Raw genomic sequence first — 115,343 nt, 5'->3', positions numbered from 1 at the left:
TTTCGATGACAGAAGTTCCATGAAATGATTGGGTTCAATTTCATTCCCTTCAGGACTAAATGAATAAGTAGGATAGCGACCTTTCAATTGCTCAATCGTATTCAACCATTCAGTGATATCTGGTTTATCAAATCCTGCCAGTTCGTAGTTTATTCTCTCTAAGAAATCATTTAAGTTTGCCTTTACAGCAAGAGTAGCCTCCACCTTACTGTTTAGTTCATTATAGTCAATATCAACATGTATCTTTTTAGCTCCACGTCCAAAAGTATCCGGTCGGGTTCCTGTCTGTCTGCTATCAAGCCTTGAGCCCAAGATAAGCAGTAAATCACAGTTAGCAAGAACGAGATTGCTGTATCTATTACCATATGAACCTATTAATCCTGAATACAATGGATTGTCATGTGAAATCACATCTAACCCCATTAAAGAACTAACTATGGGTATTCCTGTTTTTTCTATGAACCGAGATAACTGGTCTGTAGAATTACTTACTCTAACCCCACCACCTGCTAGAATTAGTGGTCTCTTGGCTTCGCTTAACATGCTGATAATATCTGCGATAATCGAGTCATCAATATGTGAATCCCTTGAAATCACTTTATATTCCTGACTATCGAAAAAACTAACTAAAGTCTCGGGTTCAATATGCGCTCTTTGGATATTCATTGGAATATCTAGCAGCACCGGACCAGGACGACCGTTTTGTGCAAGATAAATCGCCTTTTCCAACTCATATCTTATTAGAGTGGGATCTGTCACCATAACAGCATACTTGGTCAATGATTCTGCTACACTAACAATATCCGTCTCCTGAAAACCAATTTGTCTTACAGGTCTGTCGAACTTATACTCATAGGTATTCACTTGTCCTGTAATAAACAGGCATGGAACTGAATCGAAGAAGCAACTTCCAATGCCAGTAAGCAAATTCAAGGCACCAGGACCGCTTGTTGCCATAGCCACTCCAAGTTTCCCATTCATCCTTGCGTAAGCCTCAGCCGCAAAAGCACCTGCTTGTTCATGGCGTACAGAAACACATTCCATATCATCTCTGAACGAGACAGAGTCCAGCAAGTGAACAATTGCTCCCCCGATAAATTCAAATACATGAGATACTCCTTGTTCCTTGAGACAGTCTATTACGTAGTCTGATAACTTCAAGTAGATTCACTCCTTATATAGACTGTTGATACTCTTCAATTTGTCTCGCACAGACGTCAACTATGCTATTCCCTTCTTTATAGGCAATTGTAAATTCAATGATTTTGTCAATTGCTTGTTCCAGGTTCCAACGTGGGTGCCACTTCAACTCAGCATTAGCTTTTGAACAATCCAACTTAAGATATTGTGCTTCATGAGGCTGGGAGCTGGTATCTACTTCATAACTTGCTCCGGTCCACTTCCGGCAGATTTCCTGCACAATCCATTCAACAGGTTTAGCATCATCATCAGCTGGACCGAAATTCCAGGCACTTGCGAATTTTTCACCTTGATTAAATAAGTTTTCTGCTAGTAATAAATATCCACTCAATGGTTCAAGAACATGCTGCCACGGTCTAATGGAGTGGGGGTTACGTATAGTAATCTTTTGATCATTAAGAATAGATCGTATACTATCTGGCACAAGACGATCTGCTGCCCAATCACCACCGCCAATCACATTTCCAGCTCTTGCTGATGCAACAGCGATCCTTCTGCCGCCTATTAGGTTGTTCAAAAAAGAACTCCGGTAAGCGCTGGTAACTAGCTCAGAGCAAGCCTTACTGCTTGAATATGGATCATATCCACCCAACGGCTCATTTTCTCTATAGCCCCAGTGCCACTCTTTATTCTCATAGCATTTATCAGTTGTAACGTTTACGACTGAAACAACACTTTCACAATTTCTAACTGCTTCCAGTAAATTTATCGTCCCCATGACATTAACTTCATAGGTTTCGACTGGACTTCTATATGATTCTCTTACTAATGGTTGTGCAGCCATATGAATCACTATTTCTGGTTGAGCTAACTGCATGGCCGCATTTAATTGTTGACCGTCTCTAATGTCACCTATCACATTATTCTTTAATAAGGTTTTTATATTACACAACTCGAATAAACTAGGAGAAGTAGCAGGTTCTAATGCGTACCCCGTAACCTCTGCTCCCATTGACTTCAGCCACATACATAACCAAGAACCTTTGAATCCCGTATGACCAGTTAAAAAAACTTTCTTACCATTCCAAAAAGATTTATTAATCATTACACATTCACCGACTTTGTATCCCAAGTTTTCCAAGGGGCCTTCCCACTGCTCCACAGATCTTCCAAATGATTTTTATCCCGCAACGTATCCATTGGTTGCCAGAATCCTTCATGTTTGTAACCAAACAGCTCACCATCACGCGCCAAACCTTCCAGTGGTTCCTTTTCAAAAAAGGTCTCATCACCAGAAATGTAATTGAATACTTCAGGCTGTAATACGAAGAAGCCTGCATTGATCCAAGATCCATCACCTTTTGGCTTCTCTTGAAAACCTTTAACTTCATTATTCGCCGTAATATCCAGTGCTCCGAATCTTCCACTTGGTTGTACTGTAGTTACTGTTGCCATACGCCCATGCAATTCATGTTGCTTAACTAATTCAGATATATTCACATCGGAAACACCATCGCCGTAAGTCAGCATAAATGGTTCGTTTCCAATGTATTTTTGTATTCTTTTAACTCTTCCTCCTGTCATTGTATCGACACCTGTATTTACCAGAGTTACCTTCCACGGTTCAGCAGTATGAGTATGTGTAACCAATTGGTTATCGCTTGTGAAATCGAATGTAACATCCGACTCATGTAAGAAATAATGTGCAAAATATTCCTTTATATAAAATCCTTTATATCCAAGGCAAATGACAAAATCATTAAATCCATAATGAGAATATAACTTCATAATGTGCCATAAAATAGGTTTCTGCCCAATTTCAATCATAGGCTTCGGTCTGAGATGAGATTCTTCGCTGATCCGTGTTCCATATCCACCTGCAAGAATAACTACCTTCATTTCATTAGCCTCCGAACTATTTTTTATCTAACACAAAGCTTCTGATCTTACTAACCACGTAGTCTATTTTCTCTTTGGTTAATCCAGGATATACTCCCACCAAGAATGTATCATGCATGATTTTATCAGTATTCTTGAGATCGCCACTTATTCTATAATTCACATTATGGAAGGCTGGTTGACGAGTTAAGTTACCAGCAAACAACATGCGTGTCTGAATACGATTAACTTCTAAATACTCAACGATCTCATTTTTCGTAAATTTCGCGCCATCCTGTACAGTTAACATAAAACCGAACCAACTTGGATCTGAATTTTCAGTAGCTCTCGGAAGAATAAAGTGTTCTCCCAAATCCTTCAACCCTTCATATAAACGATTAAAATTATCTTTGCGTGCTTGAGTAAAGGTAGGAACTTTTTTAAGTTGCTCTACACCGATAGCTGCCTGCATCTCTGTAACTCGTAAATTGTAGCCAATATGAGAGTAAGTATATTTATGGTCATATCCGTAAGGCAAGGATCCCAATTCCCATCCAAAGCGTTTATTACATGTATTATCACAACCGGATGGACACCAGCAATCTCTACCCCAGTCTCTGAAAGACTCTATGATTGATTTGAGCAGAGCGTTATTAGTATATACTGCCCCACCTTCACCCATAGTCATATGATGTGGAGGATAAAAACTTGATGTACCGATGTGCCCGTGTGTACCAGTTAATTTACCGTTAAATTTAGAGCCAAGCGCGTCGCAGTTATCTTCAACTACCCATAGATTATACTTCGCAGCGATTTCCATAACCTTGTCCAGTTCAAATGGATTACCCATTGTATGTGCAACCATGATAGCCTTGGTCTTTGGTGTAATTGCTTCTTCAATACGATCTACAATAATGTTGTAAGTGCCTAATTCCACGTCGATAAATACAGGGACAGCACCATTTTGTACAATAGGCGTTACAGTTGTAGGAAAACCAGCAGCTACTGTGATTACTTCATCTCCCGGTTTGATCTGACGATCCTTCAGCTTCGGAGAGGTTAAAGCGGAAAATGCTAGAAGGTTAGCAGAGGAACCAGAGTTAGTCAGAAGTGCGTATCTAACGCCTAGGAACTCAGCATATTCCTTTTCAAATTGTTTGTTATATCGACCAGCGGTTAGCCAAAAGTCTAGTGAGGAGTCCACCAAGCTTCTCATTTCTTTTTCGTCGTATACACGACCTCCATAGGATACTTGGGTTGCTTCAGGATCAAAATCTTTGTTTCTATCAGAATGAAATAGCTCGTAGTAATTTTCAACTTTAGATAATATATCGAGTCTGATTATTTTCTCAAAATCAGTTTTATTGATTTCGGCAAATGGAGTGATATTCTCCTCAGAAATATTTGTTTTAACACGAGTATCTAAATATAATTTTTCCGTTAAATCCCCGTGTGTAACTACGAAGTTATACTTTTCTGAAAATCCATCGGGAAGATTTGGGGAAAGATTGTAAACCTCAACTTGGTCTCCTCTCACATTAGAAGAAATCAAAGCATATTCACCGGATTTTTTGACTAATACAATTAGGCCTTGCTTTAACATTACTACACCCCTTATGAATTTTTGGAGGTTCTAAAACTCCAGTATTTGTGACCAAAAAAACTAATCAATGTTGTTAGAAAAAGAGCTATCGCTTGAGCTATTAACTTATTCATTCCTATTGTATCAACTAATAAAGTTAATAGAAATAAATTGACAAAGAAAGTAACAGCGTATACTGATATAAACTTTATTGCGCTTCTAGTATTATAGCTTTTTTGTTGAAAAGTCCACTTGTTATTCCAAAAATAACTATGGGCCACACCAATAATATGAGAAGCAATCAATGCCTGCAAATAGTTGTTATTAATAATATGAAGATAGATTGCATAAACACCAAAACCAACAATTGTATTTAAGATTCCAACAATAACAAAACGAAATGTTTGAGTACTCATAAACCACCTCTTTTACTTGCTTAAGCTAGAAATTTCTGGCCCTGTTTTGATTTTTGAGATTGTTTCATCATTGACTGGAACAATGGAATTCCAATCATATCCTTTCTCGGAGAATACATCCGGACTTGCAATATGTCGTTTCAAACCCTTTTCAATTAAAAAAATGCGAGATTGATTCGAAACAAGTTTGCCTTCCTCCAACTTAGCTGTCTCAGGCCAGAGCTTCTCACTGATTGCTTTATAGTTTTCTTTTTTTACGTATATATTTTTTTCAGTGGAATCGTATTCGTTTAGACATTGATAATAATTATTAATATATTCTAGTATTGCAGGTGCAAATTCCGAGTAGACATGTCCCCAAACCTCATTATCCTTTTCAAAGATAATTAATTTGGGTTTATTTCTTTCCAAGTCATTAAGCATTTCTGTTTTGTATGCGTCATAAAACCATGGAACTAGGGTAGACACCCTTGACGCTGGTTTCCTATGATTATTTATATAAGATTGGGTTGTGAGATTAGTTATCCATACTGGATCATTCTCATTTGTGAGTTCTTGGATATATGAATCATAATATATATTCTGTGCTAAAATCCCCTTTCCCTTAAAAATATTTAGACCAGCATTAGGGATATAGCTATTTATGGAAACAAGAAACAGCAGGAAAACTAGGACTTTCATTCCCATTCTCTTAAGCTCGGATATCTCATCAAACCTTATAAAATAGTACTCAATAACATAAGAGGCACAGAAAAATGAAATTATATAGTAATTTAAAGAGTGAAAATCCGTATACCCTCTCATTCCAGTAAACCCTATAAAGAAAAAGAAAATCACACCACTTACTTTACTTTTCTTAAATTGAACACACACAAAAAGTAAGTTGAATATAACCAACAAGGAGTTAAAAATTGAGTCTTTATTAATAGTTAGTAAATAATTTTTTATATGACCAGTCCAGTTTAATGGAGTACTTTTAAAGAGATCTATCGCACTACTACCAAATCCACCTAAGTACTTACTATAATAAGTACGATTCATCTCGTATGCCTGCTCATAAAAATTCTTGAGATTCCCTGTGGCTAAATACCAAATAATTAAAATAAGAAATGGAATGACTATGATCATAATTAATGTACTATATTCTTTAATCCTTGTGCGTATTTCTTTAACTGGTAATGTAAAGACATTATATGAAAATAATAGAGCAATAAAAAAAACAGGGTATACACTAACAAAGGCTGACATAGTTGAGATGAAAATACATATTGATATAACCATCATACTTTTTAACGTTAACGTTTTTTGCTTTTGAAAGATAAGCACTTCGAATAATAAAATTAATACTGCATATCCTTGGAAGACATCACTAAGAATCATGTATCCCCATGTAATATTTAATGTTAGTGCATATAGCAACATAAATATGAGCAGAGATTTCTTCCCAATGTATGTAGAATAGCGATAATACATAAAAACCCAAGTCAACAAAATAACTATACTCATGCATAACCGAAATGTTTCATAATCTCTTACACCAACGATTGAAAAAACAGACATGAAATAATAAACAAATGGAGTATGTTGTGAGAAATAGCCTTTATATATATCTGACCCATTAGCAATATTTAAAGCGCCAAGTAAGTTATCTGCTTCATCCATAAAAGCTGCATTTCTATGATACAGTAACAATAGAGTAAAACTCATTATAAAAAATAAAAACAATTTTAATTTTTCATTTGAATTTAACCTCTCTAGCAAATGAATCCCCCCATAGTGACCTATATGATTAACGCTTATAATTCCCCTTTTAAATGCTCTAAAAAGTCAAAATGTTTACTGTCATCTAAATAGGTTTCTATACCATGACAATTACCAACTAATCTATCGTTTGTAAATTTTGAGCATAAAACCGTAAGCTCCTTAGCTAAGGAGTCCGGGCTAACATTATCCACCGAATGGATATTCCCATGCAATTTCGACAAATTCTTATTCTCATAAGAATTCGTAAGAACTAGCATTCCAAAATGAGCCATTTCTAATGGTGGATAACTAGGATGAGGCGAAATCATCAATGATATTCCTATTGCACTTTCTTTTAATTCATTCGCATAATCATCCAGTGACATTTTTCCTTTAGATTTGATAATCACTCCATTGCCGATATCTATATCGTTGTGCTGTTCACCAGCAGAAATAATCTCCCATTCCATAGGATTGGGCTGAATCCACACCCAGACTCGAAGCATTTCTATAATTATAGAAAATGCATTTCTAGCAACCGAAGGTCTACCATAAACAAGTATCTTCTTTTTCTTGTTCATCATCTCAAAGGGAACCAAATATTTCTTCAAAGATGAATTAAGGCGGGGTTCAAAATAATATTCTTCTGTAAACTTAAAGCCCTTATTATTAAAAAAATCCTTTAACAAGCTCGAGTTAAATACAGCAATTTGCTCCCCTGAGTATTGATAGGTGCTTAATGCCAATGAATATTGGCTAGACCACGCATAAAAGCCTGGTTCAAAATCCTGAATAAAATAAATAATCTTTTTAGGCTTCTGCCCATAATACTCTGCCTGCCACTTCACGATTCGCTGAGCAAAATACGCCGTCCACCATGAGGTAGCAATAAACAGATCCTCTTTCCCGATTGGCATTGTTTTATTGTACCGATCATTGAAAGGAACAATATATGAGTTTTCTATTAAGTCATCTTCAGATGGTATAAGCATATAATCTGAGAATTTGAGTAAATCCTCATCGCTGGGTGCAGCATCTGTTGTAATAATCCGGCGTTGTGATCCACCTTCCATTTTGTATAATTCATTAAAAAATTGGAGAGCAGTAGAAATTCCACCAAATAAATGCTCTTGGTTTATAGATGGGACTAATAAGTTGAGCCTTCTCCCACTGTTCTCGGAAGCTCTGGCATTAAAGGGTGTTATCTCTCCAATATGTGTGTTTAAATAAGAGCTTACTGTAGACTGGTAGGCCTTCTTTATTGTCTTGTTATTTTTTGCCTTTCTAGCAATATACTCAATAAACCTGGACATATTTCATCATTCTCCTTGAGCTAACTTTGGTGCTAGGCTTCTTAAACTTAGGTTCTTATTATAATATGGGTCTCCCTTTTCCAGATAAGGCCCATAGAAAAACTTTGACAGTTCAAAGTCAATCGGTGGAATATATGATGACCTTGATTTGGACTCCAAATGGAACAATCTAACATGTGGATCATAGATATTGACCAATCCATGTTCAAGAGCACGCAAGGAAATCTCAACATCACTTCCACAAATAATAAAATTCTCATTAAATAATCCGATTTTATCCAACGTTTTTTTGGATATAGCAAGGCAAGCTCCTGTGGACGCTGTTACATTCCGAGTAACCATTGGTGATATGTATGGTGACCCAAAGTGATTAGGTTTCATACTTTTAAAGATATGGTCTGCCCATCCCCCTAAACCTATTACAACACCAGCATGTTGAATTGTATTATCCTCATAAAGCAGTAGCCCTCCTACTGTCCCTACATCCTCACGCTGAGCTTTCTCCATTAAGCGTTGCAGCCAATCCTCACTTATAATTAAGGTATCGTTATTCAGGAATACGTATACTTCCCCCGAAGCCTCTCTTATACCGTGATTGTTAAGTTTAGACCAATTGAACTCATAATTCGCATCAATGATACGCACAGCAGGTCTAGTCTTTTGCTGTTCGAACCAATCAAACGTTTCTTTTTCTACAGAGTTATTATTAATAATGAGAATTTCATAATCTGGATAGCTTGTCTTTTGAAGAATACTTGAGACACACGGCTCTAACAATTCAACCTTGTCCTTAGTAGGAATAATAATACTCACTTTCACAGGCTCGACTCTATATCGACTGTCATATACAAAGAGATGTTCATCTTCGGTGGCATACGCATTCATCTTACCAAACACTCTTGCTAAATGTTCATTTAATGCTGCTAAGCCAGCAGTATGTGCGTACGGCTTGGAATATGGATTTGCTGCTGTAGACGTTTCAAGCTCTCTCCACGAATAAAGCACTTTTGGAATGTGATGAATTTTATTAGTAATTTCACTCATCCTCAATACCAAATCATAATCTTGACTACCATTAAACTCAGTCCGGAAACCACCGGCTTTATTAAATAATTCTCTTGAGAATACAAGAAAATGCCCGATATACATTTGTGATCTTAATAGATCAGGTGACCATCCAGGTTTATGCAATGGATTTTTTTTATTACCATGTATGTCTACTTTATCCTCGTCTGAATATAAAATATCGGCTTGATACTCATTAATCGCTTTAACTACTTCAAACAAAGCGTTAGAAGCAATTTCATCATCGTTATCCAGTAGTGCAATGTACTCTCCCTCTCCTATAGAAACAGCCTTGTTAGAGGCATTGGAAATTCCAGAGTTTTCCTCTAGATGAACAATGTTGATACGGGAATCTTGTAATTTATTCAAATAATTTACAGTTTCTGTATTCGTGGAGCAATCATCTACAATACATATTTCCCAATTGGGGTATAGTTGATTTTTAACAGATTCGATAGCTATGTCTAACCATTTAGGCTCTACATTATAAACAGGAATTACAATAGAGATTAGAGGTTTATTATAAAACTGTTCTATTTCGGCTTTCATTGTTTGAAACTCTTCATCACTAATCTCCTGAGACATATAGTTAGAGGTTAGTTCTTCAACAGTCACCACAGATTGAATTTTATTATTTAGCGACTTCAAGCCACTATGGCGAATTTCCTGAATACCTTTCTTGGCTAGCGATGGATTGTTTTTCAATTTTTTCATTATCGATAAACTAAGTCTAGCCTTTGAACGGACTACTTTAGGAACTAGTTTTTTAATTCTATTTTTAATTCTAAGTTGCTGAGAGATCTGTTCCAGCTGATAAATATAACTATCTCTATCTGTTAATGTTTGTTGTAAGGTTCCTAGCTCTGTTTGCAGCATATTAATCTCTTCATGCGTAGAATTAATACTCGTAGCGAATTGCACTTCATTACTTTCCTTTTCAGCCTTTAAAGCAGTATTCAGATGTTCCAGTTCTTTTAATTTATGAAGTAGCCCTTCCGTTTCAATGTTAAGCCTCAATACTTCTTCTTTTAATTCCAGCACTTTTTGCGCCTGAATTCCCAACTCATGATTAACATTATTCAGTTCTTGGTCTTTTTGAAGCAATCCTTCATTTTTAGTCATATATTCTTTATGAGTCAAATCATAATTACTTAATACAACCAAGTCCTGCTCAAGTTGACAGAGTTTTTCAAATGCCGATGAAGTTACACCTTGCTTGCTGCGTCCAGTAATAAATAGTCTTGCCTTTTCTAACTTATTTTGTTTTTGGGTGACAAAAAAGAAATTCCGATAGTTAGAATCTCCGTAATCGTTGTTATAAATATAGTTGTTATAGTAATCGTCAATGGTTGCTCTGTATTCATAAAGTGAAGATCTACCCGCAGCTAAAAAGTGAATTTTGATCATTTTCTCCCATACATTAAGACTTCCATGTGAGAAATTGAGATATGGCCACTGTTTAGCAGCAAGAAAATCTGTCAGCATCTTAATGTCAGGCAATCCATTTTCCCGATGTTCTTCGAGCCATTGATAGTTAAAGCCATACATAGTTTCAAAAAATTTATTAGCTCTAATTTCGGACTCTTCAACTCCTCGTGTATTAAAAGGAGCTGCAAGAATGAATCCATTTTTTGAAACTCTCATTAATTCAGAAACGAATGCCCCTCTGAGCGGGTCACTAATATGCTCGAATACATCAAGCGCTATAATAAAGTCAAATTGATTATCCTCAAATGGCATATTAGTTGCATCCCCTTCAATATATGAAGGATCTTGTTTCAAATGCTCTGGAACAACAATATCTAAGTACGTAACTCTATCATTATGAAGAAACCGCTCCAAGTTTTTGTGTTCATTGGCCCCAACTTCCAAGACAGTAAACACTTCTCCGTTTTCCCGAACCGTGTTTATTATATCCGCAGCGTGCATATATCTTTGATATTGGTCAAATGGTACTATCATCATTAACAACTCCAATTCTCAATGCAGTAAGGTCTATCTTAACACTTCCCAATTGTGGTCAATATAGATACGTCCTTCAGAAAAATACTTATTTACAACAGTAAAACCCACGATTTCCTGTTTATAATCCAGACATACAATACCTTCGTTATTAAATAAACCTACATCGATATTGTAAGTACCCCCAAGTAGAGGAAGCTTTGGAATCACATATTTCACCTTGTGCCTTCCCCGTGAATTAGGCACATCAATTTTCTCTAAGTAGGTATTAGGCCCAAAAATATATTCCCTGTCCGGCGTGTACAAAGCAACTCCTAGTAATAAACCATGAATTACTTTTTCATAAATTTCATACTCTACCTCAACTTCCACTTTATCAAACGTCTTGAATTTTCTTTCATTAATATCAACTTTGGTGATCATTGCCAGAATATCCGGATTACTCGGAATAATCAAGTCCGCATCAATAACTTCATTAAACTCAGTTCCCACTGCTTTTACATTATCATTCTCGTTGTCACCGTTGCTATACTTCATGTAATCTTCATAGAGATCTACAATTTCACTGGACTCACCAATTGCTTCTATTCCACCGTCTTTCAGCCAAACTGCTCTGTTACAGAATCTTTTCACTTGTTCAGTCGCATGGGATACAAATAGAATCGTAGTACCGTTCGATTTAAGTTCCTTCATTTTTTCTATGCATTTCATTTGAAAACGCACATCTCCAACGGCTAACGCCTCATCAACAATTAAGATATCTGGGTCGACGTTTATAGCTACTGCGAAAGCCAGTCTGGCAAACATTCCACTTGAATAAATCTTAACAGGTTGATCAATAAATGCCCCAATGTCAGCAAAGTCTATGATTCCATCCATTTTTTTATCAATCTCATTTCGATTCAATCCAATCATTAGTCCATTTAAATAAATGTTCTCCCTACCTGTATACTCCGGATTAAAGCCTGCTCCCAGCTCCAGAATGGCTGACATTCTACCATTCACTCTAATCGTACCGCTAGTTGCAGATAATACGCCTGTTATCAACTTTAACAGTGTGGATTTCCCAGAACCGTTTCTTCCTAATATTCCAAGAGCGTCACCTTTGTTAATTTCAAAGGATATTCCATTTAGAGCATTAAAATCCTCATGATATTGCTTTTTTGTAGGAAAAACCGATTCTTTCAATCGATCAACTGGTTTCTTATAAAGCTTATATGTCTTAACAACATCTTTAACTTCAATCATGGTGTTCATTGCTTTATTCCCCTTCTTATATGACATCTGCAAAATGGGGTTTCAATTTTTCAAAGGTTTTAATACCAATAACAAGTAAAACAAAACAAAATAACCAAAAATAAAAGGTCTGATAAGGATGGTTATAGAAAGCAATGTGTGAGATAAAGCTATCTCTAAAGCCTTCCACAATGTAAAACATAGGATTAAGCTTAAATACAAATGCCCATGATGTAGGTAGCATTGTATAAGACCAACCTATTGGAGTAAACCAGAAACCAACTTGGAGAATGATAATAATAATTTGATTTAGATCCTTGAAAAAAAGCACTAGTGCTGAGGTGAGAATACTTATAGAAGTCACTAAGGCTACTGAACAAATCACATAGTAAATAACTTGAAGATTAAATAATGAGGGATAATATCCGTAAATACTATAAATAACGAAAATAAAAAGTAAAAAGAAGATATGCACGAAAAAAGCTGATGTAGTTTTAACCATGGGTAACAATTCAATTTTAAATACAACTTTTTTCACAAGATAGCTATATTCCGAGAAAACATTCGTTGCACTTGAAAAAGCTTCTGAAAAAAAGAACCACGGTACAATGGCAACCAATAACCATAATATAAAAGGAGTATCAGAAACATTACCACTCCTTAACCCCACCTGAAAAACAAACCAATAAGTTGCAATAGTAATTAAGGGTTGAATAAATCCCCAAGTTATCCCTAAATATGACGAGGCATATTTTGTCTTGAAATCATTCTTCGCAAGATTTATTATCATTTTCCTTCCAAATAAAATAATCTTCAAGAAATGAACTATATTCTTAGCAGATAATATAACCCAAGTCATAAGAAGGCTTAACAGGCAACTAAGAGCAATGCTCAGAATTAGTTTAACTGTAGAGGTTCCCTTCATCGCTTCATCTATCAATGATCTCGCCGAAAACGTAATAAAGGGATCTGTATTTTTCGTTTGAAATATTAACGATTCACCACTTTTAGAAATAGTTGAAATTTGATTTTCTTTGTACACCAACTCATTCATTTTAACATCGACTTTCGAGTTTCCAATTAAAGCAAAGTCTTCAAGCTCGATGTTTGACGCTTTTGTACCGAAATCAATTCTTAGTTCAATCGTTTCCTTAGGTACCGTAAAGTCCATAGTTTGCCACTCTTGGACATGAGTATATGTAGTATGAAAAGATTTCTCTTCAGACCATTCCTCTCCTGAACCAGTCAGGTAAAATAACTGATAGTCACCAACCACATTGGATTTCACTTTAAAATTCAAATCAATTAATATATTACCAGTTTGATACTTCTCTACAAAACCAAACATAATATAAGAAAAAACTATGAAAAGCAGAGCAAATAATACCTTTTTTTGTTTCATTAAACCGACTATCCCTTCGTCCTTTAGCTTATATCTCATAAAACATTGTCGAATCCAGTATACGGTAAAATGATCATGCAGTCGAGAAATGTTGGAAAGATATATCCATTCTCTAGTCTATAAATACATTCTATTTACAAAACGGAGTCCGTTACAAGTGGGATTATTTAACGGAATAGATCACAAGCCCATATTTCTCCTTTCATTTAACGATATTACTGTTAGATTCATCGCAGTTTGGTAATAATGTTATAATTTTCTTGGCAAGGTATCAGCTTTATACATTTTGAAGCTTAAACAGTACTAATAAATAGATAAAATAGACAGGCTCTTATTAAGCAGAGTAAAATGGAAATAACCTTGCTTTCAGAAAGACATATTACAAGACTAATAATTATAACATTCATCATTCACAAAGGGAGAGTTGAAATAAACAATGAAGGGCATAATTTTAGCCGGTGGTAGCGGAACGCGACTGTACCCCCTAACCATGGTCACAAGTAAGCAGTTGCTACCCATTTACGACAAACCTATGATTTATTATCCCCTATCTACATTAATGTTAGCGGGGATCAAGGAAATCCTGATTATTTCCACTCCAGAGGATACACCGAGATTTGCCAATTTACTTGGAGATGGGTCACAGTTTGGGATCTCTCTCGAATATATTGTCCAACCCAATCCAGATGGTTTAGCTCAAGCTTTTATTTTGGGTGAATCTTTTATTGGTAATGATTCAGTTGCTATGATTCTCGGCGACAATATATATTATGGAAATGGCATACGAAAAATGTTGCAACGTGCATCCAGTAAGGATGCTGGCGCAACAGTATTTGGATACCATGTACAGGATCCCGAGCGCTTTGGTGTGGTGGAATTTAATGCGGAAGGCAAAGTGCTCAGTGTTGAGGAAAAACCTGCTCAGCCTAAATCGAATTATGCAGTAACAGGCCTATATTTCTATGATAACCGCGTTGTTGAGATTGCCAAAAACGTGAAACCATCGATCCGTGGAGAACTTGAAATCACTTCAATAAACGAGGCTTATCTTAAACTCGGTGAATTGGATGTTGAACTCCTTGGTCGCGGCTTTACTTGGTTAGACACGGGAACACATCAGAGTTTAGTTGACGCTACTAACTTCGTAAGAACGATAGAGGATCATCAAGGGATTAAGATCGCTGCCTTAGAAGAGATTGCATATATTAATGGATGGATTACAAAAGAGCATTTATGGGAATGCGGACAAAAACTAAGCAAGACCGGTTACGGTCAGTACCTGATGAAAGTAGCAACCGGAAAAATCCAATACTAAAAATGTAGAAGGTGTGGGAAACATGCAATTTATCGAAACAATCTTAGAGGGTGTATGGGTTGTCGAACCTCAAGTCTTCGGCGATCATCGTGGCTGGTTTATGGAAACCTACAGCGAAAGTAAATTCATTAATAAAGGAATTTCACTGAATTTCGTCCAGGATAATCAATCCTTCTCTGCAACTAAAGGAACACTTCGCGGACTTCACTATCAGCTTAATCCAAAGGCACAGAGCAAGCTTGTTCGTTGTACGCAAGGAACTATCTTTGATGTTGCCGTGGACATCCGTAAGGGAAGTCCCAATTACGGGAAATGGTTTGGGATAGAGTTGTCAGCCGATAACAAGAAGCAATTACTTATTCCAAAAGGTTTCGCTCACGGGTTTATGACTTTAACTGAGAATGTTGAAGTACAGTATAAATGTGACGAATTGTATGCCCCCCAGTGCGATGGAGGAATATTGTGGAGCGATCCTTCTATTGGGATTAATTGGCCTATCGATGTAGTACCAGTGTTATCAGCAAAGGATGAAACAGCACCTCTTTTAAAAGATGCAAATTTGAATTTCACATATTAATCTTCATTAAATAAATCTTAACTTCCAATAAAATCGGCCTAAAAACTTATACTTGTTCCAAATGGAACGATAAGTTTTTAGGCCAAATATATTTTCAAGCTATCTATTTACCTCTCTATTATTGTCTGCAGTCAATGAGTGGTCGGGAAACCTATGAATATGTTAAAATATCCACGTACCTACAGGAAAAGGAGATTATAACGTGTCGAAACCAGTATACGGTAAAAATGCAGTGCAGTCGAGAAATGTTGAAAAGATATCCAGCCCGGTGTGGGCATTGGTGGTTGCTTTCATTCTATTTTTGGTGTGGACCCCATTTCAAGTAGGATTGTTTAACGGGCAGCAAATAGATTTTGAGAAACCGATCTACGTATCTGCGCTGCTAAGCGGCCTTATGCTGCTAGTCTGGGTAGGATTGTACTACAAAAAGTTCAAGCTTGAGGAGCAGCGGGACCTTGTAGTTGTGGCTTCGATACTGCTACCTGTAACGTATGCTCTGTCGCTATTTGTCGCTGCTTCGCATTATATGGCGATGAACATTCTCTTTATTCAGAGTATGTATATTGCAGTATTCATTATAGCGTTATATCTACTCAAGCAAAAGCAACTAAATGTTGTCATTCAAAATGTTGTGCTGGCCATTGCTTATTTCATTGTAGGTTTCGGGCTCCTGAACTGGCTGGGGAACTGGAAATTCGCCGGAGGGCTGGTTGGTTGGTTCTCCAATACTGTACGCAGCGGTAAATATATGGACGCGGTCATGACCGATTCTAATGGCCTGCGGCTGACCTCCATCTTCCAATATGCGAATACATATGCAGCTTTTCTGATGGCATTTCTGTTCGTGGCTGTCTTCGCCCTGGTTCGCTCCAAGAAGTGGTACGGGACACTGACTCATGGATTTATGCTCGTACCTATCATTGTATCTTTGTTGTTGACCTTGTCCCGCGGTGGTCTGGTCATGCTGCCTGTAGTCTTTATCCTTCTGCTTTTGTCATTGAAGCCTTCCAAGCAGATTCTCTGGATTATTCATCTTGTTATTGCGGGCCTTGCTTCAGTTGCTATTGCCAGCCCGATGACCAATCTAGGAACAGAGCTGAATACTACCTTCACTTCTGCTGCGGCTCTCAAAGGCTGGGGTTATCTGATTGGCGCTTCTGCAGTTGTCGCTGCTCTTAGTTGGGTAATTCAGCGTTATATGGCTCCATGGCTACAGAATAAGCTCAGCGGCTGGGAATCACGCACACTTGTGGGGCTGTGGCTACCGCTCCTCTCCGTTGTCCTGGTTGCTGTTGTTGCCTTCCTACTGATTGGAACAAGCGCTCGCAGCATTCTGCCTGCCAATATGGAAACTCGGCTGGAGAACATCAACTTCAAGCAGCATAGTGTACTGGAACGTATTACTTTTTATAAAGATGCCGTAAAGGTCATCAAAGACTACCCTATTCTTGGCACTGGTGGCGGGGGCTGGGCATCGCTGTATGAACATTATCAGAACAACCCATATGTAAGCCGACAGGTGCACAACTTCTTCCTGCAATATTTAATTGAGGTTGGTATTGTCGGATTCATAGTATTCATGGGCTTCATTGGTTATATCTTCTACAAATATATCCGTGCTTATCTGAGACGCGACAAAGATGAATTTGAGAATGGATTCTTTTTCTATATCTTAGCCTTGTCAATTCTTCTGCACAGTCTGCTGGACTTCAACCTCAGCTATGCTTTTATGGGAATTCTCATCTTTATAGGTCTGGCCGGGATGGGTGTTGCCATGGACAGCAAACCGCTGAGCCGGAATTGGAACAAAACAGGCCTGCGTTATGGATATCTTGCGGTACTGACGATTGGTACGGTCTTCATGATATTCTTGTCGATCAGTTCAATCAGTTCCAGCAGTTCCGCATTGAAGGCCAAACAGTTGATTGGTGTCAGCCAATCCTATGAGGAACTGAAAGCTCCATTAGTTGCTGCGCTCAAGGATCGCCCATATCATCCGGAGGCAGCAGCATACCTATCCTCTATGGACCAGCAAGTGTTCAATCAGACCAAAGATGAGAAGTACTTAAGCGAGTCGTTCGATGTGGTCAATCGCGCCCTCAAGGACGAACCTTATAATAAACAGCTATTACAGCAGCTTGCTAGTTATTACGACCTGAAGGGACAATCTGATCTCGCCTTAGCTGTCTATCGGGATAATGCAGATAAGTTCAACTGGGACATTGATTGGTACGATGCTCTGATCAGCCGCTCTCAGGTGTTAGCAAGTGCTGCAAATGTTCAAAAAGACGAAGCGAAAACAAAGGAATACCTTACTACAGGTCTGGATGCCTATAAACATGTAACTGATGGTGTAGAGCATTTGAAGACTCTGCCTCCTGAGCAGATGCAGGGGCGTCCGTTCTCAGTAACACCAACGATTGCTCTGAATGCAGGCAAAATGCAGCAAATCGCAGGACAAAAAGAGGATGCGGCGGCAACCCTGAAGCTTGGACTAGGCGATAATTACGCGGATGTCATGGGCAGCGGCACCCTCTGGGATACAAAATGGTACACTTCGCTCATTGCCCGTTCTTATGAGTTGGCTCAACAGGCTTTTACACAGCAAGATGCTGCTGGAAAAGAGACATACCTTAATGTCGGGATTACTGCTTATAATCAGTTACTCGGAGACCTGCAACACCAATCGACTGGAGTGACTCCGGCAATTGCACTGAATGCAGGCAGAATTCAACTGATGGGCGGACAGTTCCAGGTAGCTTCTGAAACCCTGAAGCTTGGCCTCAGCGAAGATTTCAGCGATGCCACTAATCGTGAGATTGCCCGTTGGTACTTGGCAGCCCTGAAGAAGGCTAACCTTGAACAGGATCAAACAATCTATAATAAGCTGATTGCAGCAGATCCTTCAGAAGCAGTTCAGATCGAGACTATTGCGAATACGCAGTACTAAATAAGCCGTAAATAGATTGACATAAAAATTTCAATTTTTATGTCAATCAAAAGAGCGCCACACTGAGTGAATTCAGCGTGGCGCTCTTTGATTTGTACAACAATACTATAAGGATGATGATTGTCGTGTTTTGGAGAAAAAGGCTTTAAGAGCCTATTACTTCGCCGCCTTCTGCGCCTCACTGTCAATAACCAATTTGAGGTACTCAAGCAGCCCTTCCTTGAGCTCACTATTCTGTAGCGCATAGTGAATGGTGGTCTGGATAAAGCCCATTTTCTCTCCGACATCATGGCGTTTGCCTTCGAAATCATAAGCAATGATGCGCTCCACTTCGCTCAAGCGGGAGATGGCGTCGGTCAGCTGGATTTCCCCGCCTACACCTATCTGCTGCTCGCCGAGCATGTCAAAGATACGCGGAGTCAGGATATACCGCCCCAGGATGGCGAGGTTGGACGGAGCATCCTCTCTCTTCGGCTTCTCCACCAAACGATTGGCTTTATAGACTCTATCCGCCAATTCCGTACCATCTACCAGACCGTAACGGGAAACCTCTTCCCATGGTACAGGCTGAACGCCTACGATGGAGGATTTGTATTGTTCGTAAATTTCGATCATTTGCTTCAGACAGGGTTTGTCAGCTTCGACAATATCATCCCCGAGCAGAACGGCAAATGGCTCATTGCCGATAAATTTGCGAGCACACCAGATGGCGTGGCCGAGGCCCCTTGGTTCTTTTTGACGGATGTAGTGGATGTCGGCCATTTCGGAGGATTTGCGTACAGACTCCAGCAGCTCCCACTTCTGCTTCTCGGCCAGATTGAATTCCAGCTCAAACGAATTGTCGAAATGGTCTTCGATCGCACGTTTGCCTTTCCCCGTTACAATAATGATATCCTCAATGCCGGAAGCGACAGCCTCTTCAACAATATATTGGATCGTTGGTTTATCTACAATCGGCAGCATTTCTTTGGGCATGGCTTTGGTCGCAGGCAGAAAGCGGGTGCCGAGACCGGCTGCGGGAATAATGGCTTTACGGATCTTCATGACAGGGCTCCTTCGCATATTTGCTTTAATTATAGCAGTTTTAGGTGAGTTCTGGCAGGAAGATTGTTAGGGAACCCAAGCCTATTTTCAAAAAAACCAGTACACTGAGAGCTTGTCTAACAAGTCTCTTCAGTCACTGGCTTTGTTGGTGTGATGTAATATTAGTATCGGTTTACTTTGCGTTAACCAGTTGTCCGCGGGTAACCCCGAGCTGATTCGTAGCCTTCAGGCTTTTCCATACCTGTGTGCCGGAGATCTCTCCGCGCAGCGCACGGCTGTAGAGGCTGAGGACTTCCGCGACCTGCTCAGGTGTCTCTTCCAGAAACTCGACACGGAAGGAGTTAACGCCGAGCTCACGGAAATTGTTCAGGTATTCCGCACCCGACTGTTCCACTGCGTTATAGACGGTATTACGGCACCCCTCGTCTACACGGACAGGGTGGGCCATGCCGATACGGTCCTGAAGGGAAGCACGTTGCTCCTCGCAGGGACGACCGCAGTTCGTGTAGTCGGTGCCTTCGCTCATGAAGGTGCAGTAGACGCAGTGCTCGGTATGGAACATCGGCAAATGCTGATGGATCACGACCTCAATACGTGAGGTATCGCTGTGTTCCAGTAGATCAACCATCTGCTGGATGTTCAGGTCGTAGGAAGGCGTTATTGTGTCACAGCCTGCGTTCAGGAACAGGTCTACCGCTTTGTGATTGGCGATATTCAGGGAGAAGTCGCCGATCAGGCGCGGATGTACGGCATCCGGCTCTTCCATGCGGCGCTTCAGGTAATAATAGAGCGCCCCGGTATTGCGCACCAGGACAGCATCCGGCTGCAGACGCAAGATGTTGGCATGGTAGCCATTCTCGCCGGGCATATGAATGCGCGGTGTGGCCAGCGCTATGCTGGCCCCTGCAGCCCGCACAGCATCTACCGCTGCCGGGAACTGCTTGATGAATTCGAAGTCGGCGTAGATGTTCTTAACGCCGGCGTCAAGGGCAGCCTGCACCTGCGACAGGCTGCGGCACAGCACGGTGAGCTCCGCTTCACCGTGCGGACCTGCGGCGCCCCTGCGGGAAGCGCCGCCGTAGACCTCTACCTCCCGTTTCACGTAGACGGGAGGTTTGGGGCGCTCGCCCGCAAGCAGCTCCACCGCCTGGCGGCGGATGCTGTTGAGCTCGCGCATAGGCACGATCACGTCGCCTTCCAGATGCGACTCCATGGCCTCCAGCTGGAATACGGTCCCGCCCAGGCGGCCGAATTGCTCTTCCAGCAGGGCGGCATCCATCGGACGTTTCTGCGCGGCCTCCAGCAGAAGCTCCGAATCCACGCGGACCGTCACGTTCTTCTGAACGTCGGTCCACCAAGTGGCAAGCGGCTCGCCTACGCGGCCTTCCACCTTCACATGCACCGGGAAGACCCGGTACGGCTTCTCGGTTTCGTAAGACTGACGCAGCGCCTTGTCCAGCGCAGGGTCATTCGTCTTCCAGATGCGGTCGCCGACATGCAGGCGGCGCAGATCTACGTCATTCCGTCCAGGGACAATATCGATAATCCAGCCTTCTCCGGCTTCGCCTTCCAGCTTGACACCTTTGCGGCGCAGATCGTAGACGCGTCCGCCTTCTTCTTTCTTCGTCGGATCGCCAGCGTCAAACACGATGCCATCCCCACGCTTAAGGGGGGCATGAATTCGGCATACTACACCATCGCGCAGAATCTGTTCGACGGTCCCCATATAGACGCCACGGCTTTTCGGGAAGGTACCGTCTACAAGCTTTTTATTATTGGTGCCTTCCAGGAAGCCATGTGTGAAGCCGCGGGAGAAGCTTTGCTGCAGCTCACGGATATCCTCCTTGGAAGTAGGTGACCAATTCCCTTCAAAATAACGGTCAATCGCTTTACGGTATTTGCTCACCACATTCGAGACATATTCCGGACTTTTGAGTCGTCCTTCGATCTTGAAGGAGGTTACTCCTGCCTCGATCAGCTCGGGCATCAGATCAATCGCCGCCAGATCCTTAGGTGACAGCAGATAGGTCACATCGCCCATCGGCTTAATCTCGCCATCCACCATCAGGTCATACGGCAGACGGCAGGCCTGCGCGCATTCCCCGCGGTTGGCGGAGCGTCCGCCCCACATTTCGGATGTCAGACACTGGCCGGAATAGGAGACGCACAGCGCCCCATGCACAAAAACCTCCATCGGCAGACGGGCCTGCTCCCCGATTGTACGGATTTGTTTCAGGTTATTCTCGCGGCCGAGCACCACACGCTCCAACCCCCAAGGTTTGGTGAATTCCACCGCTTCCGGTGAAGTAATCGTCATTTGTGTAGAACCGTGGATCGGGAAGTCCGGTGAGATTTCGCGGATCATTTGGACCAATCCCAAATCCTGCACGATCACCGCGTCCACACCCGCATCCACACAGGCGTCGATCAGTTCCTTAGCGTCAGGCAGCTCATTTTCAAATACCAGTATATTAAAGGTCAGGAACCCCTTCACCCCATAGCTGTGCAGAAATGCCATAATCTCCGGCAGTTCTTCCATGCGGAAGTTGTTCGCTCTCGCCCGTGCATTAAACTTTTCTACGCCAAAAAAGACAGCGTCTGCCCCGTTCGCCACCGCAGCACGCATGCAGTCCCAATCACCCGCCGGAGCCAGCAGCTCCACGTCTTCTCTGCGTATTCCTTGCTCGTTCATTTATATCCTCCCAAACCGCCTTGCCGGCGGGTCATTTAAAGCTTTTTAACCTATCTATTGTATCAAATATCACATCAGTACGCCATTGATTTGCCAAGAATTATATGAATTCACCTTAAATGGCGCTCCACTAACACTTCATGCTCTTATTCAAAACTTCTACCCATTGTCTATCCATCTCTTTTGCAAAAAAAAGAACGCCCCAAGCTGCCAAAAAGGCAATGGGACGTTCTTCGTCTGATCTTATTATCCTTTTGCCCAAAGAGGGGCAGCAACCGTTATATGAAGCAGTCTAGCTTCGGAGTCGCACCAAACAGCAGAAACTCTAACCTCGATGAAAGCACCCCTCCGGAGGGATTGCCTGGCAGGATCAAGAGCCCTCCCCACCTTCCGTCAGGCGGAAGGACTTCAGCGTCGTATCGAAGGCGGCTTGCTGGGTAGCTGTCGAGTTAGCGTCATTCACGGTTATGGTGAGGGTGTAGACCAGATCATCTTTACCAAAAACCAATTGCTTCGTTTGTCCAGGGATACCGCCCTTCGTCTGGTGGACAGTCAGCAGCGTGGCTGGGACACCTGCAAAGGTAATCTCCTCTATGCTGATTAGCTGTGGACCTTTGGGATCATTTTTGCTGTTCTTGTAGTAGCTTTGAAGCAGACTTACCGCATACTCCACTGAACCCTCCGGGCTGGCATTGATCTGAAAGCGCCCGCCGGTGAACCGGTACTCTACGCCCTGACTCTCAAATACATCCTGATAAGGTACCCACAGGCGTGGAATATCTATGCTGTAGCCGTAGGTTTTGGAGCTTCTGGTTACAGCCTGGCTGCGGAGCGCCTTATAATCATTGGTCTCCAGCCTGCCGAAGTTCTCCTTGATTCTGGAATAATCAATATCTATTGAGCTTAGAATCGTCTTGAATCGCGCCTTGTCCTCCTCTTGCCCGGACGCCACCACATATTCGATGTAGTAGCGGTAGCCCGATTTTTGCAAAAGGATCTGATATTTTGTACTCCAGCCGTTGCCAGAATTCAGCGCTGTCTCCTTCACGAGCACAGGTTCACCGGAAACCACGGCCTGGGTATCCTTCTGTATGGTATATGCTCCTTGCACATAGGTGTCGCGAATCTGCGAATCCAGATCTTGGCTCCAGGTTTCCAGCGTAGACCCGTCTGGGGCTGAGGAAACTTTTACAAGCAGATGGCTTCCCTTGTTACTCTCATAGTACAGGTGCTGATCATCCGTATTCCAGCCTGCCGGAACTTGTAGCGATATGCCGTAATCGTCGTTGTATCCTTCACGCAATCCGTTCTTGACCGTTGAGAGGTCGCGGATACTTTTGTCACTGGCGTTAAAGAAAGGGATAAAGGAGTTGAGCAGCGAAGCGTATGGATTCAGATCCTTATAATTGCCTGCATTATCGTCAGTCAGGTAGAGCTCGTATACTTTCCCGTTACTGTAGTATTGACGGCCTTCCCATAAGGCACCACTGGTATCCTTGCTGACAATCCGGGCATAGGGAACCTCCGCATTCGGAACAATGACCCGGTCCAGAATGGTCTCACCGCCTTCTTCCGCCTCACGAACCAGTCTCTCCAGCAATTCATCCGGATCTGCAGCGGTTTCCATCGGCGACACATGAACCTCCAGATAATACTGGTTCTCTGTATTGGTAAAAGTGGCTACACTTTCATTACCGCCGCTGTCACCGACAATTAGTCCGGATGGATAGTTCATGCTCCACCCATAGTAACTGTTGCCTATCCGAGTTTTGCCGACATCACTGTCAATTCCGCTACTGTCTTGGTCTACTTCTTCATCCTCAGGGGGCAACAGCGTAATCTGGAGTCCGCCGCCGCTTCCTGGAGTAACCCGTGCTCCCAGTATTCCAGCCACAAAACGCAGCGGAACCAGCAGCGTTCCCGATACCATACGCGGAGGAGCCGGAAGCATAATCTTAACCCCGTCCTTCCAGGCGGTGGTGCTGCCAATGGTCATAGCTCCCGTATGAGGCCCGTACATCACCTTAATCACATTGTCCGCTCCAAGAGAGACGGTGCTGCCAAAGGCTTTTTTGAATACGCCCAGCGGTACGAGCACTGTTCCGTTATCCTCTATGGGCTTTTGAATGGCAACCTTCTCACCGTTTATGCTTGCAGTAGTGCTGCCTACCTTGAGATTCAGCTTCAACAATTTCTGCTCTGATGCCTGCGCTTCCTGGAGTGGCAGACCTGCCAGCAGCACTAACACTGCCAGCAACATGCAGAGCCCATTCCGCCTAATTCTCATGATTGTCATCATCCTCCGCCTCCTTTCCGCCGCTCAGCGGATCACCTTGACTAAGCGCCAGTTTGCGGGTCACAATGTCCCCGTCACTTTGCATCAGGAGCTTTACTACTGCCCCCGGTTTATAGTTTTTGAACCACTCATTAATATCCACCAGTGAAGCTACACGGTGTCCGTCAATCGCATAGAGCACATCACCGGAAGCAATCCCGGCCTGTACTGCTTCTGCAGATACAACCTTCGTTACAGTCAGCGGATCCTGAGCAGGTAGCCCCACAATTGCCGACCAGCTCTCCTCGAGCTCCAGACCGAGGCTGGGGCGTCTGACCTCACCGTATTTGAACAACTGGTTCATGATGTACTGCACGGTATCCGCTGGAATGGAGAAACCCATATTTTCCACACCAACCGCAGCATACTTCAGGCTGTTCACCCCCAGCACCTCCCCTTTCATGCTGACCAGCGGACCTCCGCTGTTCCCAGGGTTAATGGCCGTATCACTTTGGATCAGCCGATAGGCGGCATCTACGGCCCGGTTCAGACCGCTCACTACCCCAACTGTAGCCGAATTCCGCAGCGAAAAGGAAATGGGTGTCCCGATGGCAATTACCTTTTCCCCCACCTGGATCTTGTTCGATGCGTTGGCAAATCTGGCAGGCTTCAGAAACTTGGCATTAATTTTGATTAGCGCCAGGTCACTGACTTCATCAATATAGGAGGCCTTGATGCTGTAACTTTTGGCATCTGATGTCACCACTACCGCGTTCTGCAAATCCTGTACCACATGAGCATTGGTTATAATCCAGCCATCCGCTTTGACAATAATTCCCGAGCCATGGGTCAGATTGTACCGGTCATCCGGTCCGCTCATGCGGTCACCGGTATATTTGCCGATAATGCCCACCACAGAGGGAGATACCTCCTTAATAATCTGTGGCACCGCATCAACGGCCGTCTCCGCATTCTTGTTGCTGGCTGCTGCAGTGGCAACTTGTATGTATGCCCCATTCTGGAGAACCATGGCTGCAGCCGGATCACTATCTGGAACTGCCGCTGCCATGGCAGAATAAGCACCGCTTCCCGTACCAGACAGCAGTATTCCACACAACAGCAGGCTAAGACGCTTTATATTCTTTCGTTTCCCCCACCACATTCATCTTCACCGGCCCTCTCTATATCTATGAATTGCTTGGATCTACAAGATTCTCTGTAAGTAAATGATAAAAAGACGCCTTCAGCGCCAATGGCGGTTAAAGGTGTCTTTCTATAATAGAATACTCTGCAATTGTAACTAGTGTACCTAACTCATCCAATTCAACACCATTGCGTAGTCTGAAACCAGGAATACCAGCAGACTCACCACTCCAAAGGCAATGGCGAATTTGTTCTTCTGAGGTGCCCGGAGCAGCCGAATCACTCCGATTAAGATCAGAACGGTGAATAAAATCATAAATACATCAAAGGTATGAAATTTAGACGGTCCTTGCGCGGCAGCTTCAGCAAGCAGCATGGCATTACCTCCCCAAGAGTATTGTCAAGCTAGTTCATCTATTCCATATCTCCTTCTATGTTATCGCTACCATTTCAGTGGCGCAATAGAAAATACTTAAAAAATTATGTAATTGCCACAAAAACTTTTTTGTCGTGAAAAATATACAGCACATCAGCGATTTGAATCATCGAATCCGCCTATGTGCACGCTTTGTCAAAGAACTCATCATCTATCTATTCATTCAACGGATATACCCCTGTTTGAATCTTACGACGGACATGCCTTGCGTATGCCTATTTGGCCTATTAGCAAGTCCTTATTTTTTTATAAAAAATTGTTATACCGAAGTGCTACAACCCTCACTGCCGGAGGACTGCCGACCATGTTACCATCAGACTTATCATCTTATGACTTTCGGATGGAACAGATACATACGCAGAAAGGATGTATAGATATGGCTTACGAACCATTATGGAGTGCTGCTCCCGATAAACTGAATAAGTTCGAATTCGTCAAATTGCAGACGGACGGGCTCGATGTAATCCGCACTATTATTGAAAAATATGCTCTGGAGGGCTACAACTCTATCCCGGCCGATGATATGGACTTATTCAAATGGGCCGGAGTATATCAGCAAAAGCCGCGTGACGGCCATTTCATGATGCGTGTACGGATCAACACCGGTATTATGACCACTCACCAAGCCAGAGCAATCGCTGAAATCAGCAGACTGTACGGGCGGAACCTGGTGGATGTGACTACACGTCAAGCGGTTCAGTTCCACTGGCTTACCGTTGAGCAACTGCCGGATATCTTCCAGCGTCTCGAAGCTGCCGGACTGTACTCCTTCGAAGCTTGCGGCGACTGTCCGCGCACGATTGTCGGCAACCCGCTGGTAGGGATCGACAAGGATGAGCTTTTTGATACAACAGATATTGTGGAGCAACTAAATGATTTTTTCATGCTGAACCGTGACTTCTCCAACTTGCCGCGCAAATTCAAACTCTCTGTGTCTGCCAACCCATATAATAACGCGCACGCCGAAATTAACGATTTGGCCTACACCCCCGCCGTAAAAGTAATCGATGGCGTTGAAACGCCGGGGTTCCATGTGATGGTAGGCGGCGGGCTATCGGCCAAACCCCATCTGGCCCAGAAGCTTGATATCTTCGTAAAACCTGAAGAGGCGCTGAAGGTAGCCGCCGGTGTGGTTACGCTGTTCCGGGACTACGGTTACCGGGAGAAACGTCATCATGCCCGCCTGAAATTCCTTGTCGCCGACTGGGGCGCGGAGAAATTCAAGGAAAAACTGATAGAAGTCGTAGGCGAGCTGCCTACGCGCGGCGAGGATCAGACGCTGGGCTGGCAAGCTGCATATTTTGATGGAGTCCATTCGCAGGTTCAGGAAGGTCTTAGTTATGTTGGACTCAATATTCCCGTCGGACGAATGAACAGCGATGAGCTGGAACAGCTGGCCGAGCTAGCCGATCAGTACGGTGAAGGCAAACTCCGCACCACGATGTCACAAAATATCATCATCAGCGGAGTTCCGAACGAGAAACTCAGCGCTCTTCTGGAAGCACCAGTATTGCAGCGGCTGTCGCCATCAGCCAAAAACTTCATCAGCCGCACTGTCGCCTGCACAGGCAATGAATTCTGCAACCTTGCACTTGTGGAGACCAAACAGCGTGCTGTCGGGGTCGCAGCCTATCTAGATGAGCATATCCAGCTTGAAGAGAAGCTGCGCATTCACTTTATCGGCTGCCCCAATGCCTGCGGACAAAAGCAGGTGGCCGATATCGGTCTGCAGGGCACGCTGATGAAGACACCGGACGGTATGACCGAAGCATTCGACATCGCTGTTGGCGGAACGCTTGGCTGCGGTGACATTGGACCTGCTGCTGAATTCGCCCGCCCGTTGAAAGGCCGCGTAAAGGCTGACCGGGTAGGACCCGTTCTGGAACAGCTCATCTCCTTCTACACTGAAGAGCGGCAAGAGCAGGAGAATTTCCATGCGTTCACGGGACGCGTAGGCGTGCCTCGGCTTCAAGAACAGCTTACCGCCATTCTGGAAGCCGAGGCTGTGATGATGTCCAAGGAGTAATGTCTTGTGAAATATAGGAGTTCCTAGGGATCAGCAATCAATACTTTACAAGATTCCTTAAGTAGTCTGCCGATATGGAAAAGGGCCGTGGTGCAGTGCCACGGCCCTTTCTTGTTGTTGGCTACAAGCCTGAATCGTTCCAGCCTTGCTTCGCATCCTCCCCGGTTATACGGTATCCGAAGTCTGCAGCTCCAGAGCTTTGGTGCGCTCGGTGTCACGGAGCAATACCGGCTTCAGGTATTTGCCGGTGTAGGATTCCTCCACTTTGATAATCTTCTCTGGTGTCCCCGTAGCAAGAACAGTCCCCCCGCCACTGCCGCCTTCCGGTCCCATATCAATGATATAGTCGGCGGTCTTAATTACATCAAGGTTATGCTCAATGACGAGTACGGATTCGCCGGAATCCACCAGACGGTGCAGCACTTCAAGCAGACGGCCTATGTCATCTACGTGCAGCCCCGTTGTAGGTTCATCCAGAATGTACAAGGTCTTGCCCGTACTGCGGCGGTACAGCTCGGACGCCAGCTTCACGCGCTGCGCCTCACCGCCAGACAAGGTGGTTCCCGGCTGGCCAATATTGATGTACCCTAGTCCAACATCGAGCAGAGTCTGCATTTTACGGTGAATCTTAGGGATGTTCTTAAAGAATTCTGTTGCATCTTCCACAGTCATCTCCAGTACATCGGAGATGCTCTTGCCTTTGTATTTCACTTCCAGCGTCTCGCGGTTGTAGCGTTTGCCTTTGCATATTTCGCAGGGAACATAGACATCGGGCAGGAAGTGCATCTCAATCTTGATAATGCCATCGCCACGGCAAGCCTCACAACGGCCGCCTTTGACATTGAAGCTAAATCTGCCCTTCTGGAATCCGCGCACCTTGGCTTCATTCGTCTTGGAGAACAAATCACGAATATCATCGAAGACGCCTGTATAGGTAGCCGGATTGGAACGCGGTGTCCGTCCGATTGGCGATTGATCAATTTCAATAACTTTGTCCAGGTTTTCGAGGCCGCGGATTTCTTTGTGCTGACCTGGCCGTACCTTGACCGCCTTATTCAACTGACGCGCCAGACTCTTATAGAGAATTTCATTAATCAGCGAGGACTTGCCGGAGCCCGACACCCCGGTTACGGCCGTGAAAACTCCCAGAGGAATTTTGACGTTCACATTCTTCAGGTTGTTCTCCTTGGCCCCGCGGATTTCAATCCAGCGGTCATCCGTAGCGCGCCGGTTGGAGGTAACCGGAATGAACTTGCGTCCGCTTAAGTACTCCCCGGTCAAGGAATTCGGATCATTCATGATCTCCTGAGGCGTACCTTGGGCCATAACCTGTCCGCCATGAATCCCCGCACCTGGTCCAATGTCGATAATATAGTCGGCAGCCATCATCGTATCTTCATCATGTTCGACCACAATCAGGGTATTGCCCAAATCGCGCATATGCCCAAGCGTCGAGATCAGGCGGTCATTATCCCTCTGATGCAGACCAATACTCGGTTCATCGAGAATATACAGCACGCCCATCAGACTGGAGCCGATCTGGGTCGCCAGTCTGATCCGCTGCGCTTCACCACCGGAGAGTGAGCCTGCTGCACGGCTGAGCGTCAAATAATTCAAACCTACGTTGACCAGGAAACCTAGACGGCTGCTGATTTCTTTGAGAATCAGATTGGCAATGGCTGTCTCCTTCTCACTCAGCACAAGGTTGTCGAAGAATTCGAGGCAATCCCCAATCGACAGATCGGTCACATCCGCAACATTACGGTCATTGACCGTTACGGCGAGAATCTCCTTCTTCAATCTTTTGCCTTTGCACACATGACAAGGCTTGGCACTCATGAAGCCTTCAATGAACTCACGGATACCATCGGAGGCTGTCTCCCGGTACCGGCGCTCCAGATTGGGAATAATCCCTTCAAAAGCGACAAGCGCATCCTTCCGCTGGCCAAAGTCATTCTCATAACGGAAGCGGATCTTCTCGCTGCCCGTTCCATTCAGCAGCTTCTCCATATGCTCTGGTGACAGACTGCTTACCGGCACATTCTGCGGAATTTTGAAATGCTCGCAGACCGATTTCAGAAACTGCGGATAGTAGTTCGATGTGCTGCCTGTCCAAGCTAGAAAGGCGCCTTCTTCAATGCTTTTCTCTGGATCAGGAATCAGAAGATCCGGGTCAACCACCATTTTCATGCCTAGCCCGTCACATTCCGTGCAAGCTCCAAAAGGGCTGTTGAAAGAGAACATCCGGGGCGCAAGCTCCTCGATGCTGAACCCGCAGACCGGACAGGCAAAGCTTGAACTGAACAACAGTTCCTCCTGTCCGATAATATCCACCAGAATTTGCCCGCCGGACAGCTTCAGCGCGGTCTCCAGGGAATCCGTCAGCCGGGTAGTGACATCATCCTTGATGACGATCCGATCCACCACGACCTCAATCGTATGCTTCTTATTCTTCTCAAGTACGATATCCTCAGTCACTTCTCGAAGTTCACCGTTCACGCGCACCCGGACAAAACCCTGCTTCGAGATATCACTGAACAATCCCTTATGCTCACCTTTGCGTCCGGAGATGACTGGTGCCAGAATCTGCAGCCGGGTCTTCTCGGGAAACTGCATAATCCGATCTACCATCTGCTCGACGGTCTGGGAAGTAATCTCGATGCCATGATCCGGACAATGCGGATGTCCTACCCGGGCGAATAGCAGCCGCAGATAATCATAAATCTCCGTAACCGTACCTACGGTTGAACGCGGATTGCGGCTTGTTGTCTTCTGGTCAATGGAAATCGCCGGGGATAACCCCTCAATGGAATCTACATCCGGCTTCTCCATCTGGCCCAGGAATTGCCGGGCATACGCTGACAGGGATTCCACATAACGGCGTTGCCCTTCGGCATAGATCGTATCAAACGCAAGCGACGATTTGCCGGAGCCGCTAAGTCCCGTCAGCACGACGAAGCGGTCACGCGGAATCGTTACGTCAATGTTCTTGAGATTGTGCGCTCGCGCACCTTTAATTACAATATTTTCGTTCGCCAACGGTATAACCTCCTAAAGACCTTTTAAAATTGGGAGAATATTTTCCTGGAAAAATTTTATTTTCGATCCCTCCCAAACCCTCCCTTAGCCAAGGGAGGGCCCCAAGGGTTGCACCCTCTGGACACCCGCAAGCCTGCTGGCGAAGGAGTGTGGTTGGGATGGACTTATTTGATGCGGATTGAAGAGCGCTTGTCCCTAACGGGACCGCTGGAATTTAGGCGCTCCAGGGAAAACCGCTGTCCCTTCGGGATGCGCAAACTGCGTATTGCGGGCTGTCCCTTCGGGATGCGCGAACTGCGGACTGCGGGCTGTCCCTTCGGGATGCGCAAGGGTAATAGCAATTTATCCAAAAGGAACGGCCTTAGATAGCGCCGTTCCTGTACTTTACTGTGTGTATCACATGTGCGGAAGGTTCTGCGTCACTCAGCCCGAAGCTCCAGAAGTGCGTCTCGCAGCTCTGCGGCACGCTCGAATTGCAGATTCTTGGCGGCATCCTTCATCTCTGCCTCCAGACGCTGCATCAGGCTCTGGCGCTCCTTCTTGCTCATCTTCCCGCCCACACCGTTGAGATAATCAGCCTTGGACTCGGCAACCTTGGTTGCCTCGATGATATCACTGACTTTCTTGTTGATCGTAGTGGGTGTAATCCCATGCTTTTCATTGTAGGCAATCTGCGTTTCCCGGCGGCGCTGGGTTTCGGTCATAGCTTTTTCCATCGAATCTGTGATACGGTCACCGTACATGATTACACGGCCATTGGAGTTACGGGCCGCACGGCCGATGGTCTGAATGAGTGAACGCTCGGAACGCAGGAAGCCCTCCTTGTCGGCATCAAGAATTGTAACCAGAGATACCTCCGGCAAATCCAAGCCTTCCCGTAGTAGATTGATCCCTACGAGAACATGGAAGGTCCCTAACCGGAGGTCACGCAGAATCGCCATACGCTCCAGCGTCTTGATGTCAGAGTGCATGTAGCGGACCTTGATACCAATTTCCTTGAAATAATCTGTCAGGTCTTCGGACATTTTCTTGGTCAAAGTCGTAACGAGCACACGTTCGTCACGCTCTACACGGTCCCGAATTTCGCTGATCAGATCATCGATCTGTCCCTCTGTCGGACGAACCTCGATAATCGGGTCCAAAAGGCCGGTAGGACGAATGATCTGCTGAACCATAGTCTCGCAGTGTTCCATTTCATAAGGTCCCGGTGTGGCGGACACATAGACGATCTGCTTCACCTTGTCTTCGAATTCCTCAAACTGCAGCGGCCGGTTATCCAGCGCAGATGGAAGACGGAAGCCATGTTCTACGAGAACTGTCTTGCGCGCCCTGTCGCCGTTGTACATCGCCCGGATCTGTGGCAGTGTTACATGAGACTCGTCGATTACAATCAGCATATCCTCAGGGAAATAGTCCATAAGTGTGTAGGGGGTTGCTCCCGGCTCACGGAAGGTGAGCGGTCCGGAGTAGTTCTCAATCCCGGAACAGAAACCAACTTCCTTCATCATCTCAATATCATAACGGGTCCGTTGCTCCAGCCGCTGGGCTTCCAGCAGCTTGCCGGCGTCCCGGAGCACAGCCAGCCGTTCTTCCAGTTCACGCTCAATATTCACCAGGGCCACACGCATGGTTTCTTCCTGGGTAACAAAGTGGGATGCCGGGAAAATTGCCACATGATCGCGTTCGCCGATTAATTCTCCGGTCAATACATCAATTTCAGTTATCCGTTCGATTTCATCGCCGAACAGTTCTACGCGGATGGCATGCTCACCCTGTGAGGCCGGGAAGATCTCTACCACATCACCGCGTACGCGAAAAGTGCCCCGTACAAAGTTAATGTCGTTGCGCTGATATTGGATATCCACAAGCCTGCTCAGGATCTGATTCCGCGGCTTCTCCATACCCACGCGCAGCGACAGCAGCAGACTTCCGTATTCCTGCGGTGAACCGAGACCGTAAATACAGGAAACACTGGCTACAATAATGACATCACGCCGTTCGAATAAGGAACTGGTCGCGGAGTGGCGCAGCTTATCAATTTCTTCATTTATGCTGGAATCTTTCTCGATGTAGGTGTCGGAGGAGGGAATGTACGCCTCTGGTTGATAATAATCGTAGTAACTGACGAAGTAGTCTACCGAATTGCTTGGGAAAAACTCTTTGAACTCACTCGCCAGCTGCGCAGCCAGCGTCTTGTTATGCGCAATAACCAGCGTTGGCCGGTTCAGCTTGGAAATCATTTGTGCGATGGTAAAGGTCTTCCCTGTACCGGTCGCTCCCAGCAGCGTCTGGTGCTTCTTGCCCTGCCGGATGCCGTCTACTAATTCTTGTATGGCATGAGGCTGATCGCCCTGGGGTGTATACTCGGACTCCAACTGAAAAGTCTGCGTACTGACGACAATATCATTCATTTGCCCGTCTCCCCTCTATCGTCTATAATATATGAATATATTATTATTGTGGCCCTGATGATTCTCACTCCATACCTACTGAAATATATGGAAGATAAGAATACTTGTTCCCGTTTATTATACAGTGTTGCCCAGATTCATGCAAACCATAATATATAGAACTTTAAGGAGCTTGAACACATGGATATTACTTCAATTATCGGACTGCTGGCTGGTCTGGCCGCAATGATAGGCGGTTTTTTCTGGGAAGGCGGAAGCCTGTCCGGCCTGCTTCAGCTGAATGCTGCACTTATCGTATTCGGAGGCACGCTTGCCGCCGTGCTAATCAGCTTCACAGCGTCCAGGTTGCGTTCCGTGCCAGCGGCGGTACGGGTAGCTTTTGGCAGACATAAGGATACTTCAGAAGAACAGGCAGAAGAGCTGATTGCTATGGCTGCAGTCTTAAGACGCGGCGGTGTGCTGGCCCTGGAGAAAAAAGCCGAAGAGCATCCCGACCCTTTTACCAGTGAAGGACTTATGCTCATTGTTGATGGAACAGACCCCGAGCAGGTCCGGCAGATTCTGGAGCTCGAGATGGACGCTAAAGAGCTCAAATACGAGGGCTATGCCAAAATCTTCGAAGCCGCAGGAGGCTATGCTCCCACTATGGGCATCATCGGCACGGTTATGGGTCTGATCCGCGTACTCAGCAGTCTAACCGATCCCTCCAACCTGGGAGCTTCCATCGCAGTTGCTTTTACAGCAACTCTATATGGTGTGGCCAGCGCTAATCTAATATTTTTACCCATTGCCTCCAAAATCAAATCCCGCAGCCAAAGTGAACTGGGCACTATGGAAATGCTTATGGTAGGCATTCTTGCCCTTCAGAACGGGGATCATCCCCAGCTTGTCCGTAAAAAGCTAAGTTCCTTCTTGAACCGTTCCACCAGGGAACGTCGTATCGAGACTACCAGAGGTCCCTCATGAGACAGAGAAACCGTAGGCAGCCACGCACAGGAGGAAGAGAAAACGGCGACCGGTGGATGATTACCTATGCCGATCTGATTACACTGCTACTTATTTTCTTCGTGGTTCTGTATGCCATGAGCAGTCTGGATACACATAAATTCAACATCGTCACCAGCTCTTTAACGGACACTTTCAGAAGCGGAAATCCGGTATTGGATGGTGGAAGCGGCGTGCTGGATGGTCAAAAGGGACTGCAATCGGAAGGGACGGGGAAAGGTCAGAATGGGGAGGAGAATGGCAAGGATGGAGCCGGTCTCAATCAGGACAATGCGGCCAGCCCATCCCCTGACAGCACAGAGCCTTCGGCTCGTGAGCAGTCCTTCCGTGAACAGGAAGCCAAATTGGCTGCGCTAATGGGCGTCATCACCAAATATGTCAACGACAACAATCTGGGAGACCAGATCTTTGTGGCGGATAAACCGCAAGGCATTGCGATTACGCTCAGTGACCGTTACCTGTTCGACGTCGGACAGGCCGAGCTCAAAGCACCCGCGCTCCCCGCGCTGCGGCAGCTGTCTGGACTATTCCGCGGAATTGGAGCAACCATCAGCATCGAGGGCCATACCGATAATACACCAGTGTCTGCCGGCTCCCGTTATAACGACAACTGGGAACTGTCCGGCGCCCGTGCTCTCTCGGTGCTGCGCTTCTTTTTGGATAAAGAGGGGTTGAATCCGAATACGTTTCAATATGCCGGATATGCTGATACCCGCCCTGCTGTGAGCAATTCTACTGCAGAAGGACGGCAGAAAAACCGGCGCGTAGAGATTACGGTACTGCGGCAGCTTCAGGAAGGGGAGTAGCGCACAATTAGACCACAAAAAGACAGACCTCACACATTAGTGGCACAAAATGTGATGTGAGAGTCTGTCTTTATTTTATACGCCGAAACTAGAGTTCGAAGGATATCCTATTCTTCAATCAACTTGCCATACGCTGCCGCATCCAGCAGTCCCGACGCTGCTTCGGCGAACTCACCGGTGATTTCCAGCTCAAAAATCCATCCGCCGCTGTAAGGCTGATCGTTAATCAGCTCCGGACTGGCTTCCAGTGCGTCGTTGATCTTGGTCACGGTCCCTGATACCGGAGAATAGAGCTCGGATACCGTCTTGACGGATTCGATGCTGCCCACGCTGTCACCAGCCGAGATGGCTGCCCCCACTTCAGGAAACTCCACAAATACGATATCGCCGAGCAGATGCTGGGCATGATCCGTAATTCCGACACGTACTATGCGCCCTTCACCCTGCTGCGCCCATTCATGTTCTTCGCTATACAACAGGTCGTCTAGCACTTCACTCATTCTTAAGCCGCCTCTTTTCCAAATTTGGAGTTGTAAAATTAGTTATAGACTAAGTGATTGCGCTGCGCAATGTCAATATAGCTGACAGGAAAATAAAATTTGTCATCTTTTTGACGTTTTTATGTTGACAGCGGAGTTGTATACCCGGTTTAATGGAGTCAGTAGAAAACAATACGGTTTGCGAATGAAGGCATAGGGAGAGACTGTCTGCGAGAAGACAGCGCCGAAGGAGTAAGCCCGGAAGGGTGAATCTCTCAGGCAAAAGGACCTTTGCCGGACGCATCTCTGGAGAGCTATTCGAACCTGCCTGGCGGGATTCGGATCACCAACGGGGAAACCTGCGCGGCTTATAGCAGGGTAACTCTCAGGTACAAGGGACAGAGCGGAAGACTTATATGCGGGTTGTGCATATTCGTCTTTTGCCTGTCCTTTTTCGCATGTAATAAAGACAAGGGAGTGAGCCGATGGATGCTTTGAAAAGAACACCTTTTTACGACCTTTACGCCGCTTATGCGGAGTCCAGATGTATTGATTTTGGCGGCTGGGAGCTGCCGGTGCAGTTCACGGGAATCGTGAAGGAGCATGAGGCGGTCCGCCAGAAGGCCGGACTGTTCGATGTATCGCACATGGGGGAATTCATGGTCAGCGGCAGCGGCTCGGAAGCCTTTCTGCAGCAGATGACCACCAATGATGTCAGCCGTCTTCAGGATGGCGGCGCGCAGTACACCCTGATGCTCTATACAAGCGGTGGTGTGGTTGATGATCTGCTGGTCTACCGCCTCGGCGAAGAACATTACATGCTGGTCGTCAATGCCTCCAATATCGACAAAGACTTCCATTGGCTGCAGGAGCATCTAACCGATGAATTCAGCGGTGTAACGCTGAAGAATGTATCTGACGAGACGCTGCTCCTCGCACTGCAAGGCCCATTGGCGGAGACGATTCTGGCCGAAGTCACCTCTTCTCCCATTGCGGAGCTTGCCCCGTTCCATTTCATCGAGCGTGCTGTGGTCTGCGGCGTAGAGGTTCTGCTCTCCCGGACCGGATATACCGGTGAGGACGGATTTGAACTATACGCGCCGCTGGACACAGCAGCTGCGCTCTGGAACGGCCTGCTTGCGGCCGGTGCACCACACGGACTGACTCCCGCCGGACTCGGGGCACGCGATACGCTTCGGTTCGAAGCCAAGCTGCCGCTGTACGGCCAGGAGCTGTCGGCGGACATTACACCGCTCGAAGCTGGCGTACAGTTCTTCGTGAAGCTGGATAAAGCCGGCTTCATCGGCAAGGACGCACTGGTGAAGCAGAAGGAAGCTGGGCTCCCCCGCCGCCTCGTGGGACTAGAGATGATTGACCGGGGCATTCCACGCTCACATTATCCGGTCTATGCGGAAGGTGTGAAGATCGGGGAGGTCACTACAGGCACACAGTCCCCAACGCTGAAACGCAATTTGGGTCTGGCCCTGCTGGACGCTGCCTATACAGAGATTGGAACAGAGGTTTACGTGGAGATTCGCGGCAAGCAGCTTAAGGCGGCCGTGGTCAAAGCGCCATTCTATAAAAAGAGCCAAGGAGTGAAGCCGCAATGAAGCACCGTTATCTGCCGATGACCGAGCAAGACCGCAAGGAGATGATGGAGGCTATCGGGATTCAGTCCGTGGAGGAACTGTTCGCCGACATCCCTCAAGCTGTCCGTTATCAGGGAACGATGCCGATGTCTGAAGCGCTTGATGAATACGCCCTGCTCCGCCATATGAAAGAGCTGTCCGACCGCAATGCCAGCTTCGACACCCATGCCAGCTTCCTCGGTGCAGGGCTGTATGACCACCATATCCCCGTTGTTATTAACCATGTGATTTCCCGCTCGGAGTTTTATACCGCCTACACCCCTTACCAGCCGGAGATCAGCCAAGGCGAGCTGCAGGCGATCTTCGAGTTCCAGTCCTATATCTGTGAGCTGACCGGCATGAAAGTAGCAAATGCCAGCATGTACGACGGCGCGACCGCCTTCTCGGAAGCTGCTGTGCTTGCGGCCGGTGCGACAAAACGCAAAAAGCTGATTGTCTCCCGCACTGTTCACCCTGAGGCACGCCAGGTGCTGCGTACCTCTGCGGGTGCATGGGGCCTGGATGTTGTAGAGATTGACTACAAGGACGGAGTAACGGATCAGGCCAAGCTTGCTGCTGCGATTGACGGCGACACAGCTGCCGTACTGGTACAGTCGCCGAACTTCTTCGGCGCCATTGAAGATCTCAGCGCCATTGAGCCGCTGATCCATGTAGTGAAAGGCCTGCTCGTCGTCAGTGCCAATCCGCTGGCCCTCGGTATTCTCGAAACGCCGGGTAAGCTTGGCGCCGACATTGTAGTCGGTGATGCCCAGCCGCTAGGCATTCCGGCTTCACTCGGCGGGCCTACCTGCGGCTTCTTCGCCGTAGCCGAGCCTCTTATGCGCCGCATGCCGGGCCGGATTGTCGGCCAGACCGTTGACCGTAACGGCAAACGCGGTTTCGTACTGACCCTGCAGGCCCGCGAGCAGCATATCCGCCGCGAAAAAGCGACGTCCAACATCTGTTCCAACCAAGCACTGCTCGCGTTATGTGCCTCTGTCTACCTATCCGTTATGGGCAAAGAGGGCATGCGTGAGGTTGGAGAACTGAACATCCGCAAGAGCCATTACGCAGCTGGCAAGCTCGGTGAACGGACTGGTGCTGCTCCTGCATTCAGCGCACCCTTCTTCAATGAATTTGTCCTGAAGCTCCCTGAGGGAAGCAGCGTCAGCGAGATTAACTCCAAGCTGCTGAAGGAAGGCTATCTCGGAGGTTATGATCTGGGCCGGGATTATCCTGAATTGGCCGGTCATATGCTGGTTGCCGTCACCGAGAAAAGAAGCAAAACAGAAATTGACCAATTCGCAAGCGCATTGGAGGGCTGTATATGAAACCGGAACAAAGTCTGATCTTCGAGCTTAGCCGTCCCGGCCGCTCGGCTTATTCCCTGCCCGTGTGCGATGTTCCGCAGGAAGAGAGCATCGATGCCCTGATTCCCGCCGGACTCCTTAGAAGCGAGCCGGTAGTCTTGCCGGAAGTATCAGAGGTGGATGTGATCCGCCACTATACCGCACTGTCCCGCCGCAACTTCGGTGTAGACAACGGCTTCTATCCACTCGGCTCCTGCACAATGAAATACAACCCGAAGATTAATGAAGATGTCGCCCGCTTCCTGGGCCTGGCCAAGATTCACCCTTACCAGCCCGAAGAGAGTATTCAAGGCGCACTTGAACTGATGTATACTCTGCAAAAGGATCTGGCTGCACTGACCGGCATGGATGCCGTATCTCTGCAGCCAGCCGCCGGTGCCCACGGGGAATGGACCGGCCTGATGATGATCCGCGCCTACCATGAGAGCCGCGGCGAGACCCGCTCCAAGGTCATCGTGCCCGACTCCTCGCACGGCACCAATCCGGCCAGCGCCTCTGCGGCTGGTCTGGTGACGGTAACCATCCCCTCCAACGACAAAGGGATGGTTGACCTGGAAGCCCTGAAAGCGGCTGTCGGCAGTGACACCGCTGCCCTGATGCTTACCAATCCTAGCACGCTCGGATTGTTCGAGACGCAAATCGTCGAAATCGCCCAGATCGTACACGAAGCAGGCGGCCTGCTCTATTACGACGGAGCCAACTCTAATGCGATTATGGGCATTACCCGCCCCGGCGATATGGGCTTCGATGTGGTGCACCTGAATCTGCACAAAACAATGAGCACCCCGCACGGCGGCGGCGGTCCGGGAGCCGGACCGGTCGGTGTAAAAGCGAAGCTGATCCCGTTCCTGCCACAGCCGACAGTAGTTCAAACGCAAGACAGTAGCTACTCGCTGAACTACGGTGGTCCGGAATCGATCGGACGCGTCAAAGCCTTTTATGGCAACTTTGGTATCCTGGTCCGAGCCTACGCCTATATCCGTACCTACGGACCGGACGGCCTGCGCGAGGTCTCCGAGAACGCTGTGCTGAACGCCAACTATATGATGCACCGGCTCGCACCGTATTTTGAAATCCCTTATCCGGGCATCTGCAAGCATGAATTCGTCATGTCCGGCAGAAATCTTAAGCAGTACGGTGTACGCACACTGGACGTGGCCAAGCGGCTGCTCGACTTCGGCTACCATCCGCCAACCGTATACTTCCCACTGACGGTAGAGGAATGCATGATGATCGAGCCCACCGAAACCGAGAGCAAGGAAACGCTTGACGGGTTCATCGATACCATGATCCAGATCGTCAAGGAAGCCCAGGAAACGCCGGAGATCGTGATCAATGCTCCGCATACTACGGAGATCAGCCGTCTGGACGAGACGCAAGCCGCGCGGAAGCCGGTACTGAACTGTTCTTGCGGGTAAAGTACTACGTAAACCATATACAGAAACAGTTACACCATTTTTCTTAATGAATTGCAGTTTACCATAACGCAAAGCGGCTAATCCCGAAGTCATTCCTGGCTTCGCGGGTTAGCCGCTTTGCTGTTCAGATAAGTTTTTTGGCAAAGTGGGAGCGGTCATTTACATTCATTTTGATATAAATACTCTTCACTACATTCCGCACAGAGCCCTCACTGATCCCCAGCGCGCTCGAGATATGCAGTGCACTTTTGTCCGTTAACCACAGTGCAGCTACCTCCTTCTCTCTCGCCGTCAGCTTATACTTGCTAAGCACCATGTCGAGTCGGAACTTTTGCAAACTAGCATTGTTAACCATCCTTTTATACGCCACATTATCTGCCAATTGCTGAACAAACGGAATTGCAAAATCTATCGGCTGCTTCGAATCAAATGAAATATCCACATAGCCAAGGGTACCACCGTCCAGACTTAAGGGTGCACATACACAATTCCAGCTCTGAAAAGAAGCATCTGTATGCTCCATTCCCCGTACTACCCCAATAAGGTTCATCTCCATCGCCAGTGAGACAGCATTCAGGCCCGAATACCGTTTGGAAAGATTGATGCCTGCACCCAGCCCCGCATGGTCCATGTTCTCCTGAAGACTCCGCGAGGAGCAGATCAGATCGAGAATCCAACCCTCTTCATCTGCCAGAAACACGACATAAGGAATGGGAATGAACTGGCTGATCGCCACCATCTCCGCCCGCATGGAAGATACCATGGCTTCACTGTATACCGCTTTGTTCTCTTTCACGCAAGAGACCACCGGCGGGTGCAACGCACTATATGTATTGGATGAATGACCGGGGAGAAAAGACGCAGCTTGAGCTGCTGGAAGATCATCCGGCGAACACCACATTTTTATTCTGGAATTCAAGGTAGTCAACACAAACACCTCCTGGTTGTTATGGTTAATGGATTCGGAAGAATTGTGAATATATTCACTAATAATATTACATCTATATTTGTTATGGCAATATTTCCTATCTATACTATAAACTTTCTGAAGTTCGGGAAAGAGATACGTTTAACTGGAATGTAATATCTGATGTTCTACTAATATAGCAGTAAATCTATCATAGAGTAATTAAGAGACAATTTACAGGGGCTATTCTTACGAAAAACCGTTGAAAAATACCCTTTCTTCCATGGGTATAACCCAGGTTGTAATCCAGCCTGCGCATAGCTGTTTTCTCATCATTCGTCATATTCTTGTATGTTTATTTATGTATCCGACTTAAATCGATAGTTTTCGACATTAATCCGGTGCTATATTTGTTTATACGTCTTTGGAAATTAGGAGTAAAGGGGGTCTATTCTTGAGTATTATTGAAGCCCGCGGGCTGTCCAAATCGTTCATGCAAGCGGTGAAAGAGCCCGGCCTGGCGGGAGCCGTCAAGCATCTCTTCATCCCGAAGCATATCGAGAAGATTGCGGTGCAGCCGCTGGACCTGAGCATTGAAGCCGGTGAGACTGTAGCCTATGTGGGTCCGAACGGTGCAGGCAAATCCACCACGATCAAAATGCTGACCGGCATCCTCATGCCCTCTGCAGGAAGCATTTCTGTAAACGGTATCAATCCGTATAAGAAAAGAATGGAGAACGCCGCGCAGATCGGAGCCGTGTTCGGACAACGCACGCAGCTGTGGTGGGATATTCCGATTGTGGAATCTTTTTCGCTGCTGAAGGATATCTATCAGGTCCCGGAGCCTGTCTATAAGGCCAATCTGGATCAGTTCACGGAGCTGCTGGGCATGGATGAATTCATCCATCTGTCCGCGCGCAAGCTCTCCCTGGGTCAACGCATGCGTGCGGACCTGGCCGCCGCCTTATTACATAATCCGCCGATTCTTTATCTGGATGAACCCACGATTGGCCTGGACGTCTCCGTGAAGCAAAAAATCCGCGAGTTCATCAAAAAGATCAACCAGGAGCAGCATACCACCGTCATGCTCACCACCCACGACCTCGGCGACATAGAGGATCTGTGCAAACGGCTGATTATCATCGACCACGGCTCTATTATCTATGACGGGAGTCTAAGCGAGGTCAAGGCCCGTTTTGCCAGAAACCGGGTGATCTTCTTCCAAGTGGGCGCGCCAATGCCGGAGCTGTACACGCTGCTGTCTCATACTCCCGGAATGAAGCTAGACCTGCAAAATGAACATGAATTCTCCGTCTCCTTCGACCGCAATGAATATACAGCCAGTGAAGTGGTCAGCCGGGTGATGAAGTACGGCGAAGTGATTGACTTTCGCATGGAGGATGCCAATATTGAGCAGGTGATCAAAGCGGTGTACGACGGGAACCTGGACCTTAATCAAGATGGGAAATGAGGAGGTGTGACGGCAGCCATGCCAGTAGTCAAGCTCAAGAAATACCGCAGTATCGCCAACCGTTCCTTGCAAAATGTTCTATCCTACCGGTTCTCCTACGTCGTCACTTTTTTGTCCAATGCGATCAATCTGCTGGCGGTTTATTTTTTGTGGTCAGGTATTTATGGGGGCCGCGGGGTCGTGGGCGGATATACGTGGGACCAGATGAAAACCTATCTGCTAGTCACTTTCCTGGCCAACTCTGTGCTGTCCTGGTATTCCGAAACCGCGATTTCCGGAAAAATCCTTGATGGCAGCGTTGCCGTAGACTTGCTGAAGCCTATTGATTTTCAGACGGCCCGTTTCTCTGAAACGCTGGGCACCAGCCTGCTGGAAGGCGGCATAAGCACGATTATCCTGGTGATCTTTTCTTTCTTCATTTCCGGTCTGGCCCTTCCCCATTCTGCGCTCGTCTATGTGCTGTTCGCGCTCAGTCTGCTGGGGGCCATTGCGGTGAAATTCGGCGTGGTGTATCTGGCAGCACTGCTGTGCTTCTGGTCCACCGGCTCCATGGGTATTGTCTGGACCCGGATTGCCCTTACCAATCTGCTGTCCGGAGCTCTGGTGCCTTTGGTCTTCTTCCCCGGTTGGCTGGAAAGGACAGCATTGCTGCTGCCGTTTCAGAGTATCATCCACACGCCAACCATGATTTTTCTGGAGCAGGCGGGGACCTTGGAGAGTCTGAAGCTGATCGGCATTCAATGCTTCTGGGGAGCGGCGCTCTGGATCGCCGGGAAGTTCATGTGGAACTGGGCGGTCCGCCAGGTCACTATTCATGGAGGTTAGGCGGGAGGAGGAAAGTTAATGACGTTGTCGCGGATGTTCTATCTATATAAAAGGCTCTATATGCAGCAGCTAAAAGCGATCCTGGAATACAATAAGGACTTCTACATCTTAATGTGTTCCGCCGCTCTGACACAGGTGCTGGGGTTTGTGTTCCTCTGGGTGATCTATGACCGGATTCCCGATATTAACGGCTGGCAGTTCTGGGAGGTGACCTTCATGTATGCGATGATCTTCCTGACGGAAGGCATCGGCTCTTTGTTCTTTGAAGGAACCTGGCGGCTGGGAAGATTGGTCAATCAAGGCGAACTGGACCGTTATCTTCTTCGTCCGGTGCCAGTTGTGCTTCAGGTTTTCTGCACCGGGATCGGCATCAACGGCCTGGGCAATCTGCTCATCGGCGGAGTGATTATCTGGCAATCGCTGGTTCACAGCCATATCCAGTGGAGCTTGGCCAAAGTGGTAATCGTTATTCTACTGCTCATTACGGCGGTTATTATCCGCATATCGATTAATCTGGCTGGAAATTCAGCGGCCTTCTGGATTCGCAATGCCGGGAACGCCTTTCCCCTGATGGTGCATAATTTGGCCGATCTGGCAAAGTACCCGGTCACGCTGTTTCCGCAGGCGGTAAGGGTGTTTATTTCCACCGTGTTGCCGTATGCCTTCATCAGCTTCTATCCGGCAACTTACATTTTCGGCAAAAGCGGGTGGACCGGCTGGTGGATGCTCGCTCCCGTTGTGGCAGTGGGCAGTGCGGCAGCGGCTTACGGCATCTTCCGATACGGTCTTTCGAAGTATGAGAGCACGGGTAACTAGGGGGGAGCTCAACGAAGGGGCCGTAACTCCGGTTGCCCTGCCTGCTTCTCTGCTCGTCTCAACCCTAATCGCCCTTGCGAAAATATGCCAAAGAGCAGTGCGGAAATTCCGCACTGCTCTTTTTAATCACTTCTTTTTTCGTCAGACCGTACTTGCTAAACCTGCCAGTCTTTCTTATGCTGCCGCAGCAGCCTTTTGCTTCTTCCGTTCCTTGGCTGATTTGCGGAAGTACAGCAGCTCGTAGATGGCCGGTACCACCACCAGTGTCAGCAGAGTGGCCGCAATCAAGCCGCCGATCACCACGATAGCCAGACTCTGTGAGACGATGCTGCCCTGTTCGGTATGACCGAACAGCAGTGGAAGCATGGCACATACCGTTGCGATAGCTGTCATTAGAATCGGACGCATCCGTGTTCCGGCTGCTTCAATGATGGCATCGCGCACAGTCATATGCTCTTCATTCTGCTTAATCCGGTCGATCAGTACAATCGCATTCGTGACGACGATACCTATCAGCATCAAAGCGCCGAACAAGGCGGTGAAGTCAGGAGTCACACCGGATATGATCAACGCGATTACTGCACCGATGGCCGCAAGCGGCAGGGAGAACATAATAGCCAGTGGTGCGCGCAGGGTCTTGAATGTCAAGACCATGATCAGATACACCAGACCAATCGAGATCAGGGCTGTCATGCCAAGGTCATTGAAGTCTCCGGCTTGATCCGCCGAAGCACCGCCTGCGAACAGCGTTACGCCTTCGGGGAGTGTAATACTGTCTGTTTGTTTTTTGATATCTGCTCCGATGGCAGATACTTTCTTCGGATCTACCTCAGCTGTAATGCGCACATAAGGTTTGCCGTCTTTATGGTAGAGCATGGCTGGCTGATCAGTGACCTCAAGGGTAGCTAACTTCGAGAGCGGCTGTGGCCCTCCGGCAGTCATGATCGTAATATCTTGCAGATCCTGCTGCGATTTTGGCTGCAGTACAGGCTCCAATACCACTCCGGCTGAAGAACCATCCAGTTCCATTTGCCCCATCGGTACCGGATTCAGCATCGCCGCCAGCTGCATGGAAATTTCCTGAGCATTGGCAGCAGTCGGGTTCACCTTGAACGCGAACACCGGCTTGGTATCCTCCATGTTGCTGGTGACCTTTTGTACACCGTCTACTGTTTTCACTTTGGCAGCTACAGACTTCGCAACGGAATTAATGGATTCCAGATCCTCCCCAACGATATCCACATACTCACTGGTCGAGCCGCCGCCCATCATGCTGGACTCATTTGCAGTCAGGGTTGCTCCCGCATAGGAATCCTGCAGGCCGCGGATATGGTCCAGGAACACCTGTGCATCAGCATCCTTCTTCATCATGACGGTGTAATCGACCTGGGTCAGTGAAGTCACTTCACCCCATTGCGCCGAATCTGCGCTGTTGCCGGTCATCATGATCACAGTCTCTGCTTGCGGCTGCTTCATCAGTTCAGCTTCCAGCTGTTTGCCCTTCTCCAGCACTTCCTTCACTGGAACGTCATTCGGATAGACTAACTGTATGGTTACATTGCTGGCATCGGATGCATCCAGCGCTCCCTTGGGCATGGTAACATAAGCAGCAACAGAACCCACCAGCAGCACCAGACCGAGTGTCAGAGTAATCCACTTATGACGCAAATTCCATTCCAGAAAACGGCCGAAGCCTTTGGACGGCTTATGCTCCTTCAGGGAAGAACTGCGCAGCAGCCAAGAGCTTAAAAGAGGGACTACGGTCAGCGCCACAACCAGTGAAGTAAGCAGGGAGTAGGTTACCGTTAGAGCAAACGGAAGCAGGAAGGCTTGCAGGGTTCCGTTCAACAGACCCATAGGCAGGAACACGGCAACTGTAGCTATAGTCGATGTAGTGATTGCCCTTGCGACCTCGCGGGTAGCGCTGATAATCATGTCCATGGAGAACGGCTCTTTCTGCATCCTGCGGTGAATATTCTCAATAACGACTATACTGTCATCCACCAGCCGCCCGACTGCGACAGCCACACCACCCAGTGTCACAATATTCAAAGTAATGCCGGAAACATCCAGCAAGTATAAGGTAACCGCCAGCGACAACGGAATGGATACCGCCGTGATCAAGGTAGCGCGCACATTGCGCAGGAAGATCAGAATGACAATCGTCGCAAATAATGCACCGAGCAGCACTTCACGCATCATGCTGTTGACGGAGGTGACAACCATATCCGCGGTGCTGAAAATAACGGAAACGTCAGCATTTTTGTTTGATTGGGTCAGGTCTTTCGCAACCTCGCGCACCTTATCACCCACGTCCACTGCATTGGCGTTGGCTTCCTTGGTAATGATGGCGAACAATACATCCTTCCCGTTCGATCGGCTGACACTTTCCTGGTCAGTCACTGCTTGAACCGCAGCTATATCCTGCATTGTTACACCGGGCACAACGGGCAGCTTTTTCAGTGTATCGATACTGTCTATGGAAGACACCACATTCACGTTGCCTGTCTGTCCGCCAAGGGTCTGCTCTCCGATCGAAGCCGATACGCTCCGTCCCTGAAGTAGTCCTAGCACCTGGGCTGTAGCCACGCCCTTTGCGGCCATTGCCTGCGGATCCAGCTTCACATTAACCTGCGGAGCCGTTTTGCCGTATAGAGCTACATTCGCTACCCCATCAATTTTTTGCAGCTCGGGGATGATCTTATCTTCCGCAAGCTTCAGATTGTCCTTGGTTATCCCTTCGTCGAAGGATATCGTAAGCTCGGAGATCGGAATCATTGAGGTGTTCAGCTGTACAATGAACGGGTCCATGACCCCTTCCGGGAAGTGCAGTGCGCGGACAGCCTTTTCAACCTCCTGGGCTGCATCCTTCATATTGGTTTTGCCGTCAAAATAAATATCCACCTTCGCATAACCATCACCGGAAGTAGACATTTGCTCGGTTTTGCCCTTCACCACTGAGGTTGCCGCCTCAATCGGCTTCGTTACATTCGCCTCCATGGAATGCGCATCCTGGCCCGGGCCAAGCACCGTAACTGTTACCTGAGGATTATCGGCCTCCGGCATAAACTCCATCGGCAGCGAAGTATAGCTGAGTATCCCCACCACCAGCGCCATGACCACCAGAAGGCCCACTGCCCCCTTATTGCCGAACGACCACTTTGTTAACCATGTCATTTCTCTTTTCCCCTTCCACTTTTGTATGGTATGTTTCTGTGTGCCTAATTCTTATGTATTGCTGTCTTCAATCATTGTAGGGCCTAACGGCGGTCTCCAAAACCTCCCGGCGATGGGTTTCGGCCTCAGTCTTAAGACGGGGTTCTTCCCCTCCCAGAGACAGACAAAAAAGCCCTCCTTCCTACGAAGGAGAGCTCATTTAGAACCTATTGTTAATATATAGACAAGATAGCCTTACTCCAGATAAAAGACTTCACGCAGCGGAACCACCGGTGACTCCTCATTGAAGTCAAAGGAGCCTTCGACCATCTTCGACGTAATGGCGTTCCATCTGTTGCAGGCATCACTCTGGGCTATGTAGGCAAAAGCCGCTTCCGGGTCATCGCACTCATAGCAATAGAAAAACTGATTGCCATTCTGAAAAATCGAATAATTCCTAATTCCGGCTTTGGAATGCTCCTCCAGAACTTCCGGCCAGGGGTTCAGGTGCATTTGCACATACTCCTCCAGGCTCTCCTCCTTCACCCGCCAGGTCCAGGCCAATTTGTTACTGCCCATATTCTCATCCTCCTACACATTTGGTGAACGTACAAGACTTGCTCCGGAAGCTTCTCTTGATTTAAATAAAATATACTGATGCCACTACCAATAATATGGTAACGCTTACAATGTTTTTATGCAATACATTTCTAGTGACAAAAAGATCAGCCCGCTCTCCGGCGAATGGCCGGATATAGCAGACTGATCTATGAACGTTGAACTTATAGTGCAGGCTTAAGCACTGATTCCCGTCTCACTCGGACGAAGTATGGCCGATCCAATCGCCAGCAGAACCGCAGCCATAAGGCCCAGGACGGCAAAAGGTAGCCACAGCTCACTCCAGCCGCCGCCGGTTGCGGCGATATCCACTGCCTGGATCGCCCATTTCTGCGGCATGAAATTAGCTGCTTTTTGCATATAATCCGGCATCACCGAGAGGGGCCAGAAGCAGCCGCCCAGCATGCAGGTCGGTGTAAGAATAAGCGCGTTCAGCATGCCTGCGTTGCGCGGATTGCGGACCAATCCTGCTACTGTGCTGGCAATACCCATGGATACAAGCATAAATGCGGCAAGCACCAGGAAATAGAGATATGCCGGTACTTCATAGTCATAGCGCAGCACCCATTTACCGAGGACCAGCACAACCGCAATCTGGATGACCCCCACCAGAAAGCTGCCCAGGAAATTCCCCAGCGCAATCTCATAAGAACGGACCGGAGCACTGAACATCCGCATCATCGTCCGCCCCCTGCGGTCATCCATAATCATGGATACCGTGCTTGTCACCAAGCCCATGAGGAACATTAACGTCATACCTGTAATGACTCCGAGTGTTTGCCGCGGATACAGGTCATAATCTGTACGCGTACTTCCCACATTATGCTGCCCGGCCTGCTTCAGAATCGTGCCAAAACCGGCTTCAGCATCCCCCGTTCCCCTGCTGACCGCATGTACCGCCTGTGCGGTTTCCAGCATTTCCTCAGCGATAGTATTCACTTTCATTTTGAACATGATGGAGGTTTCTGTCGTCCGAAGCTCATAGATATTCAGCTGCGGCTGCTCCCCATGCGCAAGCTGTGCGGTATACTCTGCCGGAATCCATAATCCCACACCGCCCTCCTGCCCGATAACGCCTTCTTTGAGGGCCGCCTCATCACTTCGCGGAACAAGCTTGTAGTCCCCCGTCTTCTCCAGTTCGGCAAGCAGATGCTGCCCTGCTGCACCTGTATCCATATTGGTATACAACACCGTAGCCGAACTGTCTTCCATGCCTCCGGTAACCGATATAATAGCAGCGACCACAATACTCGGAAGCAGGATGTACATAAGGAACCCCTTGCGGGAGCCGATGGTCCGTTTGACCATGTTCCAGGCGATTGTCATTATTTTATTCATGGTAACCCACCTTCCGGTATGAGAGAATGGCTGCACTGAACATCACGAGGCAGATCACGGAGATAATAAGCAGATTCGGCAAAATCTGTGACAGCTCTGAATGCAGCATCATCCGGATTACCGCCTGCAGCACCCAATGATTAATCGTAACTGCACCGATGGTATTCACCCAGGCATCGGGTAGCGGGGCCATCCCCCCACTCAGGAAAGTCATACCAACTGTGATGATATTGATGATACTGCTTGCACTTGCTGCAGTTTTACTGAACATGCAGACCACAATGGACAACGTCATGGAAGCGATAATCATCAGCAGACAGAACAACATCAGCAGCCCCGGACGATTGCCCCAGTACACACCGAACAGCCAATCGCTGAGCAGGATAATCGCCAGGCATTGAACAATGGATACAAGGCCTACTCCGAGAATTTTTCCGATAAACAGCTGTGAGCCTTTGACCGGCATGGAGTTGATGCGATAGAGCGTATGGTTATCCTTTTCACTAAACAGCGAACTGGTCACGGTGATTCCGCTGAAGAGCAGAAACATCAGCAGCATGGATGCCGCATAGAATTGGGAAGCCGTATAGGTTCTGCCCCCATTATTCAGATCACCCAGCTTGACTGCTTCATGGTGCTCCGCCCCCGGTGAGGAAGCTGATACCGTCAGCGCCTCAGGTCCCAGTGCCGCCACCACCGCCTGTTTATAATTCATCGTGCTCAGGAAATTATCAAAAGCCGTTCCCGCCACCATATTGTCCGTACGGTTCTTACCAAGAATGAATTCCAGCTGCGCCTTTTTGCCGCTCTGTACTTCACTGTCGAAGCCCTCCGGAATGATTACAGCATATCCGTATTTCCCGGTGCGCAGTCCGCTCTCTGCCGCCTGGCGGCTCTCTGCTTCTTGCGGGATAATAACCTTCTGAACTTCAGGAGATTCCAAAAAAGCGGCAATCATGGCCGATGGCCCTGACTTTTCACCAAAAGGGTGGACGACCGCCACGGTCACAGGGTCTATATTAGCCGCACCTTTGACACCAACCACCCCGGATAGTGAAGCGCCCAGAAGAAAGATCAGCACCAGCGGCAGCAAAAACATATTCAACAGCATTGAGCGGGAGCGGGATAGTCTGCGCAGCTCATAGATCATAATGGTCCATGTGTTCATGTAAGCCTTCCTCCTTTCTCTAATCGCGCAGAGTCCGTCCGGTCAGGTTGAGAAACAGGGTCTCCAGATCCGGCTCTTCAATATTCAGGGAGGCTATATTCCCTTCATGCTTCGCAAAGATAAATAGAATATCCTGCAAATGACTTTGCGACGAAGGCAAATACAACTCTACCGTATCTTCGATATGTTCAACGCGGCTTATCCCCGGATGCTGTCCAAGCTCCTGGATCAGGGCAGGAGTGATCCGTGAGGCCTTCACGACAATTTTTTCTTCATGGGCTACCCGTTCCCGCAGCTCGCGCTCCGTTCCACAGGCAATGATGTGGCCTTGGTCCATAATCGCTACCCGGTCACAAATGGCGGCTACCTCCTCCATATAATGACTCGTATAGATAACCGTTGAGCCAAGCTTGTTCAGCGCTTTGACAGATTCGAGGATATGATTGCGCGACTGGGGATCGATGCCTACCGTCGGCTCATCCATAATGATCAGTTTCGGGCGGTGCATAATCGCACAGGCGATATTCAGCCTTCTCTTCATACCGCCGGAGAAGGTTGACGGCTTATCCTTCGCCCTGTCACTAAGACCGGTAAAATCCAGCGCCTCCTCCACCCGTTCCTTGAGCAGCTTGCCGCGAAGGCCGTAGAGCTTGCCGAAAAAGCTCACATTTTCCGCCGCTGTCATATTTTCATATAAAGCGAGATCCTGGGGGACGAGTCCGATACGCTTTTTGACCTCCAGGGGTCTGTTCATCACGGATAACCCGTCAATCATGATATCGCCGCTATCTGCCTTCAGCAAACCGCAGATCATGCTGATCGTGGTGCTTTTCCCTGCGCCGTTCGGGCCGAGGAGGCCGAAGATTTCACCTTCCTGTATGCTGAAGTTCACGTAATCCACCGTTAATTTTTGATCATACCGTTTCACCACATCGGTTAGTACCACAAAAGCCATGCTTCATCTCTCCTTTTCCTGAATGCTTCTATGTATTCATTGTAGCGTAAGAAGAATGCGGCCGAAGGTACGAAAGGTCATTCTTTGGAGGTGACTTAAGTCATCTCCTGAACCAGTGGATTCTTATGGTAAAATAAATAGACCAACCCATAAAGGATGACCTCCCTTTGAACAAAGAAATGAATGTCCTGCGCTACGCGCTTATTATCGTCCCTGCCCTGATTGCTATATATCTCTATGATTATGCCGACTATGAGCTGTTCACCTTTCATTTCCTGCTGCTCCTGTTAATCGCGACGCTGGGTAAACGGTTCCCGCGTCTGCTTGGTACATTAAGCGGGGGTGTTGAACTGCTCTATACAGCCTGGCTATGCCGGCATTACGGCGGACTGATGATTTTCCCGGCCATTTCAACGCTACTCTATTACTCCCGGCTGGAGCGCAGGCCAGTAGTCCTTGTCTTCTTCGCTCTTCATCTGGCAACCCTAAATATAGCTCTCAGCGGCTCCGATCCCCGGGTGTTGGCTTACACGAACCTTACCTTTCTGCTGACCGCTATGTTGAACAGGCTCTTGTTGAAATCCGGGAGGGGGCGCGACGAGACCTTATTCCTCTATGATGAGCTGCGCAAACAGCATTTCCAGCTGGAAGAAGCCCGTAGCCGGCTGCTGCAGTTCAACGCCCAGATCGAAGTGACCGCGCAAGCGGAAGAACGGGTACGGATTGCGCGTCAGCTGCACGACGACATCGGCCACCGTCTGATCCGGGTCAAAATGATGTCCGAGGCAGCCATCCACACCTTGCCGCATTCTACAGAGACGGGGATGGATATGATGATTCAGATCCGGGACCAGCTGTCGGCAAGTATGGACGATATGCGTGCTGCCGTCCGGCGGATTCATTATGGCTCCCAGCTGGAGGGGGCTTACGCGCTGGACCGGCTGCTGGAGGAGCTTGGCCGTCATACGGGTATCGAAACCTCTTACCAGGTACAGGGTATGCCGTATCCGCTATATCCCAGTATTCAGGTTACACTCTACAAAAATGCCCAGGAGGCTCTTACCAATGCTCTACGCCATGGTCGAGCCACTGCAGTATGGATCCAAATATCGTTCAGTGCGGAAGAAGTGGTGATGGCAGTGGGCAACAACGGAGAACGCCCGCAAGAAAACCCTCTAACCAAACTCAGAGGCGGTGGTGGAACGGGCGGGATGGGCCTGCAGGGAATGACCGAGCGGACCCGCCTGGTACGCGGGACGCTTACACTTCAACTCGAACCAGAGTTTACTCTGATCACCACGATTCCAATACACAGGCAGCCCGAATAATACTTTACATACACTTTTCTTTCCACAATTCTTGCTATATTGATCATCCAGCCTAAAGGAGACAGATCTCTTATGATAAAAGTAGTCATAGTAGACGACGATTCATTTATCCGTGAAAGCCTCAAAGTGCTCGTTGCTCTCGACCCGGACATTGAGGTAGTTGGTGCTGCCGGCAATGGCCATGAAGCTCTATCTTTACTGGAGCAGCTGCCTCACACCGATGTAGTACTGATGGATATCCGGATGCCGGGCTGCGACGGTGTCGAGGGGACGAAGTTAATCAAAGCATCCCACCCCGGTACCTCCGTACTAATGCTAACGACCTTCGACGACGATGAATACATCATCGAAGCGCTGCGGAACGGGGCGAGCGGGTATTTACTGAAGAATATACCGCCGGACCGGATCATCCAGGGGATCAAAACCGTCCATGAAGGCAATCTGCTCATTCATCCCGACATCGCCCGCAAGCTGACGGGTTTTCTGCAGCCGGCGGCGCGTCCGAAAGAAGCCCCGTCCCGGGCACTGGAATCGTACGGGCTGACCAAGGCCGAGCTGGCTGTGGTGTCCTCAATCGCAGAAGGCCATACCAACAAGGAGATCGCTGCGGAACTTTTTTTAAGCGAGGGGACGATCAAAAATTACATCACCGATATTCTAAGCAAGCTCGGACTGCGCGACCGGACACAAATCGCCATCTATTATTGGAAGAATCAGCGGGGAAGCTAAGAATGATTGAGGGTAGGGGACATATACATTTCTATCAAAAAAGGCCTGTGCTCCCTGATTATCAGGGGACACAGGCCTTTGGCTTGGTTCAATGGATAGTGAGACTGTACGAGCTACACTCCGGCGGATTCCTGCTTCTGCTCCGCAGAAGCACCCTTGGCACGTCCCAGCCTTGCAGGCGGCTGGCTCCGGCGGCCTCCCCCAGTCTTCATCGTAAGGATGCTGAAGATGCTGGAAGGCTTGGCCTCTGCGGTGACCGAAGCGTCCGGCTCGGGCACCAGTATGATGCCGAGCTGATGATGGTCGCCATCATAAATCGCTCGCTGGAGGTATTTGCTCTCGCCTTCGCGGTTCTGCACCTCCAGCTTGCAGAACGCGGGATTCATGCGCAGCGCTTCATGCAGCTGCGCGGCATCGGTCAACAGGACCCCGTTGACCTTCAGCAGGATCTCGCCCGGCAGGATGCCCAGCTCCTGCGCAGGGCTGTCCGGCAGTACGGCCAGCACCTTGCGGCCGGCTGCCGGATGCACGAAGACAGGGCTTAAACTGCGCTCCTCCAGAGCGCTGTACCAGCCCAGAGCTTCGTGCAGCAGTACCGCTGCGAGCGCCGCGAGCACGGTCAGCGGGCTCCACCAGGCGGCAAGCCCGCTTAGGGCCAGCAGGACGATGCTGTACAGCAGCAGCCGTCCTGCCGTGCGGGCGCTCTTACGCCCGGGCAGCATGCCCTGGGTCATCTCGCTGAAGCCGATGATGACCGGCAGGGACACCAGGCCCAGCCCGCCGCCCAGCAGCGGGTGCCAGGGCAGATCCCCGATTCCTGCGCCAGAAGGCATTAGCAGGAATAGCGGCAGCGGCCAGAAAGCCTGCAGCTGGTAGCCGCCAACCACCTTGCCGCGCTTGCCTTTGAGAAAGAGCGGCGTAGCCAGCCTTGCGCCTTGCCACCGCGCCAGCAGTGCTTCGGCAAGATGCAACAGTGCGGCCAGCACGAGCAGTGCGGGTATATCCATCTCACGCAGCACACTAGCAATGGTACCCGCAGATCCGCTCTGCAGGATGCCCGGGAAAAAGGATAGGACAAATTGAATGATTCCTAGCACACCTATGGAATAGGCAAAACACAAATATCTGACACGAAAGAGCATAAGCACCAGACTGACGACCCAAATACAGGCCACCGCTGTACCCGTAAGTGAAATCCCGAGAGCCACCGCTGCAAGAGAAACGACGAGCCCCATAACCAGGCCACTCCATACCGTGCGCCAGGTCTCCTGGCCCCAGCTGTGCAGCTTCACGTGGATTAACTTCCGCTCCAGCGCTATCTGTCTGCGGTAATAAACAGCAATAAATAGTATTGCAATATAGTAATAGGGCTGAATCAGCATATGTATTACTGCTGTCCCCCAGCTTGTAAGCAATTCCGGCATTTCATTCAAACCGTTCGTCACACTCCTTTACGTCCGGGTGGTCATGATCTGCAGCTCATAGCACACAGTATACTAAAACATTTAAAAAAAGAAGGCTGATATCAGCCTTCCTACTTTTTCGACGGCGACGCCTGAATTTCCTTCTGAACCTCAGCAATTCCCTTGTTCAGCTGGTTGTCATTCACCGGGTTCTGAATCACCTTGATTAACGCAAGTTCCAGTGCTTCGGCGGTTTTGGCATCAATGCTGCCGGTCACCTTCAGCTTGGACGCGCTCTGGAATTTCTTCACCGCATCCTTCGTCGCGGCATCGAAATACCCGTCTTTGCGTCCCGGCTTGTAGCCGAGACCATCCAGCATTGTCTGCGCGCTTTTGACATCCGTGCTGTTCATGTTGTATTGCAGGGTGACATTTTTGTTAATTGGCGCTACCGAGAAGTAATCCGGCTGGGCTACCGCAATATCCGGTTTGATGCCCTTGCCGTGAATCCATGTGCCGTTTGGCGTCAGCCATTTGGCAATGGTAATCTTCAGCAGACTGCCGTCACCCAGCTGCTTGTCGAAGCTGGTCTGGACCGTGCCTTTGCCGAAGGAATTTTCTCCGATCAGCTTGGCTCCTGCCGATTGCTGCAGGGCTCCGGCCAGAATCTCTGAGGCGCTTGCGCTGCCTTTGTTCATCAGTACGACAACCGGATAATCTTTGCTTGAGCCCGTAGACTTGCTAACTTCAGCGGGCTTGTCTTTCTGTTCCACCTGAACAATGGCCTTGCCCTTTGGAACGAATTGCTCTGCCATCTCAATGACTACCGGCAGTACACCGCCCGGATCATTGCGGACATCAATAACGAGTCCCTTCATGCCCTGCTTCTCCAGCTTCCCAAGCTCTTCCTTGAACCGATCAGCGGTATTCAGGGAGAACTGTGTCACCTCAATGACGCCTACGCCATCCTTACCAAGCTTGGCGTATACCGTCTCCAGCTTGACATCATCGCGGGTTAACACGAATTCAAGTGGCGCTGCAGAGCCGGTGCGCTGAATCTTTAGGGTAGCCTTACTTCCCTTAGGCCCGCGGATTTTGGCTACCGCAGCATTCAAATCCATGCCCTCTAGGGTCTCCCCGTTGACTGACAGAATCACGTCTTTGGCCTGGAGTCCGGCTTTGTCGGCGGGAGATCCCTTAATCGGAGAGACGATGACGACTTTGCCGTTATCCGAGGAGACCTCCGCTCCGATGCCCGAGAATGAGCCTTCAATGCTCTCCTCGAACTTCTCAGCAGTTTCCTTGCCCATATAGTTCGAATACGGGTCGCCTAGTGCCTCCATCATTCCATTGACGGCACCGTCGATCAGCTTCGTCCGGTCTATCTCCTGGTAGTAGTTCCCTTCTATAAGGCTTAGCGCGGTCCCAAGCTTCTGCGACTCGTTCTCCTGCAGGCCACCAGACCGCACGACCGCTGCTGCCGCACTTTCACCCGCAGCATGTCCGAATATATCCGCATAGCCGGTGACGCCCAAGGTTAGCAGGCTACCGCACAGCAGGGCGGCGACAATCATAAACGCCGCAGTGCTTTTCTTCAACATGATGTTCACACCGTCCCTTCTTGTCCATCTTATGAAGCCCAAGACACAGCCGTTCTGCAAAGAACGGTATCTCTTCCAGTATATGCCGCAAAGTTAATTAATATTTATTATGAAGCTGAACTTTAAATTTTCATATTTGGGGATAGTCCTAACTCTGGAAAATGTATGGACATCCGGCCGCTGTTGTCCCCTATGGGTTTGCAAGTTCATCTTATCTCATTCTTCTAGCAGCCCTATAGATAAGGCATCGGATCAACCGGTTTGCCGTCAATCCGCACTTCAAAGTGCAGATGCGGGCCAGTGACACGGCCGGTTGCGCCTGATTCAGCAATGGTCTGACCGCGTGATACCCGGTCACCAACACTAACCTTGATGCCACCCTCGCGAATATGACCGTAAAGCGTCCATACCCCGCCGCCATGGTCGATCACTACAGTATATCCATAGCCACTCCACCATTCAGCTACAATAACCGTACCAGAATCGGCAGCATGAATGTCCGTCCCTTGCGGAACAGCAAAGTCCGTACCTGTATGCATCTTGCCTACTTCACCCGTCACGGGATGTGTGCGGACTCCATAAGGTGAAGAAATCCGTGCCGATCCTACAGGAAGCAGGAATGGCCCTCCACCACCGGCATATTCAGAGGAACTCCCGCTGCTGTCGGAGCTTGAGCTTGAACTGCTGCTGGAAGCCCGGGCAGCAGCGGCTGCAGCCGCTGCTGCAGCTCTGCGCGCAGCTTCAGCTTTGGCAGCCGCTGCTTTGCGTGCAGCTTCTTCAGCTTTGATCTGGTCCTTCTTATTCTCAAGCAGCGAACGCTCACTGGCCAGCTGCACCAGCTTGGCATCCTGCTCTTCTGTGAGACCGTCCGACTCCTGAATTTCCTTGTCATAGTAGGCGATAAGCTCCTGCTTCTCCGCTTCCTTCTCCTTCAGCACAGTGCGCTGGGACTCCAGATCCGTGTACAGCTGCTTAGCTTGTGCATATTGCCCTTCGAGCTCCTGTTTCTTGGCAACAACCATCTGCTTGTCCAGCTTGTGCTGCACCAGGAGGTCCTGATCCTGATCCACAATCATTTTGAGGGAATCGGCCCGGTCTACGAAATCCGAGAAACTTGTCGAAGAGAGCAGCACATCCAAATAAGAGACCGCACCGTCGGTATACATCAGACGAACCCGCGATTCCAGCAGCTTTTCACGGGATGCCACGCGTGCTTCCGCCTCATCCAGTTCGTTTGCCGTCACGGTAAGCGACTCCTCTGTACTGGTGATTTTACCGGAAATATCCTTCATTTGGCCTTTAACCTGATCAATTTGATCCAGAACATACTGGAGATTAAGATTCGTCTTATTCAGATAATGTTTGGCTTCCTGGTTGCGTGAAGCCGCCTTATCCTGCGCGGCCTTGGCATCTTGCACCTCTTGCTGCAGTTGCTTCAGCTGTTTGTCAATTTCTGCAACCGTGGTCTTTTTGGCATATCCGTCAGAGGGTTGGAATAGTGTGACAGCCAGCAACACTGCGGTCAATCCGGCGGCAATCTTCTTCAACTCGCACTCCCCGTCCTTTGTCTTGTATGATATTCAGCTTTCGCCTTGAGATTGAACCAGACATTATACTTTCAGGAACTTTCGGATCGATACGGTACTTCCCCATACACCGATCAGCACTCCCAGGCCGACAAGCAGCCCGCAGAGCAGAACCCATATATCTTCGAACCGGATCAGCTGCAGCCCCAGCATGGGATCTCCCTGCACGGAAGCCACGAGACTGCTATAGCCTACATAAAGCGCTCCGGACGTAATTAGCGAACCTATCAATCCAATGAGTGCTCCTTCAATAAAGAACGGCCAGCGGATAAAATAATTCGTCGCTCCCACCAGCTTCATAATTCCAATCTCCTTGCGGCGGGCAAGAATGGTTACCCGAATGGTGTTGGAGATTAGGAACATCGACATAATTGCCAGGCCTGCTACAAAAATAAACCCGATATTGCGTACCGCTTTTGTCACTTTAAAAAGCGTTTCGACTGAGCCCTTACCATAATTCACCTTATAAATCGGCTTTTCTTCATGGGTTTTGTTAAGCGCTTCTATCTTCTCCGCTACAAACGGAACTGTCGTCGGCTGGATAACCTCCACGAGCAGCTTATCCGGCAGCGGATTGTTGTCTTCATCAAAGCCTTCCAATAACTCGGCGGCATCCGGCCCCATATCCTCACGGAATTCCTTCAGCCCCTGCTCCTTGGAGACGAACTCCACCTTGCTGACCTCCGGCATGCTGCCGATTTCATTTTCCAGCGTTTCACGCATCTTTTGATCGGTATTCAGGGTGAGATGCACATTGATCTGCACCTGGCTGTCCGCCTTGTTGGCGACCGCGTTGACATTAAGCACCAGCAATATGAAGACACCAAGCACGAATAGGGAGACGACAATGGAGGTGATGGAAGCCACCGACATCCAGCCGTTGCGGAATACGTTTTTGAAGCCTTCCCGCACATGCCGCAAGAAGGTTTTAAAACTCATAACCATATTCCCCTCTCACTTGGTCTCTGACGATATTACCGTTCTCGATGGCCAGTACACGCTTGCGCATTTTGTTGACAATATCTCTGTTGTGTGTCGCCATAACTATGGTTGTTCCGCGAAAATTAATCTCATCCAGCAGCTGCATGATTCCCCATGAAGTCTCAGGGTCCAGGTTACCTGTAGGCTCGTCCGCAATAATGACAGATGGGTTATTGACAATCGCCCGGGCAATGGCAATCCGCTGTTGTTCCCCGCCTGACAGCTGCGAGGGCTCACGGTTCGCTTTGCTGCGCAGGCCGACTAATTCGAGCACTTCAGGGACACGTTTTCTGATAACCTTCTTCGGAGCCTCAATAACCTCCATCGCAAATGCCACATTCTCATAGGCCGTCAGTCTTGGCAGCAGACGGAAGTCCTGGAAGACCACCCCGATATTCCGGCGGACATAGGGGATTTTGCGTGGCTTCAGCTTGCCTATATTAAACCCGCCTACCGAGATCTGTCCTTTGGTCGGCATTTCTTCTCTATAAATTAATTTCATAAACGTTGACTTGCCGGCACCAGACGGCCCGACGACGTATACGAACTCATTGCGGTCGATCTTGACGGATACGCCTTGAAGCGCATGGGTTCCGTTCGGATAGGTCTTCCACACATCCTGCATTTCGATCACTTCATCACTTCCCGATTCTGACATATTCCGCTGCAAACTACAGAAGCTTCCATAAACTGCATGAATACCGCAGGCGTCTCTATTGTAACAAATTCGTAACTGCTTGAGTACCCGAAAGTTTTTCGGATATCGCACATATACATAAAAGGCGTCCATAACCATCTACAAATCTAACCAATGCCGCTCTATCTATTAATTTATATCGGCTGTAGAAGCTGTTCCTTAAGTCTGTTGCCCCTGGCCTGCGTCTTCGTTAGCGCAAATCCGCCCAGCAAAAGGAGAATATTCATGAAAAAGATCCATGCCACCCTCATTGCGGTGATTGGCCTGCTCCTGGCCGGCTCGCTCATTGCCGGAGGACTTTATTTATATGGAAGCTCAGTCAAAGTGCCCCCAAAGACTGTTCTAGCCGGCTGGGACGTGGGAGGTATGGATATTACAGAGGTACGCACCGGACTTACAGCCAAACTGCAAGCACTCGAGACACTCCCCCTGGTGCTGAAGGCAGAGCCTAATACCGAACTACCGGCTACGCTTCAGCAGGCTGGAATGACGTATGAGGCAGAGGCATTTCTCCATGGACTGGACACGCTCACCGAGGGAGGACTTCTGGAACGGGTACGCTCCCGCTGGAGCTTTCCGCGAAGCTGGGAGCTTGGGGTTCATCTGGAACTAACTGAACTTCAGACAAGTCTAAGTCCGGCCTGGGAAAAAGAAACCTTTGGGGTTCCCGTGAATGCTGAACGACGCATCACCGCAGATGACCAAGTGGTCTATACGCCCGAAAAAACTACCTATGCAGTGGATTGGCATACGCTGGAGCTTATGCTGCAGGCGGCTGCACCGGTGTCCCTCCGTAGTGCCGACAGCCTTAAAGGACGAACGATACAGCTTGAAGTTCCGCTCAGTACACGGCTGCCGGAGGTCACCCTGAAGGCACTGAAGGAGCAGGGTATTGAGCGGAAAATATCGCAGTTCAGCACCTCCCTCGGCGCAAGCGGCCCGGGACGCACCTTCAATGTTGAGGCTGCCGCTCAGGCCGTTAACGGCACCGTTTTGCCGCCTGGAGCTGTCTTTGACTACGGGAAAGCCATTCAGAAAGCCCAGGCAGATACCGGGTTCCGTGAAGCACCCGTTATTATTAACGGGAGGCTTGAGCCCGGTACGGGCGGGGGCATCTGCCAGGTATCCAGCACACTGTATAACGCAGCACTTCGTTCAGGTCTCGAAATTGTGGAGCGGCGCAATCATTCCCTGCCGGTGGGTTACCTTCCGAAAGGACAGGATGCCACCTTCTCCGAAGGCAACATCAATTTCCGCTTCCGCAACAACACCGGCAAATACCTAATTATCCATGCCGCTGTCCAGGGACGCACCTTAACTGTGAAGCTGTTCGGTACGTTCCCGAAGAACGTAACCTTTCTTGTCCAGTCCCGGACCGTAGAGGTTCTTTCACCTGCCGACAAATATGTGAGTGACCCTTCACTTCCGCGCGGTGGTACCCGGATTCTCCGGAACGGGAAAACCGGCTATATCGTCGAAACCCATATTACCCGTCTCGTGGATGGTAAAGCCGTAGAGAAAAAACTTCTCTCCCGGGATACCTACTACGCCCAGAAACGTATCATCGCCATCAACCGGGGCGGCATGGGCAAGTCGATCCAGCCAGACATCAGCAAGCAGCCACTCATAGAGGATGGTGTGCACGGGTGATTGGCATACGATGGAGCCAAGATCTTATTAAAAGACCGCCACCTGTCTGTCTGCCCCCTATCCACATCAAAAAAAGACGGCTAGGACATTCTCAGTCCGCCGTCTTTTTGGCATAAAGCTTCAGTTATGGTCTTCCTTCTGCTAGCCTCTGTTCATCTTAGAACAGGCTATCCGGAGACATATCAATTCTCCAATACCCGTTCACTTTCTTCAGCTTCACCACCACGCCTTCCGTAGAGCCAGTTCCTCCAATGGAGGGTACACTCAGTTCAAAAACGGCAGTTTGAGCATTCTTAGAGAGCATGCGGGCTGTCGCCTTACTATAATCAAGTGAATTGCCCACATCCACATTCATCTGCGCCATTCTACCGTTCTGCTCCAAAAACTGCGTCTGCACATAAAACGCTGCAGCATTGTGAGTGTACGCCTTTTTGACGTAATTCATTAGCTTCTGCTTGGTCCCCAAATCACTGGAGAGATAGCGGTACTCCGTCCCCTTATACTGAAATATTTCCGGCTGATACGTCGCACCCCCAAGATTGGTATATGTATATATCGCTTTGGCGTGGACCAGGAGTGGAATAATACTCTTCACCGTCAGATTATTGATCGTTGCCGGACCTTCCTTGCCTGGTGCGGATACCGCTACGGACTTCACGCCTTCGATTCCGAATGTTGGCGAAGCCGCGAATACCCCACTCTGCGCCGATACTAGACCTAGGGAAAGAGCTAATGTGCTAAGCAGTACTTTTTTGTTCATAGTAATTCCTCCTCGTATAGTGTTTGGATTGTGAACAAGTTACCGACTCAAAGTACTATATAACTTGCGATAGCCTGTAAGCTAAAAATACCCAATTCACTATGGGATCCAAACAGCTGCCTGTTATAGTCCTGACGGGGCACTGTGTAATAATTCTAGAGCTTTCTACAATTTATATCTAATTTCTGCTGTGCTATCATTTGGGCAGAATGGAAAGGAGATAATTATATGGCTTTGATGGAATGCAGGTTTTATTCGGAGGTACTGGGACTGAGTACCTCGATGACAGTGATTTTGCCCCAGCAGACCACTACACAGATCGGCATGACTAATGTAACGAACGGCAAACTTCACCCTACCCTCTATTTACTGCACGGGCTGTCGGATGACGACTCGATTTGGCTGCGCCGCACCTCCATTGAGCGTTATGTCGCTGAGATGGGGATCGCGGTGGTAATGCCGCAGGTACACCGGAGCTTTTATACGGATATGGCTGAGGGAGGGCGGTACTGGACCTTTATCAGCGAAGAATTGCCGGCGCTTGCCCGATCCTTTTTCCCGCTGTCACCGAGACGTGAGGACACCTTTGTGGCAGGATTGTCGATGGGCGGGTATGGCGCGATGAAGCTGGGACTGCGTAAGCCTGAAACTTTTGCAGCGGCGGCAAGCCTGTCAGGGGCGCTCGATATGGCGCATCATTTCATGAACTGGGAGGACTCCACCAAGAAGACCGAAGAGTACGTGCGGATTTTTGGCGATAAGAGTATTGAAAACACGCCGGATGATCTGCTCTGGCTGTTGAAAGAGGTAGACCGTTCCAAAGGGCCCAAACCAATGCTCTACCAATGTTGCGGCACGGAGGATTTCCTGTATACAGACAACCAGAGCTTCCGCAAGGCTTGCGCCAAAACCTCACTGTCTCTAACCTATGAGGAAGGCCCTGGCGAACACGAATGGGGTTATTGGGATGCCAAAATCCGTGACGTGCTGGCCTGGCTGCCTCTCGGTAAATAACTCAAAACCTATGGCACCCATACGGATAATCCCACTTGGATTCAAGTCTAAATTCATCAGTCAGCTTGCGATATTTTTTAGGTGAGCTTATATAGCAAAAGAACTGTCCTCCCCATATCCAGTGATGTGGTAGAAAGACAGTTCTTTTTTTGGATTCCGGCAATCTATTTTCAGCCAACCGGCCTCTTCTTACCCTATAGTATTCACATGCTGGGCTATCCACTCACTGGCATCGTTCAAGCCTGCCTCTGCCCGTTCAATCGCTGCTTTGACTTGTACAGTAGCCGTACCGCCATAGACGTTACGAGCGTTCACAACAGCCTCCGGCTGCAGCACCGCGTAGATCTGCTCATCGAACAGCGGGGAGAATTGAGTGAACTCTTCCAGTGTCAGATCCAGCAGGAATTTGCCTTCGTTAATGCAATACAGCACCGTCTTGCCAATAACCTCGTGCGCCTGGCGGAAAGGCAGACCTTTGCCCACCAGAAAGTCGGCGATATCGGTTGCATTGGAGAAGTCTGTGTTGACGGCTTCACGCATCCGGCCTTTGTTCACCTTCATGGTGGAGATCATGGGTGCAAACAGCTGCAAGGCACCGGTCAGGGTAGCCACGGTATCGAACATACCCTCTTTGTCTTCCTGCATATCTTTATTGTAAGCCAGCGGCAAGGACTTGAGTACAGTCAGCAAGCCGATGAGATTGCCGTATACACGGCCGGTTTTGCCGCGTACCAGCTCTGGTACATCCGGGTTTTTCTTCTGCGGCATAATGCTGCTTCCTGTGCAGAAGGCATCATCCAGCTCTACGAAGCTAAATTCCGTACTGCTCCATAGCACCAGCTCTTCACTGAGCCGGGAAAGGTGAGTCATCACGAGCGCAGCATTGGCCAGGAACTCAACGATGAAGTCACGATCACTGACGGCATCCAGGCTGTTCTCATAGACACTGTCAAACCCGAGTTGTTCTGCCACAAAATGACGGTCAATCGGGAACGTAGTTCCCGCAAGCGCCCCTGCTCCCAGAGGAAGCACATTGATCCGTTTGTAGCTGTCCATCAGACGCTCTGCATCACGGCGAAACATGGACACATATGCCATCAGATGATGGGCGAACAGGATCGGCTGGGCACGCTGCAGATGTGTGTAACCTGGAACAATGGTCTCCACATTGTCCTTGGCTTGCCCGATCAGCGCTTCCTGCAGCTCATGCAGCAAGGCCACCAGTTCCACTACACGGTTACGCAGATACAGATGCATATCCGTAGCCACCTGGTCGTTGCGGCTGCGTCCGGTGTGCAGCTTGCCGCCGACCGGGCCGATCTCCTCGATCAGATTCTTCTCGATATTCATATGGATATCTTCATCCGCTACGGAAAAGGCAATCTCTCCGGCGCGTACTTTTTGCAGCACTTTGTTTAATCCCTGTTTGATCGTTTCCACATCATCCAGCGGCAGGATACCGCATTTGCCCAGCATCGTGACATGAGCCAGACTGCCCTGCACATCTTCTTCAGCAAGTAGCTTATCGAATCCGATAGAGGCTGTATATTCCTCCACCAGCTTGTTCGTTCCTTTGGTAAACCGTCCGCCCCACAGCTTGCTCACCTGTTGTATCCTCCTCTATTGACGTTAGAAGGGCCGCTCCTGTCCTGACGGGAGGAACGGCCTTCGGCTGTCTACTTAAGTATGCCTTATCTATATGCCTAACGTTTAACTATTGGTTCGATTCCGCCACGCCCGCCGAAACCTTAAGACGCAGGGCATTCAGGCGAATAAAGCCTGTAGCATCTCCTTGATCATAAGCCTGTGTCGGATCAGCTTCCATCGTTGCGATGTCCGGATTGTACAGGCTGACCGGAGACTTCACGCCGGCTCCGATAACATTGCCTTTGTACAGCTTAACGCGCACGGTGCCTGTAACGTTCTTCTGGCTTTCTTTGACCAGTGCTTGCAGCGCAAGACGTTCAGGTGCGAACCAGAAACCGTTGTACACGAGGGTGCTGTATTTGGTAATCAGGCTGTCACGCAGATTCATCACTTCACGGTCCATAGTGATGGACTCCATTTTGCGGTGGGCTGTGAACAGGATCGTTCCGCCCGGAGTCTCGTACACGCCGCGGCTCTTCATGCCGACAAACCGGTTCTCCACCATATCTACGCGTCCAATGCCATGCTTGCCACCCAGCTCATTCAGCTTCTCCATCACCTGCAGCGGTGTCATAGCCTCGCCATTCAGTGCGATACAATCGCCCTTCAGGAAGTCCAGCTCCAGGTATTCGGCCTGATCCGGAGCATCCTCCGGCGCGTTGCTGAGGAGGAACATTTCTTTGTTCTCCGGTGCGCTTGGATCGAACCACGGATCTTCCAGTACGCCGCTCTCATAGCTGATGTGCAGCAGGTTGCGGTCCATGGAATACGGCTTAGCCGCCGAAGCCTGGACCGGAATGCCATTGGCCTCCGCATAAGCGATCATTTCCGCACGGCCCGGGAACTGGTTGCGGAATTCTTCAAGCCGCCACGGTGCAATCACCTTGATGCTTGGCGACAAGGCTGCCGCGTTCAGCTCGAAGCGCACCTGGTCATTCCCTTTGCCCGTTGCGCCATGGGCAATAGCCGTCGCGCCTTCGGCGATGGCGATGTCGACCATACGCTTGGCAATCAGCGGACGGGCGATGCTGGTGCCAAGCAGGTATTGACCTTCATACAAAGCGCCCGATTGGAACATCGGGTAGATGAAATCACTTGCGAACTCGTCGCGCAGATCATCAATGTAGACCTTGGAAGCGCCGGTAGCGAGGGCTTTTTCCTCCAGACCCTCCAGCTCTTCTTTCTGGCCGATATCGGCTGTAAAAGCAATGATCTCCGCGTCATATGTTTCCTTCAGCCATTTCAGAATAACTGAGGTATCCAGCCCGCCGGAATAGGCGAGCACAATTTTTTCTTTGGGCATGGGGTTGCAACTTCCTTTCGTGTGGGGGGTATAGGATGAACTTCACCAGGCGTATGGAGCCTCCGGTGTCTGAACGCAACTGCGTGAAATGTTTGGACTTTCGGCCGCTGTTATAATCGGATTTCTGTAATTTCAAGCCCGCAGGCTGTGGGGGAAATCCGATTATAAAGGCGGACGCATTCGCTCCTACAGTTCCAAACTTTCACTCCGTTGCTAGGCACCAGAATTCCAACCCTCAATGCTAAGTTCAACCTATATTATGTTTTATATAGCATAAGACCAAGCAAGACCCTTGCCTGATTTGCATAATCAATCTCGATTCACTGCATATTACTGCTTACTCTGAGCTTTAGTGTAGCCCGGAGAGTCACTACTCAGCCCATCAATGCAGCCATCAGCGCTTTCTGCGCATGCAGACGGTTCTCAGCCTGGTCGAAGATTACGGAGTTCGGACCGTCGATTACGCCCGTGCTGACCTCTTCCTCACGGTGGGCCGGCAGGCAGTGCAGGAACAGATAGTCGCTCTTCGCACCTTTGACCAGTTCCTCGTTCACCTGATAGTCCTTAAAAGCCGCCTCACGCGCAAGCTGCTCCGCTTCGAAGCCCATGCTCGCCCATACATCTGTGTAGATCACATCAGCGTCCTGCACGGCTTCCTGCGGGCTGCGGGTAATCACAATCACAGAGCCGGTTTCTTTGGCAATTTCGCGCGCCTCCGCAACTACAGCCGCATCCGGCTCGTAGCCTTCCGGTCCGGCAATGGAGACATGCACACCCAGCTTGGCACCGCCGATCAGCAGAGAATGCGCCATGTTGTTGCCATCACCGATATAAGCCAGCTTCAAGCCCTTCAGCTTGCCCTTGTGCTCGTAGACGGTCTGATAATCGGCCAGCACCTGACACGGATGTGCCAGATCGCTAAGCCCATTGATAACTGGCACTGAAGCATAACGGGCAAGGTCTTCTACTTTGTCATGACCGAAGGTACGGATCATAATGCCATCCAGATAACGTGACATCACCTGTGCCGTATCCCCCACAGTTTCTCCGCGTCCGAGCTGGATATCATTTTTGCTGAGGAACAGCGCATGACCACCAAGCTGATACATGCCTACTTCGAACGACACGCGCGTGCGGGTCGAGGATTTTTCAAAAATAAGCCCAATCGTCTTGCCCTTCAGCGGCTGATAGACCTCACCGCTCTTCTGCTTGCGCTTGAGCTCGATTGCCAAATCAATCAAATACGTGATTTCCTCCGGGCTATAGTCGTTCAGCTCCAGCAAATCGCGGCCTTTAAGCTGCTGCGCTAGCTTCCCGGTATCGCTGTGTACTCCCTGGCTCATGAACCTGCCTCCCATTTTCCATTGTTAACATAAGTATGAATCAGTTCTGAAAGGATGTCCACCGCCTGGCGGATCTCATCGGTGCTTACATACAGGTTAGGCAGAAGCCGAATGACATTCGATCCGGCCTGTACGAACAGCAGCCCGCGTTTCTGTCCTGCCAGCACTGTATCTCCTACCGGTGCAGCACATTCGATGCCGATTAGCAGTCCTTTACCGCGGATCTCCTGCACAAATGGTGTATCTGCCAATTTCTCTCTAAGCAGCTCTCTCAGGTACTCACCCATCTCGGCGGCACGTTGTGATAGATTATCTTCAAGCATCGTTTCGATCGTCGCTTCCATTACTGCTGCCGCCAGTGGTGTTCCGCCGAAGGTGGTCGCATGACTGCCTGGACTGAATGCTTCACGCAAATAGCCTTTGCCGAGCATAACACCTGCAGGGAAGCCGCTGGCGACTCCTTTGGCCAGAGTGAAAATATCCGGCTCAATGCCGTAGTGTTGATGTGCAAACAGCTTGCCTGTACGTCCCATACCAGTCTGCACCTCATCCACGATCAGCAGCAATCCGTGCTCCTTGCACAGTTCTACAACCCCATCCAGGAACTCCTGCTGCACTTCGAGCACGCCGCCTTCAGCTAGAATCATTTCCAGCATAATCGCTGCGGTATTCTCGGAGATGGCCGCCTTCAGCGCTGGAAGATCATGCAGAGGTACGGTCTTGAAGCCTGCCGGGAGTGGCAGGAAGCCTTCTTTTACCTTTTGCTGTCCAGTAGCCGTCAGCGTTGCTAAAGTACGTCCATGGAAGGACTGCTCGAACGTAATCACTTCATAGCGGCCCGTTCCCTTCACTTTCTGGTGATACCGGCGTGCCAGCTTGATCGCCGCTTCATTCGCTTCCGCTCCGCTGTTACAAAAGAACACCTGATCCGCACAGCTGTTAGCCGTCAGCAGCGTCGCTACCCGGTCCTGGCCCGGAATATGGAACAGATTAGAGACATGCCAGAGTGTATCAATCTGAGCTTTCAGCTTAGCGCCAACCTTCTCCGGTGCATGGCCCAGACTTGTTACAGCAAGGCCGCACATGAAATCGAGATATTTGTTGCCCTGATCGTCCCACACCCAGCTGCCTTTGCCTTTGACGAGACTAATGTCGTATCTGGCGTAGGACGGGAATACCGCACTCAGCTTGGCAGGAGCAGCCTCCTGAACCTCCGTCTCTGCTGAACGGTCCTGCGGCGCCCCTGTCAAAGAATCTTTTTCCGCTTGCGTAAGCTCACTCATTCTTAGTCACTCTCCCACCATGCTGCTTCCGGTATTCCCGTCAGCGCTTGTTATTAGTTATGAACGGATAATCCGTGTTCCCAGTTCTTCACCCTGCAGCACCCGGCTGAGCACCCGCGGCTCTTTGCCGTCAACAATCACTACTTCGGACACGCTTCCCTGAATACAATCGATCGCCGCGCGTACTTTGGGAATCATCCCGCCATAAATTTCGCCACTTTCGATCAAATCTTCAATCTGCCCCACCGTCACTGAGGGGAGCACGGTTTTGTGGCCATCCAATGTACGCATTATGCCAGGCACATCTGTAACAACGATCATCTGGGGCGACCCGATAAAAGATGCCACCGCCCCTGCCGCCGTATCCGCATTAATATTGTAACGCTGGCCTCCAGCATCTACACCAACCGGCGCAATTACAGGAATATAGCCCATCGACAGAATACCCCGTACAATATCTGCGTTGACCTCTGTCACTTCACCAACCAGCCCCACTTCATCACTGTTCGCGACCGGCCTTGCGGTGATCAGCCGTCCATCCACACCAGATAGACCTAGCGCCTTACCACCGCTGCCCTGAATTCTTCGGACAATGGCCTTGTTGATACTGCCGGCCAGTGTCATCTCCACTACATCCAGCACTTCCTCGGTCGTCACCCGCAGGCCGTTCACGAAGCTGCTCTCAATGCCTAGCTTCTCCAGATTGCCGGAAATCGCTGGCCCTCCACCATGCACAATGACGGGCTGGGCACCGCTCTCCTGCAGTTCCCGCAAATCATCAAAGAACGAATCCGGAAGCGCCGCCAGCGTACTGCCGCCACATTTCATGACGAACAGTCCGCCAGCCTTTTGATGCTCAACAGGTTCTAATGTCATAATACCAAAATCCTCCCAGTTAACCGAATGCAGCCGTGAATCAGGTACGGTATGCGGCATTAATGCGTACATAGTCATACGTCAGGTCGCAGCCCCAGGCTGTAGCCTTGCCGTCTCCGTCAGACAATGATACGGTGATCAACACGGTATCGCTTTTTTGCAGATAATGCAGGGCCTTCTCTTCATCAAAAGCCACCGGCCTTGACTGCTTGAGCACCTCAATTCCGCCAAGTGAAATATCCACCTGCTCCGGTGATACCGGCACTCCTGCACGCCCTACTGCGGCAATTACTCTCCCCCAGTTGGCATCCGCACCGAAAATCGCCGATTTCACGAGACTTGAACCGACAACCGTCTTGGCAATTGCAGCCGCAGCCTCATCATGCACCGCACCGCTGATCTGAACCTCTATGAGCTTCGTCGCCCCTTCGCCGTCACGGGCTATCGCCATGGCTAGACTCTTACAGACATGTATAAATGCCGCGGCAAAATCTTCCCAGTCCGCATGCAGCTGTGTCAGCTTCTCATTCCCCGCAAGACCGCTTGCCATCGCAACCAGCATATCGTTAGTACTGGTATCTCCATCTACCGTAATCATATTAAAGGTCGTATTCGTCGCAGTGCGTAGCAGACCGAGCAGAGCCTCACCGTCAATTACAGCATCCGTGGTCATAAAGCCCAGCATGGTTGCCATATTGGGATGAATCATTCCCGAACCCTTGGCTGCTCCGGCAATCGTGACTTCCTCACCGCCGACCATTACTTTCACGCAGCATTCTTTTTTGACCAAATCTGTGGTGAGTATTGCCTGGCAGAACTCTTCCGCTCCGGCGGCTCCTCCATCCAGCTTCTCAGGCAGTCCGGCAATACCGCTTCGCACACGATCCATCTTCAGCAGCTCACCGATCACACCGGTAGAAGCGACCGCAACATCCTGTTCATTAACACCCAAGCAGCGGGCAGCGGCAGCACGCATTTCATAGGCATCGGCTTCACCCTGATCGCCAGTGCAGGCATTCGCATTCCCGCTGTTCACGATGACCGCCTGCAGTGTACCATTCACCAGACTCTCCCGTGTCACCTTAAGCGGCGCAGCCTGAAAAATATTCGTTGTATACACAGCAGCCGATGTAGCAGGAACCTCGCATAGGATGGCTGCCAGGTCATTGCGTTCGGTCTTCTTCAGGCCGCAGTGCAGCCCTCCAGCCTTGAATCCCTTTGGGGTTGTAACACTTCCGCCTTCCACGACGGTAAAACCTTGCTTTTCACTCATTGTATTGTTGACCGCCGAACCTTAAGGATACACAGGTGTGTAGCCCAGACCGCGGGTTTCCTCCCATCCCATCATCAAATTCAAGTTCTGAATCGCTTGCCCTGCTGCGCCCTTAACGATATTGTCAATAACGGATACAATGGTCACCCGACCTGTACGGGCATCTGTAGCAAAACCAATATCACAATAATTGGATCCGCTGACCTCTTTGGTTGCTGGCAACACACCCGCATCACGAATCCGCACATATGGCCGGCCTGCATAATATTTACGGTATAAATCCACCCAATCCTGCTCGCTATATCCACCGTTCATTCCGGCGTACATAGTACTCATAATCCCGCGGGTCATCGGCACCAGATGTGTGGTGAACGTTACCGTCACTTTTTCTCCGGCAATTTCCGTCAGGGCCTGTTCAATCTCAGGGATATGCTGGTGCTTATTCACCTTATAGGCCTTGAAGTTCTCGTTGATCTCCGCATAATGAACCATCAGACTCGTACCTCGTCCTGCCCCGGAAACCCCTGATTTCGCATCAATAATGATACTGTCGTGTTGGATCCATCCTGCTTGCAGTGCCGGAATCAGTCCAAGTAGTGTAGCAGTCGGATAGCAGCCCGGATTGGAGACGAAATCTACTCCAGCCGCACGATCGCCGAATACCTCGCATAATCCGTATACAGCCTGCTGCAGATAAGCTTCAGGCGGAGCCGTATGCTTATACCACTGTTCATACTCGGCGCCGTCCTTCAGGCGGAAGTCACCGGACAGATCAACAACCTTCAGACCTGCCTCCAGCAGCTGCGGCACCAGCTTCGCACTCACACCGGACGGCGTTGCCGTAAATACCACATCGGCCCTGCCGGCAATCTCTGCTGCGTCCACTCCATCCAGATTGCGCTGCACAATTCCTGTTAAATGCGGAAACCCTTCCTCAATAGGCACACCTGCGCTTGAAGAAGAAATCACCGAAGTAATCTCTATATCAGGGTGATTCTGCAGTAGCCTGATCAGCTCCACGCCCCCATAACCCGTCGATCCAACAATTGCCGCCCTCAGCTTGCCTGTCACTGTCATCCCCGCTTCCTACCTGTTATGAATATCATGAATACCGTCCTTGGAAATATGTATTATTATACGACCGAATTAATATAAATACAACATGTAACGTCAAGTTTATTAAAGCACAATACTACTTATATTCCCCCAAAAAAAAGAACACAGCCCCCTTTAAGGAGACTGCGCTTCTCTTTTGAACCCTTCGCCCAGCACTTCGTGAGCCTCCGTAATAATGACGAACGCCCCGGGATCAACGGAACGCACAATCGCCTTCAACCGGGTAATCTCATTTTGGCCCACAACGACCATAAGTACTATGCGATTATCACCAGTATAGCCACCTTGCGCATTCAGCTTGGTCAGGCCCCGGTCCAGATCATTCAAGATCGCCTGTGAGATCTCATCCGTCTGGTCAGAAATGATGTACGCCACCTTGGTTGTGCTGAAGCCCACCTCCAGTGCGTTAATCACCCGGCCCGTTACAAACAAGCCAATTAGCGCATACATCGCCTGCTCCATGCCCAGTACAAAAGCAGCCAGTGTAATCACCGTACCATCCAGAAGCACCACAGACAGCGAGAAACTGAATCCTGTAATCTTCTGGATAATCTGCGCCAAAATGGTCAAGCCTCCCGTAGAGCCCCGCCCGCGGAATACCAGCCCAAGACCCAGCCCCACCCCAATCCCGCCATAAATAGAAGCAAGCAGCGGATTGGTGGTCGGAACAGGCCCATTTTTAGTTAAAAAGATAAACAGCGGCAGCACAAAGCTGCCCAGCAGTGACCGGATTCCATATTGCTTGCCCAGGAATATCACCCCAAGGATAAACAGCGGAATATTCAGCGCCCACTGGGTGAAAGCAGGTTCAGCCCCCAGCCAGTCTTCCGCAAGTACAGACAACCCCGACACCCCTCCGGAAGCAATTTGGTTCGGCAGAAAAAACAGATTAAAAGCAAGACCCGTAATCAGCGAGCCTACCAGGATCAGCACAATATCCACCGTATGGCGCAAAGGCCCGTTCAGTGGAATCAGCGGAGGTTTGTTGCGCGAATTGATTTTTTGCATACAGAATAATTCTCCTTAACTTTATACTTGAAGCCATTATACATCCTAAACTTATCAAAAAAATTCCTACACCTCCGAAGACGCGTAGGAATTATCATTATACCCTTATTCTGCTTCTGTCTTAATCTGGCTGCGCAAATATCCGTCAATAAAAGCGTCAAGATCGCCGTCCATCACAGCTCCAACATTTCCGGTTTCTACGGACGTACGGTGATCCTTTACCATACTATAGGGATGGAATACATAGGAGCGGATCTGGCTACCCCAGGCAATATCCGATTGCTCGCCGCGGATCTCATCGAGATGCTGCTGCTGCTCCTGCAGCTTGCGCTCATACAGCTTGGAACGCAGCATTTTCATTGCCTGTTCCCGGTTCTTGATCTGTGAGCGTTCATTCTGACACGTTACCACTACGCCGGTAGGCAAGTGAGTAATGCGCACCGCAGAATCCGTCGTATTGATATGCTGTCCGCCCGCGCCGCTGGCCCGGTACGTATCGATCTTCAGATCCTCTGTACGGATATCCACCTCTACATCATCTGCAATCTCGGGTACCACATCACAAGATACAAATGAGGTGTGGCGTCTGCCTGAGGCATCAAACGGAGAAATGCGCACCAGCCGGTGTACTCCCTTTTCCGCCTTCAGATAGCCATAGACGTTGTAGCCTTTGATCAAAAGCGTAACACTCTTAATCCCCGCTTCGTCGCCAGGCAAATAATCCAGTACCTCTACCTTGAAGCCGCGCTTCTCAGCCCAACGGGTATACATGCGCAGCAGCATCTGCCCCCAGTCCTGAGACTCCGTGCCTCCAGCACCGGGATGCAGCTCCAGTATCGCATTGAGCTTGTCATACGGCTGGTTGAGCAGCAGCTGCAGCTCAAATTCATCGACCTTGCCAGCGACACCACGAATAGTGCCGGCAACCTCTGAGGCCAGCGCTTCATCGCCTTCTTCATCCGCCAGCTCCGCCATCATGGCTGCATCATCATATTCCTGCTGCAGCTTCTCGTACTGATCCACGGATGACTTCACCGCATTCATCTCGGCGATGACCCCTTGCGCTTTCTCCGGATCATCCCAGAACCCGGGTGCTGCCATCTTTTCTTCAAAGTTGGATATCATCTCCTGCTTCAGATCTAAGTCAAAGAGACCCCCTAAGGTCTGTTAGTTTCTTACCTATTTCACGCAGGTCCTGCTTAACATTAGGATCAATCATGTGTGATCACTTCACCTTTCAAAATAGAATCATTGCGCCGGGACGGCTGTTTGGACATAACAGGGTGAATATATGTCATTCCAAGAATCTTCGAACTTAAGATCACTAGATCGGTGGAGACCATAACTGCGGGGAATGTTTGGACTTCCGGTCGCTGTTATAATTGGATTTCCTTATTCAAACCGCTGGCTGCGGTAGAATCCAATTCTAAAGGCGATCGCTATCGCTCCTACAGTTCCAAACTTCCCCTCCGTTACTTTCACCTGCATCTTAGATTATCAGTTCCAAACCTTCTCTACATGATCATTCACCCGGGTCTTCATATCCAAAAAAGCGGCCGGGCCGCAAACGGGGAGTCCCCCGGGCCCAGCCGCTTTTATTGTCATTATAACCCTTGAACTCTGGAGTACAGACATGAAGTACAGTTCTGTAAACAGCTTTTGCAGATTAATGTCTGCTTACTAGTTTACTAAGAATGCAAGGCCAAAATGTATTAGGCCGCTGTACTTAAGCATTCTGTCCATGACAGTTCTTGTATTTCTTACCGCTACCGCAAGGGCATGGATCGTTGCGGCCGATGGCTGCTTCAACATGCACAGGTTGCTTCTCGGCAGGCTCGCCATTGGTGGAGATTTTGTTCTCTTCCACTACAGATTGCCGTTCCTGATTGGTTTCAATGTGCGCCTTCATAATGTAGGTCGCAACTTCTTCCTGGATGGTGGCAGTCATGGCATTGAACATTTCAAAGCCTTCAAATTGATATTCGCGAAGCGGGTCAGTACCGCCATACGCGCGCAAGTGAATCCCTTGACGAAGCTGATCCATGGCATCAATATGATCCATCCATTTGCTGTCAACCGAACGGAGAACGATTACCTTCTCGAATTCACGTACCAGCTCAGCGCCAAGGCGTTCTTCACGGGCAGCGTATTTCTCCAGCACACGGCCAAAGATAAATTCGATGATCTCCTCAACTTCCTTGCCCCACAGGTCGTCCCGTGTCAGTTCGCCTTCTTCCAAAAGCTTGCTGTTCACATAATCAGCAACCTCTTGCAGCTCCCAGTTCTCAGGAATATCGTCACTGCAGTGAGCATGAACAATACGGTCAATAACCGGCTTGATCATTTCAACGACGACATCTTTGATATTATCAGACTCCAGAATCTCGCGGCGCTGTTTGTAGATAATCTCACGCTGCTGATTCATGACGTCATCATATTGAAGCACGACTTTACGAATATCGAAGTTGTTACCTTCGACACGTTTTTGGGCCGATTCTACAGCACGAGTGATCATCCGGCTCTCGATCGGTTGATCCTCTTCAAAACCAAGACGGTCCATCATGTTCAGCACGTTGTCCGCACCAAAACGCTTCATCAATTCGTCACCGAGCGACAGATAGAACTGAGTGGAGCCAGGGTCCCCTTGACGTCCCGCGCGGCCGCGCAGCTGATTATCAATCCGGCGTGATTCATGGCGTTCGGTACCAATAATATGCAGACCCCCGAGATCCGTAACACCTTCACCAAGCACGATATCCGTACCGCGTCCAGCCATATTTGTAGCAATCGTTACAGTTCCCGGCTGACCAGCATGAGAGATGATTTCTGCTTCCGCCGCATGATGCTTGGCATTCAGCACCTGGTGTCTGACACCTTTACGTTTCAGCATTTCTGATACACGTTCAGAGTTCTCAATAGAAACCGTACCTACCAGCACGGGTTGATTCTTTTTGTGCCGTTCCACAATTTCTGCAACCACTGCGTTAAACTTGCCGTTCTCACTTTTGTATACAACGTCCGGCATATCGACACGCTGGTTTGGTTTATTCGTTGGTACCTGTAGAACTTCCAGACCATAGATCTTCTTGAACTCTTCTTCTTCGGTCTTTGCGGTACCCGTCATGCCGCCCAGCTTGCGGTACATCCGGAAGTAGTTCTGGAAGGTAATCGTGGCCAGAGTCATGCTCTCATTCTGCACCTGAATTTCTTCCTTGGCTTCGATTGCCTGGTGTAATCCGTCACTGTAACGGCGTCCAGCCATCAAGCGGCCGGTGAATTCATCGACAATTACAACCTCGTCTTCATTCACAACATAGTCAACGTCGCGGCGCATAATTACATTCGCCTTGAGCGCTTGTACAATATGATGATTCAGAGTGACATTGGCATGGTCATACAGATTTTCCACTCCAAAGGCACGTTCTGCCGTAGCTACACCTTTTTCAGTCAAAGCCACGGATTTCACTTTAATATCAACTGTATAATCCTCTTCTGCAGTGAGTCTCTTTACGAAACGGTCTGCCGCATAATACAGTTCTGTAGACTTCTCGGCTTGTCCGGAGATAATAAGCGGTGTCCGCGCTTCATCAATCAGAATGGAATCTACTTCATCAATAATACAGAAATAGAGCGGGCGCTGAACCATTTGCTCCTTATAGAGCACCATGTTATCGCGCAGGTAGTCAAAACCGAACTCATTGTTCGTGCCATACGTAATATCGCAGGCATAAGCTTCTTGCTTATCAGCATGGTCCATGCCGTTCAGGTTCACCCCAACCGTCATGCCCAGGAAGTTATAAATTTGTCCCATCTGTGCACTGTCGCGCTGAGCCAGATAGTCATTGACTGTTACCACATGTACGCCTTTGCCAAGCAAAGCGTTCAGGTAGACCGGCAGTGTACCTACCAGCGTCTTGCCTTCACCTGTCTTCATCTCAGAGATACGGCCTTCATGCAGCGCCATGCCTCCAACCAATTGAACGTCAAAATGCCGCATGCCCAGCGTCCGTTTGGAAGCTTCGCGTACGGTTGCAAATGCCTCGGGAAGAATTTCTTCCAAAGTTTCGCCCTTCTCAATCCGGGCACGGAATTCATTGGTTTTGGCTTTCAGTTCTTCATCCGAAAGTGATACGAAATCGGGCTCCAATCCATTAATTACATCGACCGTCTTCATGAGACGTTTGACGTCACGTTCATTGGTGTCACCGAATATTTTTTTTACAAGTCCTAGCATGGTTAACCCCTTTCATGCAACACAGATGGTGGAACCGAGCCCATCCTCAATAATAATGAAAGGGCCATATATGATTTCGATTCCGCTGCTTCATAAATTGTAACAGTTTGTAAGAGAAGCCGCAATACAAGCTGCCGCAACCTTATTTTGCAAGTTATCTCATTACCTTTAAAATGCCGATATTTTGTCATAAACACATGTATATACGCACAAGAGCCCTATTCGCCACAGGCGAATAGGGGCTCGGTTAATTTTTTTGTCAGACTGAAGCAAATCTCTTCCCGAGAAGTCAAGGTCCGGCTTCGTACACCCAAACCTAGTCTTGTTCGATCAGACCGTATTTGCCGTCATTGCGTTTGTAAACAACGCTAACTTCAGAAGTGTCGATATTGGAGAACACGAAGAAATTGTGTCCAACCATGTTCATTTGCAGGATCGCTTCTTCCACATCCATAGGCTTCAAGGTGAAGCGCTTGTTCCGCACAACCTCCAAATCATCGTAATCCTGTTCCTCTACAGCGATGCTGCTTGGTGCTCCTTCCACAAAGAGCGTTTTCAGGCTTCCTTCCTGGCGGAACTTACGATTGAGCTTGGTCTTGTGTTTGCGAATCTGGCGTTCCAGCTTGTCCACTACAGCATCGATGGATGCGTACATATCATCGCTGCGGTCTTCCGCACGAAGCGTTACACCTGCCAGCGGGATCGTTACTTCCACCGTATGAAGGCCGCGAACAACGCCTAGCGTCACATATCCTTCTGAGGTAGGGGGTGCATCGAAGTACTTCTCAAGTCTGCTGAGCTTCTTATCAACATAGTCTCTCAAAGCGTCGGTCACTTCAATTTGTTGACCTCGAATGCTGAATTGCATGGGCACTCCTCCTTTGTTTACATTGCCATTATACCAAATTGTCAGAGCTAAGTAAAAAACAAATCATTACAGTGTTTACATCCAGCTGACAAAAGATGTTACAGGCTTCAGATATACAAAAAAAGGTCCGGCCAGAGCAACTTAAGCTGCCCCGGCTAGACCACGCATAACTACGGTTAGTATTGCTGTTTCGGTGATGATAAACCTAACCCGCTGAAAATCCCCTTCCGTTACTTCGTCTGGATGCGCAGTATTTCAACCGGTGACCAGGCACTTCCGGAACCTGTAATGAAGTAAACCTTATAACTGGTGCTGGCTGATAGTCCTGTCAAGCTTAGCGTCTGTCTAACTCCAGGTGCTGGCGCTGGTGTAATCCAGCCCGTCCAAGGCGCAATAAGCTGCGCACCCGAGCTATCCTGTCCGGCAGCGATTTGTACAGCAGTGGGATCAGCGGCGGAAGCCGGCACTACAACATATCTTACCGGAGCCGAAGGACCGCCTGTCTGCCCGTAAGTTACATAAACATCCGCTGTTACTGTTCCCATGTGCCCTGGTTCAACCCGTGTAATCGAGGTGGTAGTGCTTGAGGCAGTGGTCAAGCGAATTGTCGATACCGCTGACCAATTCCCCGCAGTATCCGCAACTGCAATATAGGCTGCGTACTCCGTATTAGCAGACAGGCCATAAAGGGAGAATGCAGTAGTGGTTCTGGCTGAAGTGGCTTTTACTCCATAGTTCACACCCGCAGCACCAGTACTAGTCAACCCTGCCTTTACTTGTGCTGCACTTGGCAACACTGCACTGCTGCTATAAGGCGCAACTACATAATACACAGCGCCGGTTACCGAAGGGGTGAGATACACATCCGCTGTGACTGAACCTACATGTCCATAGGTCAAACCACTCACCGTCGGAGTCGTAATAATGCCTCCGCCTCCACCACCGCTACCTCCACTTATAATTGGGGTTGGTGTTGGTGTAGGCGTTGGAGATGCACTACCGGTAGGAGTTGCCGTCGGGGTCGGGGTTGGGGGCACTGTAGCTCCAGAATTCGACGGTTTATATACAACCGAATTACTGATAATTCCTACAGCCTCCGCCCGGGTCAGCGATCTCCTAGGGCCAAAAGTTCCATCCGGGTATCCGTTGATAATCTTTTTACCTGCTGCGGCTGCCACTGCGCCTTTTGCCCACGCGGCAATTTGAGCATTGTCTTTAAATGTTGTGGAAGTTGAATTGGTATTCAGACTGAGTACTTTGGCGGCAATGACTGCTGCCTCTTGTCTGGTCAATGCATGGGTTGGACGGAAAGTATTATTCTCATAACCGCCGATATATCCAGCCTTTACGGCTTTTGCCACTTCAGAGTATACCCAGTTTGTGCTTTTCACATCGGTGAAGCTGATCGATCCTGTATCCTTGAACCCGAATAGGCGATTAATCAGTGCTACATACTCACCGCGCGTTATCGCCTTGTTAGGCTTCACCGTACCATCTGGATAACCACCCAAATATCCTTTATTCAACCAATCCTGCAGTTGTGCCTGCGCCCAGTGCCCTTGAATGTCCTTAGGTGCTGGAGCAGCTGAGACACTGCCAAGAGATCCAAACAGCATGCTCGCACCCAGTATTCCTGTCATTAATCCTCGCCACGTCTTTTTCATTCTACTTTTCATCCTCCTGAGTGTTTGATGGGCAAAGTCTTACGTCATTCCTCCTGAACCCCTGTCTTGTCCAAGAAGTCCATAAACCTAAGCCTAAAAAATATACGTCGAGGCAAGATAGAAAGTCCAACATCTCCCATTACCCAGAAATTGTATAATGTTAACGTTTTCTAAGATATTTACATAAAAGGCAATAAAAAAGACCCTGGGAAAAATCCCAGAGTCCATGCTAGCGTTATCTCAATTGCTAACCATCTACCATATATGTAGGTCGGCTGCGCCGGATGATTATAATTTGATGACGTTAGCCGCTTGTGGTCCGCGTGCGCCTTCAACGATATCGAATTCTACGGATTGACCTTCATCCAAAGTCTTAAAACCGTCCGTTTGAATTGCGGAGAAGTGTACGAATACATCGCCACCATCGGCAGTTTCGATAAAGCCATAACCTTTTTCTGCGTTAAACCATTTTACTTTACCTTCCATTGACTAAACATTCCCTTCGTCATCAAATGAATGTGTGAGTCATGCTCACAAATCGACTATACCACCGCTGCTTCTTCATTGTCAATTGGAATAGTAAATGTTTTCTTTCAATATTTTACCATTCATTAATTGACCTATGCACAAGCATATTTACAGTAATAAAAATCAAAAAAGTGGCAGACGAGTATTAATACCCATCTGCCACTATCACTGAAACACTGTTGGGCAATTATCAAATTCCCTACAATTATTTTATTAATATTTATCCAACTTGTACCTTTGAGAGGATAATAGAACCTTGTCGATTTTCTAGAGAATAAGGCGTTAATTGTCAGTTTGCTACTGCAGAAATACACCAAAGGAGTCGAATTACACTATTAACAATATAAAAAAAAAGACCTGAGTGGAAACTTCTTATCAAAGTGTCCTTTCTCAGGCCTCTGTTGATTAAATCATAGTAAAAGGTTACTTATACTCGAAATTCAAGGTACCACTTTTCTGCCCATCCGGGTTAATAATATAGAAAGATACAATACCTGCAGCTGTTACTGCCGGAGTATTGAAATAGACCCTAGTAGAACTAACATATGTTACTGCATATTCAGTGCCGTTAAAAATAATTTTCGCTCCTGAAGTTATATTCTTCCCATCAATATATATAATTGTCCCACCGCTAATTGGACCATAGGAAGGAGATACTGAACTAATACTAGGAGCCTGAATAACAGGAGGTTCATTGTACCGATAGCTCACACTTGAAGATCGTTGTCCATCAGCATTAGTTACATATACCTCTACTAGGCCTGGATTAATTCCTGCTGGGACTCTCACCCTTACACGTGTAGAATTAATGAATTCTGTCACGACTAATTTTCCACCAAAGTTAACTTGCGCGCCTGACTGGAATCCTGTTCCATCAATATAGTTCAATTCTCCACCAGCTAACCCCCCGTTTGTCACACTGAGAGTGGTAATACGCGGTGCCGGAATAACAGGAGGTTCATTATACCGATAGTTTACACTTGAAGATCGTTGTCCATCAGGATTGGTTACATATACCTCAACTAGGCCTGGATTTATTCCTGCTGGGACTCTCACCCTTACGCGTGTAGAATTAATGAATTCTGTCACAACTAATTTTCCACCAAAGGTAACTTGCGCACCGGATTGGAATCCTGTTCCATCAATATAGTTCAATACTCCACCAGCTAACCCCCCGTTTGTCACACTGAGAGTGGTAATACGCGGTGCTGGAATAACAGGAGGCTCGTTATACCGATAACTCAAACTTGGAGAACGTTGTCCATCAGGATTGGTTACATATACCTCAACTAGGCCTGGATTCGTTCCTGCTGGGACAGTTACCATTAACCTTGTAGAATTCACATACGTTGTCGCTAATAGTTTTCCACCAAAGTTAATCTGTGCACCCGATTTAAAGTTTGCCCCATCGATATAATTCACTTCTCCACCAGCCAATGACCCATTATCCGCAATAAGTTTCGTCAGAGTTGGCGCCGGAACAACCGGTGGTTCATTATACCGGTAGTTTACACTTGAAGAGCGTTGTCCATCAGGATTTATAGCATACACCTCGACTAGACCAGGCTTTACTCCTGCTGGAACAGTTACAACTAATCTTGTAGAATTCACATAAGTTGTCGACAATAGTTTTCCATCGAAGTTAATCTGAGTACCCGCCCGAAAGTTTGTTCCATCGATATAATTTGGTTCCCCACCAGCCAATACTCCATTATCTGCGATAAGTCTTGTTATTGTAGGTGCCGGCAAAGAAGAAATTTCTTTATATTCAAATCCATTTTTCATTTCTACCGATTGTAAATCCGGGTTCAGAACTCTCACATTCACAAAACCCGCTACTGAGGAAGAAGGAACTATGACATTTAAATGAGTATCACTTCCAAAAACACTAGTAGCTAAAATATTATTGAATAATACCTGAGTACCTTCTACGAAATGGGTCCCACTAATAGCTACAGCATATTCACCCGCTTGCGTTCCAAAGTTAGGCGAAATGCTTATTAACGTTGGAGCATCTGTTTCCGTTACACCTGGGGTTACTGAAGCTGGCAACGAACCTCTGCCCCTTCCATCATCATTAAATGCATATACCCTAACATAATATGTTGTCCCATTTACTAAATTAGTTATTGTTGCTTTATTGTCTGTGTAGTAAGGATAAATATCATGATAGTTACTATCTATAGAAGTCGAGATGCTAATCATGTATTTGGTCGCACCCTCTACCCTATCCCACTCTACCTTTGCCTCACTATCTCCTGCTGTGGTTCTGATATTTAAAGGTTGGCTTAGCGGAATTAATGCCACTTCATTAGAATCGGCACTTGTTTTTGCCCCGTTGATAGCCTTTACTACATAATAATAAGACTTATAGATATATTCTCCATTAAATGGATCGTCATCTCTATACATAGGGTATTGTGCTTGAGGTACAGTTGCTATAACTGAGTAGGGCCCGCCAGATGTCTCAGATCGTTTTACTTCATAACTAGTAGCTCCTTCAACTGAATCCCAATATAAATAGACAGGGCCATCGACCATTTTTATTAGATGCGGCGCATTCAATGTTTGATCTATGTAAGTAATTTCATTAATGGCCACCCATGAAGCATTACCTTTTACAGTTACTTTTATCGCTTCATAACTTCCCGGTACAACAGCAATAGGTTCAAGAGCCGCAGAAGATGTGTTGACCTTTCTAGTAGCTGGTTCACTAATTTGCACCCATAGCCCATCTTTTAGGCCATATATTGTATATTCCTCGTCCGTTGCTGGAGTTGCAAGAGCAGCTATCTGCAGTGCGGACATACTTATGGTTGTCGGAAAATTAAGCTGCAATGTTCCGCTATACATAGTTGCATTCCATCTTGTACTTAAGTCTTTATCAATAACGTTAGCAGGTACAAATCCTTCTGCTGCTGTGCTAGCAGAAACACTAGTTCCAACAGGGAATGATTGACCTTGCATTCCATTAACCGATTCCCCGTAAGCAACCGTAGCTGTCAATACAAACAATAAACACATAAAAATAAATGACCTTGATGCTCTTTTCATGCAATAAATTCCTCCATATATATTTTTTTACATACACTACTTATATCGGCTGTAAAAAAATTATCATTAGAGACCGTAGTTTGAATACAAAATGAAAACAAAATAGGCTTTGGGATTAACCAAAGCCTGAGTAGTATTATTAATTCCCATGTAAAGAAGAAGCTCTAATTGAAAGTAAAGCCGCCTGTTAAAACAACTTGTTGGCCATCAGAATTTTCAACCTTGATGTCAACTGGACCGGTAACAGTAGAGGCCGGTACCCGAATTAGTATTAATGTCGGATTATAAAAAGTCGATAGAGCCAGAATTCCATTCACATACACCTTTGATGTGCTTGTAAAGTTAGTACCATTGACATTTATAATATAGCCACCACTTTTAGCCCCACTGTTCGGAGAAATCGAAGTAATTGTCGGGCTTGGCTTAGGTACTGAAGCCGTATAAGTAAATCCACCCGCAACCACAGCGAATTGTCCATCGTTCGAGTTAATGACCTTAATGTCTACTGCTCCAAGTGCTGTTGAAGCTGGAACTCTAGCTTTTAAATCTGTCGGTGTATACAGTGTTGTCAAAGCTTCAAGATTATTTATATACACTTTACTATTCGTATTAAAGTTAACTCCTGAGATGGTTAGTAAATCCCCACCTGTATTTACTGCAGTATTAGGCGTTACCGATGTTATAACGGGCGGTTTGCCTAAGGCGGTAATGAACTTAATACCTCCTACCACTGTTGCTACTTGACCATCTGGGTTTTCTAAAGTTAAATTTACAGTTTCGGGTGCTGGCCATACCAGGGTTTTAATGTCCAGCTGTGTGCTGCTTATGAACGTTACTGGAACATCAGTATCCTTTAGCTTTACCTTAGTCCCATACAGGAGGTTTTTCCCTTTCAAGGTAAATTTCGCACCACCGACTAAGGCTACTTCTTGTACTGATATTGACTCTATAGCAGGCGCTGGTACTGCTGGCAGTAAGTTATATGTGAAGCCGTTCAAACGAATAGCCTCTTGTTGGTCTGGATTTACCACTTTAACGGTAACAGCCTCTTCCTTAGACCACTGAGGTGTTTTCACCAAAATTGTTGTTGCATTATAGTAGGTTGTAGACTCCAATGTTAATTAAAGAAAACCTTAGTGCCTGCCTCAATATTCAGAGCAGATAATGTAATGATCTGCCCTCCCGTTATCGGCCCCACAGCGGGTGCAATCTTAGTAATTCACAGGGGCTGGTTTTACAATCGGTGCCTCATAGGTATATGCATTTGATAATGTTACGGCCTGGGTATCTGGATTAACAACTTTAATATCCACTGATTCCGCCGTAGCCCAAGCTGAAGTACGAATAATTAGTTGAGTAGAACTATAAAATGTTGCAGCTACTGAAGTATTATCCAAATAAACTTTAGCTCCGCTTACAAAGTTAGAACCATTGATATACACTAGAGTACCGCCTGCTTGCGGTCCACTTTTAGGGGAAATACTAGTGATTGCTGGTGCTGGTAATGGTGCTGGCAGCACATAAGTGTATCCATTAGCTAGCAAAGCCGATTGACCATCCGGATTAATGATACTAACATCAACAGGGCCTGCAGCAGAGGCTGCGGGTACTCGTACTTTAAACTGTGTTGAATTTACAAACGTCGTGACTACTTCAGTACTACCAAATCGAGCCTTAGCTCCACTAACAAAATTACTGCCGTTGATGACAATTATGTTAGTGCCAGACAGCACACCTGAATTAGGGCTAATCCCTGTAATAACCGGTGCTGGTAATGGTGCTGGTAGCTGATAAGTATACCCATTAGCGACTGTTGCACTTCTTCCATCAGGATTAATGATTCTAACATCAACTGCTCCTACAGCAGAAGCCGCTGGAACCCTTACTTTTAGTTGAGTAGAACTCACAAACGTTGTGGCTACTTCCTTACTACCAAATTGCGCCTTAGCTCCACTAACGAATTTACTGCCGTTAATCAAAATGACATTGTTCCCTTCCAACAACCCCGAGTTCGGAGTTATGGTTGAAACCGTTGGAGCAGATTCATCTACCAGGCCTGGAATAACGGATACCGGTAAAGAGGGGGAACTTTCTCCTTCTTCACCACGTGCAACTACAGATACATAATACTTCACTCCGTTTACCAGTTGCGTTAAGGTTACTTTATTTTCACTTACGTACTTATAATCGAAAGGTCCCTCTACTGAAGTTGAGACTTTAACATAGTATCCGTTCACTGCTCCTGCAACTGAATCCCATGTAACTTGTGCTTCTCTGTCTCCTGGGACAGCTTGAACATTTAGAGGAGTAGTCGGACGAATTAGGGATACCTCATTGGACACCAAACTCTTTGTCGCTCCATTTTTAGCTATGACTACATAATAGAATGATTTGTTATAATTCCCTTCACTATTTGACTCTTCATCAAGATAGCCTAACCAAGGTTTTTCCGGGACGATAGCAATAGTTGTATAGGGTCCTCCTGGCGTCTCCGATCGTTGTACTTCATACTCTGTCGCCCCCGGAACGGACTCCCAGTATAAAGCAATTAGTCCATCTACTATTTTTTCTAAATGTGGTGCGTTTAGTGGTGCATTTAGTGTTTGGTTTATGTATGTAATCTCATTAATCGCTACCCACGAAGCATTCCCATTTACATTAATTTTGATGGCATCATAGTTCCCCGGGGTGACAGGTATAGGTTCCAATACTGAACTAGTAGTAGTAACCCTTCTTGTTTCTAACTCACTTATTTGCACCCACACTCCACTGTTCAATCCGTATATTGTATATCCTTCATCAGTCTCTGGAGTTGCAAGTGCAGCTATTTGTAGCGCTGAAATACTCAGCTGCATTGGGAAATCGAGTTGTAATGTTGCACCATATGTAGTTGCGTTCCATCTTGTACTTAAATCTTTATCAATCACATTATTAGGAACAAAAGAACCAGCCGTTGTACTAGCCGTGACTATAGTTCCAGTAGGAAAAGAATCACCTTGCAATTCAGCTCCCGATTCACCGTTTGCAATGCTAGTAGAAGTCATAAACAACAATACTAATACAATAAATAAATTTGTGAATTTTCTCACATTTTCAACTCCCATATATTTTTTTGTAGGCCTTACTATTATCGGAAAGCCTATGGTTTAACTTTATAGTAAGTATTTAACTTTCCGTTTATAGAAACTTGATAACCTTCGTCCCAAGGAAGACTATTCAGAATAAAGAAGTTACTGTAACATAGGTGTAGACTCCAAGGTTAAAATAAAAGACTAATTGCTATAAACTGATATAGCCTTCTAGACCAAAAATAGTAATACATATCAGAAAAACAAAAGAAATAGGGTGACATCGTGAGAACAAACATATTAGTGTTCCCTTGCGGATCACAACCGGCTGTAGACATTAATTTTAGTCTGCGCGAATCAATGAGATTTGAAGTTTATGGTGCATCGAGTATTGAGGATCACGGAAAATTCGTGTACAAAAATTATATTGGAAATGTTCCAAACATTTCTGAGGACCAGTTTATTGAAGCATTTAATAAATTGATATTCAAATACAATATTAAATTTATCATTCCCACTCATGACTCTGTTGCCTTATTTCTTATGGAGAATCAAGAGAAGATTAACGCAACAGTTGTATCCTCTGAATTGGAAACCACAAAAATTTGTCGTTATAAATCACTTACATATAAAAAATTCAAGGATAATAGCTTTGTACCAATTATTTATGATTTGAATAACGTACATGAATTCCCGGTCTTTCTAAAGCCAGATTCAGGCCAAGGCGGAAAAGGAACACTTCTCGCACATAACTATGAAGAACTACTGCATCATACGAGTTTGAATTCCGACCTCTTAATATGCGAGTATCTCCCTGGTGAGGAGATCACCGTAGATTGTTTTACAGATCGAAACGCTTGTCTAAAATTAATTAGTCCTAGAACAAGAGAGCGTATTTTCGGTGGTATAAGTGTTCATTCTAAATTGATAGAAATAAGTGATGATATTTCCGAAATTGCCAATATAATAAATAAAAGACTGAAGTTTAGGGGCTATTGGTTCATTCAGCTAAAAAAAGATTCTAAAGGCAAATATAAATTATTAGAAATATGCACAAGAATGGCAGGGACATTCAGTCTTAGCGCAAATAGAGACATCAATCTACCCTTATTATCTTTACTAGATTTTATGGATTTAGACATAGAGATACTACCAAATAACTATAATATCGAGATGGATCGCTCATTTATCAATCGTTATCATATAGCTATTAATTATGATAGAATATACGTGGATTTAGATGATACCCTTATTCTCCGTAATCAATTTTGTAATGAGTATCTACTGATGTTTTTATTTCAATGTTTAAACAAGAATAAAGAAGTTGTTCTGATAACTAGACACTCAAAAAATGTTGAGGAAACTTTATTAAAATTCAAAATCAATCCTCAGATGTTCTCACAAATTATTCATCTGGATATGTCTGAAAGTAAATCTCAATTCATGAACACTGATAAACCATCTATTTTCATTGACAATTCCTTTGCCGAGAGAAGAGAAGTGAAGGAAAAACTTCACATTCCTACATTCGATATAAGCAATATAGAATCTTTAGTCGATTGGAGAGGCTAATTAATGTTAAATATTACGAATAGAAAAACTACTATTATCGAAGAAAAACGGGAGCTGTTCCTTAGAGTTCTTCAATCTGATGAACAGAAATTTATTGTAGGTATTAATCCCCTGTGTGATCATCTTATAGATATATTCAACCAAGAAAATATATACATTTCGGGAATAGTTGACGACTTTACAGACAAAAGTGATTATATGGGATACCCAATTTTTAAGACACAAAGTTTACCGAAAGATGCATTAGCTATTTCTTGTGTAGTAGATGGAAAGTTAATAACAGCAATAGATAATTTAAAGAGCCATGGAATTAATAATATTCTTACTTACTTGGAATTACGGTTACAATCTCCTGATTTATTCAAACAGGTGAGATTTTGTGAAAACAATATTATAGATATTGAAATAAACGAAAACAAGTATAATTGGCTATATTCTATTTTAGAAGATGAACTTTCACAAAAAACATTAGAAAATATCTTGGATTTTAGATATAACTATAATGTTGAATCCATGAGATTTTTCCCTTTCCAGCTACATAATCAATATTTTGATGACTTCATTCCGTTTAGTGATAATGAAATTTTTGTAGATTGTGGTGGATTTGATGGGAGTACTACAATTTCCTTTATTTCAAAACATCCGTCATATAAAAATGTCTATTATTTTGAACCCTCTCCATCACAATTCATCATATCAAAGAAAAATCTGGGTAATTATAGAGATATCACTCTTTTTAATCTGGCTACTCATAATTGCAATACTATACTGAAATTCGACTCAGGTGTTGGATCTTCAAGCAGTATTTCAAATAGTGGTAATATTGAGATTAAAACAACAAAGTTAGATGATGTTATCAATGATGCTGTTACGTATATTAAATTAGATGTTGAGGGCGTAGAATTCGAGACTCTTCAAGGGGCTGAGAATTTAATTAAAAAATTCCAGCCTAAACTTGCAGTATGTGTCTATCATAATCAAGCAGATTTTTGGAGGATTCCCGAATTAGTTTTAAGTTATAATCCATCTTACAAGGTATATATAAGACACTACACAGAAGGATTGTTAGAGACCGTGATGTACTTTATCTAGTTCATTCCTTTAACTTTAGCAAAATGACCTGTAGAAGACCACCTCTTTTCAAGGTGTTCATCTACAGGTCTTATAATTTTACCAACTATAATTTTATTAATACTGCATGGCCATTAATATTATGCAGAAATAATAATCGTTTATCCTGTTTTAGGGAGTTCACATATTTTGTTATCCCTTCGCATGTCATAAAACCGTAATCATCAAACACTACCATCCCACCAATGACCATCTTGTCCCAGATCCACTCTAGAATGTCTTTAGCTGATAAATATGCATCAACATCAATATGACAAAAACTGAAATACTGGTCCTGAACTAGCTCTTTAGTATCATCAGGAAATATCCCTTTGAGTAACTTTACATTATTAAGTTGCATATTATCAAAAATAAGCCGCTTAACAATCTCCTCACTTGTATCGCTATGTTCCCCCCCTACATAAACACTGTCATGTTGTGGTGATGTTTTTACAACACCGTTAAATGTATCACATAGATAAATTCTCTCGTTAATCCCACATAACTCTGCCTTTTTAGCAATCAAGGCGCCTGTCCCGCCCTTCCAAACTCCTATCTCTATAAGGGAACCACTCAATTTCGAAACCTGCTCAACCAATGACCATAGCTCGTAGCATCTATATTTGTCGACTAGTGTGTGGGTTCTGATAGTATTATACACTGTATTAAAATCCACATCTGTTTTCCACGGTGCATAATTTGATTGAGGTTTTATTTCTTCATAGGGAAATTCTGCGGGTAGTGCATAATACATCGACAGATAGTGTTTATTTTCCTCCATACCCATTTTGGTTAGTAAATTTGATATCTTATGATAAGTGGGTCCCGAAGGAGAAAACGTCAATAAAATAAATATATTTGATGCATCTTCTTTACTGAGTATTTCGGGACTATGAATTGTTTTTCCATAAAAATTCATCCCCCATTTATCTTTATCCATGTCAATGACATATGAAATATCATAAGATAAATTTTTAAATAATATATCTGCATTTTGGCCGGTACCGAATACAACAATTTTTTTAGTGTTTATCAATGGTATTATATCATCACTACTCAGCAAGGAAATCTCACTCCAGTTCACTTGAAATTTCTTATTAATTCAATAATAATATTCATATCTGAGATATCATATCTTTGATCTATAGGTAAAGGTATTAGATATTTTGCAAAATCATACTCAACTGTATTTGTCTCAACAATATTCATTACTTCTTTCCAATAAGTCGCAACGTAAATTTTATTATTGATTAAGTAACTCCTTAAATCCGCACTATGAATAAGTAGAGGATATATCATTGGACCATGAATATGTGTGAGATCAATATGCATTTTATTTATATTACCAAGAAATGAATGTAAGTGTTTAAAGTTATCTATTCTTTTAATGATAGATGATTCATAATTTATGTTTTGTAAAAAAGCCTCTGTTACCCTTGACATCTTTTTAAGCTGTTGATTAGTCATATCTTCTTCATTCTTTACATATTGGGAATAACTTTCTTGGGCATTAATATCTACTCTTTTAAGTAGATATTCATATTTATCATAGGATACATCTTGTTCAAGATCCATTTTAATTGTTGAATTTGTATATGCGAAACCACCATCGGCAACCCCAAAGAACTTTCTCGGCGAATAAAAAGTATCTACACCTTGAATTGGCTTTGAGAAGAACGCTTGTGTATTATCAATAATTATATTTTTTATATTGCTAGTAACTTTCTCTACTTGTCTATCATTAACACCAAAATAATTCACATATAATATACAATCGGTATCCTCAATATCTTTAAGTAATATGGGTTCAAACTTATCATTTATTGAATAGTACTCATATTCGATTCCTAGTTCTTTAATTGGTTCAATTATACTTTCACATATATAGTACGGAATAAATATTTTATTGAACTTTTTTTGCATCAAAATATACTTAAGAGCATTTCTTCCACTATTTAAAGCAACTGCATCTAAATGATATCTTTTCTTATGAGAACCCATTTCTAACTCAAAGAATCCTCCTATTTCTTTCATCAAATCAGCTCATATTCATTTAATATTTTCACTACTTCATCTTTTGAATTAAACATTAATACATCAATAATAGACAAAAAGGGAATAAAAGCATTATCCAGTTGTTGATAGTAAATATCTTTTGTCTTCAGGAAGTTCAAGTCTATTCCTGCCTTCGAGAAGTGATCCTTAGAGTATAAGCTTTGCCCGCCTATTGGGTTAACATATTGATCTGCCCCCAATTTTTTGCATATATCTATTATTCGCTCTTCAGCTTTAAGTTCTCTCGATATGTCTAATTCAGATGAATATAGAAACTTTGTTTTAACACCTAAAAAATCTGCTATTTCTTTTAACTGACTAGCATTAAACAAGGAGACATTAAATTCTGTTGAAATAAATATTTTTTTTATGAGATCTATAACCTCATTACAAAACGGAGCCTTCCTATACGCTATCTGTAAAGTTTTAATGAATTTTTTTTGTTCTGCAACTAGCTTGGTTGAGTATACTCTTTTATTTATGTCTAGTTGAAGAGAAGCTTGTTCTACACTAAAGGAAAATAAATGAGAATCCTTATTAAGTAGTATCCTGTTTCTATTTATCCAGCCTCCCTTTATATACTGAACATCATCATAAACAATGAAATAATCAACACAATTTATTAGCTGGAAATAACCGATATAGGGAAAAAGGTAGGGCTGCATCACTGCAATTTTCATAATAAAGCCTCTTTTACCGTTTGAATAATTCGTTTTTGATCCTCAAAAGCTAATGAATCATATAGTGGCAAGCAAAGGATTCTCTTAGTTATTGATCCAGAAACAGGCATATGTTCAGATTCCACGTAATCAAGGCTATCTAACGAAGGATAGAAATATCGACGCGGTGTAATTCCCTCATCCATTAAGAGTTCTCTGACACGCATCATTGATATCTCATCTTCGAGGACTATTGGAAAATAGCTATAGTTATTGGTACATTTCTCGTTATGTTTTTGTAATGTAATTCGTGGTGAGTCCATCTCAAAAGCCTTAGCGTAGTTCTCATATAATCCTTTCCGTTTGTTAAGAAGTTCATCCATATCATCTAGTACACATAATCCCATTGCAGCTTGGAATTCATTCATTTTAGCATTAATACCAACAGCAACTATTTTATCAGGGCCATCAATACCAAAATCTATCATTTTTTTAGCCCTACGATATAATTCTTTATCTTTGATGATTAGAGCTCCACCCTCTATTGTATGAAATATCTTTGTTGCATGAAAGCTAAGGGTAGCTACATCACCATAGTTTAGTATACTTTGACCATTATACTGAACTCCGAAAGCATGTGCCGCATCATAAATAACCTTAAGGTTATTTGCCTTAGCAATAGCATCTATCTCTTCAACCTGACAACCATTACCAAACACATGAACGGGTACAATTGCAGAAGTTGAATCTGTAATCTTATTTTCTATTTCTTTAATATTCATATTTAGCGTGGACTCATCTATATCTGCGAAAATCGGTTGAAGTCCTTCCCATACTAAGCTACTGGTAGTAGCAACAAAAGAAAAGGGAGTTGTTATAACCTCTCCCTTCAATTCCAATAGTTTATAAGCTACATTTAAAGCAATTGTACCATTCGTTACAAGCAAGATATTTTCTACCCCTAAATATTCTGCTAATCTTCCTTCTAATTCGGTTACAAGTTGACCATGATTTGTTAAAATTCCACTACGATAAATACGTGCCACATAAGAAATGAATTTTTCTTGATTAGGCAGGTGGGGCTTTGAAACATATATCATATGGGTACCCCTTTACATTTATGATTTACTTATCCACTGCAAATTTGAAGTGATTAGATTAAATACAGGAAGATATCGATTTGAAAGACTCATAAGTAGTTCTAGCGCCTGTTTTCGATTAATTCTCCATATATGCAAAAATCTCCATTGAATATATTGAAATACTCTAATTTGCAACCATGTATCCATTTTTTCTTTGCTTAAACCCTTGGTGATTCCAAAGCCATAAAGGCGTTCAAATTCTTCTATAGTAGGTAAGTCTTTATCCAATGGCATATTGTAGCTTAAGCTCTTCTCGTGCACTCTATAAACCCCTACATGATCATGAATAAAGCCTACATCACCTATTAACATGAGCTTTAGATATAAAAAGGTATCTTGACTTAATGTATCTTCAGCTAGGCACCCCATACTCTTAGCATCCTCTAATCGATAAATCGAAGTTAACGTACCAGGAATATGAGGATAGGCTTTTGTTTGATAATTCAAAAAATAATCAATTCCATTTGTTATCTCTTGAAGATTATTAGTTAAGCTCGTGATCAGCTCTGTGCTCATATTCAATTGTTGTATATTAGCAAAGACAAGTGAAACATTGGGGTTTTTTTCCAGAAGATCTACCGCTTTACTAATATAGTCTGATTTAATCAAATAATCGTCATGGTTAATTCCTAGGACATATTTACCACGCACTTTTTCATACAACAATGTTTGACAATTTTTTTGAGCACCTAAGTTTACTTCATTCCGTATATACCTGATTTTGGGATTAAGCACATATTGCTTCATCATCTCATCAGTCCCATCCGAGGAGCAGTCATCACCTACAATGATCTCAAGATCATCAAAATCCTGAAGTAATATACTATTTATTGTTTCCTGCAAGTATTCTTTCATATTATAGGTTGGTATAACTACACTAACTTTAGGCTTTTTCACAGATGATGAACTTCGCTCGGTATCCGGTTCTATCCATTGGTTACTCTGAATGTTTGTTATTATCGCGTCTATTTGTTGTATCAAATCATCGTCAGCTAGCTCTCGTGCCCTATAATATGTGTCTATCGCCTCGTTGTATAATCTTTTCAACTCATAAAGATAAGCCATATTAAATACTAAATCAGCATTATCTTTATCTAATACAAGCCCCATTCTTAACACTTGTTCTGCTAATGTAAGATTGCCCTCCATTAACGCAACCACTGCTTCAATAGAAAATATTTCGATATTATCGGGTATAGCCCTTCTAAATTCTTGAATTAAAAGTTTCGCTTCAGTAAAATCACCCTTTTGTGCCAACTTCTCTATTTCATTTTTAATATTGTTTTTCAAATTATTACTATCTAAAGTCATATAATAACTCCTCATTCCATTTTGTACATTCGGAAATCAAAGAAATAACCGTATGTAGACTATATAGGATATATCGGTTTTAATGGTATAAAAGTATAGTTGGAAAAATGAGTAAAGCCTCTATCTACTGATAGAGGCCAAGAAATTTCGAAGAACATTACTTATCTCTACACTGCTTCTTAAGGGAGACTGATCGAAGACAGTGTGAGAAGTAAAAACATAAGAATGGTTATGCTAACCCTCCCGCGAAACCATCTGCAACCATTGTGATTTGTGCCCCTGCTTTATCATTAATTCAACGGCCTGTTCGCAGCCTTCTTTGTAATTAACAAGTTTGTAAAGGTTATAGATTCTTTGAAGTGTAGCTATTCCATCTGAATTAATAAGTTTTTCGTATATATTTAATGCTTCTTGATATTTACCTTCAGCAATGAAAATATCTCCAATAAATCTTTCCAAGACCCGATCTGTAGAGTTTTTGTTTTCTCTCATTTTGATAGATAAATCTTTAGCAACTTCCGTAAATCCCAAATCATACAAAGTTCTAGCAAATGATAATTGTATATCATATCTAAAAAAGACGGCCTGATCATACATATATTGAAACAAGTCAAATTCTTTAAGATAAATCAAATGTTTGATACAAAATAAATAAACACTTTCAACCGTTTTGGATTTAACAGGTTCCTTCAAGTTTTTATTCTCTATTAGACAACTAATTATGTCCATATCCTTTTTACTTATGTTTATACTACTACGAAGGTGCTTTAATAAGTCAAAGTCCTTCAACAAAATGCACAGTAAAATAATATCCACAACATTTGCTTCATTAATCTGCGTTACTTGGAGTAAATCTTCTTTTGCTCCAGTGTAATCACCTGAATATTGTTTGCTAATTGCAATCATTTGAAGATCCGTATGTTTCACATAACTACTCATATACGACGCTAAAAGCGGAGACCTGAGTAAATATAGTATTTTCAACAAAGAATTCATACTCTGTGAATCAACAATTGGAAACACCTTATCAATATAGGTTTTGCTTTCTATCATGTTTAGTGAAGAGTTTAATTCAAAAAATCTCATGACGGTCACAACATGGTGTCTATTAGCAATAATGGCCTCACCTAGTAGTGACAGCGCCTCTTGTCTGTTCCCTTTAATTAATTGTATATCTGCCAACTTTGCAAGAGAGAGATAACTCCCAACTCCATCATACGAAGTTGTGTTCGCATCCTTCACCTCTCCAATTTCCAAACACTTTTTGAAACAAAATTCTGCATCGTTCAGATATTCTAATTTGCCATAGGCACGACCCATTATGAAGTAAAAATCCGTATAATCAGGAAACTGTAAAACAGCATCCTTCAATATTGCTATTGCTTCCGCATTCCTATCTAATTCTATTAAACATTCTGATAGTCCTGAAATTAACTTTGGAATAAAGATATTGCCTCTACTTAGGTTATAAGATTTTTGATAAGCTTCTACCGCTTTCGGGTAGTTTCCATAAATTTTATAGTGGGCACCTAGATTGAAATAACTATAACCCGATGGATTCTCTTTAACTTCCATTAGAAGAAGCTTTAAGTTTCTATCCTCTTTGTTCCTTTCATTGACAATCCCCTTCTCATAACCCACATGATGAATTATGAAATTAGCATAGGCATGCTCAAGCCCTGTGAAGTTACTAATATTTAAGTGTTCATGGATCTTGTTATCATATTTAAGACCAATATGGTTCTTAAACATCCGTATCGCTGAGTGATTAACTGCGTTCCCTAAAGATAAATAGTTTTTAATTTTCACAAAGTAATAATCCGCAACTAATGCATCTTTATCAACAAACTGTTCATCTAGATACTCATCAGCATCCAGAACCAGTATATAGTCAGAATTTGATTTTGAAATAGAAAAATTTCTTGCTTCAGCAAAATCATTATTCCACTTATAATGATAGATAGCGTCTGTATGTCTCCCTACAATTTCAAGTGTTGCATCTGTAGATCCTGTATCTACTATAATGATCTCATCCACTATGCCCTCAACGCTCTTTAGACACTTTTCGATATATTTCTCTTCATTTTTTACTATCATGCATAATGAAATCGATCTAGTTGTCATTTCAGGTATCCTCTCTACTCTGTTTTCAATAATTTTAAACGCTCTATAGCAGGAGTATAGTTCCATTCCTCAGCGATTTTATAATAAGAGATTGCTTCTGCCTTATCACCACGCGCCTCATGAAATACTCCTAAGTTATAATAGGACCTGAAACTTCCAACACCGACAACAGTCTCGTATTGAGATGGATCAGGTTCACCTAATTGTATGCAATATTTAAAGACTTCCTGTATCTTATCAATATACTGTATATCTTTTAGTTCTAACAAAGCTGCACCATAGATAAAATATATATCTGTAAAATCAGGATACAGATCAATACCTGTATCTATAATAGCAAAAAGATGGGTGAAGTCCTTGAGATTAAGCAAAGTATACGCATAATTCACGAGTAAACTCGAAACATATTGAGGTATCACACCCTGAATTGCCAGTAAATCAATTGAACTTTGAAATGTTGAAGCTGCCTCCAAATAATTCTTATTCACATAGTGTGTTTTTCCCAACTGGTACCAGGTATATGGATTGGTCGGATCTTCATTCAATTCTATCTCTAATAAATCTACATTTCGCTTAATTTTATTTTGCAATACAATTGCTTCATGTAAATACCCTGAATGAAGCAGAATGATCCCCGTTGAACACGTTACAGGTATGTTTCCATTTTTCATTATTACTTGCTCATGGATTCTCCCCTTATACATAAAATCCCCATCATTCCGAAAAACCCGAACAATCTCTGTACTTGTCACTTCATTATGGCTTGTCAAATTTCTTATTATTACTCTTCCAGCTACATTATCATTTCTTTGGCAAAATACTTCTAAGTTATTTACAGTGTTCTGGTCAAAGATTTCATCAGCATCCATAATTAGAATATATGGTTGTGAAGCCTTTGAGAGGGCAAAATTCCTTGCTTCACTAAAGCTATCATTCCAGCAAAAATTAAATACTTTGTTAGTAAATCTCTTAGCAATTTCTATTGTAGCATCACCCGAACCAGTATCAACAACAATAATATCTCGGGTAAAAGCAAACACAGAGCGAAGGCATTGTTCTATATTTTTTTCTTCGTTTTTTACAATTAAACAAACAGAAACGGGAATCACCTTTTGTCACCTACTCCATTTTAATCCTAATATTCAGGAAACAGGGTGCCCACTAGACACCCTGTTTCCCAAGTTAGATCATTTATACTCGTATGAGACAATATTACTTTCTTGTCCATCAGGATTAACTACTTTCAACCCTGTAGCCCCTATAGAAGTACCGGCAGGAACAATAATTCTTATTCTGAGTGTCGTATAGAATCGATTTATTGCAACTTCTTTAGTACCAACTATTACTTTTGATGTAGCCGTAAATCCAGTTCCATCAATATACACAATTGTACCACCACTGAGAGGACCAAATGCCGGAGATATAGCTGTTATTTTAGGTGCTGCTACCGCAGGAGGTGCATTATATGTGTATGTGGTAGAAGCACTAGTTCCGGATTGAAGTGTGATTACAACGGGTACTGTTCCAGCTGTACTTCTACTAGGTGCAACGAATCTGATCCGTGTACTGCTATAGAATGTATTAACAGGAACTACTACACCATCAACAGTGAGTGTCATAGTGGACTCAAAGTTCGTACCATCTACGTAAACTATTTCCCCACCTGCCAAAGCACCATTATTAGCAGTGATTGCCGTAATAGTAGGTGTAACTTTTTCATACGTAAATCCACCTGATACATTAACTTCTTGTCCATCAGTATTCGTGATCGTTACATTAACAGGGCCAAAAATACCATCCGAGGAAGGTGAAGATACACGAATACGCGTAGCGCTATAGTAAGTCCCAATCGGTACGGATTTAGTTCCAAATTTCACCGTAGCTCCAGCATCAATTCCCGTTCCGTCAATGTACACTAATGTACCACCCGTAGCCGGTCCTGTATTTGGTGTGATAGCCGTAATCGTAGGAGCTGCCTTGGGAGGAGGTGCTAAATATGTGTATCCTCCATTCACAATTACTTCCTTACTATCAGGATTCACGACTTTAACATCAAAAGTACCTGAAGTAGTAGTAGCTGGCACTATAATTCGGAATCTAGTACTACTATAAAATACATTTACAGGAACCTCTTTATCTCCAATGAACAATTTTAACCCGTTTTGAAAACCTGTACCGTCAATATAAACAATTTCCCCACCTTGAAGTTGACCACTATTAGGTGAAATCGCTGAAATCGTTGGATTCGGCAATACTGGAGGGGCCTCATAGGTGTATCCTCCAACAAGAGTAAACGTCTCTCCATCCGCATTAACAACCTTCAAATCAACTGGTCCCGAAACGGTTGATGTTGGCGCCAAGACTCTTATTCGTTTATCCGAATAAAAAATATTGATCGGTACTTGCGTATCTCCAAAATATACTTTTGAAGTAGTTTCAAATTTCGTTCCATCCATCGTTACTACTTCACCACCTGCTAGTTTTCCCGTATTAGGAGTTACAGCAGTTATAGCTAGCTTAGTAATAATCTTTTCATCGTATGCGAACCCATTTGGTATAACTAATTTTGTACCATCAGGATTCTCTAATGTGATGTCCACTGCTCCAGCCACTGTTGCCGGAGGAGTAACAACCGATACATAACCGGAGTTATAGAAATGTGTAGAAGTCGCATAGTTATCACCAAACTTGATCTTCATACCATTAATAAAATAGTCTCCATAAATAAGTATGGTTGTTCCACCCAAGTAAGGTCCAGATTTAGGCGTATAACTTGTAACTACGGGGTCTGCTAAATATGTGTAATCCCCTGTCGCGTACTGCCCATCAATATTTGTAACTTTAATGGATACTGTACCCTGCTTTCCAGGAAGCGCTGTAATCACAAGCTGATTTTTACTGATATACTGAACATTTGTTACTTGTGTAGTCCCCATCATAACTGTAGGATTAGGTTGGAAATTATCACCATTAATTGTGACGGTTTCTCCACCCTTCGGGTGACCTTTATTTTCTACAATTGAAGTTATTGTAGGAGCAAGAAGTTTAACACCTAAAGATACATTAGGAATCAACTTAGACCGAGCTGATCCGGCATAATCTTTATAAGTAATGACAGATGAGGTTGTCGAAACAGGAAAAGTGCCATATTTACTTTTATCTATCGGTCTAATCTTATATTTAAAAGTAAGGTCACTATTCTTCAATTCCAAAAAACTCCATGTCAACGTATTGCCATTTTGTACTGGTTGTGGGATATTATTAGTATAGCTTCCAGGTACAATTTCAAAATTTGGAGCTACTGTGTCTGTAACCACTACATTATAGGCACTTGCAACCCCAATTTCCTTTACAATTGCTGCATATATATCAGACAATCCAGTAGATCCGAGTACAAAATGATGATGCGCGTCCGTAGTCGCCATTTTCTTCAGCAAAGCATTCGGTCCACTTGTATCAGGATTATCATTAGGTCCTAGCAGTGCAATAGTATAAAATACAATCCCCGCATCTTTTGCGATCTGCGCTTGTTCTAGTGCGTACTCATAAGCTGTACCAGTAGGGACAGTAGCATCTCCATCAGTCATAAGAACAATAACTGGTTGCGCTTCTGGTCTATGATTGCTTAATTCAGTAACTGCAGTTTGAATCGCGCTTCCTGTGGCCGTTGAACCATTAGCAGCAATAGTATCTACATATGCTTTTGCTGCAGTTTTATCAGTAGTCATAGGAAAAACTGTTGAGGCTGAACTGAAATCAACAATACCTACTTGGTGTTTTGTCATATCCATCAAGTCAATGAAACCTTTAGCAGCACTTTTAGCTGCACTAATACGGTTATCTGTAGTCATACTCCCTGATTTATCAATGATCAATATGACATCATTGGGCATAACAACATCTACTGGAGGTGTCCCTTTGATATTTAATGATACTTCCGCTTCTTCTTCAACAGTTATAGATGTTGGATTAACCGTTTTGGTTACTGATACATAGTCTGCCACTGCTGCTGAAGCATTTCCTCCTCCGAGTCCTGCAACGCCTGATAAAGCTAAAAGCACTGAAAGTAATAGTGTAGTTAATTTTTTCGCTATCTTCATACTACCCCTCCTATTTACTATTAATCCATTAACCTTTCTTATCAAAAAAAATAGAGCCGTAAGAAGAAGAATACTGTTCTACAAGTTTCCCTTGGTTTTCCAGCCTGTTTTTTTTGATTTGTACAAACTCTGTAATACGTGAGTTCATAAGATGAATGTCTTTTAATAGTTCAATTCGCTCAGCAGAAGAAGGAGTATTCCTTTGAGTTAGATACACTCGCTGGAATAACTCTTCTACTTCAGCCTCTTTTGAAAAAAAGTATTCCAAGTCCATTTTCAGAAGTATTTCTTGATAAAGATTTTTGATTTTCCGAAGATTGGAGAGCTCCTCAATGTCTATTGCATTCATCATGACATATTCCCTGGCTTTAACGACTGCATAGCTGCCTTCCAGGTTTCAGTCATGAGGTATCCAAATTCAAGTGCCTCGTCTAGAATAGCAACATCTTTGGATACCAAAAAACTAGCCAATCTATTATTGTAATAAATATAAAGCTCGTAGAGATTGTGAGAGATATCATAATCCATATTTAGTGTAATAATGAATTCATTTAAAATATCTTTCGCCTTGAAAACTTGAACCTTCATCTCATCTAATAACCCTTTAGACAAGAGGTTCTTAGATATCATAATTTTCTTGCAAAACTCTTCATACAATATCAAAGTAAGTTCCCCTGGGCTTGCTGTTTCGACCCGGACTTTTAGATAGTTTAACTGATGATTTAATATGGACATGAATATCCCCTCTTACATTGTAAAGTCTGAAGATTAGCTTGAACTTAATTGTGAAGTCAACCAAGACCCTTTATTGTTCAGGTTTTGGATAGCCTTTTCCATTGCAGCGAACTGTTTGTAATACCTTGTCTCGGCAGCAGTCACCTTATCTTCAGTACTATAAATTTTTGTATTCAAGTACTTTAACTCGGTTCCCATTAAACTGCTATCTACTGTTTCCGATTGAGAGCTCGAACCAATTTTACGCGCCATGTTGGAAATGGATTGATCTAAATCTTGTTTAATTCTTTCTGCGAATCCCATCTCTGACTTGAGTTTGGGGTCACTTGTTGAAGCTTTGGAGAATAACGCTTTAACACTTTCCGGATCAGCAGCCAATGCTTCTTTCAACTTAACAGTATCGATATGCAACTTCCCGTTCTCTTTGTATGCATCTTTTCCACTGGCTGTTGCAATACCTATGGAACTTAATGTGTTTTTACCGATAGGTAACCCCTTGACTTGATTCATAAATGAATTTCTTAAAGTTGACAGTGTTGATTCTAGCATATCATCGTTAGCTAGCAAGCCTTTTTTAGCTTTGGATTCCCAGATCGTAATTTGACTTTCAGTCATTGCTTCTCTTTGTTCTTCAGTTAGAGGAGCATATTCGCGATTGTGTTTTTCATCCAGCTTTGACTTAATGCTATCGATCAATTCGTTGTATTTATTTACAAAATCCGTAATTTTAGAAACAATTTTCTCCGTGTCCTGTGCAACGTCTACAGAAACAGCCGCACTTGAGGTTCCTTTTAATGAAAAGGTAACGCCATTGAAATTAAAGGTGTTAGTGGCCATTTTCATAGCAGCGCCGTTTATTTCCACATTAGCATCTTTCCCCGAAGTCAATGCTGTTGTTCCAATCCCTAAGTTTGATTTTAGGACATTTGCAGTGTCATCAATAGTGATTGATGCCGCTGCACCAGTTTGCTTAGTAGAAAGCATGAGTCTCATATTCGTCGCATCGTAACTCGCTGTAATTCCAATACCCGCATTATTAATATCATTTATTACGGACTGTCTTGTGGAAGTACTGGTTACTGTAATTTCCTTGGGACCGCCAGGACCCGTTATCGTAAACTTCCCTTCAGTAAGCCCTGTTTGAGTCAATGTCGTACCTGCAGCCAATGATTCACCAGCTACCACTGCAGTAGATGCGAGCTCATTGACTTTGATAGAGTAGCTGCCCTCTACAGCACCAGTAGTGGATTGGGCAGTAACTATAGTTGAGTTATTAGAAGTAGCTACCTTAGCATCAAAAGATGATTCAAAGCGCAGTCCATCGGCTAAGTTTCTCAAGGATGAATATTGTAAATTAGTCTCTTGATATTGCTCTCGCTTCCACATAAGTGTCTGTCTTTGTTGTTGCAACTTAGTTAGTGGAAGCTTCTCTACTTTCATTAAATCCGTAACTATTTTCTCCGTGTCTATACCGGATGCCATCCCAGTAAATTTAATACTACTAGTACTAATACTCATACCACACCTCCTTTACCAACTTTGATATCAACAAAGATACCCATCTGTTCACACAAGTTATATACTAAATCCGCCCATTTTTCTGGCGGTATTTCCTTAACTACCTCATTCGTCTGTGTGTCAATGAGTTTAATCATCATCTGGTTAGTCTCTTTATGAAAGGAAACCTCTAACCTGGTATCAGATTTCACCAGCATACGATTCCCTTGTTCTATACGATTTTTTATTTCCTTCTCGCTGAGCTGCATATTTCTATTGTATGTATTCCCCACTTCAGTTGGAGCATCACTTTGAATATCCGCTCTAACCTTATCATGGAGTTGAGAAGGAAGTTGAGAGACACTCTCAATTTTCATCCTGATCTACTCCCATACAATTTTATAAAAAAGGGCCGACCGGAATTTCCGGCCGGCCCTTTTAAACCAATTAACGAAGTAATTGAAGTACGCCTTGTGGTTGTTGATTCGCTTGAGCCAACATTGCTGTTGCAGCTTGTTGTAGAATACCTTGCTTCGTGAATTCGCTCATTTCTTTAGCCATGTCTACATCACGAATACGGGATTCAGCAGCTTGCAAGTTCTCGGAAGTAGTTCCCAGGTTGTTGATTGTGTGCTCCAAACGGTTTTGTACAGCCCCCAAGTCAGATCTCAAAGCGGATACTTTATCGATTGCAGTCTGAACTTTAGTCATGTTTCCTGTTGCAGTCGCATTCGTACCATCAAGCGCCGCCATACCTGTAAGTCCAATACTAGCGGAATCAGCTGCAGACAATGTAACTGCAATTGTTTCACCAGCATTAGCACCAACTTGGAAAGTAATATCTGTAATACTACCATCAAGCAAAGCTTTGGTGTTAAATTGAGTTTGGCTAGCAACCGCATCAATTTGTTGAGTCAATTGAGAAATTTCAGCATCAATTTTAGCTGAGTCTGTAGTGGTCAACGTTTCGTTGGCAGCCTGGTTATAAAGCTCGCCCATACGTTGAAGCATTGCATGAGTTTCATTCAATGCGCCTTCAGCAGTCTGGATCAGGGAGATACCATCCAATGAGTTACGGGATGCTTGCTCAAGACCACGGATCTGGTTACGCATTTTTTCGGAGATAGCCAAACCTGCTGCATCGTCAGCAGCGCGGTTGATTCTCAAACCCGAAGACAATTTCTCAAGAGATTTACTTTGTGCAGTGTTGTTAGTTGCCAATTGACGCTGAGTGTTGTACGAACTGATATTGTGGTTAATACGCATAATATAATTCCTCCTTGGAATGTGTTGGTGATTAGCATCCTTGCTTCACCCATTTAAGATCGAACCATGGCTTGCGGCCGTCAATGCCATGTCTTTCGTCCTACAATATATATCGGATAATTTGTACTATTGTTTATAGTTTTTTGACTTTTTTTTATTTTTTCTTTTGAGGAGCTATACCGAGTAAAATATGTTGAGCATCTCCCGACATAACAGCATCTTTATTCTGTAATTGAATCGCATTATAAATCTCCTCTCTGTATATACTTACTTGAGAGGGTGCTTCAATACCTACTCTAACCTGGTCTCCAGTGACCTCAACAATAGAAATTACGATATCCCCATTAATCATAATCTTCTGACCTTTATTTCTCGATAGGATTAGCACACTTTGCCTCCTCCCCTGTATTTCCGATGATTGAAAACCGGGTGCTATATTCTAATTTATCCAAAATAATCTGGGCAGCTTCCTTCGTTCTGGCATTCATTACAATAGGAGCTTTGAGATTAATTGAAATATCAGAGGATGACCTCACAGTTACAATCGATCGTATAGCAACTAGTTCCTCCTTATCCAAATGAAGAGAATCAAGCCAGTGTTGCTCGAGTGTAAACGCATACTCCTGACAGAAATTAAAAGGATCTGTTACGATAAAGGTCAAGTGTTCATCTTCTACCGATTGAAAGAACTCAAACGGACTGTTATCTTGAGGAATATTTATATATCGACGATTCGTCTCAAACCCCAAAATCGGATTATTGAAGCTCCATATGTCTTCATGATTTACTTCTAGATCTCCAAATCTCGCTGTCTTCACTAGCATTTCCCATCCCCCTTAGATCATAAAAAAATAGCTATATGAAACCTTCTGTTCATTATAGCTATTGTAAAGCTCACTAGACAACCTTATTCAAATTCTCTCCGGTCACCGTCATGGATATAAAGTTTTTTTGAGCCACATATATTTTAATCTTACCTGGCATGTAATCAATTTGAGGGGCATGAATCTCCGGATCAGCGCTCACCTTACTACTGATGTGATTCATACTTATTGTACCTGGGCTGAAGGTAACATCAACATTATCATAACTTGGAGGGCCACAGAACTCGATAGGTCGTTCTTTAAAAGCATTCTGTCGGGCAATCTCAGCGAAAGCATTTCCTTTTTTTTGAAATGCCATCATTCGATCCCCCGCCTGTGCGATCTCAGCAATATTTTGCATAGATGATTCTAACGAACTCTGAGCCACACGATCTGCAAATTCCAGAAATCTTGCCAGCCCCAGAGCAGACCACGCTTTCTGTGAATCAATCTCTAACTTACCTTCATTTTGCTCTATTTGCAATTCGCCTGATTCTTGATCTAAATTCAGCGTAGGCTTAGGTTGCTTGATATCCCATTGTCCTTGAGTAGTCTCAACTGCCAGTTTGCTATAGCCTTGTTGTATTTGTATACGGGGAATTTGCAATTGCTATCACCCCTATCTCAGAAAATCCAATAAGCTTGGTCTTATTATGCGAGCCATCGTATCCAGGGACGCTTGATAAATACTCTCCGAAGTTTTGAGTTCAGTCACAACTGAAGCTATATCCGCATCCTCTGTCGTTGACTGAAGTGAAGTATAATTCAAATTCAAATCTTCTAAGCGAGTCATTGTGAACTCTAGACGGTTTTGTTTGCCACCAATCTCTGATTGTGCAGTTATAACTTTCTCTAAATTCCCCTGTAACGCAGGGATTATCTTCTGAATAGATGCTGTGCCTGCGGGACTGGTATCCACCAAGGCCTTCTTAAAGTCGTCAATTACTTTGTACAATCCAGTATTATCACCAAATGCTCCAAATATTTTATCCCCTGTCATGTTAACCGGAATATAAATACTCGCACCTATCTGGTACTGGACTTCACCTTGATCGAGATTATATTGATTTGCCAGATTTGAGGTGTCTCCTGGATCGTCAGGGTAAGGTTTTTCATTAACTCTCTCACCATTAAAAATATACTTACCTTTAAACTGAGAGTTACCCAAATTCACAAGCTGTTTATAGAGCTGGTCTACCTCTTCAGCAATATTATTACGAGCATCTGCAGGTACTGTATCAGTACCCGCCTGAACAGCTAATTCAGACATCCGTTGTATAATTTGGGTTGTTTCTGTTAACACGCTATCATTGAACTTCATCCACGAGTCTGCATCTTCTGCGTTCTCCTTAAACTGCGTTGTAAAACTAATCTCTGCCCGATACTGCAGTGCACTGGATACGCCAACCGGGTCATCGGAAGGACGATTAAGCTTACGATTGGTCATCATCTGTTCCTGATATTTATCCATTCGTTTATAATTGGTCTGTAAATTACTCATCATAGAATTACTCATCATTGATTGAGTTATACGCATGTTATCATCCCCTATCTCCCTACTACACCAGTACCGTTAATCAATTTATCTAGCATCTCGTCAATTGTTGTTATTACCCTAGATGAGGCACTGTAGGCGTGCTGAAATTTAATCATATCTGCCATTTCTTCATCAAGCGAAACACTGCTTACGGACTGACGCAAGCTCTCCGCGTGGTCCGACAACAATGTACCATTCTGTACCATCCGACTGGCATTATCCGAATCTGTACCGAGCTGAGCTATGACAGATTGAAGATATCCACCAAAGGTCCCATCATCCGCAATCGCACCATTTTGGCTGCTATAATCAAATTTACCCTCTGCTAATGAGGCAATTAACAATGCCATACTCCCATTACCTTGAAGGACTTTCTCTGTAGTTACCCCATTCACCGTGACCTTCTCGGTTCGCATAGATGCTGCAATATTCGCTAGATTGGCAACAATCTCCGGATTGACGCGAATATTCGCAGCCGTGATTGTGCCACTCCCGGTATCCGTCACAAAAAAGTCTTTCCCCACCGTTGCCGGGTCCTGTAATGTATATCCCAGTTTATGTAGTCCATTAAGACCATCAACGGTATACTTTGCGTCCTTTGCCAACATGCTCGGATTGGTCACATCCATTTGGGCACCTGGAATAGTGACTCCTGGAGGTAAGATGGAACCTGCGGGTAATGTAACCTCAATTTTGCCGGTTGCTAACGTATTAGCCATGATATTCATTTGATTAATATAATTCTGAGTATGCACATCTCTGGATTCTATATACCCTGCAATCTCCCCTTTGGTGAGGGATGATGCGTTCGCTAGTGTAAACTCTGTCGGCGGCTGGTCCCCATTTACAACCAAAACACTACCAAACATGACCTGGTAATTATCACCGGTCTCTGTCACTTGCACATTCCCTAAACTTGAAAGCTGGTCAACCAATAAGTCGCGCTGGTCACGAAGGTCATTGGCGTTATCACCTAGCGCTTCCACATGTTTAATAGTACTGGTTAAATCCGCGATTTGCGTGGCTGCTTTATTGGCTTCGCCAATTCTCACATCAATACGCTGAGTTAAATTATCGCTTAACGTATTGAGCTGAGAAGCAATATGATTAAACGTCTCCGTAAGTGCTAACGCTTTCTGCTGAACAACAGTTCTCGCTGATAGATCCGTGCTACTCGGGTTTTTGCTAAGCTGTTGCCAAGAACTCCAGAACTCTGAAATACTTGTTGCTATACTGTTATCCGAAGGTTCGTTGAAGATCCCTTCAATGTTGGACAATGCTTCTTGCTTAACATTCCAAGTGGTTAGATCCGAATTCTGATTCCGGTATTCAATATCTAGCAAAAAGTCACGAACCCGGTTAATACTCGTTACCTCAACACCCATCCCCATTTGATTCGGATTGGTCGAGCGGGTCATTCCCGGAAATTCAATCGGTCTTGCGGCTGCCATTTTGGCAACCTGTCTAGAGTACCCCGGGGAATTTGCATTTGTTATGTTATGGCCTGTGGTAGCAAGTGCAGTCTGCTGCGCCAAAATCCCACGTTTACCAACTTCAAGTGTATGAAAAGTAGATCTCATTGTATTATCCTCGCTCCCTATCTTTCCTCAAGCCCTAGTATCAAAAAAACTTCGCGGTTTCTGGGCCGGAGCCGTCTCCATTGGGTTACGGTAGACCATATCATCCTCGGGCTCGCTCATAAATAGATTCAGACTATAATCTATAAACGTTAATGACTGCTCCAGCAGATCCTTGTTAATTGAATTCAGATGTTTGAGTTCAATTAACGTATCCGACAATTGGCGCTGAGCCAATTGCAAGTCTTGCTTCTCTGTCAAATCAAAAACAAGACGTGTCATTTCAGTAATGGTTAAGTTCAATTTCGAGCGAATACCCTTCTCTTTCAAAAAGTCAGCCGCCGCTTGTTCCCGCTCTTCATCCAACTCTGAACTTTTTTTAATAAGACGAGCCTCTTTAGTCATCACTTTAGTCAGGGCATCTACATTGTTGTCCATAATTGCTTCCTGCTTCTCTTTACCTAGAACAATCATCGTCCGGTATAATTCATCCATCCGCCGAAGTGTATCCGTGACCCGTTCTACACTCACTGCTGCTTACCCGATTCGGATGACGATTTGAAGTAGGGGGCCAGCTTCTCAGCTATTTTGTTGGCCTCGACATGATATACGCCTGTTTTAACCGCTTCCTTCAATTGCGCAATGCGTTCAGTACGCTGAGGGTCATTAACTCGATTGGTCTCTTCAAGCATACCCTTGGCCTCTGCAGAGATCGAAACCTGATCTACTTGCTTCTTCTTATTAATTTGACTCTCCCGATTGTCAAAACTATTGCGTTGATAAGGGTTAACACCGGAAACGCGTCCAGTCTCATTAATTTTCAAATTAATCACCTCACTAGAATAAAAAAGCCGATAATCTTTACTAAGTTTATCGGCGCAAATTAAAATATTATGAATAGCATACTATAGGTTTATAAAGAATATTATGTCACTTAAGCGGGGAATTAATCGCGGAATTTGTCAACAGCGCTGTAGGCGCCCCCATTTTTTTTATTATTCTGATTGTATTGCGACTTATCTTTACCAGCTTCCGATATCTCACGGGTAAGGCGGCTGCGGCAGGAATCGCACATATTATTTTCCCGGATGAGTATCCCGCAAACCTCGCATGGATACATTATATTAGGATTGTTGGCAACCGAGATGCGCCCTTCTTTAATGAATTTAGTAATCCGACTAATAGACACCTCAGTGGCCTCGTGTACGTCCTGAATGGAAGCTGTTCTCATCTCGCGTAAATATTTAACGCATTTATCATAGTCGAGATCAATAAGTTTAGCGCAGGAAGGACAAATATCTCTAAAATTATTGGTAAATAGCTTTCCACAGAGCGAGCAATTTCCAAGATTCATACCCATACTCTTTAACTCGTCCCTTCAACTAACATCATTTTATAGTTAGATTACATCATTCAAGGGGGCTCGTCCATATCTTTTATATACACGTTGCAAAAGAAATTAATCAGGATCTCGCCCAAGTTATAATATAAACCTCAACCGGCCGCCCTATCCTTGTGCAAATATCATGAATCAACTTGGAGCAAGCGTTTACTGTACTTCCTGTGGTATAGACATCATCCACTACAATAATTCTCAGAGGAGATAGAAGATCCATGCCGAAAGTTTCTCTTCGCAGGTTTATCTTAAAATAAGGCCGCTTGAATACATGCTTCTTCTCCAAATTCCCGATAGCTGTTATAAGTCTCTCAGAAGAATCCGGCAATATCCCGTATACACCCTGCAAATCCCGGATGCGTTCCCGGCGGGACTTCAGGCTTTGTTTCTCGGTATGACAAATACGTTCCAATAATGAAAGCACCGGGATCCTGCAAGCCGCCCCCACACCTAAGGCAAGCTGCTCCGCCTGATTAAAACCGCGTTCCATCATTCTGTCCGAACTTGCTGGCACATAAGTCACTGCGTCAAAGCGAAAGTTCCGTGCGGGAGCATCGATCCTCTGGCTGCTCAGTTCGCTCTTCATAGCTTTGGCCGCCCAACCTGCCATACGAGCCAAAAGCGGCCCATAGGCTTCATTCCCCCGAAATTTATACTGAGCCAGCCATTCGCGCATTTGCCCATTGTACGTGACAGCACTTCGATTCATAACATAATTCCGAGTCATCCCTTTGTCTCTAGTGCAATCTGGACATCCTACATGACGGCCGCATATCCTGCAGCGCAGGCATGTTATCCAGGGAATTGATGCGCAGCAAGCAAGACAGAGTTCCGGATAACTGGGGTTATGAGTATGAATCGTTCGTCCGCAGGTCAGACATACCTTTGACAAAGGAGACAACAATTGTCCCAGCGGGTGTATCATTTTTTCCCAGGATGATGTCATAGCTTTACTTCTTGTATGCTGTGCAGATATCCCTTTTTATAAGCGAGCTTATTCATCTGCTGAATTTGCCGGATCGCAGAGCGTTGAGACCGGGTCCAGTAGGGAGAGGCAAATAAAACCTTGCCGGAGGGATCTTCAACGGATCGTCCAGCACGGCCAGCCATCTGTACCAGAGAAGTCTCATCAAATAAACTGCAGTCTGCGTCCAATATATACACATCGCTTTTGGGTACCGTGACCCCGCGCTCAAGAATGGTTGTCGTAACCAGTAACCTCACATTCCCTGATCGAAAAGCAAGCACTTTGTCAGCACGGTCTTTATCTTGAGAAGATGTCCCTTGAATCGGCAGTGCAGGGAACCGCAATCGCAGCAAAGCTACAAGGGGTTCAATATATCGAATCCGTGAGACAAACACAAAAATTTGTGCGCCTCGCTGATCGGATTCCTCCAGAGAACGGACAAAGGATGCGGGCAGGGATTGCCTACGAAGATAAACCTCCACCTGTCTGATCTCTATCCGATGGGGAACCGGGAGCGGATGGCCATGATAGCGTGCCGGCACTTTGGCATGCGGCAAACGGCCTCCCCGGATCTCCCTTTGCATTACCACTGGGGGCGTAGCTGACAAAAAGATAAAGCGTCCTCCCGGCCGGCATGCGGATTCCGCTGCAAAGGCCAGCATAGCATTATTGTGATAGGGATAGGCATCGAGCTCGTCGATGATGACGAGATCAAAGCTCTGGTTAAAGCGCAGCAGCTGATGGGTAGTGGCCAGAGTCAGCCGGCCACGGATCCAGCGGTCTGCGCTGCCGCCGTACAGCACGGCGAGTGTCTCTGCCGGGAAAGCCTTGGCGAGCCGCGGTGCCAGCTCAAGCACGACGTCGCGCCGCGGCGTCGCGACGAGCGCGCAGCCGCCGGCGGCGAGCACCGCCTCCAGGAGCGGGAACGTGATCTCCGTTTTCCCCGCTCCCGTGACGGCCCAGAGCAGGAACCGCTCTGGGCCTCTCCCGGCGAAGCGCTTGCGCGGCTCCGCCAGGAACTCCAGCGCAGCGCCAGCGGCTCCCGCCTGCGCTGCGCTAAGCCCCCACCGGCGTGCCGCCACGGTGGGGTCAAAACCGGCCGTGCCCAGCACGGCCGGAAGCGCTGCGCTGCGCAGCAGCAGCGCGCAAGCCCGACTGCGCCCGAGTGCGAGGCAGGCCTCGCAATAGGCGCAGCCCGCAAGGCCGCACGCGGCGCAGGCCGTGCGGCCCGTGGGAGCGCTGCCGCAGCGCAGGCAGCATTCCCTGGCGCGGCGGACGGCAACGCCGCGCCGGGGCAGGCGCAGCTGCGGTAGGCGGAGCGCCGCCGCGCAGAAGAACCGGCTGGTGACCGCAGGGAACCGGCCTGCGCCGCGCGCCGTAGAACTTGAACCTGCGCTTCGGAGCGCAGGTAACACGCCAACAGCGGCGTCCAAGCTCAGCCGCCCCTGCAAATTGCAGAGTTGTGCTGCCGCCCGCCACTGCCCAGTAAGTCCAGGAAGCTGCTCTGCAAGGAGCGCTTCGACTTCAGTCTGGAGTAATGAACGGCCATTAAGCGCTTGTATCAACTGTTCAGCCGCATCTCCTAGAGCAGCCTTCGCTCTGTCTTCTTCCATTACATTTGCTATATTGTACTCTTTATAGTTAATGTAGGCCCTTGGGTCGCCTCCGGTCGTTCTAACCTCCTCTTCCAATAACGCCCGGAAAGAGACTTCATTATACAGTCTACCTACACTCCAGCTACCGCCGGCTCTCCTCTCTTCATCTATTTCTGCTCTGAGTACATCTGCCATATATCTCCCCCAGTCCTGCTCCTGCCAATGCCCTACTGACGGGAAGGAGCTCCATTGCTCCCTTAGCTTCACCGCCCAACCCAGAGGAAGAGCCATAGAGAGGAGTACCCGCTTGTCCGCAGCACAATTACTCCACCCATCCTGTTCTGCTCCATTACTACTCCACCATAACCTGTCTACATTCATATCGAGTGAAACCCATAGACTCCAGTCCCCCCCAAGCTCCACTGCATATACAGCCACCTGCATCTGCTGCACCTCCTCAAAATATTTCCTCCCAGCTGTCTCATAACAGCACAAAAAAGCACACTCCCCCATTTCTGAAGAGTGTGCTTCACCCGTTTCCTGCTTTAACTGCATATGTTATGATTATTCGCCTCGCTTTGATCTGCATCCCCTGCTCCACGGCATTTGCAGAAAAGGCAGCGGTACCGGTTGTCCAGTCCCCCGTAAATCCACTATGACTCCAGACTGGAGCTCGTGATCTGACTCCAAAGAACAGATGGGCCTAGCCGGAATCAATTCCAGTGCGGAACCATTCCGTGCAAGCCGTGTAGCTATGTCCAATGTTGCATCACTCGATCCGTCGTCCATCAAGGTTACCTGCAGTATCTTACCGCTCATCAAAGAATGGAAGGTCAGCGCTCTGATATACCATTCCACTACATATTCATGATTACGAGTAATGAGAATATATTGAATCCGTTTGCCTGTTGGGCTACCCTGCCGGGATCGCTCCCGTTTACTTAGCATATGAACCAACACTACCGCAAAAACATAGATGGCCGCAATCCATATTAACTGGGCTACCATGGAGATACACCTCCTCTTATACCGACACTATATGCCGGTGATAAAAGGTCGGTGACTGCCCAGGGCAGACTGCATTTTCCTTCTAATGTGCTGCAGTCATTATATGTAATAGCTTAACCTACTATCTACAGCGTTACCCACCCATACTTTATCGAATTAATAACAGCTTGAGTACGATCATCAACTTCCATTTTTTGGAGAATACTGCTCACATGGTTCTTGACGGTTTTTTCACTGATAAACAGATATTCACCGATCATTTTATTGCTCTTGCCTTCAGCCATCAGACGAAGCACTTCTGCTTCACGCCGGGTCAGCGGATTGTTGTCACCTGCAACAAATTTGACTCCAGCCTCTTTAACTGCAGTTTCAGCAATAGCTCCTGTTTCATTGAGATATGTCATACGGCGCAGCTGATTAATAAGCTTGCCAGTAACCTTTGGATGAATAAAGGCATGGCCTTCACAGACCGAGCGGATGGCATTAATAAGCGATTCCGCCTCCATGTCCTTCAGCAAATAGCCATTGGCACCCTTGCGCAGCGTTTCAAATACATAACTCTCATCATCATGAATCGATAAAATAATGACTTTGACATCCGGGAACATTTCCCGCAGCTTTTGTGTGGCTTCCACACCATTTTCAATGGGCATATTGATATCCATCAGGACAATATCTGGTTTGGTTTCATTGCAAAATTCAAGCACCTGAATACCATCACCACATTCCCCAATGACCTCAATATCTTCCTCCATATTTAAAATCCGCTTTAGCCCTTCACGAAACAACTGATGATCATCGGCCAAAAGAACTTTAATGGGCGACTTGCCAGGATTCTGGTTTTCCATCACATTACTCCTTCCCTTTTTCCACATTCGTCGGAATGTGAATTACAATTGTTGTACCCTGATTCTCGGCTGATAGTATTTCCATTCTTCCTTCGAGCAGTTCCACGCGTTCCCGCATGCCGACCAGCCCAAAGCTTTCACGATTGGCCTGTTCACTGATTTTCTTCACATTGAACCCTAGACCATTATCCTTCACGACAATCTTGATCAGTTGTGCCTGATAAGTGATCTCCACTAATACGTAGCTCGGAAAAGCATGTTTGGCCGCATTCGACAATGCCTCCTGGACCAAACGGTATACGGCTGCCTCCATAGCTGATGACAGCCGGTGCTCCTTACCCCTCGTTTCAAAAGAGGTTCGGATCTTTGTCTTTTCCTCATAGTCATGTACGTATTTCCTGAGTGTCGGAATCAGACCCAAATCATCAAGCGCCATCGGACGCAGATTAAAAATCACCTTCCGCATTTCTTCCAGGCTGTATCTTACCTGCCCTTTCAAGTCTAATACTTCGTCCTGTACCAGCCCAAATTCCTGCTTTACCAGCATTCTTTCTACAATTTCCGTCCTTAGGACTAGATTCGCCAGCATTTGAGCAGGACCGTCATGAATTTCCCGGGCAATTCTTTTGCGTTCCTCTTCCTGAGCCAGGATTATTTTGAGTCCGATCATCTGGCGGTTCTTCGCAGATTCGACAATTCTCGTCACTTGTCCTAGTTCTCCGGATAGATATTCCAGAACAACGCTCATTTGCGAACCAATCGATTCTGCCCGCTCTACCGAATTTTCGACACTGCGGACCCGCAGCTGCAGCTCGTCACGCCTGCTCCGAAGATAGACCTCCCTCTCTCTGGTCATCATCAGTTCAAGCTGAAGCTCTGTCGCTTTCTCATAAGCGATTCGGATATCCTTCTCGGAGTAGCGGACAAAGTCCCGGCTGACCTCTGTCAGCCGGATACGGGAGCGGTGATACTGCAGCTCCAGCTTGTCTACCTTTTGCAATGTTTCATCCGTTTCATCCATGACCCGCTGCAGTTCTTTGTTGAGTGCAACAAGCTCATCCCGTGCAACCTGCAATATTTCAAAAATCTGATACTTGCTGCTCTCCATCACGTCGATGGTATTCTTAATGACGCGATCTATCGCATCGGCTTGAAATTCCACGGATGCTTGCCCCATTTCTATCGGATCGTATTAAAGACTTTCCTTTAATATTACCATATCATGATTCGATAGTTACGGTCTTCGTTTTCTGTTCCCATTTTACGGTGAGTCCCAGCTGCTCCGAAACCAATCTAAGCGGTACTAAAGTCCTGCCTTGTAGGATTAAAGGCGCTACTTCAGCACTCTGACGTTTACCATTC

Annotated in this window: 91 protein-coding genes and 1 riboswitch (2 of these 92 only partly in view); of the genes, 18 read left to right on the top strand and 73 right to left on the bottom strand. The window is 45.9% G+C overall.

Annotated elements, in window-relative coordinates; genetic code table 11:
• The 10 genes in view from ACAN54_RS16870 to ACAN54_RS16825 are tightly spaced (at most 35 nt apart) and all read right to left on the bottom strand, a layout consistent with a single transcriptional unit that may run on beyond the window.
• Positions 1-1,161, bottom strand: the 5' portion of a protein-coding gene (locus tag ACAN54_RS16870) for a thiamine pyrophosphate-binding protein (protein ID WP_379157461.1). Its footprint begins 606 nt before the window's first position; the window shows 1,161 of its 1,767 coding nt (coding positions 1-1,161); its start codon is at positions 1,159-1,161; its stop codon lies beyond the left edge, outside the window.
• Positions 1,162-1,174: 13 nt separating this feature from the next.
• Positions 1,175-2,245 carry a CDP-glucose 4,6-dehydratase gene (gene rfbG, locus ACAN54_RS16865; protein WP_379157551.1) on the bottom strand — a complete coding sequence of 357 codons (1,071 nt, stop codon included), beginning with the start codon at positions 2,243-2,245 and terminating at the stop codon, positions 1,175-1,177.
• Positions 2,245-3,039, bottom strand: a complete 795-nt coding sequence (rfbF, locus tag ACAN54_RS16860) for a glucose-1-phosphate cytidylyltransferase (RefSeq protein ID WP_379157458.1) — start codon at positions 3,037-3,039, stop codon at positions 2,245-2,247. The genes rfbG and rfbF overlap by 1 nt, the downstream gene beginning before the upstream one ends.
• A gap of 16 nt (positions 3,040-3,055) precedes the next feature.
• On the bottom strand, positions 3,056-4,621 hold the full coding sequence (gene rfbH / locus ACAN54_RS16855) for a lipopolysaccharide biosynthesis protein RfbH (protein ID WP_379157455.1): 1,566 nt from the start codon (positions 4,619-4,621) through the stop codon (positions 3,056-3,058).
• An 11-nt stretch (positions 4,622-4,632) separates the two neighbouring features.
• Complete coding sequence (locus tag ACAN54_RS16850) at positions 4,633-5,016, bottom strand: GtrA family protein (RefSeq protein ID WP_379157452.1); 384 nt, start codon at positions 5,014-5,016, stop codon at positions 4,633-4,635.
• A 12-nt stretch (positions 5,017-5,028) separates the two neighbouring features.
• The gene (locus tag ACAN54_RS16845) at positions 5,029-6,777 is read right to left on the bottom strand and encodes a hypothetical protein (protein WP_379157449.1); all 1,749 of its coding nucleotides are present in this window, start codon (positions 6,775-6,777) and stop codon (positions 5,029-5,031) included.
• 35 nt (positions 6,778-6,812) lie between these two features.
• Positions 6,813-8,072, bottom strand: coding sequence for a rhamnosyltransferase WsaF family glycosyltransferase (locus ACAN54_RS16840; protein ID WP_379157446.1), 1,260 nt, complete (start codon positions 8,070-8,072; stop codon positions 6,813-6,815).
• 6 nt (positions 8,073-8,078) lie between these two features.
• Entirely contained in the window at positions 8,079-11,099 is a 3,021-nt protein-coding gene (locus tag ACAN54_RS16835) for a glycosyltransferase (RefSeq protein WP_379157443.1), read from the bottom strand.
• 33 nt (positions 11,100-11,132) lie between these two features.
• Complete coding sequence (locus ACAN54_RS16830) at positions 11,133-12,356, bottom strand: ABC transporter ATP-binding protein (RefSeq protein ID WP_379157440.1); 1,224 nt, start codon at positions 12,354-12,356, stop codon at positions 11,133-11,135.
• 16 nt (positions 12,357-12,372) lie between these two features.
• Complete coding sequence (locus ACAN54_RS16825; RefSeq protein WP_379157437.1) at positions 12,373-13,737, bottom strand: ABC transporter permease; 1,365 nt, start codon at positions 13,735-13,737, stop codon at positions 12,373-12,375.
• Between the two features lie 436 nt (positions 13,738-14,173).
• Between ACAN54_RS16825 and rfbA the strand changes: the two genes are divergently transcribed.
• From rfbA to ACAN54_RS16810, 3 genes are all read left to right on the top strand, one after another.
• Entirely contained in the window at positions 14,174-15,052 is an 879-nt protein-coding gene (gene rfbA / locus ACAN54_RS16820; protein WP_379157434.1) for a glucose-1-phosphate thymidylyltransferase RfbA, read from the top strand.
• Between the two features lie 22 nt (positions 15,053-15,074).
• Positions 15,075-15,629 (top strand): dTDP-4-dehydrorhamnose 3,5-epimerase, encoded by a 555-nt coding sequence (gene rfbC, locus ACAN54_RS16815; protein ID WP_379157431.1) that lies wholly within the window; start codon positions 15,075-15,077, stop codon positions 15,627-15,629.
• A gap of 202 nt (positions 15,630-15,831) precedes the next feature.
• Complete coding sequence (locus tag ACAN54_RS16810) at positions 15,832-18,579, top strand: O-antigen ligase family protein (RefSeq protein ID WP_379157428.1); 2,748 nt, start codon at positions 15,832-15,834, stop codon at positions 18,577-18,579.
• 156 nt (positions 18,580-18,735) lie between these two features.
• Here ACAN54_RS16810 and galU read toward each other — a convergent pair whose 3' ends face one another.
• From galU to ACAN54_RS16785, 5 genes are all read right to left on the bottom strand, one after another.
• Positions 18,736-19,623, bottom strand: coding sequence for a UTP--glucose-1-phosphate uridylyltransferase GalU (gene galU / locus ACAN54_RS16805; protein ID WP_379157425.1), 888 nt, complete (start codon positions 19,621-19,623; stop codon positions 18,736-18,738).
• A 172-nt stretch (positions 19,624-19,795) separates the two neighbouring features.
• Positions 19,796-22,315 (bottom strand): U32 family peptidase, encoded by a 2,520-nt coding sequence (locus ACAN54_RS16800; RefSeq protein ID WP_379157422.1) that lies wholly within the window; start codon positions 22,313-22,315, stop codon positions 19,796-19,798.
• A 370-nt stretch (positions 22,316-22,685) separates the two neighbouring features.
• Positions 22,686-24,611 carry a stalk domain-containing protein gene (locus tag ACAN54_RS16795; protein WP_379157419.1) on the bottom strand — a complete coding sequence of 642 codons (1,926 nt, stop codon included), beginning with the start codon at positions 24,609-24,611 and terminating at the stop codon, positions 22,686-22,688.
• Positions 24,592-25,752, bottom strand: coding sequence for a S1C family serine protease (locus tag ACAN54_RS16790; protein WP_379157415.1), 1,161 nt, complete (start codon positions 25,750-25,752; stop codon positions 24,592-24,594). Before ACAN54_RS16790 ends, ACAN54_RS16795 begins: the two co-directional genes overlap by 20 nt.
• Before the next feature lie 147 nt (positions 25,753-25,899).
• A complete protein-coding gene (locus ACAN54_RS16785; RefSeq protein WP_379157412.1) occupies positions 25,900-26,109 on the bottom strand; it encodes a hypothetical protein in 210 nt (69 codons plus the stop codon).
• A 436-nt stretch (positions 26,110-26,545) separates the two neighbouring features.
• Between ACAN54_RS16785 and ACAN54_RS16780 the strand changes: the two genes are divergently transcribed.
• Positions 26,546-28,195 (top strand): nitrite/sulfite reductase, encoded by a 1,650-nt coding sequence (locus ACAN54_RS16780; RefSeq protein ID WP_379157409.1) that lies wholly within the window; start codon positions 26,546-26,548, stop codon positions 28,193-28,195.
• A 165-nt stretch (positions 28,196-28,360) separates the two neighbouring features.
• Here the strand turns inward: ACAN54_RS16780 and uvrA are convergent, their stop codons facing one another.
• Positions 28,361-31,234 carry an excinuclease ABC subunit UvrA gene (gene uvrA / locus ACAN54_RS16775; RefSeq protein WP_379157405.1) on the bottom strand — a complete coding sequence of 958 codons (2,874 nt, stop codon included), beginning with the start codon at positions 31,232-31,234 and terminating at the stop codon, positions 28,361-28,363.
• 419 nt (positions 31,235-31,653) lie between these two features.
• The gene (gene uvrB, locus ACAN54_RS16770) at positions 31,654-33,645 is read right to left on the bottom strand and encodes an excinuclease ABC subunit UvrB (RefSeq protein WP_379157402.1); all 1,992 of its coding nucleotides are present in this window, start codon (positions 33,643-33,645) and stop codon (positions 31,654-31,656) included.
• A gap of 180 nt (positions 33,646-33,825) precedes the next feature.
• Between uvrB and ACAN54_RS16765 the strand changes: the two genes are divergently transcribed.
• Together ACAN54_RS16765 and ACAN54_RS16760 are read left to right on the top strand one after the other, a co-directional pair.
• Positions 33,826-34,611, top strand: a complete 786-nt coding sequence (locus ACAN54_RS16765) for a flagellar motor protein (protein WP_379157399.1) — start codon at positions 33,826-33,828, stop codon at positions 34,609-34,611.
• Positions 34,608-35,456, top strand: a complete 849-nt coding sequence (locus tag ACAN54_RS16760; protein ID WP_379157396.1) for a flagellar motor protein MotB — start codon at positions 34,608-34,610, stop codon at positions 35,454-35,456. Before ACAN54_RS16765 ends, ACAN54_RS16760 begins: the two co-directional genes overlap by 4 nt.
• A gap of 107 nt (positions 35,457-35,563) precedes the next feature.
• Here the strand turns inward: ACAN54_RS16760 and gcvH are convergent, their stop codons facing one another.
• Positions 35,564-35,956 (bottom strand): glycine cleavage system protein GcvH, encoded by a 393-nt coding sequence (gcvH, locus tag ACAN54_RS16755; RefSeq protein WP_379157393.1) that lies wholly within the window; start codon positions 35,954-35,956, stop codon positions 35,564-35,566.
• Between the two features lie 184 nt (positions 35,957-36,140).
• Positions 36,141-36,236, top strand: a riboswitch (glycine riboswitch).
• Between the two features lie 184 nt (positions 36,237-36,420).
• Here gcvH and gcvT point away from each other — a divergent pair.
• The 3 genes from gcvT to gcvPB are packed head-to-tail and all read left to right on the top strand — an operon-like array spanning position 36,421 to position 40,351.
• On the top strand, positions 36,421-37,545 hold the full coding sequence (gene gcvT / locus ACAN54_RS16750) for a glycine cleavage system aminomethyltransferase GcvT (protein ID WP_379157389.1): 1,125 nt from the start codon (positions 36,421-36,423) through the stop codon (positions 37,543-37,545).
• Positions 37,542-38,894, top strand: a complete 1,353-nt coding sequence (gene gcvPA, locus ACAN54_RS16745) for an aminomethyl-transferring glycine dehydrogenase subunit GcvPA (RefSeq protein WP_379157386.1) — start codon at positions 37,542-37,544, stop codon at positions 38,892-38,894. Before gcvT ends, gcvPA begins: the two co-directional genes overlap by 4 nt.
• Positions 38,891-40,351, top strand: coding sequence for an aminomethyl-transferring glycine dehydrogenase subunit GcvPB (gcvPB, locus tag ACAN54_RS16740; protein ID WP_379157384.1), 1,461 nt, complete (start codon positions 38,891-38,893; stop codon positions 40,349-40,351). Before gcvPA ends, gcvPB begins: the two co-directional genes overlap by 4 nt.
• 124 nt (positions 40,352-40,475) lie before the next feature.
• Here the strand turns inward: gcvPB and ACAN54_RS16735 are convergent, their stop codons facing one another.
• Positions 40,476-41,147, bottom strand: a complete 672-nt coding sequence (locus ACAN54_RS16735) for a LuxR C-terminal-related transcriptional regulator (protein ID WP_379157380.1) — start codon at positions 41,145-41,147, stop codon at positions 40,476-40,478.
• 565 nt (positions 41,148-41,712) lie between these two features.
• On the opposite strand from ACAN54_RS16735, the gene ACAN54_RS16730 reads away from it, so the two are divergent.
• The 3 genes from ACAN54_RS16730 to ACAN54_RS16720 are packed head-to-tail and all read left to right on the top strand — an operon-like array spanning position 41,713 to position 44,370.
• Positions 41,713-42,729 carry an ABC transporter ATP-binding protein gene (locus ACAN54_RS16730; protein ID WP_379157377.1) on the top strand — a complete coding sequence of 339 codons (1,017 nt, stop codon included), beginning with the start codon at positions 41,713-41,715 and terminating at the stop codon, positions 42,727-42,729.
• A gap of 18 nt (positions 42,730-42,747) precedes the next feature.
• Positions 42,748-43,554, top strand: coding sequence for an ABC transporter permease (locus ACAN54_RS16725; RefSeq protein ID WP_379157374.1), 807 nt, complete (start codon positions 42,748-42,750; stop codon positions 43,552-43,554).
• A gap of 18 nt (positions 43,555-43,572) precedes the next feature.
• Positions 43,573-44,370 (top strand): ABC transporter permease, encoded by a 798-nt coding sequence (locus tag ACAN54_RS16720; protein WP_379157371.1) that lies wholly within the window; start codon positions 43,573-43,575, stop codon positions 44,368-44,370.
• Between the two features lie 174 nt (positions 44,371-44,544).
• On the opposite strand, the gene ACAN54_RS16715 is transcribed toward ACAN54_RS16720, so the two are convergent.
• The 5 genes from ACAN54_RS16715 to ACAN54_RS16695 all read right to left on the bottom strand — a co-directional run bounded on the left by ACAN54_RS16715 (position 44,545) and on the right by ACAN54_RS16695 (position 51,605).
• Positions 44,545-47,547: an efflux RND transporter permease subunit gene (locus tag ACAN54_RS16715; protein ID WP_379157368.1), complete on the bottom strand. Its 3,003-nt coding sequence runs from the start codon at positions 47,545-47,547 to the stop codon at positions 44,545-44,547.
• A 234-nt stretch (positions 47,548-47,781) separates the two neighbouring features.
• Positions 47,782-48,105 (bottom strand): L-rhamnose mutarotase, encoded by a 324-nt coding sequence (locus ACAN54_RS16710; protein ID WP_379157365.1) that lies wholly within the window; start codon positions 48,103-48,105, stop codon positions 47,782-47,784.
• 216 nt (positions 48,106-48,321) lie between these two features.
• Positions 48,322-49,482 (bottom strand): ABC transporter permease, encoded by a 1,161-nt coding sequence (locus ACAN54_RS16705; RefSeq protein ID WP_379157362.1) that lies wholly within the window; start codon positions 49,480-49,482, stop codon positions 48,322-48,324.
• Entirely contained in the window at positions 49,475-50,650 is a 1,176-nt protein-coding gene (locus ACAN54_RS16700) for an ABC transporter permease (RefSeq protein WP_379157359.1), read from the bottom strand. The genes ACAN54_RS16705 and ACAN54_RS16700 overlap by 8 nt, the downstream gene beginning before the upstream one ends.
• Before the next feature lie 19 nt (positions 50,651-50,669).
• Complete coding sequence (locus ACAN54_RS16695; RefSeq protein WP_379157356.1) at positions 50,670-51,605, bottom strand: ABC transporter ATP-binding protein; 936 nt, start codon at positions 51,603-51,605, stop codon at positions 50,670-50,672.
• A gap of 167 nt (positions 51,606-51,772) precedes the next feature.
• Here ACAN54_RS16695 and ACAN54_RS16690 point away from each other — a divergent pair, with 167 nt between their 5' ends.
• On the top strand, positions 51,773-52,933 hold the full coding sequence (locus ACAN54_RS16690; protein ID WP_379157353.1) for a sensor histidine kinase: 1,161 nt from the start codon (positions 51,773-51,775) through the stop codon (positions 52,931-52,933).
• A 72-nt stretch (positions 52,934-53,005) separates the two neighbouring features.
• On the top strand, positions 53,006-53,662 hold the full coding sequence (locus tag ACAN54_RS16685) for a response regulator transcription factor (protein WP_379157349.1): 657 nt from the start codon (positions 53,006-53,008) through the stop codon (positions 53,660-53,662).
• A gap of 113 nt (positions 53,663-53,775) precedes the next feature.
• On the opposite strand, the gene ACAN54_RS16680 is transcribed toward ACAN54_RS16685, so the two are convergent.
• The 5 genes from ACAN54_RS16680 to ftsE form a co-directional block, all read right to left on the bottom strand.
• Entirely contained in the window at positions 53,776-55,095 is a 1,320-nt protein-coding gene (locus ACAN54_RS16680; RefSeq protein WP_379157548.1) for a PDZ domain-containing protein, read from the bottom strand.
• Between the two features lie 101 nt (positions 55,096-55,196).
• Positions 55,197-56,666 (bottom strand): S41 family peptidase, encoded by a 1,470-nt coding sequence (locus ACAN54_RS16675; protein WP_379157545.1) that lies wholly within the window; start codon positions 56,664-56,666, stop codon positions 55,197-55,199.
• Positions 56,667-56,899: 233 nt separating this feature from the next.
• Positions 56,900-58,213 (bottom strand): murein hydrolase activator EnvC family protein, encoded by a 1,314-nt coding sequence (locus ACAN54_RS16670; protein ID WP_379157346.1) that lies wholly within the window; start codon positions 58,211-58,213, stop codon positions 56,900-56,902.
• A 63-nt stretch (positions 58,214-58,276) separates the two neighbouring features.
• Positions 58,277-59,191, bottom strand: a complete 915-nt coding sequence (ftsX, locus tag ACAN54_RS16665; protein WP_379157343.1) for a permease-like cell division protein FtsX — start codon at positions 59,189-59,191, stop codon at positions 58,277-58,279.
• Entirely contained in the window at positions 59,181-59,867 is a 687-nt protein-coding gene (gene ftsE / locus ACAN54_RS16660; protein WP_379157541.1) for a cell division ATP-binding protein FtsE, read from the bottom strand. The genes ftsX and ftsE overlap by 11 nt, the downstream gene beginning before the upstream one ends.
• Before the next feature lie 288 nt (positions 59,868-60,155).
• Here ftsE and ACAN54_RS16655 point away from each other — a divergent pair, with 288 nt between their 5' ends.
• The gene (locus ACAN54_RS16655; protein WP_379157340.1) at positions 60,156-61,580 is read left to right on the top strand and encodes a VanW family protein; all 1,425 of its coding nucleotides are present in this window, start codon (positions 60,156-60,158) and stop codon (positions 61,578-61,580) included.
• A 157-nt stretch (positions 61,581-61,737) separates the two neighbouring features.
• On the opposite strand, the gene ACAN54_RS16650 is transcribed toward ACAN54_RS16655, so the two are convergent.
• Positions 61,738-62,340: a DL-endopeptidase inhibitor IseA family protein gene (locus ACAN54_RS16650; RefSeq protein ID WP_379157337.1), complete on the bottom strand. Its 603-nt coding sequence runs from the start codon at positions 62,338-62,340 to the stop codon at positions 61,738-61,740.
• Between the two features lie 228 nt (positions 62,341-62,568).
• Here ACAN54_RS16650 and ACAN54_RS16645 point away from each other — a divergent pair, with 228 nt between their 5' ends.
• Positions 62,569-63,354, top strand: a complete 786-nt coding sequence (locus ACAN54_RS16645) for an alpha/beta hydrolase (RefSeq protein ID WP_379157334.1) — start codon at positions 62,569-62,571, stop codon at positions 63,352-63,354.
• Positions 63,355-63,543: 189 nt separating this feature from the next.
• Here ACAN54_RS16645 and argH read toward each other — a convergent pair whose 3' ends face one another.
• From argH to ACAN54_RS16565, 16 genes are all read right to left on the bottom strand, one after another.
• Complete coding sequence (gene argH / locus ACAN54_RS16640; RefSeq protein ID WP_379157331.1) at positions 63,544-64,959, bottom strand: argininosuccinate lyase; 1,416 nt, start codon at positions 64,957-64,959, stop codon at positions 63,544-63,546.
• A gap of 109 nt (positions 64,960-65,068) precedes the next feature.
• Positions 65,069-66,304, bottom strand: a complete 1,236-nt coding sequence (locus ACAN54_RS16635; RefSeq protein ID WP_379157328.1) for an argininosuccinate synthase — start codon at positions 66,302-66,304, stop codon at positions 65,069-65,071.
• Between the two features lie 374 nt (positions 66,305-66,678).
• A complete protein-coding gene (argF, locus tag ACAN54_RS16630) occupies positions 66,679-67,647 on the bottom strand; it encodes an ornithine carbamoyltransferase (protein WP_379157325.1) in 969 nt (322 codons plus the stop codon).
• Positions 67,644-68,930, bottom strand: a complete 1,287-nt coding sequence (locus ACAN54_RS16625) for an aspartate aminotransferase family protein (RefSeq protein ID WP_379157322.1) — start codon at positions 68,928-68,930, stop codon at positions 67,644-67,646. The genes argF and ACAN54_RS16625 overlap by 4 nt, the downstream gene beginning before the upstream one ends.
• A 57-nt stretch (positions 68,931-68,987) precedes the next feature.
• Positions 68,988-69,806 carry an acetylglutamate kinase gene (gene argB, locus ACAN54_RS16620; RefSeq protein ID WP_379157538.1) on the bottom strand — a complete coding sequence of 273 codons (819 nt, stop codon included), beginning with the start codon at positions 69,804-69,806 and terminating at the stop codon, positions 68,988-68,990.
• Between the two features lie 40 nt (positions 69,807-69,846).
• Positions 69,847-71,079, bottom strand: coding sequence for a bifunctional ornithine acetyltransferase/N-acetylglutamate synthase (gene argJ / locus ACAN54_RS16615; RefSeq protein WP_379157319.1), 1,233 nt, complete (start codon positions 71,077-71,079; stop codon positions 69,847-69,849).
• A gap of 21 nt (positions 71,080-71,100) precedes the next feature.
• Positions 71,101-72,156, bottom strand: a complete 1,056-nt coding sequence (gene argC / locus ACAN54_RS16610; RefSeq protein ID WP_379157316.1) for an N-acetyl-gamma-glutamyl-phosphate reductase — start codon at positions 72,154-72,156, stop codon at positions 71,101-71,103.
• Between the two features lie 153 nt (positions 72,157-72,309).
• Positions 72,310-73,203: a YitT family protein gene (locus tag ACAN54_RS16605; protein WP_379157313.1), complete on the bottom strand. Its 894-nt coding sequence runs from the start codon at positions 73,201-73,203 to the stop codon at positions 72,310-72,312.
• Between the two features lie 105 nt (positions 73,204-73,308).
• Positions 73,309-74,422, bottom strand: a protein-coding gene (prfB, locus tag ACAN54_RS16600; protein WP_379157310.1) for a peptide chain release factor 2 whose coding sequence is annotated in 2 segments (ribosomal slippage) — positions 73,309-74,349 and positions 74,351-74,422 — 1,113 coding nt in all. Because the reading frame shifts where the segments join, the coding sequence is not laid out codon by codon here.
• A gap of 507 nt (positions 74,423-74,929) precedes the next feature.
• The gene (gene secA, locus ACAN54_RS16595) at positions 74,930-77,437 is read right to left on the bottom strand and encodes a preprotein translocase subunit SecA (protein ID WP_379157307.1); all 2,508 of its coding nucleotides are present in this window, start codon (positions 77,435-77,437) and stop codon (positions 74,930-74,932) included.
• Between the two features lie 316 nt (positions 77,438-77,753).
• Entirely contained in the window at positions 77,754-78,305 is a 552-nt protein-coding gene (gene hpf / locus ACAN54_RS16590) for a ribosome hibernation-promoting factor, HPF/YfiA family (protein ID WP_074087283.1), read from the bottom strand.
• Positions 78,306-78,535: 230 nt separating this feature from the next.
• Positions 78,536-79,969, bottom strand: coding sequence for an S-layer homology domain-containing protein (locus ACAN54_RS16585; RefSeq protein WP_379157303.1), 1,434 nt, complete (start codon positions 79,967-79,969; stop codon positions 78,536-78,538).
• 288 nt (positions 79,970-80,257) lie between these two features.
• Positions 80,258-80,455 (bottom strand): cold shock domain-containing protein, encoded by a 198-nt coding sequence (locus ACAN54_RS16580; RefSeq protein ID WP_019915069.1) that lies wholly within the window; start codon positions 80,453-80,455, stop codon positions 80,258-80,260.
• Positions 80,456-80,920: 465 nt separating this feature from the next.
• Positions 80,921-83,551: a choice-of-anchor Z repeating domain-containing protein gene (locus ACAN54_RS16575; RefSeq protein ID WP_379157300.1), complete on the bottom strand. Its 2,631-nt coding sequence runs from the start codon at positions 83,549-83,551 to the stop codon at positions 80,921-80,923.
• A 164-nt stretch (positions 83,552-83,715) separates the two neighbouring features.
• Positions 83,716-84,666, bottom strand: coding sequence for a choice-of-anchor Z repeating domain-containing protein (locus tag ACAN54_RS16570; RefSeq protein WP_379157297.1), 951 nt, complete (start codon positions 84,664-84,666; stop codon positions 83,716-83,718).
• A 96-nt stretch (positions 84,667-84,762) separates the two neighbouring features.
• The gene (locus ACAN54_RS16565; protein WP_379157294.1) at positions 84,763-86,655 is read right to left on the bottom strand and encodes a choice-of-anchor Z repeating domain-containing protein; all 1,893 of its coding nucleotides are present in this window, start codon (positions 86,653-86,655) and stop codon (positions 84,763-84,765) included.
• A gap of 324 nt (positions 86,656-86,979) precedes the next feature.
• Between ACAN54_RS16565 and ACAN54_RS16560 the strand changes: the two genes are divergently transcribed.
• Both ACAN54_RS16560 and ACAN54_RS16555 read left to right on the top strand, forming a co-directional pair.
• On the top strand, positions 86,980-88,191 hold the full coding sequence (locus ACAN54_RS16560; protein WP_379157291.1) for an ATP-grasp domain-containing protein: 1,212 nt from the start codon (positions 86,980-86,982) through the stop codon (positions 88,189-88,191).
• Positions 88,192-88,194: 3 nt separating this feature from the next.
• On the top strand, positions 88,195-89,283 hold the full coding sequence (locus ACAN54_RS16555; RefSeq protein WP_379157288.1) for an FkbM family methyltransferase: 1,089 nt from the start codon (positions 88,195-88,197) through the stop codon (positions 89,281-89,283).
• A gap of 85 nt (positions 89,284-89,368) precedes the next feature.
• Here ACAN54_RS16555 and ACAN54_RS16550 read toward each other — a convergent pair whose 3' ends face one another.
• The 27 genes from ACAN54_RS16550 to ACAN54_RS16420 form a co-directional block, all read right to left on the bottom strand.
• Complete coding sequence (locus ACAN54_RS16550; protein ID WP_379157285.1) at positions 89,369-90,364, bottom strand: TylF/MycF/NovP-related O-methyltransferase; 996 nt, start codon at positions 90,362-90,364, stop codon at positions 89,369-89,371.
• A gap of 17 nt (positions 90,365-90,381) precedes the next feature.
• Positions 90,382-91,335: a hypothetical protein gene (locus tag ACAN54_RS16545; RefSeq protein WP_379157282.1), complete on the bottom strand. Its 954-nt coding sequence runs from the start codon at positions 91,333-91,335 to the stop codon at positions 90,382-90,384.
• Positions 91,335-92,036: a WbqC family protein gene (locus ACAN54_RS16540; protein WP_379157279.1), complete on the bottom strand. Its 702-nt coding sequence runs from the start codon at positions 92,034-92,036 to the stop codon at positions 91,335-91,337. Before ACAN54_RS16540 ends, ACAN54_RS16545 begins: the two co-directional genes overlap by 1 nt.
• Positions 92,033-93,115, bottom strand: a complete 1,083-nt coding sequence (locus ACAN54_RS16535) for a DegT/DnrJ/EryC1/StrS family aminotransferase (RefSeq protein WP_379157276.1) — start codon at positions 93,113-93,115, stop codon at positions 92,033-92,035. Before ACAN54_RS16535 ends, ACAN54_RS16540 begins: the two co-directional genes overlap by 4 nt.
• 18 nt (positions 93,116-93,133) lie before the next feature.
• On the bottom strand, positions 93,134-94,468 hold the full coding sequence (locus tag ACAN54_RS16530; protein WP_379157273.1) for a glycosyltransferase: 1,335 nt from the start codon (positions 94,466-94,468) through the stop codon (positions 93,134-93,136).
• 234 nt (positions 94,469-94,702) lie between these two features.
• Complete coding sequence (locus ACAN54_RS16525) at positions 94,703-96,565, bottom strand: glycosyltransferase (protein WP_379157270.1); 1,863 nt, start codon at positions 96,563-96,565, stop codon at positions 94,703-94,705.
• Between the two features lie 41 nt (positions 96,566-96,606).
• Positions 96,607-97,701 carry a glycosyltransferase gene (locus ACAN54_RS16520; RefSeq protein ID WP_379157267.1) on the bottom strand — a complete coding sequence of 365 codons (1,095 nt, stop codon included), beginning with the start codon at positions 97,699-97,701 and terminating at the stop codon, positions 96,607-96,609.
• Positions 97,702-97,779: 78 nt separating this feature from the next.
• Positions 97,780-100,692 carry an IPT/TIG domain-containing protein gene (locus ACAN54_RS16515; protein ID WP_379157264.1) on the bottom strand — a complete coding sequence of 971 codons (2,913 nt, stop codon included), beginning with the start codon at positions 100,690-100,692 and terminating at the stop codon, positions 97,780-97,782.
• Between the two features lie 28 nt (positions 100,693-100,720).
• Positions 100,721-101,041, bottom strand: a complete 321-nt coding sequence (locus tag ACAN54_RS16510; protein ID WP_379157261.1) for a hypothetical protein — start codon at positions 101,039-101,041, stop codon at positions 100,721-100,723.
• On the bottom strand, positions 101,041-101,427 hold the full coding sequence (locus ACAN54_RS16505; RefSeq protein WP_379157258.1) for a flagellar export chaperone FliS: 387 nt from the start codon (positions 101,425-101,427) through the stop codon (positions 101,041-101,043). Before ACAN54_RS16505 ends, ACAN54_RS16510 begins: the two co-directional genes overlap by 1 nt.
• A 33-nt stretch (positions 101,428-101,460) precedes the next feature.
• Positions 101,461-102,945 carry a flagellar filament capping protein FliD gene (gene fliD / locus ACAN54_RS16500; RefSeq protein WP_379157255.1) on the bottom strand — a complete coding sequence of 495 codons (1,485 nt, stop codon included), beginning with the start codon at positions 102,943-102,945 and terminating at the stop codon, positions 101,461-101,463.
• Positions 102,942-103,301 carry a flagellar protein FlaG gene (locus ACAN54_RS16495; RefSeq protein ID WP_379157252.1) on the bottom strand — a complete coding sequence of 120 codons (360 nt, stop codon included), beginning with the start codon at positions 103,299-103,301 and terminating at the stop codon, positions 102,942-102,944. The genes fliD and ACAN54_RS16495 overlap by 4 nt, the downstream gene beginning before the upstream one ends.
• Positions 103,302-103,371: 70 nt before the next feature.
• A complete protein-coding gene (locus ACAN54_RS16490) occupies positions 103,372-104,190 on the bottom strand; it encodes a flagellin N-terminal helical domain-containing protein (RefSeq protein ID WP_379157249.1) in 819 nt (272 codons plus the stop codon).
• Positions 104,191-104,344: 154 nt separating this feature from the next.
• On the bottom strand, positions 104,345-104,578 hold the full coding sequence (csrA, locus tag ACAN54_RS16485; RefSeq protein ID WP_379157246.1) for a carbon storage regulator CsrA: 234 nt from the start codon (positions 104,576-104,578) through the stop codon (positions 104,345-104,347).
• Positions 104,556-105,014 carry a flagellar assembly protein FliW gene (gene fliW, locus ACAN54_RS16480; protein WP_379157243.1) on the bottom strand — a complete coding sequence of 153 codons (459 nt, stop codon included), beginning with the start codon at positions 105,012-105,014 and terminating at the stop codon, positions 104,556-104,558. The genes csrA and fliW overlap by 23 nt, the downstream gene beginning before the upstream one ends.
• Before the next feature lie 73 nt (positions 105,015-105,087).
• Positions 105,088-105,660, bottom strand: coding sequence for a DUF6470 family protein (locus ACAN54_RS16475; RefSeq protein ID WP_379157240.1), 573 nt, complete (start codon positions 105,658-105,660; stop codon positions 105,088-105,090).
• A gap of 12 nt (positions 105,661-105,672) precedes the next feature.
• Positions 105,673-106,590: a flagellar hook-associated protein FlgL gene (gene flgL, locus ACAN54_RS16470; RefSeq protein ID WP_379157237.1), complete on the bottom strand. Its 918-nt coding sequence runs from the start codon at positions 106,588-106,590 to the stop codon at positions 105,673-105,675.
• 11 nt (positions 106,591-106,601) lie between these two features.
• Positions 106,602-108,170, bottom strand: a complete 1,569-nt coding sequence (flgK, locus tag ACAN54_RS16465) for a flagellar hook-associated protein FlgK (protein WP_379157234.1) — start codon at positions 108,168-108,170, stop codon at positions 106,602-106,604.
• A gap of 27 nt (positions 108,171-108,197) precedes the next feature.
• Positions 108,198-108,698 (bottom strand): flagellar protein FlgN, encoded by a 501-nt coding sequence (locus tag ACAN54_RS16460; protein WP_379157231.1) that lies wholly within the window; start codon positions 108,696-108,698, stop codon positions 108,198-108,200.
• Complete coding sequence (gene flgM / locus ACAN54_RS16455; RefSeq protein WP_379157228.1) at positions 108,695-108,991, bottom strand: flagellar biosynthesis anti-sigma factor FlgM; 297 nt, start codon at positions 108,989-108,991, stop codon at positions 108,695-108,697. Before flgM ends, ACAN54_RS16460 begins: the two co-directional genes overlap by 4 nt.
• A 122-nt stretch (positions 108,992-109,113) precedes the next feature.
• Positions 109,114-109,521: a flagellar protein gene (locus ACAN54_RS16450; RefSeq protein WP_379157225.1), complete on the bottom strand. Its 408-nt coding sequence runs from the start codon at positions 109,519-109,521 to the stop codon at positions 109,114-109,116.
• A 109-nt stretch (positions 109,522-109,630) separates the two neighbouring features.
• A complete protein-coding gene (locus ACAN54_RS16445) occupies positions 109,631-110,272 on the bottom strand; it encodes a ComF family protein (protein ID WP_379157222.1) in 642 nt (213 codons plus the stop codon).
• A 233-nt stretch (positions 110,273-110,505) separates the two neighbouring features.
• Positions 110,506-112,569: a helicase-related protein gene (locus ACAN54_RS16440; RefSeq protein WP_379157219.1), complete on the bottom strand. Its 2,064-nt coding sequence runs from the start codon at positions 112,567-112,569 to the stop codon at positions 110,506-110,508.
• Between the two features lie 120 nt (positions 112,570-112,689).
• Complete coding sequence (locus tag ACAN54_RS16435; RefSeq protein WP_379157216.1) at positions 112,690-113,133, bottom strand: glycosyltransferase family 2 protein; 444 nt, start codon at positions 113,131-113,133, stop codon at positions 112,690-112,692.
• A gap of 125 nt (positions 113,134-113,258) precedes the next feature.
• The gene (locus tag ACAN54_RS16430) at positions 113,259-113,981 is read right to left on the bottom strand and encodes a response regulator (protein ID WP_074087298.1); all 723 of its coding nucleotides are present in this window, start codon (positions 113,979-113,981) and stop codon (positions 113,259-113,261) included.
• 4 nt (positions 113,982-113,985) lie between these two features.
• Positions 113,986-115,143, bottom strand: coding sequence for a sensor histidine kinase (locus ACAN54_RS16425; RefSeq protein ID WP_379157535.1), 1,158 nt, complete (start codon positions 115,141-115,143; stop codon positions 113,986-113,988).
• Positions 115,144-115,201: 58 nt separating this feature from the next.
• Positions 115,202-115,343, bottom strand: the final stretch of a protein-coding gene (locus tag ACAN54_RS16420; RefSeq protein WP_379157212.1) for a stalk domain-containing protein. Its footprint extends 2,588 nt past the window's final position; only the last 142 of its 2,730 coding nucleotides appear in the window; the start codon falls outside the window, past its right edge; it ends in the stop codon at positions 115,202-115,204.

The organism is Paenibacillus diazotrophicus (genome assembly GCF_042610465.1).
Note: the sequence above shows the minus strand (reverse complement) of the source record. Positions and strands in the feature narration are given on the sequence as shown.

Bases quoted from the DNA above. Each gene is read 5' to 3' on its own strand.
- rfbG (WP_379157551.1), bottom strand. From the start codon at position 2,245: ATGATTAATAAATCTTTTTGGAATGGTAAGAAAGTTTTTTTAACTGGT.
- rfbF (WP_379157458.1), bottom strand. From the start codon at position 3,039: ATGAAGGTAGTTATTCTTGCAGGTGGATATGGAACACGGATCAGCGAA.
- rfbH (WP_379157455.1), bottom strand. From the start codon at position 4,621: ATGTTAAAGCAAGGCCTAATTGTATTAGTCAAAAAATCCGGTGAATAT.
- ACAN54_RS16850 (WP_379157452.1), bottom strand. From the start codon at position 5,016: ATGAGTACTCAAACATTTCGTTTTGTTATTGTTGGAATCTTAAATACA.
- ACAN54_RS16840 (WP_379157446.1), bottom strand. From the start codon at position 8,072: ATGTCCAGGTTTATTGAGTATATTGCTAGAAAGGCAAAAAATAACAAG.
- ACAN54_RS16835 (WP_379157443.1), bottom strand. From the start codon at position 11,099: ATGATAGTACCATTTGACCAATATCAAAGATATATGCACGCTGCGGAT.
- ACAN54_RS16830 (WP_379157440.1), bottom strand. From the start codon at position 12,356: ATGAACACCATGATTGAAGTTAAAGATGTTGTTAAGACATATAAGCTT.
- ACAN54_RS16825 (WP_379157437.1), bottom strand. From the start codon at position 13,737: ATGAAACAAAAAAAGGTATTATTTGCTCTGCTTTTCATAGTTTTTTCT.
- rfbA (WP_379157434.1), top strand. From the start codon at position 14,174: ATGAAGGGCATAATTTTAGCCGGTGGTAGCGGAACGCGACTGTACCCC.
- rfbC (WP_379157431.1), top strand. From the start codon at position 15,075: ATGCAATTTATCGAAACAATCTTAGAGGGTGTATGGGTTGTCGAACCT.
- galU (WP_379157425.1), bottom strand. From the start codon at position 19,623: ATGAAGATCCGTAAAGCCATTATTCCCGCAGCCGGTCTCGGCACCCGC.
- ACAN54_RS16800 (WP_379157422.1), bottom strand. From the start codon at position 22,315: ATGAACGAGCAAGGAATACGCAGAGAAGACGTGGAGCTGCTGGCTCCG.
- ACAN54_RS16795 (WP_379157419.1), bottom strand. From the start codon at position 24,611: ATGACAATCATGAGAATTAGGCGGAATGGGCTCTGCATGTTGCTGGCA.
- ACAN54_RS16790 (WP_379157415.1), bottom strand. From the start codon at position 25,752: ATGTGGTGGGGGAAACGAAAGAATATAAAGCGTCTTAGCCTGCTGTTG.
- ACAN54_RS16785 (WP_379157412.1), bottom strand. From the start codon at position 26,109: ATGCTGCTTGCTGAAGCTGCCGCGCAAGGACCGTCTAAATTTCATACC.
- ACAN54_RS16780 (WP_379157409.1), top strand. From the start codon at position 26,546: ATGGCTTACGAACCATTATGGAGTGCTGCTCCCGATAAACTGAATAAG.
- uvrB (WP_379157402.1), bottom strand. From the start codon at position 33,645: ATGAATGATATTGTCGTCAGTACGCAGACTTTTCAGTTGGAGTCCGAG.
- ACAN54_RS16765 (WP_379157399.1), top strand. From the start codon at position 33,826: ATGGATATTACTTCAATTATCGGACTGCTGGCTGGTCTGGCCGCAATG.
- ACAN54_RS16760 (WP_379157396.1), top strand. From the start codon at position 34,608: ATGAGACAGAGAAACCGTAGGCAGCCACGCACAGGAGGAAGAGAAAAC.
- gcvH (WP_379157393.1), bottom strand. From the start codon at position 35,956: ATGAGTGAAGTGCTAGACGACCTGTTGTATAGCGAAGAACATGAATGG.
- gcvT (WP_379157389.1), top strand. From the start codon at position 36,421: ATGGATGCTTTGAAAAGAACACCTTTTTACGACCTTTACGCCGCTTAT.
- gcvPA (WP_379157386.1), top strand. From the start codon at position 37,542: ATGAAGCACCGTTATCTGCCGATGACCGAGCAAGACCGCAAGGAGATG.
- gcvPB (WP_379157384.1), top strand. From the start codon at position 38,891: ATGAAACCGGAACAAAGTCTGATCTTCGAGCTTAGCCGTCCCGGCCGC.
- ACAN54_RS16725 (WP_379157374.1), top strand. From the start codon at position 42,748: ATGCCAGTAGTCAAGCTCAAGAAATACCGCAGTATCGCCAACCGTTCC.
- ACAN54_RS16720 (WP_379157371.1), top strand. From the start codon at position 43,573: ATGACGTTGTCGCGGATGTTCTATCTATATAAAAGGCTCTATATGCAG.
- ACAN54_RS16715 (WP_379157368.1), bottom strand. From the start codon at position 47,547: ATGACATGGTTAACAAAGTGGTCGTTCGGCAATAAGGGGGCAGTGGGC.
- ACAN54_RS16710 (WP_379157365.1), bottom strand. From the start codon at position 48,105: ATGGGCAGTAACAAATTGGCCTGGACCTGGCGGGTGAAGGAGGAGAGC.
- ACAN54_RS16705 (WP_379157362.1), bottom strand. From the start codon at position 49,482: ATGAATAAAATAATGACAATCGCCTGGAACATGGTCAAACGGACCATC.
- ACAN54_RS16700 (WP_379157359.1), bottom strand. From the start codon at position 50,650: ATGAACACATGGACCATTATGATCTATGAGCTGCGCAGACTATCCCGC.
- ACAN54_RS16695 (WP_379157356.1), bottom strand. From the start codon at position 51,605: ATGGCTTTTGTGGTACTAACCGATGTGGTGAAACGGTATGATCAAAAA.
- ACAN54_RS16685 (WP_379157349.1), top strand. From the start codon at position 53,006: ATGATAAAAGTAGTCATAGTAGACGACGATTCATTTATCCGTGAAAGC.
- ACAN54_RS16675 (WP_379157545.1), bottom strand. From the start codon at position 56,666: ATGTTGAAGAAAAGCACTGCGGCGTTTATGATTGTCGCCGCCCTGCTG.
- ftsX (WP_379157343.1), bottom strand. From the start codon at position 59,191: ATGAGTTTTAAAACCTTCTTGCGGCATGTGCGGGAAGGCTTCAAAAAC.
- ACAN54_RS16655 (WP_379157340.1), top strand. From the start codon at position 60,156: ATGAAAAAGATCCATGCCACCCTCATTGCGGTGATTGGCCTGCTCCTG.
- ACAN54_RS16650 (WP_379157337.1), bottom strand. From the start codon at position 62,340: ATGAACAAAAAAGTACTGCTTAGCACATTAGCTCTTTCCCTAGGTCTA.
- ACAN54_RS16645 (WP_379157334.1), top strand. From the start codon at position 62,569: ATGGCTTTGATGGAATGCAGGTTTTATTCGGAGGTACTGGGACTGAGT.
- ACAN54_RS16635 (WP_379157328.1), bottom strand. From the start codon at position 66,304: ATGCCCAAAGAAAAAATTGTGCTCGCCTATTCCGGCGGGCTGGATACC.
- argF (WP_379157325.1), bottom strand. From the start codon at position 67,647: ATGAGCCAGGGAGTACACAGCGATACCGGGAAGCTAGCGCAGCAGCTT.
- ACAN54_RS16625 (WP_379157322.1), bottom strand. From the start codon at position 68,930: ATGAGTGAGCTTACGCAAGCGGAAAAAGATTCTTTGACAGGGGCGCCG.
- argB (WP_379157538.1), bottom strand. From the start codon at position 69,806: ATGACATTAGAACCTGTTGAGCATCAAAAGGCTGGCGGACTGTTCGTC.
- argJ (WP_379157319.1), bottom strand. From the start codon at position 71,079: ATGAGTGAAAAGCAAGGTTTTACCGTCGTGGAAGGCGGAAGTGTTACA.
- argC (WP_379157316.1), bottom strand. From the start codon at position 72,156: ATGACAGTGACAGGCAAGCTGAGGGCGGCAATTGTTGGATCGACGGGT.
- ACAN54_RS16605 (WP_379157313.1), bottom strand. From the start codon at position 73,203: ATGCAAAAAATCAATTCGCGCAACAAACCTCCGCTGATTCCACTGAAC.
- secA (WP_379157307.1), bottom strand. From the start codon at position 77,437: ATGCTAGGACTTGTAAAAAAAATATTCGGTGACACCAATGAACGTGAC.
- hpf (WP_074087283.1), bottom strand. From the start codon at position 78,305: ATGCAATTCAGCATTCGAGGTCAACAAATTGAAGTGACCGACGCTTTG.
- ACAN54_RS16585 (WP_379157303.1), bottom strand. From the start codon at position 79,969: ATGAAAAAGACGTGGCGAGGATTAATGACAGGAATACTGGGTGCGAGC.
- ACAN54_RS16580 (WP_019915069.1), bottom strand. From the start codon at position 80,455: ATGGAAGGTAAAGTAAAATGGTTTAACGCAGAAAAAGGTTATGGCTTT.
- ACAN54_RS16575 (WP_379157300.1), bottom strand. From the start codon at position 83,551: ATGAAAAGAGCATCAAGGTCATTTATTTTTATGTGTTTATTGTTTGTA.
- ACAN54_RS16565 (WP_379157294.1), bottom strand. From the start codon at position 86,655: ATGGGAGTTGAAAATGTGAGAAAATTCACAAATTTATTTATTGTATTA.
- ACAN54_RS16560 (WP_379157291.1), top strand. From the start codon at position 86,980: ATGAGATTTGAAGTTTATGGTGCATCGAGTATTGAGGATCACGGAAAA.
- ACAN54_RS16555 (WP_379157288.1), top strand. From the start codon at position 88,195: ATGTTAAATATTACGAATAGAAAAACTACTATTATCGAAGAAAAACGG.
- ACAN54_RS16545 (WP_379157282.1), bottom strand. From the start codon at position 91,335: ATGAAAGAAATAGGAGGATTCTTTGAGTTAGAAATGGGTTCTCATAAG.
- ACAN54_RS16540 (WP_379157279.1), bottom strand. From the start codon at position 92,036: ATGAAAATTGCAGTGATGCAGCCCTACCTTTTTCCCTATATCGGTTAT.
- ACAN54_RS16535 (WP_379157276.1), bottom strand. From the start codon at position 93,115: ATGATATATGTTTCAAAGCCCCACCTGCCTAATCAAGAAAAATTCATT.
- ACAN54_RS16530 (WP_379157273.1), bottom strand. From the start codon at position 94,468: ATGACTTTAGATAGTAATAATTTGAAAAACAATATTAAAAATGAAATA.
- ACAN54_RS16525 (WP_379157270.1), bottom strand. From the start codon at position 96,565: ATGATAGTAAAAAATGAAGAGAAATATATCGAAAAGTGTCTAAAGAGC.
- ACAN54_RS16515 (WP_379157264.1), bottom strand. From the start codon at position 100,692: ATGAAGATAGCGAAAAAATTAACTACACTATTACTTTCAGTGCTTTTA.
- ACAN54_RS16510 (WP_379157261.1), bottom strand. From the start codon at position 101,041: ATGAATGCAATAGACATTGAGGAGCTCTCCAATCTTCGGAAAATCAAA.
- ACAN54_RS16505 (WP_379157258.1), bottom strand. From the start codon at position 101,427: ATGTCCATATTAAATCATCAGTTAAACTATCTAAAAGTCCGGGTCGAA.
- fliD (WP_379157255.1), bottom strand. From the start codon at position 102,945: ATGAGTATTAGTACTAGTAGTATTAAATTTACTGGGATGGCATCCGGT.
- ACAN54_RS16495 (WP_379157252.1), bottom strand. From the start codon at position 103,301: ATGAAAATTGAGAGTGTCTCTCAACTTCCTTCTCAACTCCATGATAAG.
- ACAN54_RS16490 (WP_379157249.1), bottom strand. From the start codon at position 104,190: ATGCGTATTAACCACAATATCAGTTCGTACAACACTCAGCGTCAATTG.
- fliW (WP_379157243.1), bottom strand. From the start codon at position 105,014: ATGCTAGTGAAGACAGCGAGATTTGGAGATCTAGAAGTAAATCATGAA.
- flgL (WP_379157237.1), bottom strand. From the start codon at position 106,590: ATGCGTATAACTCAATCAATGATGAGTAATTCTATGATGAGTAATTTA.
- flgK (WP_379157234.1), bottom strand. From the start codon at position 108,170: ATGAGATCTACTTTTCATACACTTGAAGTTGGTAAACGTGGGATTTTG.
- ACAN54_RS16450 (WP_379157225.1), bottom strand. From the start codon at position 109,521: ATGAATCTTGGAAATTGCTCGCTCTGTGGAAAGCTATTTACCAATAAT.
- ACAN54_RS16445 (WP_379157222.1), bottom strand. From the start codon at position 110,272: ATGAATCGAAGTGCTGTCACGTACAATGGGCAAATGCGCGAATGGCTG.
- ACAN54_RS16440 (WP_379157219.1), bottom strand. From the start codon at position 112,569: ATGCAGGTGGCTGTATATGCAGTGGAGCTTGGGGGGGACTGGAGTCTA.
- ACAN54_RS16435 (WP_379157216.1), bottom strand. From the start codon at position 113,133: ATGGTAGCCCAGTTAATATGGATTGCGGCCATCTATGTTTTTGCGGTA.
- ACAN54_RS16430 (WP_074087298.1), bottom strand. From the start codon at position 113,981: ATGGAAAACCAGAATCCTGGCAAGTCGCCCATTAAAGTTCTTTTGGCC.